Genomic DNA, 113,450 nt, shown 5'->3' with positions numbered 1-113,450 from the left:
CTGCTGCGGGCCGTCGGGCTCGGCCGCGGCGGCATCCGGTCGCTGCTCGTGCAGGAGGCGCTGCTCGTGGCAGGGGTGGCCTCGGGCCTCGGCGTCGCGCTCGGACTGATCCTCGGTGTCGCCGGGACCGCGTCGGTGTTCGGCGTGGACAAGCTCGTCCTGCCGTCGGTGCCGTGGCTGCAGCTGCTGGGGATCGTCGTCGCCGGCGGCGTGGCCGGTGTGGTCGCGGCGCTGCTTCCGGCGCGGCGCGCGGCGGCGGTGTCGCCGGTGGAGGCACTGTCGGCCGGATAGGCTCGGGCCCGTGAGCCCCCGCGACGCGCGTGCCGACCTGCAACGGTCGCGCGCGTCGCGGGGCGACGCGCAGGCCCGGGCGGTGACGGCCCTGGCCCTGCTGTGGGCTCGGGGATGGGGCGGCCGCGTCGGCTTCGACGACGAGTTCGGCCTCTACGTGTGCACCGGGATGCGCGGCGGCTACGCCCGCTCGGGCACGACGATCGGCGGGGTGTTCCTCACCGGCCGGCCACCGTCGCGCCGGATCCTGCGGCACGAGGCGGTCCACGCCGATCAGTGGGCGCGGTACGGGGCCGGATTCGCCGTCCGCTACGTGTGGGAGGAGCTACGCCACCCGGGTGCCCGCAACCGATTCGAGATCGAGGCCGGCCTCGCCGACGGCGGCTACGTCGCCTGAGCCTGCCGCGCGTCAGCCGTTCAGCCGGGCGGTGACCTTCTCGCTCTCGACCCGTCGGTCGGTGGCGGCGGGATCCGGGTTGCTCACCTGCACCAGCGACGCGCCGACGGCGAGGACGGCGAGCAGGCCGTCGATCAGCGCCTGCGGGGTGCCCCAGTCGCGGCTCGACAGCACCCGGTCCGCGCCGGTGATGCCGGCGGCCGCGGCCGCGTCCCGGGCCGCCGCGATCACTTCGCCGGCCGTCCGTCCGTCGAGCACCGGTCCGCCGTCCCCGGCGGAGCGGAACTGGTCACCGTGCACCCGCACGTGCGTCGCGTAGTCGGTGACCCCCACCGGCAGGTCCGGCACGGGCCGGCCGAACGCGTCGAGCGAGAGGACGGCGACCTCGGCGACGTCCGCGACATCGTCGAGACGGTCCGCGCTGACCAGCGCGAGGTCCGCGTCGTCGGGTTCGAGCACCACCTCGGCGCCGGCCCACCATGCGCCGAGCAGGACCGCGGCACTCTGCCAGTGAGCCGGGAGCAGGACGGCCACCCGGCCGCCGGGCAGCAGACCGAACTCGTCGCGCACCATGTTCGCCGTCTTGGCGGCCCAGTTCGCCAGGGTGACCGCGGACAGCTCGATCCGGGCGCCGGACGCGTCGTCGTACCACGTGATGCGGGGGCCGGCCGGGTCGGCGGCCAGGATCGGATCGAGCAGGGTGTCGGTCAGGGTGGTCACAGCTTCCTCGTTCCTCAGTTCACGCAGCGGGGGCCGGCGGAGCCGGCGTCGATCGGCGGGGCGGCCGGGACGGACGTCGGGGTGGCCCCGGCGCTCACGAGATCCGATCCGGAGGCCACGGAGGTGACGTTCGCATCCGTGCCCGGCCCCGCGTAGTCCGCGGTGAGCACCACCCGCACCGTGTCGGCGTCGAGCGACGGGTCGGCGGCGGTGGCCAGGCCGCCGAGCGCCTCCGCGACGGCACGCGCCTGGTCGGACTCGGGGTCGGCGGCGAAGACCGTCGACTCGTCCACCGCGCGGCCGGTGTGGTTGCCGACGCCGCCCTCGACGAAGCCGTCGCCGACGAGCACGGCCGCGACGCGGGAGGCCAGGCCGCCGACACCACCGGCGTTGGCGACGTCCACCGTGATCGTGCCGGCATCGACCTCCGGTGCCGCGCTCGTCGTCGGCTGCGACCCGTCGTCGCCGGAGCCGGGATCGACGAGGTCGGCGACGAAGCGGCGCACCTCCTCCGGATCCACCTGCACCACCGATTCGCCGTAGTCGGTCATCGCGTTGAGGTCCTGGACGGGGATCGTGGAGAACTGCACGGCGCCGCCGGCGAGGTCCTGCATCCGGGTCGCCAGGTCGAGGATGTCCCAGTCGGAGTCCAGGACCACAGACCTCTGCACGGCCGCGCTGAGCTGGTTCAGCTTGGACGGGTTGCTCAGCGTCTTCGCGCTGAGCACCTTCTGTACGAGTGAGGCCATGAACACCTGCTGGCGCACGATTCGGTCCAGGTCGCCGCGCGGCAGGTCGTGGCGCTGCCGGACGAAGCTCAGGGCGTCCGCGCCGTCGAGGGTCTGCTCGCCGGCGGGGAAGTTCGCCCCGGACAGCGGCTCGTCGACGGGGTTGTTCAGGCACACGTCGACGCCGCCGACGGCATCGGTGAGCAGCACGAACCCGAGCAGGCCGACCTCGGCGTAGTGGTCGACGGTGACGCCGGTCAGGTCGGCGACCGACTCGACCAGTGCCTCCCGGCCCGCCTGCGTGGCCGCCTTCTCGGCGGCCGCATCGGACTCGCCGGCCTCGACGAGCCGCAGCCGCTCGGTCTCCTTGGTGGCGCCGAACGCGGCGTTGATCTTCGACATCCCGATGTCGGGCACCTCGACGTAGGTGTCGCGTGGGATGGAGATGGCGGTGGCCGAGGTGCCGTCGAGCGGCACCCGGACCAGGATGATCGTGTCGGTGTTGTTGGCCACTTCCTCGCCGGCCCGCAGCGCGTCGAGTTCGCGCTGGGACAGCGGATTGCCGTGCGCGTCGGTGCGGCTGTCGGTGCCCACCAGGAGGATGTCGAGGGCGCCGTCCCGGCCGTCGCCCAGGGTGAGCCCGCCCACCGTGGCGAGCGACGAGCGCAGCGAATCGATGCCGCGCCATGCGACGCCGGTGACGACCAGGGTGAGCGCCGCGGCGACGCTGACGGCGATCCGCAGCGGGCGGCCGCGGAAGACCCCCGATCCTCCCCCCGCGTCGCGCGCCGGCACTCGGCGTGTGGGCGGCTCTGGCGGCACCTGGCGGTCCTCTCGTCGGGCGTCGGCGGTCGCACCCAGGCTACTGCCGAGACCGCGGCCCTTGTGGCACCCGCCGCGGCGTGCCCGGCTCGTACCGGGTGACAGCCGCGCCGGCTACCGGGTGACAGCCGCCCCCGGCGTGCCAGACTCGTGCCCGTGCAGACCGTTCTCGTCACCGGAGCCCGCGGACAGCTGGGCCGTCACCTGCTCACCCGCGGCGCCGCGGCCGGCCTCCCGATCCGGGGCGTCGGCGCGGAGGAGGCGGACATCACCGATCCGGATGCCGTCGCCGCGCTCGTCGAACCGGGCGCCGTCGTGCTCAACTGCGCCGCCTACACCGCCGTCGACGCGGCCGAGACCCATGTGGAGGACGCCGCCGCGGTCAACGAGTGGGGACCGGCCCATCTGGCCGCCGCGTGCGCCGCCGCCGGAGCGCACCTGATCCACGTGTCCACCGACTACGTGTTCGCCGGCGACGGGGACCGCCCGTACCGGGTCGGCGATCCGACCGGGCCCCGCACCGTCTACGGCCGGACCAAGCTCGCGGGGGAGCGCGCGGTGCTCGACCGGTTGCCGACCGCCCACGTGGTGCGCACCGCGTGGCTCTACACCGGCGAGGGCAACGACTTCGTCGCGACGATGCTGCGGCTCGAACGCGAACGCGACACCGTGCGCGTCGTCGACGATCAGGTCGGCTGCCCCACCTACGCCGCCGATCTCGCCGACGGCCTCCTCGAACTCGCCACCCGCGCCGGTGCGGTGCCCGGCGGGGTCCTGCACGCGACAAACTCCGGGCAGGCCAGCTGGTTCGACCTCGCCCGTGCGGTGTTCGCCGAGGCGGGTGCCGACCCGGGCCGCGTGCAGCCCTGCGGCAGCGACGAGTTCGTGCGGCCCGCGCCCCGCCCGGCGTACTCCGTCCTCGACGGCAGCGCGTGGGCCGCGGCCGGGCTGACGCCGCTCCGGCCGTGGCGGCCCGCGCTGCACGCCGCGATCGGCGCTCTGCGGGCCAGGGCGTGATTCGGCGGGACCGCGCCCGGCGGCTAAGGTGACGGCGTGAGTTCGAAGCTGACCGTGGTGACGGTGACCTACTCGCCCGGTGAGCATCTGGAGCACTTCCTGACCTCGCTGACCGGCGCGACGAACCTGCCCACCCAGGTGATCCTGGCGGACAACGGGTCCACCGACGGCGCCCCCGAAGACGCCGCGGCCCGGCACCCGAACGTGCGGCTGCTGCACACCGGCGGCAACATCGGCTACGGCGGGGCCGTCAACCGGGCCGTCGCGGAGGTCGATCCGGCGGAGGAGTTCGTCGTCGTCGCCAATCCCGATGTGCGCTGGGGACCCGGGTCGCTGGACCGGCTGCTCGAGGCGGCGCGTCGCTGGCCGCGCGCGGCGTCCCTCGGCCCGCTGATCTACGAACCCGACGGCACCGTCTATCCGTCGGCGCGCTCGGTGCCCGGGCTGGTCTCCGGCGCCGGGCACGCGCTGCTCGGCACGGTGTGGCCGAAGAACCCGTGGACGCAGCGGTACCGGCAGGAGAACGAGACCGTGTCCGAACGCCCGGTGGGCTGGCTGTCCGGGTCGTGCCTGCTGGTGCGGCGGGCGGCGTTCGACGCGGTCGACGGCTTCGACTCGCGCTACTTCATGTACATGGAGGACGTCGATCTCGGCGACCGGTTCGGCCGGGCGGGCTGGCTCAACGTGTACGTGCCCTCGGCAGAGGTCACCCACGCGAAGGGGCACGCCGCAGGACGGCATCCCGAACTCATGCTGCCGGCCCACCACGACAGCGCGTACCGGTTCCAGGCGGACCGGCACCCGCATCCGTGGCAGGCGCCGCTGCGGTGGGCGCTGCGGGCCGGGCTCGCCGCCCGGTCGAGGATGTCGGTGGCCGCGGCGGCGCGCGAACGGGCGCGGGCGGCCGAGGCGGGCACCACCACGGAACAGGGGACACGATGACGAACGATGCTGCGCCGCACACCGATGCGGTGATCCTGGTGGGCGGGCAGGGGACCCGGCTGCGGCCGCTGACCCTGTCCGCGCCGAAGCCGATGCTGCCCACCGCCGGCGTGCCGTTCCTGACGCACCTGCTCACGCGCATCCGTGCGGCCGGCATCAAGCACGTGGTGCTCGGAACATCCTTCAAGGCGGAGGTGTTCGAGGACTACTTCGGTGACGGCTCGGAACTGGGTCTCGAGATCGAGTACGTCACCGAGGCGGAGCCGCTGGGCACCGGCGGCGGCATCCGCAACGTGCTGCCCAGGCTGCGCGCCGACAACGTCATGGTCTTCAACGGTGACGTCCTCGGCGGCACGGATCTCGGTGCGGTGCTCGACACGCACCTGCGCACCGACGCCGACGTGACGCTGCACCTGGTGCGCGTGGGCGACCCCCGCGCGTTCGGGTGCGTGCCCACCGACGAGGAGGGCCGGGTCACCGCGTTCCTGGAGAAGACGCAGGATCCGCCGACGGACCAGATCAACGCCGGCTGTTACGTCTTCAAGCGCGAGATCATCGAGTCGATCCCCGAGGGTCGTCCGGTCTCCGTGGAACGTGAGGTCTTTCCGTCCCTGCTGGCGGAGGGCAAGCGCGTGTACGGGCACGTCGACGCCGCCTACTGGCGGGACATGGGCACGCCGGAGGACTTCGTGCGCGGCTCGGCAGACCTGGTGCGCGGCATCGCACCGTCGCCCGCGCTCGGTGGGCAGCGCGGCGAATCCCTCGTCCACCCCGGTGCCTCCGTCGCGCCCGGTGCCCTGCTGATCGGCGGCACCGTCGTCGGCCGCGGCGCCGAGATCGGCGCCGGCGCACGCCTGGACGGCGCGGTGATCTTCGACGGCGCGAGGGTGGAGGCCGGTGCGGTGATCGAGCGGTCCATCATCGGATTCGGGGTCCGGGTCGGTCCCCGCGCCCTGATCCGCGACGGGGTGATCGGCGACGGCGCCGACATCGGGGCGCGCTGCGAGCTGCTGCGCGGCGCCCGGGTCTGGCCCGGTGTGCAGATCCCCGACGGGGGGATCCGTTTCAGCACCGACGTGTGAGCACGGGGGGTCCACGAATGAAGTTCGAACGGTATGTGGCGCTGGGTGATTCGTTCACCGAAGGCGTCGGGGACCCGGATCCGGCCCGGCCCAACGGGTTGCGTGGCTGGGCGGACCTCGTCGCCGAGGAGCTCGCCCGCGACAACCCCGGGTTCGGGTATGCGAACCTCGCCGTGCGCGGACGGCTGCTGCGCCCGATCCTCGACGAGCAGCTCGACGCGGCGATCGCGATGCGACCCGACCTGGTGACGATCTACGCCGGTGGCAACAACCTCATGCGCCCGAAGCTTGACCTCGACGCGTTGGCGGCCGAGTACGACGACGCCATCGGCAAGCTTGCCGCCACGGGTGCACGGGTGCTCGTGTGGACGGCCTACGACGGCAGCTGGGCGCCGGTGTTCGGGGTGCTGCGCGGCCGCTGGGCCGTCTACAACGAGCTGGTCCGGGCGATCGCCGACCGCCATGGTGCGGCGATCGTCGACTTCTGGCGGTTCGACGAGTACCGCGACCTGCGGATGTGGGATTTCGACCGGCTCCATATGTCGCCGGCCGGGCACCGGAACATGGCGATCCGCGTGCTCGATCTCCTCGGTGTGTCGCACACGCTCACCCCGGCCGAGTTCGATGCCGCGCCGGTGGTCTCGGCGGCCAAGCGGGCCGAGGACCGCCGGTGGGCACGCGAATTCCTGATTCCCTGGGTCGGGCGGCGCCTGCGCGGCACCTCCTCGGGCGACGGCATCGAACCGAAACGCCCCACGCTGCAACCGGTCTAACGGCCCGCCCCGGTGCGTACGGCGGCGAGGCCGAGCAGGTGCCCGAGGGTGTCGTGCTCGGCCTCCGGCGGCAGCGCGTCGACCGGCCACCAGCGCAGGTCGGTCGATTCCGCGCTGCGGACGGGCACGGCCCCGGGCGGCGCGACGACGAGGAACCGCAGGTCCAGGTGCCGGGTCGGGCGGCCCAGCGAGCAGGTGATCGGATGGGTGTGCGCCGAGAGCAGTTCCGGATCGATGACCAGGTTCTCGATGCCGGACTCCTCGGTCGCCTCCCGCAGCGCCGCCCCGACGACCGTCTCGTCGGATTCCTCGCAGTGCCCGCCGAGCTGGATCCACCGCCCCACCCGGGGATGCAGGGTGAGCAGCACGTGCCGGCGGTCGGCGTCGAGCACGAGCGACGACGCCGTGACGTGCCCGGGCACGTGCCTGCGGAGGCACCCCTCGGGCGCGGCGTCGAGGAACGCGAGCATGGTGTGCCGCAGCGACTCCGCGTCCACCGAGTCGGTCCGCCAGTTCTGCAGCCGGTCGACGGCCGAGGCGTGCAGCGTGGACGCGGTCACCTCAAAGCTCCAGCAGCAGGTCGCCGGCCGCGGGGGCGACGCGCGGCGTCGCCGGCTCGAGGGGGTGCCCGACCGCGATCGCGCCGAGCGGCGACCAGTCCCCGGGCAGGCCGAGTTCACGCCGCACGACGTCCGGGGCGAAGATCGTCGACCCGATCCAGCAGCTGCCGAGCCCGCGCACGGCGAGCGAGACCAGCAAGCCCTGCACGGCAGCGCCGGCGGCGACGGTGAACATCGTGGCCTCGGCGGCGGTGCGGCGGGCGTCGGGGTAGCTGTGCGCGCCGTCGGGAACCCAGAACGGGATCACCATTTCGGGGGCGCCGTAGAGGAGGGCGCCGCGGCCGACCCGGCGGTCGATCGCCGCCGGGTCGAGCCCGTCGCCGGCGAGGTCGGCGGCCCAGCGTTCGCGCATGCGGTCGAGCAGCCGCCGGCGGACCTGCTCGGTGCGGACCCAGACGAACCGCACCGGGTGGGTGTGGTGCGGCGCCGGAGCGGTGAGCGCCTCGGCGACCGCGTCCCGCAGATCCTCGGGATCGACCGGTTCCGAGGAGAATTCGCGCACCGACCGGCGCAACAGCAGCGCCTCACGGCGGCCCTGCTCGAGTGCCTCGGCGGTGCCGAGCCAGAACAGGTCGTCCTCCCCGCCGCGGATCAGTTCCTGTGCGGTGGAACCGTTGTCGGGCAGGTCGAGACCGCGGACCACCGCGACCGGTACCCCGCCCAGCTTGCCCTTGACGAGGTCGCCCGCGGCGGCGATCTCGTCGGCGACGGCGACGGAGGTGACGAACAGCTCGTTGCCCTGTGCGTCCCGGGATCCGGCATATTCGTGCAGGACCGGGATCCCGGCCGCACCGATCGCGGCGTCGGTCTGGCCGACGCGCCAGGCCCGGCCCATCGTGTCGGTGACGACCACCGCGACCGTCACGCCGAGCAGGGTCCCCAGGCGCTCCCGCAGCGCCGCGGCGCTCGCGTCCGGGTCCTCGGGCAGCAGGGCGAGCTCGGACGCGGCGACGTTGGAGCCGTCGATCCCGGAGGCTGCCTGCACGATCCCGAGCCGGTTCTCGGTGATGAGGGTGCGGCCCTTGCGGGCGAGCACGCGTACGGCCTCCTGGTCGACGAGGCGGCGCCGGAGCGTGTCGCGGGCCTCGGGATCGGTGGGGGCGTCGACGATGCGGCCCTCGACCTTGGAGAAGACCTTGCTGGTGACGACGAGGACGTCCCCGTCGGCGAGCCAGGGTGCGGCGGTGGCCACTGCGGCGGCGAGGTCGTCGCCGGGCCGGAACTCGGGCAGGCCCGGCACCGGGAGGATCTCGATCGGCCGCCCGGGGGAGTGGTCGCGCACTCCGGCGGCGGTCCCGGTGGCCGTGTCGGTGGGCATGGTCACGGGGTCACTCCTGCCAGTTCTAATGCGGCGCGAGCCATCTCGGCTGTCGCGTCCGGATCGGTCATGAGCAGCGGCACGCTGCGCACCTCGACGCCGGGCACATCGGCGGTGTCGGTGGAATGGATCAGCCACCCGTCGAGCAGGCCCGCGCCGCTGCGGGCGCCGTAGTGCCGCCCGACGCCCTGGGCGGTCGACTCGACGCCGATCACGTCGAGGCAGGCATCGGCCATGCCGCGCAACGGCTTTCCGTCGATCACCGGCGAGAGGCCGACGATCTTCGCGGACGTGGTGCGCAGAGCGCCGCGCAGGCCGGGGATCGCGAGGAGCGCGCCGATGCTCACCACCGGGTTCGACGGGGCGAGGATCACCACGTCCGCCGATTCGATCGCCGCGAGCACTCCGGGAGCGGGGGCGGCCTTCTCGGCGCCGATGTGCGCGAAGCTGTGCGTGGGGACCTGCGCGCGGTGCCGGACCCACCATTCCTCGAAGTGCACGGCGCGCTGCTCGCCGTCGGCCGGATCGGTGATGACCACGTGGGTCTCGCTGCGGTCGTCGGAGACCGGGAGCAGGGTGACGCCGGGCTTCCACCGGTCGCACAGGGCCTCGGTCACGGCCGAGAGCGGGTATCCGGCGCTCAGCAACTGGGTGCGCAGCAGGTGGGTCGCGATGTCGCGGTCGCCGAGACCGAACCAGTCGGGTGTGGCGCCGTAGGCCGCCAGCTCCTCCTTCGCGTGCCAGGTCTCGTCGGCCCGGCCCCATCCGCGTTCGGTGTCGATCCCGCCGCCGAGGGTGTACATGCACGTGTCCAGGTCGGGGCAGATCCGCAGCCCGTGCATCCAGACGTCGTCGCCGATGTTGACGATCGCGGTGACCCGGTGTGCGGCGTCGGGGTCGAGGTCGCGGCCGGGTTCGATGCCGAGGAGCCGGCGCACGCCGGTGAGAAAACGCGCACCTCCGACGCCGCCGACCAATACAGTCACGTTCACAGGGCAAGCCTAGGCGGTGCGCCGGGTGGGCTGCCGGGGTGCCTGCGCGCCCGGGCGGCGGGTGCGCACCGGCACGGTGGAGAACCCCGGATGGTAAGGCAGCGGCGCCGCTCGGCTTGACCGCGACACGCCCCACGTGTCTAATCACATAAGTGTCATTTCCAGTGAACCGGGGCCGAGATCGGTTGTGGTGAACTGCATTCGAACGCATGTTCGACCGGGGATGGCGCGGAGTGGGCCGGTTTCGACGAGAGTTGCAGCGCTGCAGGTGAGGAGGCGAACGATGGCCGACGAGCGCGAATGGTTCGAGAGCTCTCGGATCGACACTGCAGGCATCGACACTGCAGGCGAGGACGTTCGGGACGACATCGACGGCATCGGGGGGGACGCGCCCGCGCGACCCGTGCTCAGCCTGATCGATGGTTTCGGCGACCCGTCCGACGGTGGCGACGAACAGTGGCAGGAACGCGCGCTGTGCGCGCAGACGGATCCCGAGGCGTTCTTCCCCGAGAAGGGCGGATCGACCCGGGAGGCGAAGCGGATCTGCTTGGGCTGCGAGGTCCGGGACGAGTGTCTCGAATACGCGCTGGCCAACGACGAGCGCTTCGGCATCTGGGGCGGTCTGTCGGAGCGGGAGCGCCGGCGCCTCAAGCGCGGCATCGTCTGAGGACGTCAGTCCTCGTCGAAGCCGCCGAGCTCGGGGTCGATGACCTCGGGTTCCACGCCGAGGTAGGTGGCGACCTGGTGCACGAGCACGTCGTGGACCAGGTCGGTGAGATCCTCGGGATCCTTCGCCCGCAGTTCGAGCGGGCGGCGGAAGAGCACGATCCGGGCCCGCGTCGCGGCGCCGCGGCGGTCGATCCCCGCGGGCACGAGTCGCGACAGCGGCACCGGACCGTCCGCGACCACCTCCGACGGCCAGTTCACCGAGTCGGGGTCGAGGGCGCGGATCTTGGGCACCTCGTCGACGGCGATATCGAGCTTGGTCAGCCGGTCGTGCCACTGCGCGTCGATCGGGGCGAACGCCCCCAGCACGAGCAGGTCGAACTTCTCCGCCCGTGAGCGCCACGCCGGCAACTCGTGCGGGAACAACGGCCCGCGCACGCCGCGGCCGCGTCGCGCGACCGAGCGGGACGTCACGGGGCGGGAACGGCGCGATCGGTGCATGCTCTGGACAGTACGACACGAAAATCCGTACCGGGTTCTCCGGTGTGTCCGGATAGTCCCCGGGCGGACGGCGCGCTACTCTCCGACTGTGAGATCACTGCGTCGATGCTGCCGGCCTGGGTGCAAGAACCCTGCTGTTGCGACGCTGACCTACGTGTACTCGGACTCCACCGCGGTCGTCGGTCCGCTGGCGACAGTCGCCGAGCCGCACTCGTGGGATCTGTGCGAATCGCACGGCTCGCGGATCACCGCGCCGAAGGGGTGGGAGCTGGTCCGGTACGAGGGTGCCTTCACCACCGGCACTCCGGACGAGGACGACCTGACCGCCCTGGCCGAGGCGGTGCGTGAGGCCGGTCTCGGCGAGCGTGCCCGAACCGACTCCGACGACACCGATTCCGGTGTCCCCACGGCGCTGGCCGCGCCGCCCACGGCCCGCACCGGCCGCCGTGGCCACCTGCGCGTGTTGCCCGATCCCACGTCCTGATCGTCGCCCACTAGGCTGACCGTGCCCCGCCGCGGAGGCGGCGGTGCCAGTCGACGATCAGGAGCAGCAACAGTGGCGAGATCTGCCGAGTCCGTGTCCGCCGTGGTCAAGGCATACGACGTGCGTGGCGTGGTGGGAGAACAGCTCGATGCGGGGTTCGTCCGTGATGTCGGAGCCTCCTTCGCTCGCCTGACGCGCGACGGCGGCGCCACCCGCATCGTGATCGGCCACGACATGCGCGAATCGTCCCCGCAGCTGTCGCAGGCCTTCGCCGCCGGCGTCACCGCCCAGGGACTCGACGTCGTGCACATCGGACTCGCCTCCACCGACCAGCTGTACTTCGCCTCCGGCATCCTCGAGGCCCCCGGCGCCATGTTCACCGCGAGCCACAACCCGGCGCGCTACAACGGCATCAAGCTGTGCCGGGCCGGGGCGAAGCCGGTCGGGCAGGAGACCGGCCTCGCCACCATCGCCGCCGAACTCGTCGCCGGCGTCCCGGACTTCGACGGCGCCCCCGGCACCGTCTCCGAACGGGACGTGCTCGCCGACTACGCCGCGTTCGTCCGCTCGCGGGTGGAACTGTCGGCGATGCGCCCGCTGAAGGTCGCCGTCGACGCCGGCAACGGCATGGGCGGGCACACGGTGCCGGCGGTGTTCGGCGCGCTCCCGATCGACCTCGTGCCGCTGTACTTCGAACTCGACGGCACCTTCCCCAACCACGAGGCCAACCCGCTCGATCCCGCCAACCTGGTGGACCTGCAGAAGCTCGTGCGCGAATCCGGTGCCGACCTCGGACTCGCCTTCGACGGCGACGCCGACCGCTGCTTCGTCGTCGACGAGCGCGGCGAGCCGGTCACTCCGTCGGCGGTCACCGCGCTGGTGGCCGCGCGGGAACTCGCCAAGGAACCCGGGTCGACGATCATCCACAACCTCATCACCTCGCGCGCCGTGCCGGAACTGGTCGCCGAACTCGGCGGCAAGCCCGTCCGCACCCGCGTCGGGCACTCGTTCATCAAGCAGCAGATGGCCGAGACCGGGGCCGTGTTCGGGGGGGAGCACTCCGCGCACTACTACTTCCGCGACTTCTGGGGCGCGGACTCGGGCATGCTCGCCGCGCTGCACGTGCTCGCCGCGCTCGCCGGGCAGGACCGGCCGCTGTCCGAGCTGATGGCCGGCTACGACCGGTACGCGGCGTCCGGGGAGATCAACTCCACCGTCGCCGACGCCGCGGAGCGCACCGCCGCCGTGCTCGAGGCATTCGGCGATCGTGCCGAATCGGTCGACCGGCTCGACGGCGTCACCGTCGACCTCGCCGACGGCGCCTGGTTCAACCTGCGCGCCTCCAACACCGAGCCGCTGCTGCGGCTCAACGTCGAGGCCCGCACCGCCGAACAGGTCGACGCGCTGGTGAGGGAAATCCTGGCAATCGTGCGCGCGTGACGGAAGTATCCGTGGCGGGGATAATCGAGTTCCCGGGGCCCGGCGCCGGGACGGTTCGAGTCGGAAGGATGGTGGCGCAGCCATGACGGCTCCCTCTTCGTTCCTCGACTTGGACGACACGGACGCCCTGATCGACGCGGACGTCGACGGGATCCTGCGGTTCGCCGCGCTCGGTGGGGCCCAGATCCGGGCCACCGCCGCGGCCGTCGACGAGCAGATCCTCGACCGCCTGCACGGCCTGCACCCCCGCAGCGTGGTGCTCGTGTGCGGCGACGCGCGCGCCGCGCGCGCGGGCGAGCTGGTCGTCGCGATGCTTGCGGCCCGCTCGGCCGTGCCGCTGGTCACGGCCCCCGTCACGCCGCCGTGGGTCGGCCCGCTCGACGTCGTCGTCGTCGCGGGCGACGACGCGGGCGACCCGCAGCTCGCCGAGTCGGTCGCCGCGGCCCTGCGGCGCGGGGCCGAGGTGGTCGTCGACGCCCCGGACGAGGGGCCGATCCGGGCGGCGACCGCCGGCCGTGCGACGCTGCTGCCCCCGCGGATCCGGGTGCCGGTGGCGTACTCACTCCTGCGGCACCTCGCCGTGTTCCTCGCGGTGGTGGTCGCGATGGAGGCCACCCGCACGGCGGGCGCGGTTCCCCCGCTGGCCGACCTCGCCGATTCGGCGGACGCGGAGGCCGGTCGCGACCAGCCGGGCAGCGAGGTGTTCCACAACCCGGCGAAGGCGCTCGCGGCCCGCATCCAGTCGCGTCGGGTGGCGCTGGCCGGCGACTCCGCGGTGACGGCCGCGCTGGCCCGGCACGCCGGGGAGTCCCTGTTGCAGGTGGCCGGGGTGATCGCGTCGGCGTCGGCGTTGTCGGACGTCCTCGCCGCCCGGGACCGGCTCATCGCGAGGCCGCCGGCGAGCGGGGAACCCTACGATCCGTTCTTCCACGACGAACAGCTCGACGGGCCGGTGCCCGCACCCCCGGCGCGGGTGTTCGTGCTGAGCGTGGAGGAGGATCGGCGGCAGGCGGAGCGGCGCGCGGCAGCGCTGCCGGACATGGAGTTGGTATCGGTGGTGGGGGAGTTCGAGGCGAAGGCGGTGCCGCCGGTGCCGGAGCAGGTGGCGGTGCTGGCCGTGCGATTCGAGATGGCCGCGGCCTATCTGCGGTTGGTCGGTGGTTGCTAGTGCTCCGACTCGAAGGTGCGCTGCGTTCGTATGCCTGGGGTTCGCGCACCGCGATCGCGGCGCTGTGCGGCCGTACCGTGCCGTCCGCACATCCGGAGGCGGAACTGTGGCTCGGTGCGCATCCCGCGGACCCGGCGCGCGTGGTGAGCGCCAACGGCGACAGCCCGGGCGGGAGCGCATCGCTGCTCGACGTGCTCGAGGCCGATCCGGGCGGGCATCTGGGGCCGGCGACACTGAGCCGGTTCGGACCCCGGCTGCCGTTCCTGCTCAAGTTGCTCGCCGCCGAGGAGCCACTGTCGTTGCAGGCCCATCCGAGCGCCGAACAGGCCGCCGAGGGCTTCGCCCGGGAGGAGGCCGCGGGCCTGCCCCTCGAGTCGCCGGTGCGGAACTACCGCGATGCGAGCCACAAGCCCGAACTCGTCGTCGCGCTCACCCGCTTCGAGGCGCTCGCCGGTTTCCGGGATCCGCACCGCACCGTCGAGCTGCTCGGCGCCCTCGAGGTTCCCGAGCTCGACCCGTACATCGGGTTGCTCGCCGGGCAGCCCGACTCGGACGGCCTGCGGGCGCTGTTCACCATCTGGATCACCCTGCCGCAGTCGGTGCTGTCGGCGTTGCTGCCGCGGGTACTCGACGGCTGCGTGACGTACCTGGCGACGCACAACGGCAACGGCACGGCCTCGTTCGCCGAGGAGGTGCGGACCGTGCTGCAGCTGGCCGAGTTCTACCCGGGCGATGCGGGGGTGCTCGCTGCGGTACTGCTCAACCGGATCACGCTCGAGCCGGGACAGGGCCTGTTCCTCGCCGCCGGGAACCTGCACGCGTACCTGCACGGCATGGCCGTGGAGATCATGGCCAATTCGGACAACGTGCTGCGCGGCGGCCTCACGCCGAAACACGTCGACGTGCCGGAGTTGCTACGGGTGCTCGATTTCCGTCCCGTGGATGTGCCGATCCTCGAACCGGAGCCGTCCGGGCCGGGCGAGGTGCGCTACCGGACTCCGGCCCCGGAGTTCGCGCTGTCACGCGTCGACGTCGCCGCCGGCTCCGGTGCCGCACCGGACGCCGTCACCCTGCCGCCGTGCGGCCCGCAGATCCTGTTGTGCACCGCCGGGGTGGCCGGGGTGGAATGCGGTGGGCGGAGCCTGCAGCTGTCGGCCGGCCAGGCGGTGTGGCTGTCGGCCTCCGACCCCGCCGTCACGGTGCGGGCGGCCGGCGAGCCGGCGCAATTGTTCCGCGCGCGGTTGGCGGAGACCGGCGTTCCCGTCGACTAGCGGAAACACGCTCGTTTCCGATCGACGACGGGGTGCTGTTCTCCCTCGGCTCGTTGTCCGCGATCGACGACCCGAGGCCCGGGTCGGGGCCGCCGTCCCCGCCGTTCGGCTGATCCACCTCGAGCCCGATCTGTTCCGTACCCCCGTGGCTTAGGCTTGGGAGGGCGCCACTCCGGGTACTTCCGCTCCGGAGAAAGGGGAGTGCCCGATGACCGAGACCGGCGGCGTATCCCGCAGCGGACTGTTCCGGACCAAGTCGGTGGAGCGATCCATCCTCGACACCGACGAACCGGATTCCCGTCTGCGCAAGGACCTCACAGCGTGGGACCTGATCGTGTTCGGCGTGGCCGTCGTCATCGGCGCCGGCATCTTCACCCTCACGGCCCGGACGGCCGGGAACGTCGCCGGCCCGTCCGTGTCCCTCGCGTTCGTGCTCGCGGCTGTGGCCTGCGCGCTCGCGGCGCTGTGCTACGCCGAGTTCGCGTCGACCGTGCCCGTCGCCGGGAGCGCCTACACCTTCTCCTTCGCGACGTTCGGCGAGTTCGTCGCATGGATCATCGGCTGGGACCTCATCCTCGAGTTCGCTCTCGCCGCCGCCGTGGTCGGCAAGGGCTGGTCGCTGTATCTCGGCGAGGTGCTCGGCGGCCTGTCGCCGGTGGCTGCTCTCGGGCCCGTGAAGGTGGACTGGGGTGCGATCCTGATCGTCGTGGTGATCGGCGTACTCATAGCCACGGGCACGAAGCTCTCCTCGCGCGTGTCGCTGGTGATCACCTCGATCAAGATCGCCGTCGTCCTGTTCGTTGTCGCGCTCGGCGTCTTCTACATCGACACCGACAACTACACCCCGTACGTCCCGCCGTCGGAATCTGCCTCGACCGGTGAGGGCCTGCGGCAGTCGCTGTTCTCGTTCCTCACCGGGGCCGGGGGCAGCACGTTCGGGTGGTACGGCCTGCTCGCCGCGGCGAGCCTGGTGTTCTTCGCATTCATCGGGTTCGACGTGGTCGCCACCACCGCGGAGGAGACGCGGCATCCCCAGCGGGCCGTGCCCATCGGGATCCTGGGCTCCCTCGCGATCGTCACCGTGCTGTACGTGGCGGTGAGCCTCGTCCTCACCGGGATGGTGAACTACAAGGAACTGGCCGGAGACGAGTCGACGCTCGCGACGGCGTTCGCGCTGAACGGGATGGACTGGGCCAAGAACCTCATCTCGGTCGGTGCCCTCGCCGGCCTGACCACCGTCGTGATGGTCCTGATGCTGGGCCAGACCCGGGTGCTGTTCGCGATGGCACGCGACGGCCTCGTCCCGCGACGGTTGTCGCACACCGGCCGGCACGGTACCCCGGTGCGGACGACCGTGCTGGTGACGGTCGTGGTTGCCGTCCTCGCCGGCCTCATTCCGCTCGGCACCCTCGAGGAGATGGTCAACATCGGGACGCTCTTCGCGTTCGTCCTGGTTTCGATCGGGGTGATCGTGCTGCGCCGGACCCGTCCGGATCTCGAGCGCGGATTCCGGGTGCCCGCGGTGCCGCTCGTGCCGATTCTCGCGGTACTCGCGTGCGTGTGGCTGATGGCCAACCTGTCGGTGGAGACGTGGTTGCGGTTCGTGGTGTGGATGGTGATCGGCGTGGTCGTCTACTTCACCTACAGTCGCCGGCACTCGGTACTGGCGGAACCGGCGGCGCCGCGCCGCTAGCTCCATTCGTGTTGACGGGACCCGCCCCGCGTGAAAACGTCGCGGCATGTCGATCGTGCACGAATCGTCCCCCGCCGGGGAGCCCCCGCGAGCCGGGGAACCCGAGGACCGGCAACGCGTACCGTTCCACGAGGCCAGCCGGATGCTGCTGCGCAACTCGGTGCTCGATGCCATGCGGGACCTGCTCACCGCCCGCGACTGGTCCGCCGTCACCATGACGGACGTCGCCCGGGGCGCCGGTGTGAGCCGGCAGACGCTCTACAACGAGTTCGCCTCGCGGCAGGGCCTGGCCCAGGCGTATGCCCTGCGCCTGGTCGATCAGTTCGTCGACGCCGTCGACGACGCGATCTACAGCCATGTGGGGCAGGCGCGCGACGCCCTCGTCGAGGGGTTCACGTCGTTCTTCGTCGAGAGCAGCGCCGACCCGCTGATCCAGTCGCTGCTGCGCGGCGAGGCCAAGCCGGACCTGTTGCGGTTGATCACCACCGATTCGGCGCCGCTCATCGAGCGGGCCTCCGCCCGGCTGTCGGAAACCTTCCAGCGCAGCTGGGTCCAGGCGTCCGCGTCGGATGCGGGCATCCTGGGCCGCGCGATCGTGCGCATCGCGATGAGCTACATCTCCATGCCGCCCGAGTCCGACCGGGACGTCGCCGCGGACCTGGCGGAGCTGCTCGGGCCGTTCATCGATCGCTCCGCCCGGCACGACTGAGCAGCGAGTTGTATAGCCTGTTGGCAGAACCGACTGACAACAGGAGAGGCATTCTCACGTGTCCGACACCAAGCTCGTGGCCGACCAGCTGAATGGGATCGACTTCAAGGTCGCCGATCTGTCCCTCGCCGAATTCGGCCGCAAGGAGATCCGGCTGGCCGAGCACGAGATGCCCGGCCTGATGGCGCTGCGCCGCGAGTACGCGGAGGTGCTGCCGCTGAAGGGCGCGCGGATCTCCGGCTCGCTGCACATGACCGTCCAGACGGCCGTGCTGATCGAGACGCTCGTCGCGCTCGGCGCCGAGGTGCGCTGGGCCTCGTGCAACATCTTCTCGACCCAGGACCATGCCGCCGCTGCGGTCGTCGTCGGCCCGCACGGCACCGTGGAGGCCCCGCGCGGTGTGCCGGTGTTCGCGTGGAAGGGCGAGACCCTCGATGAGTACTGGTGGGCTGCCGAGCAGATGCTCACCTGGCCCGCCGCCGCCGACGGGACACCGCGGCCGGCCAACATGATCCTCGACGACGGCGGTGACGCCACCATGCTCGTGCTCAAGGGCGCGCAGTTCGAGAAGGCGGGTGTGGTGCCGCCGGTGGACGAGGAGCACGACTCCGCCGAGTACCGGGTGTTCCTGGCGCTCCTGCGCGAGTCCCTCGCGCAGGACGCGAAGAAGTGGACGGCGATCGCCGAGTCGGTGCGCGGCGTCACCGAGGAGACCACCACCGGTGTGCTGCGGCTGTACCAGCTCTCGGCCGGCGGCGACCTGGCGTTCCCCGCGATCAACGTCAACGACTCGGTCACCAAGAGCAAGTTCGACAACAAGTACGGCACCCGGCACTCGCTGCTCGACGGCATCAACCGCGGTACCGACGTGCTCATCGGCGGCAAGGCCGCCCTGGTGTGCGGCTACGGGGACGTCGGCAAGGGCTGCGCGGAGGCGCTGCGCGGGCAGGGTGCGCGCGTGTCCGTCACCGAGATCGACCCGATCAACGCGCTGCAGGCGCTGATGGACGGCTTCGATGTCGTCACGGTCGAGGGCTTCATCGAGCAGGCCGACATCGTGATCACCGCGACCGGCAACAAGGACATCATCACCTTCGACCACATGCGCCGCATGAAGCACCAGGCGATCCTGGGCAACATCGGCCACTTCGACAACGAGATCGACATGGCCGGCCTCGAGCGGGCGTCGGACGTCACCCGCATCAACATCAAGCCGCAGGTCGACGAGTTCCGTTTCGCCGACGGGCATTCCATCCTCGTGCTGTCCGAGGGCCGGCTGCTCAACCTCGGCAACGCCACGGGCCATCCGTCGTTCGTGATGAGCAACTCGTTCGCCAACCAGGTGATCGCCCAGATCGAGCTGTGGACCAAGCCGGACGAGTACGACAACGAGGTCTACCGCCTGCCCAAGCACCTGGACGAGAAGGTCGCCCGCATCCACGTCGAGGCCCTCGGCGGCGAGCTCACCAAGCTGTCCAAGGACCAGGCCGAGTACATCGGGGTCGACGTGGAGGGCCCGTACAAGCCCGAGCACTACCGGTACTGAGCACGGTAGCGAGGATCGCAGGACACCGCCGATGGGCGCGTTGATCGTCGTGGAGGGGCTCGACGGGGCCGGCAAGCGGACACTGTCCGCGGGCCTCGTCGAGGCTTGGCGCGCTGCGGGATTCGTCGTCGCGACGCTCGCGTTTCCGCGCTACGGCGTGTCGGTGCACGCCGACCTCGGTGCCGAGGCCCTGCGGGGCCGGCACGGTGACGCGGCCTCGAGCATCGAGGCGATGGCCCTGCTGTGGGCCCTCGATCGGCGCGACGCCGCCGACGAGTTGCGGAAGCTCCTGGCGGACAACGACATCGTGCTGCTCGACCGGTATGTCGCGTCCAACGCCGCCTACACCGCCGCGCGGCACCACGAGGACGGCTCGGGGCCGTCGGTGGAATGGGTCCGCGAGCTCGAGTTCGATCGGTTCGCGCTGCCCGTACCGGATCTGCAGCTGCTGCTGCGGGTACCCGTGGAATTGGCTGCGCAGCGGGCCCGCAGTCGCGCCGCTGCCGACACGGCCCGCGATCGGGACGCGTACGAACGGGACTCGGGTCTGCAGGCCCGGACCGGGCAGGTGTACGACGACCTCGCACGCCGACAGTGGATGTCGCCGTGGCGGGTTGCCGGACCCGACGCCGATCCGCGACAACTCGCCGCCGAGATCTCAAATCAGCTTCACCACGGTCGAGGAGTGACACGATAGAAGCCATGAAGCCGAGGATTCTGGTTGTCGACGACGACACCGCGCTCGCCGAGATGCTCACGATCGTCCTGCGGGGCGAGGGATTCGAGCCGTACGTGGTGGGTGACGGTTCGCAGGCGCTGAACGCGGTCCGGGAGATCCGGCCCGACCTCGTCCTGCTCGACCTCATGCTCCCGGGCATGAACGGCATCGACGTGTGCCGGGTGCTGCGGGCCGACTCGGGCGTGCCCATCGTGATGCTCACCGCCAAGTCGGACACCGTGGACGTGGTGCTCGGGCTCGAATCCGGCGCCGACGACTACATCGTCAAGCCGTTCAAGCCCAAGGAACTCGTGGCCCGGGTTCGGGCGCGGCTGCGTCGCACCGAGCAGGAACCGGCCGAGGTGCTCTCCATCGGCGACATCGCCATCGACGTTCCCGCCCACAAGGTCAGCCGCGGGGACGAACTGATCTCTCTCACGCCGCTCGAGTTCGATCTTCTGGTGGCGCTCGCGCGCAAGCCGCGGCAGGTGTTCACCCGTGAGGTGCTGCTCGAGCAGGTCTGGGGCTACCGGCACGCGGCCGACACCCGCCTGGTGAACGTCCATGTGCAGCGGTTGCGCGCGAAGGTCGAGAAGGATCCCGAGAATCCCGAGGTGGTGCTGACGGTGCGTGGCGTCGGCTACAAGGCCGGACCGCCGTGATCGGTGGGTACCGACTGCGGCGGCGGATCACGAGGAGGACCCTGCCGCTGCTGAGGTGGTCACGTGCGGTGAGCAACCGGCTCGCCCACACGTGGCGGCGATCGTTGCAGCTCCGGGTCGTGGTCTCGACCCTGTCGCTGTCGCTGATCGTGATGCTCGTCCTCGGTGTCGTGCTCACCAGCCAGATCACCGAGCGGCTGCTCGAGGTGAAGATCAACGCTGCCACCGAGGAGGTCGAGCGCTCCCGCGCACTCGTCGAGGGCCAGCTCGCCGGCGCCGACGACTCCGGTTCGCTGCAGGTACGGCTCGACGGGGCCGCCGCGGCATTGACCAACCGCGGCAGCGACGCCGGCCAGGACACCGGCGTCGCGGGCACCTTCGACCCGGTGCTGATCGTGCCGGGCGACGGACCGCGCGCCCCGACGTCGAGCGGTCCTGCCGACCAGATCCCCGAGAACCTGCGCGCCTTCGTGCAGAAGGGCCAGATCTCCTACCAGTTCGCGACCGTGTCGGATCCGGACGGTTACTCCGGCCCGGCCCTGATCGTGGGCACCCCGACGGCGTCGGACATCTCCACCCTCGAGCTGTACCTGGTGTTTCCGCTGGCGGGCGAGGAGAACACGCTGTCGCTGGTGCGGGGCACGCTGCTCGTCGGCGCCGGCGTGCTGCTCGTGCTGCTCGCCGCGATCTCGATGATCGTCGCGCGCCAGGTCGTGCTGCCGATCCGCTCGGCGTCGCGCATCGCGGTCCGGTTCGCCGACGGCCGGCTCAAGGAACGCATGCCGGTGCGCGGTGAGGACGACATGGCGCGCCTGGCCATGTCCTTCAACGAGATGGCCGAAAGCCTGTCGCGGCAGATCACGCAGCTCGAGGAGTTCGGCAACCTGCAGAAGCGGTTCACCTCGGACGTCAGTCACGAGCTGCGGACCCCGCTGACGACGGTGCGGATGGCCGCCGACCTGATCCACGACGGCAGCGACGAACTCGACCCGTCCCTGAAGCGGGCCTCGGAGCTGCTCGTCACCGAGCTCGACCGGTTCGAGAGCCTGCTGGGCGATCTGCTCGAGATCAGCCGTCACGACGCCGGCGTCGCCGAGCTCGCGGCCGAGCAGCTCGACCTGCGGATGTGCGCCCGTGCCGCGGTCTCCACCGTCCGGCACCTCGCCCGCGAGAGCGGGACCGAGCTGATCGTCGACCTGCCCGGCGAACCCGTCACCGCCGAGGTGGATCCGCGCCGCGTCGAGCGCATCCTGCGGAACCTGCTCGCCAACGCCATCGACCACGGGGAAGGAAAACCCATCCTGTTGCGCCTGCGCGCCGACGACAACGCCGCCGCCTTCATCGTCCGGGACCAGGGCGTCGGCCTGCGTCCGGGCGAGGAGAAACTCGTCTTCAACCGGTTCTGGCGCTCGGACCCGTCGCGGGTCCGGCGGTCCGGCGGAACCGGCCTCGGCCTGGCGATCAGCGTCGAGGACGCCAACCTTCACAACGGCAAGCTCGAGGCGTGGGGCGAGCCCGGCCAGGGGTCCTGCTTCCGGCTGACCCTCCCGCGGGAACGGGGACGCAAGGTCGGCCGCAGTCCGCTGCCGCTCGTTCCCAGCACGGTCCGTGCGGTCCAGGGCCGCCCGCTGCCGGGAGCGGCCGCGCCGGCCGAGGCGGAGCCGGCGGATGCCGGGACCGGCGACGACGCCGGGACGGCCGCGGATTCGGCGCACGTGCCGGTCCCGCCCGAGGGAGCCGCCACATGAGGGGCACGAAGACGATCCTCACGGCGATGCTCGGCCTGACCGTCGCCGTGTCGGGGTGTGCCAGCCTGCCGGACTCGTCGTCGCCGCAGGCGGTCGGCACCATCGCCCGTGAGCCCACCACCACCTCGGTCCCCCCGCCGGCACCGGGCCGGGAACCGGACCTGCTCCTGCGCGACTTCCTGCGCGCCAGCACCGACCCGGCGAACCGCCACCTCGCGGCCCGGCAGTTCCTCACCGCCGACATGTCGGCCGGGTGGGACGACGCCGCCAGCGCGACGATCGTGGACAAGGTCGACGTGCTGCCGGAGTCGCGCAGCGCCGAGCGCGCGACGTACGTCATCCGCGCCAACCGGGTCGGGCACCTGGAGGAGGGCGGGGTCTACCGCGCCGACGAGGGACCGTTCGAAACCAGGATCACGCTCGTGCTCACGGGCGGCGAGTGGCGCATCGACGAGATGGGACCGGGCGTCGTCATGGACCGCCCGCAGTTCCTCAACGGCTACCAGCGACGCTCGCTGTACTTCGTCGACCCGTCCGGGCGCACAGTCGTGCCCGACCCCCGCTGGATCGCCGCGACCCAGGACCAGACCGCGGCACAGCTGATCGACCTGCTCATCGAGGGCCCGAAGGCGGCCCTGGCACCGGCCGTGCGCACGGAACTCGGCTCCGGGGTGTCCGTGCGGGGGCCGATCACCAAGGCCGACGGCCGCACGACCCAGGTCGGCGTCGGTCTCGGGGGCGTCCGGATCGACTTCCTGGGGTTGAAGCCCCTGAGCAAGGAGAGCCGCGAGATGCTGGCGGCACAGGTGATCTGGACCCTCGCCAACGCCGAGATCACCGGGCCCTACGTGCTGCTCGCGGACGGTCAGCCGCTGGACGAGCGGTTCCCGAACGGCTGGACCACCGCGGACGTGGCGTCGATGAACCCGCTGGCCACCTCGAGCGCCACCATCGGCCTCCACGCCCTGCGGGGCGGCGGGCTGGTCAGTGTCGCCGAGACCGGGGTGACTCCGGTGCCCGGGGCCTTCGGCGCCGCGACGAACCTGCGCTCGGTCGCGCTGTCGCACGACGGCGAGCTCGCGGCCGCCGTCGCCGACACCGGGCGTCCCGCCCCCGAAGCCACCGCCGAGCTGCTGATCGGCCCGTACCGCGACGGGACGGCGGCACGTGCCCTGCAGGGCGAATCGATCACGCGGCCGACGTGGGCGCTCGACGACAACTCCGTGTGGGCCGTGGTCAACGGCACGAACGTGGTGCGCGTGGTGCGCGAGCCGGGCACCGGCCGGGTCACCGTCCTCCCCGTCGACGCCGGCTCCGTGCGGGCCGTGGGCAACGTGATCAGCGATCTGCGGCTTTCCCGCGACGGCGTGCGCGCGGCGATGATCGTGGACGGCCGCGTGTACGTCGCGGTGGTCGTGCAGAAGTCGAACGGCGAGTTCTCGCTCACGACGCCGCGGGAGATCGCCATCGGCCTCGGCAGCCCGGCGTTGTCGCTGGACTGGAGCACCCCGGACACCGTGGTGGTGGCACGGTCCGCCTCCGACGTGCCCGTCGTGCAGGTCGCGGTGGACGGCTCCCGCATGGACGCCCTGCCGAGCCGGAACCTCACCCCGCCCGTGGTCGCCGTCGAGGCGTCGACGACCTCGGAGTTCGTGGCCGACTCGCGGGCGGTGTTCCAGCTGAACAACGCCGATCCGGCCGGCGACCGGTACTGGCGCGAGGTACCCGGCCTGACCGGGCTGCAGGCGGTCCCCGTCCTGCCGGGCTGACGGTCCGGCGCGGGATGTCGGGGCCGGCGGCCACACTGGCGCGGTGCTGACCTCGCTGCTGGATCTGGTGCTGCCCGTCGAGTGCGGCGGTTGCGGACTCGCCGGCGTCGGCTGGTGCCGGCGCTGTGCCCGGGAACTGGCGGACGTGCCCGCACGGGTCCGGCCCCGGGTCGATCCCGGCGTGCCGGTGTGGGCGCTGGGGCCGTACCGCGGCGCCCGCCGTCGCGCGGTGATCGCGGCCAAGGAACACGGCCGGCGCGATCTGGCCGGCCCGCTCGGCCTCGCGCTGGCGACCGCCGTGTCGCGGTTGCGGCGCTGGGGCGAGCTGCCCGCCGGACCCGTCGTCGTGGTGCCCGCTCCGACGAGGGCGCGGGCGGCGCGGTCACGCGGCGGCGACCCGGTGACGCGCGCGGCGCGCGTGGCCGCCGGCCACGACCGGCGGCTCGAGGTCTGCGGCCTCCTCGGCACCGGGCGCGGCGTCCGGGATTCGGTGGGGCTGTCGGCCGCCCAGCGGCAGCGCAACCTGGCCGGCCGGGTGCGGATCCGGACGGCGGCGGGTCCGCCGCCCGGGGCGGCGGTGCTGCTCGTCGACGACGTCGTCACCACCGGCGCCACCGCGGCGGAGTCGGTGCGGGTCCTGCGGGCCGCGGGCCATCGCCCGTGCGGGGTGCTGGTGATCGCCGCCGCGTAGCGAGCCGGAGGGCCCTGCGCCGCGGGACGTGGGTCCGCGAGAAAGGGGACATCGGTCCTGCCACGAGGTGACCACGGCGTGAAATTCGACGGAACGGTGGCACTCCCCGCCGTTCCGTACTACCGTCGCCCTCAGACCCGAAAACACAGGTAGCGGGCGCAAAACGCCCCTGACCGTCGTGTCGGGCGGAGCGCGTTTCGCGCTCGTCGATCATGCCGGCGCGCGAGCTGCGCCGGCCGTACTCGGGAGGTACGAGTGACGATCCCTTCGAAGTCCAAGGTTCCCGCTGCAGAGGCCGAAGCCGGTACTGCGGAGTCCAACGGTCCCCGCGCCGACATCGTCGTCAAGGGGCGCAACGTCGAGGTCCCGGATCACTTCCGGGTCTACGTGTCCGAGAAGCTCGCTCGGCTCGAACGTTTCGACCCGACGATCTTCCTGTTCGATGTGGAGTTGCAGCACGAGCGCAATCGCCGGCAGCTGAAGAGTTGTCAGAGAGTCGAGATCACCGCTCGGGCCAAGGGACCGGTGGTGCGCGCGGAGGCGTCCGCGGACAGTTTCTACGCCGCCTTCGAGTCCGTGACGGACAAGCTGGAGTCGCGGTTGCGTCGCACGAAGGACCGCCGCAAGGTGCACCACGGGGAGAAGACCCCCGTCTCGGTCGCCGAGGCCACCGCGCAACTCGCCAAGGACGACTCCCTCGGCATCTCACCGGAGATCTCGCTGGAACAGCACGAGCCCGAGCCCACAGGTCCGGGCCGGATCGTGCGCACGAAGGAGCACACGGCCGAGCCGATGACCGTCGACGACGCGCTGTACGAGATGGAGCTGGTGGGGCACGACTTCTACCTGTTCCACGACAAGGAGACCGACAGTCCCTCGGTCGTCTACCGCCGGCACGCGTTCGACTACGGATTGATCCGGCTGGTGTGACGACCGCACCGCGGAGCGGCGGCGTCTCGCGCGCCACCCTGCCGAGCGGTCGCCCGTCGTCACCTCGCTGAAAGACCGCCTACCATGGAATCCGGCCGGGGTCGATACAGGCCTCGGCCGGATTTTCGTTGCCCGTGCTGTACCCGAGATTGAGGACGAACACGCCCGTGCTGTCGCTGTCGAAGCTGCTCCGAGTCGGTGAAGGTCGCATGGTCAAGCGGCTCAAGCACATCGCCGACCACGTCGATTCCCTCTCACCCGAGTTCGAGACGCTCACCGACGAGCAGTTGCGGGCCAAGACGGACGAGTTCCGCCGGCGTTACCAGGACGGCGAGACCCTCGACGAGCTGCTGCCCGAGGCGTTCGCGACGGCCCGCGAGGCGTCGTGGCGGGTGCTGGGCCAGAAGCACTACCCGGTTCAGATCATGGGCGGCGCGGCGCTGCACTTCGGCAACATCGCCGAGATGAAGACCGGTGAGGGCAAGACCCTGACCTGTGTGCTGCCCGCCTACCTCAACGCCATCGCCGACGAGGGCGTGCACGTGGTGACGGTCAACGACTACCTCGCCAAGCGCGACTCCGAGTGGATGGGCCGGGTGCACCGGTCCCTCGGGCTCGAGACCGCGGTGATCCTGTCCGGCCTCCCGCCCGCCGAGCGGCGCGCCGCGTACGCCGCGGACATCACCTACGGCACCAACAACGAGTTCGGCTTCGACTATCTGCGCGACAACATGACGCACTCGCTCGACGATCTCGTGCAGCGCGGCCACAACTTCGCGATCGTCGACGAGGTCGACTCGATCCTCATCGACGAGGCCCGCACGCCGCTGATCATCTCGGGCCCGGCCGACGCGTCGAGCAAGTGGTACGCCGAGTTCGCGCGGATCGCGCCGCTGCTGAAGAAGGACGTCCACTACGAGGTGGACATCAAGAAGCGCACCATCGGCGTGCACGAGGCGGGGGTGGAGCTCGTCGAGGACCAGCTCGGCATCGACAACCTGTACGAGGCGGCGAACTCGCCGCTGGTGAGCTACCTCAACAACGCCATCAAGGCCAAGGAGCTGTACCAGCGCGACAAGGACTACATCGTCCGCAACGGCGAGGTGATCATCGTCGACGAGTTCACCGGCCGCATCCTCGTCGGACGGCGCTACAACGAGGGCATGCACCAGGCCATCGAGGCCAAGGAAGGCGTCGAGATCAAGGCGGAGAACCAGACGCTCGCCACGATCACGCTGCAGAACTACTTCCGCCTCTACGACAAGCTCTCCGGCATGACGGGCACCGCCGAGACCGAGGCCGCGGAGCTGCACCAGATCTACGAGCTCGGCGTGATCCCGATCCCGACGAACAAGCCGATGGTCCGCGCGGACCAGGGCGACCTGATCTACAAGACGGAGGAGGCGAAGTTCGCGGCCGTCGTCGACGACGTCGCCGAGCGCCACGCCAAGGGCCAGCCGGTCCTGATCGGCACCACCAGCGTCGAACGCTCCGAATACCTGTCCAAGCAGTTCACCAAGCGCGGCATCCCGCACAACGTGCTCAACGCCAAGTTCCACGAGCAGGAGGCGACGATCATCGCCGAGGCCGGCCGGTCCGGCGCGGTGACCGTCGCCACCAACATGGCCGGTCGCGGTACCGACATCGTGCTCGGGGGCAACCCGGACATCCTGGCCGACGTGGAGCTGCGCAAGCGGGGTCTCGACCCGGTCCACACGCCCGAGGAGTACGAGGCGGCCTGGGACGAGGTGATCGAGCGGATCAACGACGAGGTCAAGGCCGACGCCGACAAGGTCCGGGCGGCGGGCGGCCTGTACGTCCTCGGCACCGAGCGGCACGAGTCCCGCCGTATCGACAACCAGCTGCGCGGCCGTTCCGGCCGGCAGGGCGATCCGGGTGAGTCGCGCTTCTACCTCTCGCTCGGCGACGAGCTGATGCGCCGCTTCAACGGCGCGGCGCTCGAGTCGATCATGACCCGCCTGAACCTGCCCGACGACGTGCCGATCGAGGCGAAGATGGTCTCGAAGGCCATCAAGAGCGCGCAGACGCAGGTCGAGCAGCAGAACTTCGAGATCCGCAAGAACGTCCTGAAGTACGACGAGGTGATGAACCAGCAGCGCACCGTCATCTACGACGAGCGCCGCCGCATCCTCCGCGGGGAGGACCTCGAGGGCCAGGTCGAGCACATGATCGCGGATGTGGTCACCGCGTACGTCGACGGCGCCACCGCCGAGGGCTACGTCGAGGACTGGGACCTCGAGCAGCTGTGGACGGCGCTGAAGACCCTCTACCCGGTGGGCATCGACCACAAGGAACTCACCGTCTCCACGAACGGCGAGCCCGCGGACCTCAGCCGCGAGGAACTGCGCGAGGCCCTGCTGGAGGACGCGCGCGCCGCGTACGCCCGCCGCGAGGCGGAGATCGACGCCGTCGCCGGCGAGGGCGGCATGCGCGAGCTCGAGCGCCGCGTCCTGCTGTCGGTGCTCGACCGCAAGTGGCGCGAGCACCTCTATGAGATGGACTACCTCAAGGAGGGCATCGGCCTGCGGGCGATGGCGCAGCGCGACCCGCTCGTCGAGTACCAGCGGGAGGGCTACGACATGTTCATCGGCATGCTCGAGGGCCTGAAGGAGGAGTCCGTCGGATTCCTGTTCAACCTGCAGGTCGAGGCGGCGCAGCCGCAGCCGGCCCCGGGCGTCAGCGTCACCGCCGCGTCCGCGGCCGTCACGGCGCAGGCCGCCCCCACCCTGGCGAAGCCTGCTCCCGCCCCGGCACCTCCTGCTCCCGCGCCCGCTCCGGCCGCGCTGCGCGCGAAGGGGCTCGACGAGGACGAGGAGCGCAACCTCACCTACACCGGGCCGGCCGAGGACGGCAGTGCCCAGGTGCGGCGCAGCCCCGCGACATCGTCGCCGGCCGCGTCCGCGCCCGGGACGACGGGCACCCGCCGGCAGCGCCGGGAGGCGGCACGCAAGCAGACCAAGGCGCAGCGCCGCCGCTGACGACCCGGCCGGAGCGCCGGCCCGGCCGCGTCGTCCGGTCAGCCCAGCCACACGGTGGTGATCAGCCAGCCGTGCGGCGTCCGGCGTGTTGTGGGATGGCGCGAGACCCGGCCGGCCAGCGCGAACACGCGGTGGCCGCGGCCGTAGGAGCCGAACAACTCGGCGGTGTCGGCGTCGACCGCGCGCAGCCGGGTCCGCAGCAGCACCGCGGTCCCCGTGTCGCCCGACTTCGCCACGGCGGCGACGCTCGCGTGCAGCGACGAATGCAGCACCGCGGTGAGCTGGGTCTCCGGGCGGCGCCGGTCGGCCACCTCGAGGATCAACCGGGCCGCGAGGTCGGCGAACCGTCGCGCCGCCGGATCCACCTCCGCCGCCGGCCGGCCGGCCGGCGGCGCCGAGGCGCGCACCGAGCGGCCGTCGTGCGGGGTGAGGCGGCGCCGCGCGTGCCGGCGATGCGGTCCGGCCGGGCAACAGCGCTGCACCGGCGGCTCGAACGGAACGATGCGCCGGACGTAGTGGGCGTCGTCGTGCGGAGATGTCATCGGTTCTCCCGGATCCAGGGGGCGACGTCGGCGCGGAGCGGCCGACGCCCGGTGTGCGGACCCCGGGAGAGGACGGAGTCGCCGGTCATGGTGCCACATCCGCGCCGAGGAGGCGCGAGCATGGCGGGTCCGGTGTCGCCGCGGTTCGGGCTGTTGCATCGCCGAACCGGTGCTCGCGAACTAGGGTGAGGCGATGCGTGGACTGGTGCTCGATTTCGGTGGGGTGCTCGCGGGCCCCGGCACGGACGCGGCCGCGCTCGGTGGGGTGCTCGCCGAGGTGCGCCGGCGCGGCGTGCGCACCGCGATCCTCAGCAACGATCCGGGCGGTCCCGCAGCCGGCCCGCTGCGCGATCTCGGGCGCGGCCGGCTGGTGGACGAGGTGGTGCTGTCCGGAGACGTGGGCACCGCCAAACCGGACCCGCGCAGCTACCTGCTGGTGGCCCGGCGTCTCGGGCTCGAACCGTCGGCGTGCGTGTTCGTCGACGACCTGCGGGTGAACGTGGACGGCGCGGTCGCGGCGGGGATGGTCGGCGTGCATCATGCCGATGCCGCCGAGGTGGTGGCGGAATTGACGGTGCTGTTCGGCCTCGGCGAGTCGTCGCGGGCCGGGGCGCCGCGGGACGAGGGGGATGTCGGGCGATGACCAACCGGATGTCGGCTCAGGACGCGTCGTTCTACTTTCTGGAGACGAGCAATACGCCGATGCACATCGGCTCGCTCGCCATCCTGGAGCAGCCGCGCGGTGGGCTCGACTACGAGGACGTGCTGCGGCTGGTGGAGCGACGTCTCGCGGCGGTGCCGCGGTACCGGCAGAAGGCCCGCGAGGTCGCGCTCGGCCTGGCGCGGCCCGTGTGGGTCGACGACCGCGACTTCGACATCACCTACCACGTGCGGCGCTCGGCATTGCCGCGGCCCGGCTCCGAAGCGCAGCTGCACGACCTGTTGGCCCGGCTGATCTCCCGTCCTCTCGACCGTTCGCGCCCGCTGTGGGAGATGTATCTCGTCGAGGGCCTGGCCGGCGACCGGTGCGCCCTGTTCACCAAGACCCACTCGGCCCTGGTGGACGGCGAGGAGGCACTCGAGATCGGGCAGGTGCTCTTCGAGCCCACCGAGACTCCCCGGGTGGATCCGGAGGAGCTGTGGATGCCGGAACCGGAGCCGAGCGACTCGGCGCTGGTGTTCGGCGCGCTCGCGGAGCTGGTGGCCCGCCCCGGCGAGGCCGTGTCGGGGTTGCGGGCGGCCGTCGGCGATCTGGCCGCCACCGCCGGCGAGGCGCTGGATGTGGTGGGCCGGTTGGCGCGCACCGCCGCCCAGTCCGCGCCCGGCAGCCCGCTGAATGCCTCGATCTCGCGCAACCGCCGGTTCGCGGTGGTCAAGGCCGATCTCGAGCTGTACCGGAAGATCCGGGCCCGCTACGGCTGCACCATCAACGACGTCGTGCTGGCGGTGATCGCGGGGGCGCTGCGGTACTGGCTGCTCTCACGCGGGGAGCCGCTGACGGAGGCGACGGTGGTGCGGGCGATGGTGCCGATGTCGGTGTACACGCAGGACCCGGATGCGCCCGACGAGGGTGGGGACGTGTCCGCGGCGGGGCCGCGCGGGGAGGTCTCGACCTTCCTGGTGGACCTTCCGGTCGGTGAACCGAACGCGGTCGTCCGCCTGTCCCACATCTCGCACGCCGGGGAGGCCTACTCGCGGCAGGGCCGGCGGGTGCCGGCGCGGTCGATGATGCGGCTGTCCGGGTTCGCGCCCGCGACCATGCACGCGGTCGGGGCGCGTGTCGCGAGTGGTTTCTCCCAGCGCATGTTCAACCTGATGATCACGAACGCACCGGGTCCGCAGCATCCCCTCTACCTCGCCGGGGCGCGGGTGCTCGAGATGTACCCGATCTCGCCCCTGCTGAAGAACCAGGCACTGAGCGTCGCGTTGACGTCGTACGACGGCAACGTCTACTACGGTCTGAATGCGGACCGCGACGCCATGCCCGATGTGGAGGTGCTGACGTCGCTGCTGCACGAGTCGCTCGAGGAGTTGTTGGATGCCAGTAGGTGAGTTGTGACACGGGTGTACGTGCCGGCCACGATCGAGACGTTGAAGCGGTTGGTCGCCGACGGCGAGTTCGAGGCGGTGAGCCGCACCGCGTTCGCGGTCACCCCCGCGTTGCGCGAGGCGTACACCTCCGGCGACGACGAGGAACTCGCCGAGGTCGCGATGGCCGAGGCGGCCCGCGCCTCGTTGCGGTTGCTCGCCGGCCGGGCCGACGACGACCCGGCTCCCGAGTTCGGCCTGCGCCGGGTGGTCGTGGCCGCGGACGTCGACGGGGTGACTTTGCGCCCGGATCTCGACGATGCGGTGGTCCGGCTGCCCGGACCGGTGCCGCTGTCCGCGGTCGCGTCGGTGCACGTGGACCTCGCCGCCGCGGAGCCGGACATCGCCCGTGCCCTCCCGGTCGTGGACGCGGCCGACCTCGGCGACGAGGAGGCGGAGTTCGTGCTGGGCGACGCCGAGGACCACGAACTCGCCTGGTACGCCGCCCAGGAACTGCAGTTCCTGCTCGAGTTGCTCTGAGCTGCTCCCGGCCCCGAGTGTGACGGCTGTCTCGCCGCAACCTACGCCTCCGTAGGGAGCTGGTAACCTACGGAGGCGTAGCCCCTGGACGAGGAGAAGTGATCGGATGGGTCTGAAGGACTGGATCGAGCGGCCGGCGGCGCATGTCGCGACGAGGGACCGATCCGTGTCGAATCTCCTGCGCGGCGCGGCCGCGCGGTTGACGACACCGCTCCTGCCCGACGACTACCTGCACCTCGCCAACCCGCTGTGGTCGGCGCGTGAGCTGCGCGGCCGCATCGTCGAGGTCCGCCGCGAGACCGCCGACTCCGCGACGCTCGTCATCAAGCCCGGCTGGGGCTTCGACTTCGGGTACGCGCCGGGCCAGTACATCGGCATCGGGCTGCACGTCGACGGCCGCTGGCACTGGCGTTCGTACTCGCTGACCTCGTCGCCCACCTGGGACCGCAAGCTCATCTCGATCACCGTCAAGGCCATGACCGACGGTTTCCTGTCGAGTCACCTCGTGAGCGGCGTGCCCTCGGGCACGATCGTGCGGCTCGCCGCGCCCAAGGGCGAGTTCGTCCTGTCCGACCCCCCGCCGCCGAAGATCCTCTTCCTCACCGCGGGCAGCGGCATCACCCCGATCATGTCGATGCTGCGCACCCTCGACCGCCGGTCGCTGCAGGCGCATGCCGAGCTGCCCGACGTCGTGCACGTGCACTCGGCGCCCACCGCCCCCGAGGTGATGTTCGCCGACGAGATCGCCCGCTTCGGTGCGGACCACGAGCAGTACCGCCCGTACGTGCGGCTGACGCGGGAGCAGGGCAAGTTCACCCTCGCCGAGCTGGACACGGTGTGCCCGGACTGGCGGGAGCGCCAGGTGTGGGCGTGTGGCCCGCAGGCGATGCTCGACGACATGGAGCGGTTCTGGGATGCCGCGGGCCTGCCGGAGCGGCTCCATCTGGAACGCTTCGCCGTCACCCGGGCGGATACCTCCGGCGCCGGCGGCACGGTGACCTTCGCCAAGTCGGGCAAGACCGTCACCGTCGACGGTGCGACGACCCTGCTCGAGGCGGGTGAGAGCGCCGGCGCCCTGATGCCGTTCGGCTGCCGGATGGGAATCTGTCAGACTTGTGTGGTGCCCCTGGAGAAGGGGCACGTCGTCGATCTCCGGTCCGGCAAGGAACACGCCGAGGGGGAGCGGGTTCAGACCTGCATCTCCGCGGCTGCCGGAGACTGCACGCTCGGCGCCTGACGCACTACCGACCCGGACCAGGGGGAAGGACCCCGGTGGCAATCACCGACATCACCGAGTTCGCGCACCTCACCGACGCGGACATCGAGGAACTCGGCCGCGAGTTCGACGCGATCCGTCGCGACATCGAGGACACCCGGGGGCTGCGCGACGCCCGCTACATCCGCAACACGATCCGGCTGCAACGCGTGCTCGAGATCGGCGGCCGGGCGGCGCTGTTCGGCAGCCGCCGGCGTCCGCTGTGGCTGCTCGGCACGGGCTTGCTCTCCCTGTCGAAGATCATCGAGAACATGGAGCTCGGGCACAACGTGATGCACGGGCAGTGGGACTGGATGAACGACCCGGAGATCCACTCGACGTCGTGGGAGTGGGACCAGACGGGTCCGTCGCAGCACTGGAAGCGCGCCCACAACTACGCGCACCACACCTATACGAACATCGTCGGCATGGACGACGACGTGGGATTCGGCATCCTGCGGATGACGCGCGACGAGAAGTGGCGGCCGATCAACCTGCTGCAGCCCGTGGCCAACCTGATCTTGGCGGCCACCTTCGAGTGGGGCATCGCCCTGCACGACCTCGGAGCCGAGAAGAAGGCGTGCGGTGTGCCGCCGGGGCAGCGGAACTCCCAGCCCACCAAGGACTTTGCCCGGAAGATCGCGCGGCAGCTGGGCAAGGACCTGGTGCTGTTCCCGGCCATGACGGGCCGGGCGTGGCGCAGCACGATCACCGCGAACCTCACGGCCAACCTGGTGCGGAACCTGTGGGCGTACGTGGTGATCTTCTGCGGTCACTTCCCCGACGGCGCCGAGAAGTTCACCGTGGCGCAGTACGAGAACGAGACGCAGGGCCAGTGGTACCTGCGGCAGCTGCTCGGTAGCGCCAACATCGATGCCGGTCCGGTGATGGCCTTCATGACCGGCAACCTGAGCTACCAGATCGAGCACCACCTGTTCCCGGACCTGCCCAGCAACCGCTACCCGGAGATCGCGGAGCGGGTGCGCACGCTGTGTGCGAAGTACGACCTGCCGTACACGAGCGGTCCGCTCGGCAAGCAGTACCTGCTGGCGCTGCGCACGATCCACAAGCTGGCGTTGCCGGACGCGTGGTTGCGGGCGACGTCGGACGATGCCCCGGAGACCTCCTCCGAGCGCAAGTTCCGGCGTCCCGATCTGCCGCGGGTGCGGTCGGTGGGGGAGCGTCGCGAGGGGCTGGCGACCGCGCTGCAGACATTGCGCGCCGCCAAACGCGCCGCCCGGCGGAAGTGATCTGCCGCACAAGCTACATCTCCGTAACCTACGGACTCGTAACCTACGGTACGGTAGGCGCATGGCCATTTCGGACATCAAGGAGTACGCGCACCTCACGGAGGCGGACGTCGAGGCCCTCGGCCGAGAACTCGACGCCATCCGGCGAGACATCGAGGACTCCCGCGGCGAACGCGACGCCCGCTACATCCGCAACACGATCCGGCTGCAGCGCGGCCTGGAACTCGGCGGGCGCGCGGCGCTGTTCGGCAGCCGCCGGCGTCCGCTGTGGCTGCTCGGTGCGGGCCTGCTCGGCGTCTCGAAGATCATCGAGAACATGGAGCTCGGGCACAACGTGATGCACGGGCAGTGGGACTGGATGAACGATCCCGAGGTCCACTCCGCCAGCTGGGAGTGGGACAACGCCGACCCGTCCGCGCACTGGAAGCAGACCCACAACTACCTGCACCACAAGTACACCAACATCCTCGGCATGGACGACGACGTGGGATACGGCCTGCTGCGGGTCACGCGGGACCAGCGCTGGTCGCCGTTCAACTACGGCAACATCGTCTACAACGCGCTGCTCGCCCTGCTGTTCCAGTACGGCGTCGCGGTCCAGCATCTCGAGCTCGGCAAGGTGGCCAAGGGCCGCGACGACCGCGCCGAGACCAAGCGCAAGCTGCGCGAGGTCGGGGACAAGATCGGTCGCCAGATCGTCAAGGACTACGTGGTCTACCCGGCGCTGACGGGCAAGGCCTGGAAGTCCACGCTGACCGCGAACATGACGGCGAATGTCATCCGGAACCTGTGGACCAACGCGGTCATCTTCTGCGGGCACTTCCCCGACGGCGCCGAGAAGTTCACCAAGGCCGACGTCGACAACGAGTCGCAGGCGCAGTGGTACCTGCGGCAGATGCTCGGCAGCGCCAACATCTCCGGCGGCCCCGTCATGGACTTCATGACCGGCAACCTGAGCTACCAGATCGAGCACCACCTGTTCCCGGACCTGCCGTCCAACCGGTACGCCGAGATCGCGGTGAAGGTCCGGCAGCTGTGCGACAAGTACGACCTGCCGTACACCACCGGCCCGCTCGCGGTGCAGTACTTCAAGTCGTGGCGCACCATCGCCAAGCTGTCGCTGCCGAACAAGTACCTCGCCGACACCCCGGACGCCGCACCCGAAACCGCGTCCGAACGCGGCTTCGGCGGCACCGCCGTGGTGGACCCCGCGACCGGCCGGCGACGCGGTCTGGCGACCGCGATCCGCGAGAACCGCCGGGTCCGCGGCGTGCGCCGCCTCCTGGGCATGCGCTGATCCCGAGCCTGCATCGAGCGCCCGGCGTCCCCGTGACGCCGGGCGCTCGGCGTCACGGGCCGTATCACCGGCTCTCGGTCACCAGGTCTCGTTCGCGGCGATCGCGGTCAACAGAGCCCGCACCGCCATCGCGCGGCGCCGGGACTTGCCCTCGAGTTCGTCGAGCGCGCACTCGGGATCCGCAGGCGGGCCCAGGTGGGTGCAGCCGCGGGGGCAGGCCTCCACCGCCTCGGCAAGATCCGAGAAGGCGGCGATCACGTTGTCGGCGCCGATGTGCGCGAGTCCGAACGACCTGATACCGGGCGTGTCGATCACCCAACCACCGCCCGGCAGCGGCAACGCCACCGACTGCGTGGAGGTGTGCCGGCCCTTCCCGACGCCCGAGACCGCCCCGATGGCCCGGTCGGCATCCGGGACGAGTCTGTTGACCAGGGTCGACTTCCCGACGCCGGAGTGGCCGATCAGGGCCGTCACCTTGCCGGTGAGCATCTCCCGGAGTTCCGTCAGGTCCCGATCCTGTCCGGCCAGCATCACGCGGACGTCCAGGTCGGCGAATTGCGCGGTGAACTCGGCCGGATCGGCGAGATCGCTCTTGGTCAGGCACAGCACCGGGTCGAGACCGCCCGCGTACGCGGCGACCATGGACCGTTCGACCAGCCCAGTCCGCGGCGGCGGATCGGCCAGCGCGACGACGATCAGCAGTTGCTCCGCGTTGGCCACGACGATCCGCTCGAACGGGTCGGTGTCGTCGGCGGTGCGGCGCAGCACCGTGGTGCGCTCCTCTACCCGCACGATCCGCGCCAGGGTGTCGGGCCGTCCCGACAGGTCCCCGACCACGGCGACCCGGTCGCCAACCACGACGGGGGTGCGGCCGAGCTCACGGGCCCGCATCGCCACCACCGGCCGTGCCGGATCGCCGCCCAGCACGCAGCCCCACCGACCGCGGTCGACCGAGACCACCATCGCCTCGGCGGCGTCGAGATGAGCCGGCCGGTCCTTCGTGCGCGGACGCGAGCCCTTGCCCGGACGGATCCGGACATCGGACTCGTCGTAGGTGCGCCGGCTCAGGAGCGTGCTCCCGTCAGCATCCCGGCCCACAGCTCGGGGAAGTTCGGCAGGGTCTTGGCGGTCGTGCCGATGTCCTCGACCTCGACGCCGTCGACCACGAGGCCCACGATCGCGCCCGCCGTGGCCATCCGGTGATCCGCGTACGAATGCCAGCGCCCGCCGTGCAGCGGCGCGGGCGCGATGTGCAGGCCGTCGGCGGTCTCGGTCGCGGCGCCGCCGAGCTTGCCGAGCTCCGTGGCCAGGGCGGCCAGGCGGTCCGTCTCGTGCCCGCGCAGGTGCGCGATGCCCCGCAGCGTGGACGGGGTCGTCGCCAGCGCCGCGAGCGCTGCGACGGTGGGGGCGAGCTCACCCACGTCGTGCAGGTCGATGTCGAGGCCGCGCAGGCGCTCCGGGCCGCGCACGGTGAGCGTGCCGCCGGACAGGGCGACGTCGGCGCCCATCTGCTGGAGGATGCCGCGGATCGCGTCGCCGGCCTGGGTGGTGCGCTGCGGCCACCGCGGCACCGACACCGTGCCGCCCGTGACGGCCGCGGCCGCCAGGAACGGGGTCGCATTGGACAGATCCGGCTCGACCACGCGGTCCACCGCGCGGATCGGGCCCGGCGCGACCCGCCAGGTGTTGGGCACGGTGGTGTCCACCGTCACCCCGGACTCGCGCAGCATGTCGACGGTCATGTCGATGTGCGGCATGGACGGCACGGCCGCCCCGGCGTGCCGGACCGTGACGCCCTCGTCGAACGCCGCGGCGGACAGCAGCAGCCCCGAGACGAACTGCGACGAGCCGGACGCGTCGATGGTGACGACACCGCCGCGCAGGCGGCCGCGCCCGTGCACGGTGAAGGGCAGGGTGTCGCCGTCGACGTCGGCGCCGAGCGAGCGCAGGGCCTCGAGGACCGTGCCCATCGGCCGCGTGCGCGCCTGCTCGTCGCCGTCGAAGAAGACGTCGCCGTCGGCCAGTGCCGCGACGGGCGGCACGAATCGCATCACCGTGCCGGCCAGGCCGCAGTCCACCCGGGCGCCGTGCAGCCGGCCGGGGGTGACATGCAGGGTGGTGCCGTCGTCGCGTTCGTCGATCGTCGCGCCGAGTCCGCGCAGGGCGCCGATCATCAGGTCGGTGTCGCGGCTGCGCAGCGCGCCGGTCACGGTCGACGGGCCGTCCGCGAGCGCGGCGAGGATCAGGGCGCGGTTGGTGATCGACTTGGACCCGGGCAGCGTGACGGAACTGTCGACGGGTGACTCGGCTCGGGGCGCACTCCACGGATTCACCCGTCCATCTTCGCCCATCCGCGCGCGAGGGCCACACCTGCCACACTTCGAAGCCGTGTGCGGCCGGCATGCGGTGACGGCGGATCCGGCGGATGCGCTGGGGGACCGTCCCGTCGTTCGCCACCGAGATTAGCCGGAGCGCAACGCTTTTCAACACCCGACCCGAATCGGCCGCGCTCGAGCCCGCTTTCGCGCGGCCGGTGCGGCACCGGCGGTGCCTGGTGCCGACGGACGGCTGGTACGAGTGGCAGCACGACCCGTCGTCGGCCGAGGTCGGCAGCGTCCGCAACCACGGTCCCGGACTGCTCGCCCCGGCCTCGCCCGCCGCCGAGCAGCTCACCCTGCTCTGACGCCCGGCGCCGAATCAGGCCCCGGTGGTGATCGGCGCCACCACCGCGCCCGCGAGCCGCACCAGGTCCGCCGGCGCGAGTTCGATCTCGAGGCCGCGGCGTCCCGCGCTGCACAGGACCCGATCCCACTGTTGCGCGGAGGCGTCGACGGCGGTGCGCAGCCGGCTGCGCTGGCCCAGCGGTGAAATCCCCCCGAGGACGTAGCCGGTGGCGCGCTCGGCGTCGCTGCGCTCGGCCATGACCGCCTTACCGCCACCGAGGACGGCCGCCGCCGCCTTGAGCGAAAGGGTCGCCGGGACCGGGATCACGGCCACCGCGAGCTTGCCGTCGGAGAGTTTGATCACCAGGGTCTTGAAGATCTGTGCGGGGACCACCCCGAGCCGCTGCCCGAGCATCTCGACGGCCTCGGAGCCGAAGGAGCCGGCCCGCGGGTCGTGCGGGTACTCGTGGACGCGGTGGGTGACGTTCTCGCGCAGCAGCAGCTTCGTCGCGGGAGTGGAGGTCGAGGCCATGCGCGCCAATGTAGGGAACAAGGGCCGGAGCTGTCGTGTTGATTCCGGGTGGCCGCCCCGATCGGGCGCGGCCGGTGACCGAGAGCGAGGGAGTACCGCGTGCCTGTGCTGTGCCCGCCCCGACCGGTAGCCTTCACGGATACGGCAAGTGAAGGGATCGGTGTGGTCGAGGAGTCTGGTGCGGAACTGGCCGAACGGTTCGAGCGGGATGCACTGCCCCTGCTCGATCAGCTCTACGGCGCGGCCCTGCGGATGACCCGCAACCCTGCGGACGCGGAGGATCTGGTTCAGGAGACGTATATCAAGGCGTTCTCCGCCTTCTCCTCGTTCAAGGAGGGCACCAACCTCAAGGCGTGGTTGTACCGCATCCTGACGAACACCTACATCAACTCCTACCGCAAGAAGCAGCGCCAGCCCGCGCAGTACCCGACGGAGGAGATCACCGACTGGCAGCTCGCGGCGACCGCCGAGCACAGCTCCACCGGTCTGCGGTCGGCCGAGGTCGAGGCGCTCGATGCGCTTCCCGACGACGACGTCAAGGCTGCGCTGCAGGAGCTGCCCGAGGAGTTCCGGATGGCGGTGTACTACGCCGACGTCGAGGGCTTCCCGTACAAGGAGATCGCGGAGATCATGGGCACCCCCATCGGCACGGTGATGTCGCGGCTGCACCGCGGCCGCAAGCAGTTGCGCGGCCTGCTGGCCGATGTCGCGCGGGAGCGGGGATTCAACCGGAGCGGAGCCGTCGACGCGGCCGTCGGAGACGGTGCGGACAAGAAGGAGGTCTCGAGGTGAGCGAGTCGGCCGACTTCGATCAGCTCGACTGTTCCGCGGTGATCGCGGACGTCTACCTGCTGCTCGACAGCGAGTGCGACGATCGGTCGCGTGAGCGCCTGCAGCGCCATCTCGACGACTGCGGGTCCTGCCTCGAGGCGTACGGGCTCGAGTCCCAGCTCAAGTCCCTGCTGAGCCGCAAATGCGGCGGCGAGCACGCTCCGGAGGGCCTCCGGGAGCGGCTGCTGATAGAGATCCGGCGGACCGTCGTCGTGACGACCCGCACCGACGTCCGGGATTGAGCCACCAACGAGTGAGGGGGCCGGAAGCAGCTGCTTCCGGCCCCCTCACGCGTGTGCGCGCGCCTCAGGCGTTGGGACGCTTGCCGTGGTTGGCGGCGTTGCCCTTGCGGCTGCGCTTCTTGCGGCCTCGCTTACCCATGGTCCGATCTCCTTTCTGGTTCATTACAGTGTTTCACGTGTGGTCCGGTGGCCCTGAAAGCAGGGCCACCGTCTTCTTCGTGGAATGAGGTGCCCGATGGCCGAGGACGTGCGCGCCGAGATGGTCTCCACCGTGTTCGAGGTGGTCGTGCAGGAGGGGGACGTCGTCGCCGAAGGCGACACACTGGTGATCCTGGAGTCCATGAAGATGGAGATCCCGGTGCTCGCCGAGACGTCCGGCACCGTGACATCGCTGGACGTGGTCGTCGGCGACGTCGTCCAGCAGGGCGATCTCATCGCGGTCATCTCCTGAGTCCGCACGTGCCCCCCGTGTCCACCCTCAGTGCCCTCCTCGCCGAGCACACCGACCTGCCGGGCGGTGCGGTCGATCACCTCCAGCGGGTCGTCGGCGAATGGCAGTTGCTCGCGGACCTGTCCTTCGCGGACGTCCTGTTGTGGGTGAGCGCGGAGCCGGGTGGGGTGGTGTGCGTGGCGCAGTGCCGACCCACCACCGCCTCGACCGTGCTGCCCGAGGACATGGTGGGTTCGGTGGTCTCCGAACGGGAGCACCCACACGTGCTGCGGGCCCTCGAGACCGGAGTGGTCGTCTCCGCGGACTCACGGCCCAGCCACGTTGCGCCCCTGCGCCGTCAGGCCGTGCCGGTCCGCTGGGATGGGCAGGTCATCGCGGTCCTGAGCCGCGACGCGGCGACCGTGGCGCGGCGCACCAAGAGCGCCCTCGAGACCGCCTACCTCGAATGCGCCGACGCCTTGTTCACGATGATCTGCGAAGGCACCTTCCCGAATCCGGAATCCCGATCGGACACCAAGTCCAGTCCGCGGGCCGGGGACGGCTTCATCCGCCTCGACCGGTCCGGCCGGGTGGTGTACGCGAGCCCGAACGCCCTGTCCGCCTACCACCGGATGGGCCTGAACTCCGACCTGCTCGGCCAGAACCTGATCGAGACGACGCGCGCGCTGGTGACCGATCCGTTCGAGAGCGAGGACGTCGAGACCTATCTGCGCGGAGCGGTGCACGGCAAGCTGGGGCGGCCCATGGAGATCGAGGCCCGCGGCGCCACCGTGCTGCTGCGCGCGCTGGTGCTCGCGCCCGGCGGCCGGCTCGAGGGCGCTGCGGTGGTCATCCGCGACGTCACCGAGGTCAAGCGGCGCGACCGGGCGTTGCTGAGCAAGGACGCCACGATCCGGGAGATCCACCACCGGGTGAAGAACAACCTGCAGACGGTCGCGGCCCTGCTGCGGCTGCAGGCACGGCGCACCGGCAACACCGAGGCCCGGCAGGCCCTCGCCGAGGCGGTACGCCGGGTGACGTCGATCGCGCTCGTGCACGAAGCGCTGTCGATGTCGGTGGACGAGGAGGTCGATCTCGACGACGTCGTCGACCGGCTTATCCCCATCGTCGTCGACGTCGCGGCCGTGGGCAGCCAGGTCCGGGTGCGCCGGGAGGGCAGCCTCGGGGTCTTCCCCGCCGAGCGGGCGACACCGCTGGTGATGGTGCTCACCGAACTCGTGCAGAACTCCGTGGAACACGCCTTCGACCCGGGTGCCTCCGGGACCGTGACGCTGCGCGCCGAGCGGTCGGCCCGCTGGCTCGACGTGGTGGTCCACGACGAGGGCAAGGGTCTGCCGGAGGGGTTCGACCTCGGCAGCTCGGACCGCTTGGGCCTGCAGATCGTGCGCACGCTCGTCGCCGCGGAACTCGGCGGGACGTTGCGGCTCGAACGGGCTGCGCCGACCGGCACCGACGCGCGGCTGCGGGTTCCGCTGGGCCGGGTGACACTCGGCTGAGACGGTGTCGCCGTGTCCCTGCCGGGAGGGTGTCGCCGTGTCCCTGCCGGGAGGGTGTCGCCGTGTCCCTGCCGGGACGGGGGAGCGCGGCCTCCGGACGCGGGAAGGCCCGGCACCGAAACGGTGCCGGGCCTTCCCGGAGCTCTGTGGCGTAGGTCGCGTCAGACCGCGGTGCGTGCCCGGGTACGGGCGTTGCGGCGCTTGAGGGCGCGACGCTCGTCCTCGCTCATGCCGCCCCAGACGCCCGCGTCCTGGCCGGACTCGAGGGCCCACGAGAGGCACTCGGCGGTGACGGGGCAGCGGTTGCACACGAGCTTGGCGTCGGCGATCTGCGCGAGGGCCGGACCGCTGTTGCCGACGGGGAAGAACAGCTCGGGATCCTCGTCGCGGCAGATGGCCTTGTGGCGCCAGTCCATGCTTCTACTCTCCTTCGATAGTGCTCGTCGCACCGGCTGATCGTGGTGGCAAGTTCATGTGCGCGTCGGCAAGTGTTTCCGCGCGGTTACTTGTGAATGCTTTCACGAACCAGCGTGAAGTCAATAGAAAACGTCACGACCGTGGGGAAGCTCACGCCGACGGTGTCCCGGGTATTTGGGTTCGAACTTCCTTTGTACACCTCGGGAAACGAAAATGTAACCCGGATCACGTACGGGCGTCGGCGCGCCCGGGACACGGGGCCACGACGTCGAGCACGGCGGGCACCGACACGAACTCCACTTCGGTGCGAAGGCCCAGGTAGTCGCCGTCGACCTGCAGGCCGATCGGCCGGGACGACACCGCCTGCACCCGCGCGACGTCGTCGACGCGCACCAGGCGACGGGAGTTCGGATCGCCGCGCCGCGCGAGCAGCTGGCGGACCACCCGCAGGCTCGCGAACACCGCCGTCGTCGTCATCGCGAAGACTCCGAGCCCGGTCTCGAACGAGGTGCCCGGGTTGGTGTGCACCGGGCGCTTGTCGAGGTAGGTCCACGGGCTCGAATTGGAGACGAACGCGTAGTACACGCCCGGGATCGGTGGCCGGCCGGGCAGCGTCAACGTCAGCGCGGGTTCGGCGCCCTTCGACTTGAAGAACTGCGTGATCGAATGCGCGACGTAACGCGCGGTGGTGACCTTCCGCCCGCCCAGCCGGCTCAGGTCGATGGCCTCGCACACCTGCGCGTCGAGCCCGAGTCCCGCATTGAAGACGAACCACCGGCCGTCGCAGTGGCCGAGGCCGATCCGGCGGGTGGTGCGCTGGGCCAGCAGGTCGAGCAACTGCTCGGTCGCCCTCACCGGATCGGCGTCCACGCCCAGCGACCGGGCGAAGACATTGGCCGAGCCGCCGGGGACCACCGCGAGCAGGGGGAGAGTGGGGTCGGCCACCCGTTCCGACGGGGTGCCGAGCAGGCCGTTGACGATCTCGTTGACGGTGCCGTCGCCGCCGTGCGCGACGACGACGTCCATCCCGTCGGCGTGCGCCGAGCGGGCCAGTTCGGCGGCGTGCCCCCGATGGGTGGTGTGGGCGACGGTGAGGGAGACCCGGTCGGCGAGCGCACGGGCCAGCCGGTCGCGACCGGCCGGAGTGGTGGTCGTCGCGTTGGGGTTCACGATCAGCAGTGCGCGCACGGAGCATCAGCCTAAGTGGTCTCGTACGGGTCCACTACGCTGGCCGGGTGTCCACCGAGTCGCCACGCAGCACCGTTCCGTCGACCGTTCGAGCCGCGGGTGGTCTCGTCGTCCTCGAAGGCGTGATCGCCATCGGCTTCGCTGTGGTCTCCGTGGTCCGGGCCCTCACGGGCGGGCACGACCAGACGGTCGGCAACGGCTACGGCCTCGCACTGTGGCTGGGGATCCTGTTCGGCGGCGTGCTCGCGGCCGGGATCGCGCTGCTGCGGGGCAAGCGGTGGGGGCGGGCCGTGGCGATCGTCGCCCAGCTGTTGCTGCTGCCGGTGGCCTGGTCGCTGCTGACGGACTCCCACCAGGTCGTGCTCGGCATCCTGCTCGCCCTGATCGTGGTGCCGGCGCTGGTGCTGCTGTTCAGCCCGCCGACGACGCGCTGGCTGGCGCAGGACTACGCCCCGGACGCCGACGACGTGGCCTGATCTCCGCCGAGCGCGGCGAGTGCCTGCCCGCTGAGGCGGAAGGTGGTCCACTCGTCCTGCGGGACGGCGCCGAGCGAGCGGTAGAACCCGAACGACGGCGTGTTCCAGTCCAGCACCGACCAGCTCAGGCGGCTGTAGCCGCGGTCGACGCATTCGCGGGCCAGTGCCGCGAGCAGAGCGCGGCCGTGGCCGTGGCCCCGGTGCTCGGGCCGGACGTACAGGTCCTCGAGGTAGATGCCGTGCACCCCGTCCCAGGTGGAGAAGTTGCGGAACCACAGCGCCATGCCCACCACCGTTGCCTGTGCGTCCTCTGCGACGTGGGCGAACGCGGCGGCGTCCCTGCCGAACAACGCCGTGTGCAGCTGCTCGGGCACGACGGTGCACTCGGCGCGGGCCTTCTCGTACTCGGCCAGCTCGTAGACGAGGGCGGTGAGGGCGTCGACGTCGGTGGGACGGGCGCGGCGGATCACGATCGGGGGCCTTTCGTGGGGATCGGCGACCCGCCGGACGGCGGAAGTCGCGGTCGATTCTCGCGTTCGGACGACTTTTAGGCGAGGATCGTTCCGTGACAACGGTACTTGCGGTGGCAAATCAGAAGGGTGGCGTCGCGAAGACGACCACCGTCGCGTCTCTGGCGGCCGCCCTGGCCGGGTTGGGGCAGCGGGTGCTCGTCGTCGACCTGGACCCGCAGGGATGCCTGACATTCTCGCTCGGGCACAACCCCGACCGGCTCGAACGCTCGGTGCACGACGTGCTGGTCGGGGCGGCGGAGGCCAAGGAGGTTCTGCTCGACACGGACGAGGGCTTCACGTTGCTGCCCGCGACGATCGACCTCGCCGGGGCCGAGGCGCTGCTGCTGATGCGACCGGGGCGGGAGTTCACCCTCCGGCGGGCGCTGGCCCCGCTGCTCGACAGTTTCGACGTCGTCGTGATCGACTGCCCGCCGTCGCTGGGCGTGCTCACGCTCAACGGCCTGACCGCCGCGCAGTCCGTGCTCGTGCCCCTGCAGTGCGAGACCCTCGCGCACCGCGGCGTCGGGCAGCTGCTGCGCACCGTCGCCGAGGTCAAGCAGATCACCAACCCCGACCTCGAGCTCCTCGGTGCCCTGCCGACGCTCTACGACGCCCGCACGACGCACAGCCGCGACGTGCTCGCCGACGTCGCCGACCGGTACGACATGCCGGTGCTCGCGCCGCCGATCCCGCGTACCGTGCGCTTCGCGGAGGCGTCGGCGTCGGGGGCATCGGTGCTCGCCGGCCGGAAGAACAAGGGCGCCGAGGCCTATCGCGAGCTGGCCGAGAACCTGCTCGCCCACTGGCGCGACGGCAAGAAGCTGGTCACCTTCACGTCGTGAGGTGCGCGGTGAGTTCCTCGGGGACTCATCGCAGCACCACGACCTGCGGCCCGCGCTGCTCGAGCACCGAAGTCCCGGCGACCGCCACGTTCACCACACCCGGTTCGTCGCGCACGACCGGAATCCGGCCCTGCACCGCCCCGGTGGCAGGCTCGACCACCGCGAGGGCGTCGCGCACCGGCAGCAGCAGGGCCCCGGCCATGGCGGCGCCGGTGCCCGTCGTCCCGGGCAGCGTCCACCGCGGCACCAGGTCGTCGCCGCCGAGGGCGACGGTCTCCGTGCCCGACCACCACGTGAGGAACGAACCCTGCACCGCGGCGGGGAACACCGCGTTCGGCGTCGCCGCGGCCGACAGCGGGTGCCGGGCGGTCAGCGTGCCGGCGGCGTCGTATCCGGCGAGAACGGGCCCGGAGGAGGCGGTAGGCGGCAGGTACAGCACCGTGCGCTCACCGCTCACCGCGACGACGCGCGTACCCATGTCGTCCGGCCCCAGTTCCGGCAGCACCGACGAGGCGATCTCCTTCGGCTGGGAGTCTGCCTCCGGGGTCGTCTCGAGCAGCGTCAACCGGTCCGCCTCTTCGCCCGGGCAGCGTTCGACGACCGCCAGCCGGGTGTTGCTGGCCGCGGCCGAGCGCAGCGTGCACCCGTTGCGGGGTTGCGCCCCCGGCACGACGGGCGCGTCCACGCGCCCGTACTCGAGCGTGCGCACGAGATCCGACCGCCACAGTTCGAGGCGGGTGTCGCCCCGCGAGATCACGTGGGTGTCGGCGGCGGTGAGGGTCACTGCGTCGTCGGCGTCGCTGGAACGCTGCGCCCCGCGCATCCCCGAATCGGGGACCAGCTGGGTCACCTGGCTGCATCCCCGCTGGTCGCGGTACACCGCCACGGCGGTGCGCCAGTCCTCCACGACCCCGCACAGCGGCATGTCGCGGCCGTAGCGCCACAGCTCGGCGCCCGAGTCGAGGGCGCGGCCGGTGACCGTGCCGTCGTCGCCGGTGACCACGACACCTCCGACCGCGATCGGACGGGACGTCGCACCGCTGGGGGCCCGCCACGCCTCCGTCAGCGTCGACGGCACCGCCGTCGCGGACGCCGGCGCCTCGGGTGCCGCGTCGGTCGTGACGGACACGGTGCCGCGCGCGTCCGACCGCAGCCAGACGACGCTCGCCGCCGCGACGACCGCGACGGCGAGCAGGAGGGCTGCGATCAGGTCCGCCCGGGTTCTGCGCTCCGGTGCGAGCATCGCGGCCGACTACTGGGCAGCCGAGGCCGTGACCGTGTCGCTCTTCGCCGTCGCGGAGGAACCGCCGCGGCGCCGGCGCCGGCGCCGGCGTGCGGGCGCCGCCGTCCCGTCCCCGGAGTCCTCGGCCTGCTCCGACGCGGCGCTCGTGTTCTCGGGTCCGGTGTTCTCGGCACTTCCGGAGTCGGGCCGGCCACCGCGGGTGCGCCGGCGGACCCGGGTGCGCTTGGGGCGTGCCGCGTCCTCGGCGTCCTCGGCGGCCTCCTCGCGGGCGGGCCGCTCCGCCGGCGCCTTGCGGACCGTGCCGGTCGTGCCTTCGGGGATGCCCAGCTCCTCGAACAGGTGCGGCGAACTTGAGTACGTCTCGACCGGGTCGGACAGGCCGAGGTCGAGGGCCTTGTCGATGAGCTGCCAGCGCGGGATGTCGTCCCAGTCGACCAGGGTGACGGCGATGCCGGTGCGCCCCGCCCGGCCGGTGCGGCCGATGCGGTGGACGTAGGTCTTCTCGTCCTCGGGGCACTGGTAGTTCACGACGTGGGTGACGTCGTCGATGTCGATCCCGCGGGCGGCCACGTCGGTGGCCACGAGCACGTCGATCTTGCCCTTGCGGAACCTGTCGAGGGCCTTCTCCCGGGCGATCTGCCCCAGGTCGCCGTGCACGGCTCCGACGGCGAAGCCGCGCTCGGCGAGCTCGTCGGCGACCTTCTGCGCGGTGCGCTTGGTGCGGGTGAAGATCATCGTGGCGCCCCGGCCCTCGGCCTGCAGCACCCGCGCCACCAGCTCCGCCTTGTCGAGTGCGTGCGCGCGGTAGACGAGCTGGTTGGTGCGCTCGTGCACCGCGGAGGACTCCGGCTCCTCGGCCCGGATGTGCGTCGGGCGCGTGAGGAAGGTGCGGGCGAGCGTGATGATCGGGCCGGGCATCGTCGCCGAGAACAGCATCGTCTGGCGGCGGTCGGGCACCATGCCGAGAATGCGCTCGATGTCCGGGAGGAAGCCGAGGTCGAGCATCTCGTCCGCCTCGTCCATCACCAGGATGCCGATCTTGCCGAGGATCAGGTGACCCTGGTTGGCGAGATCCAGCAGGCGGCCCGGGGTCCCGACAACGACGTCGACGCCCTTCTTCAGCACGTCGACCTGTGTCTCGTACGGGCGCCCGCCGTAGACGGACAGGACCTTCAGCGGTCCGTCGGCGCCGCGGAGGTACTTGGCGGCGTTCTCGAGGTCCTGCGTGACCTGCAGGCACAGCTCGCGCGTCGGCACGATCACCAGGGCGCGGGGCGTTCCGTCGAGGGCGGTGGTGCCGGACGCGGTGGTGGTGAGGCGGTGCAGCAGCGGGACACCGAACCCGAAGGTCTTGCCCATGCCGGTGCGTGCCTGTCCGATCAGGTCGTCGCCGGCGAGGGCGAGGGGGAGCGTCAGCTCCTGGATGGCGAAGGTGCGCTCGATGCCCATCTCGGCGAGAGCGCGGACGATCTCGTCCCGCACGCCCAGCTCGCCGAACGTGGGCGGGGTGTGGGTGGAGTCGAGTTGGGCCGACACCGTGGTTTCGGTGGCGTCGTCTTCGTGGTCGACAGTGATCTTGCTCAGGGGTCTGGCCTTCCTGGTCTCGGCACGCACGCACGAGTGGAGAGGCGACCGGCCTGCGCCTCAGCGAGAGCGACCGGAACGGGCTCTGCGAGGCGCGGCAGCGATCTGCGATCGGGTGCGCGCACATCATCGGTGAAGTCCGCGGGGCCGGTGGTCGGCGCCTCGAGGCGCGGCCTTCCAGGACCATTGTACCGTGAGCCGCGCGGTCACCGGCTGGGTACTACGCTGTGTCGTCATGGGAGCCGAAACGTCGCCGTCCGCCGCAGAGTCTCGTCCACCCGCCGCTCCGGCGCGCGTCCCGGCCGATCATCCCGGCGTCGCCGAGTTGTTCGCGGTGCTCGCCTACGGTGAGATCTCGGCCTTCTACCGCCTCGCCGACGATGCACGGATGTCGCCGAGCCTGCAGGGGCGGGTGGCGTTCGCGAGCATGGCCGCCGCGGAGATGAGCCACTTCGAGACGCTGCACGCCGCGCTCACCGCGCGCGGCGTGGAGATCTACACGGCGATGGAGCCCTACCGGCGCGCCCTCGACGCGTACCACGCGTCCACGAACCCCTCGAACTGGCACGAGTCGCTGGTCAAGGCGTATGTCGGCGACGGCATCGCCGCCGACTTCTACCGCGAGATCGCCGGCACCCTCGCCCCCGAGGTGGCGGAGGTCGTGCGGGAGGTCCTCGCCGAGACCGGGCACTCGGAGTTCGTGGTGCACGAGGTGCGCGAGGCGGTGCGGCGCAGCGCGGCCGACAAGGACCGGCTGATGCTGTGGGGACGGCGGCTGCTCGGCGAGGCCATCACCCAGGCGCAGTACGTGATGGCCCAGCGTGAGGACCTCACCGATCTGGTGATCGCCGCGTCCGGTGATCTCACCGACATTGCCGCGTTGTTCGACCGGATGCAGCTCGAGCACGCCGAGCGGATGGCGGTGCTGGGACTGCACTAGCCTGGGCGGGGACAGCTGTAGAGCCCTGAGAGTTCGGAGGTCGACCGTGGAGGTCAAGATCGGTGTTGCGGACAGTCCCCGCGAGCTCACCGTGATCAGCGAGCAGACGCCCGACGAGGTCGAGTCGCTCGTGGCGCAAGCCCTGGCCGGCGAGAAGGACGGCGTGCTGACACTCGTCGACGAGAAGGGCCGCAAGCTCATCGTGCAGGCGGCGCGGGTCACCTACGTCGAGATCGGTCCCGCCGACATTCGCAAGGTCGGGTTCGCGGCGACCTAGAACGACGGCATCACGACGAAGGGCCGGGGCTGCTGCCCCGGCCCTTCTGTCGTCGCGGGCGCGGCCCCGGCCCTGGGGTCGGCGCCGTCTGGTCGGCGCCCTCCGGTTACCGCCTGCGCAGCTCCGGCTGCAGCGGCACGTGCGAGAGTCCACCCCAGGCGAGAGCGACCGTGGTGTCGACGGCGTCCTCCTTCGGAATCGGCCGGGCGGCCTCGAGCCAGTAGCGGGCGGTGAACTGGCTGGTGCCGACGAGGCCGACCGCCAGGATGCGCGCCCGGTAGGGGTCCAGACCGGAGTCGTGGCTCACCAGGTCGAACACCGCGTCGACGCAGGCCTCGGTGGCCTGCTCCACGCGGTGCGCCACCTGCGGCTCGCCCATCAGGTCCGATTCGAACACCAGACGGAAACCCTGCGAGTCGTTGTCGACGAAGTCGAAGAACGCCTGCACCGCGGCGCGGACGCGCTGCCTGTTGTCGGTGGTCGACCGCAGGGCCTGGCGGACTCCGGCGATCAGGCTGTCGACGTAGCTCTGCAGCACAGCGCAGTAGAGTTCGAGCTTGCCGGGAAAGTGCTGGTACAGCACCGGCTTGCTGACCCCGGCGCACTCGGCGATCTCGTCCATGCCGGCCGCGTGGTATCCGCGGGTGACGAAGACTTCGCTGGCTGCAGCGAGGAGCTGGACCCGGCGCTCGTCCCGCGGCATCCGGGCGCCGCGTCGAGTGCCGGTGCCGTTGCCCGAGCTGGTGGCGCGGCCGGACGATGTCCGGGCTGCGAGTTCGGTCATGTCGCTCCCAATCCGAAAAATTCGTCGAAGTGATGCCTACCACTACGACGTGCAATCGTCTCTGCACGTTACAGGCCAGGGGGCCTCGAGGTGCCGTGCACCCCTACCCACGAGTATCCCAGCTGAAGGCCCACTGTGCGCGGCGCCACATCGGCGTGGCGGCGGTCGGCGCCCGCGCTCGGCGACCCGGCACGGCCGGCGACGGCCGTATGAGAGTCTGGCAACCGTGACCGACCGAGCAGGAGCCGGCGTGACGGACACACCGCGCCGCCCGGTGCGCAGTCCGCACCGGACACCCGAGGACCGGACGTCCGACCGGCGACGCAGCCGCGCCCCTTCCCACCAGCCTCTGCGAGCTCAGTGGGATCCCGTCTCGGGCGGGGGGAAGGTTCCTCGCCCGCCGCGCCCGGACCGCGGGGTGCGCAGGCAGACCCGGCTCGGCCGGTTCGTCGCGACCTACGGATGGCGGGCCTACGCCATACCCGTCCTCGCGGTCCTCACGGTGATCGTCCTGGTGGATGCGCTGCGCACCGGTGGCAGCACGCCCGAGGCCACGGCGGCCGGGGACGCGGCGGCCGCATCCGGCGACGTGGTGGGCGTGCCCGCGCCGGTCGCGGACGGCACGTTCCCCGCCGATCTGCCGTCCGGCGCGCTCCCGGACGGCGGGCCGTTCACGGTGGCCGGCGCCGGCACCTGGCGGGTGGTGCCCGGGACCAGCGGTCAGGTCGGCACCGGCCGCGTCTACACCTACACCGTGGAGATCGAGGACGGGGTCGACGCCACCGGCTACGGCGGCGACGCGGCGTTCGCCCGGATGGTCGACGAGACCCTGGCCAACCCGAAGAGCTGGACACAGGACCCGGCGTTCGCGTTCCGTCGCGTCGATCAGGGCGTGCCCGACTTCCGGGTGTCGCTGACGTCCCAGATGACGATCCGGCAGGGCTGCGGGTACGACATCGAGCTGGAGGTGTCGTGCTACAACCCGGGCCTGGGCCGGGTCCTGCTCAACGAGCCGCGGTGGGTGCGTGGCGCCGTCGCATTCCAGGGTGACATCGGCTCCTACCGTCAGTATCAGATCAACCACGAGGTCGGGCACGCCATCGGCTTCGCCGCCCACGAGGGGTGCGGCAGCGACGGGGGCCTCGCGCCGATCATGATGCAGCAGTCCTTCGGCACCGCCAACGACGACATCGCCGGCCTCGATCCCGAGGGCCTCGTCCCCCGCGACGGACTCACCTGCAGGTTCAACCCGTGGCCGTATCCGCGGGCGTGAGGATGGGACAATCGGGTAACCGCCCGATCGAGCCGGCCGAGGAGCTGTCGTGAGCCCATTACCACCTCTGGTGGAACCCGCTGCGGACCTGACGCGCGAGGAGGTGGCCCGCTACAGCCGGCACCTGATCATCCCCGGGGTGGGGGTGGTGGGGCAGCGGCGGCTGAAGAACGCGCGGGTGCTGTGCATCGGCGCCGGCGGCCTGGGTTCGCCGGTGCTGCTCTACCTCGCTGCGGCGGGTGTCGGCACCCTCGGCATCGTCGAGTTCGACGATGTCGAATCGTCCAACCTGCAACGGCAGGTGATCCACGGGATCGCCGACGTGGGCCGCCCCAAGGGGGAGAGCGCCCGCGACACGATCCGCGGGATCAACGACAACGTGGAGGTGCGGCTGCACCCGGTGCGCCTGGACCCCGGCAACGCCGTCGCACTGTTCGAGCAGTACGACCTGATCCTCGACGGCACCGACAACTTCGCCACCCGTTACCTCGTCAACGACGCCGCGGTCCTCGCCGGCAAGCCGTACGTATGGGGGTCGATCTTCCGGTTCGAGGGACAGGTGTCGGTGTTCTGGGAGGCCGCACCGGACGGGCGGGGGCTGAACTACCGGGACCTGTACCCGGAGGCGCCGCCGCCCGGGATGGTCCCGTCCTGCGCCGAGGGCGGCGTGCTCGGGGTGCTCTGCGCGTCCGTCGGGTCGATCATGGCCACCGAGGCGGTCAAGCTGATCACCGGTATCGGCGAGTCGCTGCTCGGACGCCTGATGATCTATGACGCTCTCGCGATGAGCTACCGGACGGTGACGTTGTGCCGCGACCCGGGCCGGGTGCCGGTGACGGGGCTGGTCGACTACGAGTCCTTCTGCGGTGTGGTGCCGGACGACGGCGCAGCCGCCCTCGCCGAGTCGACCATCACCCCGACCGAGCTGCGCCGGCTGCTCGAGTCGGACCGGGAGATCGAGCTGATCGACGTGCGCGAGCCGGTCGAGTGGGACATCGTCCACATCGAGGGGGCGCGGCTGATCCCGAAGGACCGCATCCTCTCCGGCGAGGCGCTGGCGGAGCTGCCGCAGCACAGGCCGATCGTGCTGCACTGCAAGACGGGGATCCGCTCGGCCGAGGCCCTCGCGGTGCTGAAGAAGGCCGGTTTCGCGGACGCCACGCACCTGCAGGGCGGGGTGCTCGCGTGGGCGCAGCAGGTGGACCCTTCGCTGCCCGTGTACTGAGGGGAACCCGTGTACTGAGGGGAATACGGGGAAGATAACGATGCGGGAATGGTGTCCCCGGGTAACGGAGTGCCTTCCCCTCAACGGGGCGGCGCCGACTGTACGGTGTGCCCCGTGAGTCCCCTCGAACCCCCGCAGCACGTGCGCTCGACCTTCGGCCTCCGCGACGTCGAACCGGTCCCGCTCGGGGCGGACTGGGACGGTGGCTGGCGGTGCGGCGACGTGGTGCTCTCGCCGGTCGCCGACCATGCCCGCGCAGCGTGGTCGGCGAAGGTGCGCGAGACCCTCGGGGTCGACGGGGTGCGACTGGCGCGGCCCGTCCGCTCCACCGACGGCCGCTACGTCGTCTCCGGTTGGCGCGCCGACACCTACATCGTGGGCACCTCCGAACCGCGGCACGACGAGGTGGTGGCCCTGTCGCTGCGGCTGCACGCGGCCACCGCCCAGCTGGAGCGGCCGCGCTTCCTCATGCAGCCGCCCGTGGCGCCGTGGGAGGACGTCGACGTGTTCGTCGCCGCCGACCGCGCGGCGTGGGAGGCGGTGCCCCTGCGCACCGCCCGCGCCGCCGGCGCCCCGGAAACCGTCACCCCCGACGGACGCAAGAGCATCGACCTGATCAACCAGCTCGCGACGCTGCGCAAGCCGGTCCACCTGCCCGATCAGCTCGTGCACGGTGACCTGTTCGGCACCGTGCTCTTCGCCGGCAGCGCCGCGCCGGGCCTGACCGACATCACCCCCTACTGGCGGCCCGCGTCGTGGGCGGCCGGTGTCGCCGTCGTCGACGCGCTGTCGTGGGGCGGGGCCGACGACGAGCTCATCGGCCGGTGGGAGGACCTGCCGGAATGGCCGCAGATGCTGTTGCGCGCAGTGATGTTCCGGCTCGCCGTGCACGCCCTGCATCCGCGCTCCACGGAGGAGGCGTTCCCGGGGCTGGCACACACCTCGGATCTGGTGCGGCTGCTCCTCTAGCCTTCGCCGCCGCGCAGCTCCCCGAACATCGCGAGCGCGGCGGCGGTGGCGCGGCCGGGCTCTCCCGCGACGACGGCGAGCACCAGCTCGCGGTGCTCGTCGTGGAACCCCGCCCCCGTCTCGTCGACGCGGCGCCGGATCGTCTCCTCGATGACGGGCAGCAGCGAGTCGTAGAACTCGAGGTACACGGCGTTGTGGCTGGCCTCGACGATCGCGCGGTGCAGGGCGACGTCGGCGGCGAGGGCGGCGGCCGAACGCGGGTCGGCCCACGCGCGCATCCGCGCGTCGAACAGTTCGGTCAGGTGCGCGGCGTCCGCGTCGGTGCGGCGCCGGGCGGCGAGCGCTGCGGCGGTGACGTCCAGAGCCTGCCGCAGTTCGAGCACGTCCTGCTCGTGGGCGTCGGCGAAGTAGGTGCCGAGAGCGCTGCCCACCTCCGAGGTGGCGACGACGTAGGTGCCCGAGCCCTGCCGCCGCTCCAGCAGCCCCGAGTGCACGAGCGCCTGCACGGCTTCGCGCACGGTGTTGCGGCCCGTCCCGGTCAGCTCGGCCAGGGCGGGTTCGGGAGGGATGCGGGTGCCCACCGCCCAGGCGCCGGTACGGATCTGGTCGCGCAACTGCTCGGTGACCTGGGCGATGAGGCTGGTGCGTCGCACGGTGCGCATGGGGATCCTTCCTGCATCCGGAAAACACCTTCGACGATAGACGTCGGGTCATCCTATGATTTCGCTCGTGGCTGTCACCGGTGCCGGATCCTCGTCCCCGTCCCTCCTGCGGGGACGGCTCCTGGTCTTCGTTGCGATCGTGATGTCCGCGCTCACGCTGCGCCTCGCCGTGACCTCGTTCAGCCCGCTCGCCGAGCAGATCCGCGCCGAGCTCGGTTTCGCGCCCGCCGTGGTGGGCGTGTTCGGCATGGTGCCGACCGCGATGTTCGCGGTGTTCGGGCTGCTCACCCCCGTCATCGCGCGCCGGGCCGGGCTCGAGGCCACGGCCCTCGTCGCGATGCTGGCCGCCGGATTCGGCATGGCAGCGCGCGCGCTGACCCACGAGACGTGGACACTGCTCGCGTTCTCCGCGCTCGCGCTCGCCGGGATGGGGGTCGGCAACGTGGTGATCCCGCCACTGGTCAAGAGGTACTTCTCCGACCGGCTCGCGGTCGTGAGCACCGTGTACATCGTCGGCGTCCAGATCGGGACGGTGCTGCCGGCCCTCGCGGCGGTCCCCGTCGCCGAGGCCGCCGGGTGGCGCTGGTCCATCGGGCTGTGGGCGGCGTGGGCGTTCGCCGCGGCGATCCCGTGGATCGGCGTCCTGTACCGGGCCCGCGGCACGCGTCCGGCCGCCGGCGACGCGCCGCACTCCCAGCCCACGCCCGGCCGGGTGTGGCGCTCGCCCGTCGCGTGGGGCATGGCCGGCATGTTCGGCATGACCTCGCTGATCACCTACTCGATGTTCACCTGGATCCCCGCGGTGCTGCTCGACGCCGGCGGCAGCGAGGCGCTCGGCGGCGCCATGATCGCCCTGTTCTCGTTCGTCGGCCTGACCGCCTCGTTCGTCGCTCCCGCCGCGTGCGCCCGCATGCGGGATCCGTTCCCGCTCGTCGTCGTGTGCGTGGCGTGCTACGCGGTGGGGTTCACCGGTCTGCTGCTCGCGCCGCTGACGGCCACGGCGCTGTGGGTGCTGGCGATCGGCGTCGGGCCGACCACGTTCCCCATGGCGCTCACCCTGATCAATCTGCGCACCCGCACCCACGCAGCGTCCGCCGCACTGTCCGGCTTCACCCAGGGTCTCGGCTACACCGTCGCGTGTCTCGGCCCGGTGCTGGTCGGTGTGCTGCGCGAGGCCACCGGCGGCTGGACGGCGCCGTTCGCGTTCCTCGGGTGTGCGGCGCTCGTGGTGCTCATCGCCGGCCGGGTCGCCTGCCGGCCCCGGTACGTCGAGGACACCTGGGGCGGTTCCGGTGCCGGTCCACAGCCCGCGAGCACCCGCGGCGCCGACCTCACGGAGGCCTCCTGCCGCAGGTGAGCATCTCTTGACGCGGCAGTCACCGAGGGCAGCACCGCGGCAACACCCGTTTCCTACCTTGGGTCCATCGATACCGACCCGAGGAAGGGGCATGGGGTGGCCGCAACGACCGGAGTATCACCGACCGAAGGCCTGCGTGCGAAGTTCGCGCGCAAGCACCGCATCGAACACTGGGACGCCGAGGACACGGCGGCATGGGAAGCCGGCGGCAAGGAGATCGCGAAGCGGAACCTGATCTGGTCCGTCCTGGCCGAGCACGTCGGCTTCTCCGTCTGGTCCATCTGGTCCGTGATGGTGCTGTTCATGCCGGCCGACGTCTACGGCATCGATCCCGCCGGCAAGTTCTTCCTCGTCGCGGTGCCCACCCTCGTGGGCTCGCTGCTGCGCATTCCCTACACCGTCGCCACGGCCCGGTTCGGCGGTCGGAACTGGACGGTGTTCAGCGCGCTGGTGCTGCTGATCCCCACCCTCGCGGCCCTGTACCTGATGCTCAACCCCGGCTTCTCGTACACCACCTTCCTGGTGGTGGCCGCGGTCGCCGGACTCGGCGGCGGCAACTTCGCCTCGTCGATGACCAACATCAACGCCTTCTACCCGCAGCGGCTCAAGGGCTGGGCGCTGGGCCTGAACGCGGGCGGCGGCAACATCGGCGTGCCGGTGGTCCAGCTCGTCGGCCTGCTCGTCATCGCCACCGTCGGCAACACCGAGCCGTGGATCGTGTGTGCCGTCTACCTGGTGCTGTGTGCCTTCGCCGCGCTCGGCGCGGCCCTGTTCATGGACAACCTCGGTGACCAGCGCGCCGACCTGCGGGCGATGGGCGAATCCCTGAGGTACCGCGACTCGTGGATCCTCAGCTTCCTCTACATCGGCACCTTCGGCTCCTTCATCGGCTTCAGCTTCGCGTTCGGGCAGGTGCTGCAGATCAACTTCCTGGCCGGGGGCGCGACCGCCGCCGAGGCCTCCCTGCACGCCGCGCAGATCGCGTTCATCGGCCCGCTGCTCGGCTCGATCGCCCGGCCCCTCGGCGGCAAGCTGGCCGACCGGATCGGGGGCGGCCGGATCACGCTGTACACGTTCGCGGCAATGGCCCTCGCGGCGGGACTGCTCGTCACCGCCGGCACCCTCGACGACGCCACCGCCGGCGCCGCCACCGGCGGCATCATGGTGACCTTCGTCCTCGGGTTCATCGCCCTGTTCCTGCTCTCGGGCATCGGCAACGGCTCCGTCTACAAGATGATCCCGTCCATCTTCGAGGCCAAGGCGCAGAGCCTCGACTCGCTCGACCGGGCCGGGAAGGCCGCATGGGCGCGCAGCATGTCCGGCGCCCTGATCGGATTCGCCGGCGCCATCGGCGGACTCGGCGGCGTCGGGATCAACCTGGTGCTGCGCGCGTCCTACAGCAGCGAAGCCAAGTCGGCGACCATGGCGTTCTGGGTGTTCCTCGCCTTCTACCTGGTCTGCATCGTCGTCACCTGGGCCGTGTTCCTGCGCCGACCCACCGCCCCGCCCGCGGAGACGCCCGCACCGCGCGACGTCACCGCCGACACGGTGGCCACCCGCGTCTGACCGCGGCCGGCCCCCATCACGTACGCAAGGAAGAAGGAAACGGTATGAGCCACAAGTCTGTTGTCGTCGTCGGACACGGCATGGTGGGCCACCGCTTCGTCGAGGCGCTGCGCGCCCGCGACGAGAAGAACCTCTGGTCGGTGACGGTGCTGTGCGAGGAACCGCTGCCCGCCTACGACCGCGTGGGACTGTCCTCCTATGTCGGCTCGTGGGATTCGACGGAACTCGCCCTCGCCGGCAACGAGTACGAGGGCGACGACCTGGTCGACCTGAGGATCGGCACCCGGGCCGCGGCGATCGACCGTGCCGGGCGCACCGTCACCACCGACGCCGGTGAGGTGATCGGGTACGACGCGCTCGTCCTGGCCACCGGCTCGTACCCCTTCGTCCCGCCGATTCCCGGCAAGGATCTGGCCGGGTGCTTCGTCTACCGGACCCTCGACGACCTGGACGGCATCCGGGCCGGCGCGGAGCGGGCCGCTCCGGGAGCGGTCGGCGTCGTCGTCGGCGGCGGGCTCCTCGGCCTCGAGGCGGCCAACGCGCTGCGGATGCTGGGCATGACGCCGCACGTCGTCGAGTTCGCCCCCCGGCTCATGCCGCTGCAGGTCGACGAGGGCGGCGGTGCGCTCCTCGCCCGGCTCGTCACCGATCTCGGGCTGACGGTGCACACGGGCGTCGGCACCGCCGGCATCACCGAGGGTCCCGGCGGGTTGAGGGTGGAACTGTCCGACGGGTCGGTGATCGACGCCGCGCTGCTCGTGTTCTCCGCAGGCGTCCGTCCCCAGGACGGGCTGGCCCGCGACGCGGGGCTCGAGCTGGGCCCGCGCGGCGGTGTCCGCACCGACCTCGGCTGCCGCAGCACGACCGACGACGCGGTCTACGCGATCGGCGAGTGCGCGGCCGTCGAGGGCACCTGCTACGGCCTCGTCGCCCCCGGCTACAGCACGGCCGAGGTGGTGGCCGACCGGCTCCTCGGCGGCGCCGCCGAGTTCCCGGGCGCCGACCTGTCCACGAAGCTCAAGCTGCTCGGCGTCGACGTCGCGAGCTTCGGCGACGCGCACGCCACCACTCCCGGCGCCCTCGAGGTCGTGCTGTCGGACGCCGCGAAGGGCACCTACGCCAAGCTGGTCGTCTCGGACGACGCGAAGACACTGCTCGGCGGCATCCTCGTCGGCGACGCCTCCGCGTACGGGTCGCTGCGGCCGCTCGTCGGCCGGGAGCTGCCCGGCGACCCCGCGGCGCTGATCTCCCCGGCGGGAGAGAAGCCGGGCGCCGGGTCGCTGCCCGACGACGCCGAGGTGTGCTCCTGCAACGGAGTCACCAAGGGGACGATCTGCGGTGCCATCGCGGACGGCGCGTGCGACATCGCCCAGGTCAAGGCCTGCACCGGCGCCGGCACCACGTGCGGCGGCTGCCTGCCCACCGTCAAGCAGCTCCTCGCGGCGTCCGGTGTGGTCATGTCGAAGTCCTTGTGCGAGCACTTCGAGCAGTCCCGGGCCGAGCTGTTCCAGATCGTGCAGGCCACGAACACCCGCACGTTCTCGGCACTGATCTCCAAGTACGGCCAGGGGACCGGCTGCGACATCTGCAAGCCCGTCGTCGCCTCGATCCTCGCCTCGACCGACTCGGACCACATCCTGGGCCGGCAGCAGGCGGCGCTGCAGGACACCAACGACCACTTCCTGGCCAACATTCAGAAGAACGGCACCTACTCGGTGGTGCCGCGGATGCCCGGCGGGGAGTGCACCCCCGAGCAGCTCATCGTCATCGGCGAGATCGCCCGCGACTTCGGCTTGTACGTCAAGATGACCGGCGGCCAGCGCATCGACCTGTTCGGTGCGCGGGTCGAGCAGCTGCCGCTCATCTGGCAGCGGCTCGTCGACGCCGGCATGGAATCCGGCCAGGCGTACGGCAAGTCCCTGCGCACCGTGAAGAGCTGCGTGGGCTCGACGTGGTGCCGGTACGGCGTGCAGGACTCGGTCGGCATGGCGGTCGACCTCGAACTGCGCTACCGCGGGCTGCGCTCACCGCACAAGCTCAAGTTCGGCGTTTCCGGCTGCGCCCGCGAGTGCGCCGAGGCGCGCGGCAAGGACGTCGGGGTGATCGCCACGGAGAACGGCTGGAACCTGTACGTGTGCGGCAACGGCGGCCAGTCGCCCAAGCATGCGCAGCTGCTCGCCGGTGGTCTCGACGACGGGACCCTCGTCAAGTACATCGACCGGTTCCTGATGTTCTACGTGCGCACCGCCGATCGCCTGCAGCGCACCGCGCCCTGGCTCGAGTCCCTCGAGGGCGGGCTCGAGCACCTCCGGGCGGTGGTGTGCGAGGACAGCCTCGGCATCGGCGACGAGCTCGAGGCGGCGATGGCCAAGCACGTCGCCGGGTACCGGGACGAGTGGAAGGGAGTGCTCGAGGACCCCGAGAAGCTGTCCCGGTTCGTGTCGTTCGTCAACGCGCCCGAGGTGGCCGACCCGACCGTGCGGTTCGACGACTCGGGCAAGCGGAAGGTGCCGGTGCTGGTCGGAATGCCCTCTTACCGTGAGGGAATCTCGGGTTAACGCCCGAGAAACACCGGCCCAGGAGAATTCCGTCCGTAGTTCCAAGGAGGACATTCATGACCGTCATCGAGACGCACACCCCCGAGCGCGCGTCGCGTGCCAGCGTGTACGACGGGCGTCTGGAGTGGACGTCGGCGTGCCCGCTCAGTCACCTCATCCCCGGCCGCGGCGTCGCCGTGCTGTTGCGCGGCGGCGAGCAGGCCGCGCTGTTCCGGCTCGACGACGGCAGTCTGCGGGCGGTGGGCAACTTCGATCCGTTCGGCCGCGCCGCGGTGATGTCGCGCGGGATCGTCGGCGACCGCAGCGGCGAGCCCACCGTCGCCTCGCCGCTGCTCAAGCAGGTCTTCTCGCTGGACGACGGACGCTGCCTCGACGATCCGTCGGTCCGCCTGCCCGTGTACGACGTGCGGGTGTGGGCCGGTGTCGTCCAGATCCACAGCCTCGTGCCCGTGCACCGCGGTTACGGCGAGCGTTCGTGAGCGAGGACAACGCGCCGCTGCACGGCTTCACGATCGGCATCACCGCCGCACGCCGCGCCGACGAGTTCGCCACCCTGCTCACCCGGCGCGGCGCGGAGGTTGTCCACGCACCCGCCATCCGCATCATCCCGCTCGCGGACGACGCCGAGCTCGAGCGCGTGACGCGCGACATCCTCGACACCCCGCCGGACATCACCGTGGCCACCACGGCGATCGGCTTCCGCGGCTGGATGGGGGCCGCGGACGGCTGGGGCCTCGCCGAGCAGCTCGGCGAGGCCCTGGGCGGCAGCCGCATCCTGGCCCGCGGGCCGAAGGTCACCGGCGCGATCCGGGCCGCCGATCTGCGGGAGGAGTGGTCGCCGGCGTCGGAGTCGTCCGCGGAGGTGCTCGAGCACCTGCTGGCCGAGGGTGTGGAGGGGGTGCGGATCGCGGTGCAGCTGCACGGCGCCCGCACCGAGTGGGAACCCGGCGCGGACCTGTGCGAGGTGCTGCGCGACGCCGGTGCCGACGTGGTGGCGGTCCCGGTGTACCGGTGGACCCCGCCCGACGACCCCACCGCGCTGGACCGGCTCATCGAGCAGATCGCCGACCACAGCATCGACGCGGTGAGCTTCACCAGCGCGCCGGCCGTCGCGTCGCTGCTGATGCGTTCCAAGGCCACCGGCATGCTCGAGTTGATGCTGCGCGCGCTGCGCACCGGGGTCACCGCGGTGTGCGTGGGGCCCGTGACGGCCGCGCCGCTGGTCGAGCTGGAGGTGCCGGTCTCGGCACCGGCCCGGGCCCGGCTCGGATCCCTCGCCCGGCACCTGGCCGAAGAGCTGCCGCGGCGCGCCCACCGCATCGAGGCCGGGGGACACGTCCTCAGCGTCCGCGGCCGCTGCGTCGTGGTCGACGGCGAGATCCGCTGCCTGGCGCCCGCCGCGATGGCGCTGATGCGCACCCTCACCGCCCGGCCCGGCCGGGTCGTCTCGCGTGAGGAACTGCTCGCCGCGCTGCCCGGCGGCGGCGGCGACACCCACGCCGTGGAGACCGCCGTGGCGCGGCTGCGGTCCGCGCTCGGCGCCCCCACGATCGTGCAGACCGTCGTCAAGCGAGGCTACCGGCTCGCGGTTGACCCGGTGGGCTGCGCCGACAAGGAATACCCGCTCGGCTAGGGGCATCGTCTCCGGCCGACCCCGTTCCGGATCAGGAGTTGTGACCATGATCGACCCGGCCCTGCTGCTCGTCGCTCACGGCACGCGCAATCCGCGCGGCGTCGAGATGATCGCGTCCCTCGCCGACGCCGTCTCCCGCGACGTGGGCGCCACCCGCGTCGCGTTCGTCGACGTCCTCGGACCCTCGCCGGCGGAGGTGCTGCGCGATTCCGGCCGGCCCACCGTGCTGGTGCCCGCCTTCCTCGCCTCCGGCTACCACGTGCACGCCGACGTGCCACGCGAGGTCGCCGACAGTGGGCATCCCGCCGTGGCGGTCACCCGCGCGCTCGGACCCGACCCGGTGCTCGCACGGGTGCTGCTGCACCGGCTCTCCGCGGCCGGCTGGAAACCCGGTGACGCGGTGGTGCTCGCCGCGGCGGGCTCCTCCGACCCCCGCGCCCTCGGCGACGTGCGACGGGCCGCGGACATGTTGTCGGCCCTCGCGCGCGTCGCCGTGCGCGTCGGGTACGTCGCCACGGGTGCCCCGCGCGTGCCGGAGGTCGTCGCCGGACTGCGCGCCGCGGGTGCGCGCCGGGTGTTCGTCGCCTCGTACCTGCTCGCCGACGGGCTGTTCCACGCGCGTCTCGCCGATGCGGGCGCCGACGGGGTGGCGGCCCCGCTCGGGGTGCACGACTCGATCGTGCGCCTGGTGGCCGAGCGGTACCGGTCGGCGGCGCCGGCGCTGCTCGCCGGAGGCCCGCTGCGCGGGTGACCTTGCCGACACGGCGCCGCCGACCGCGGGTGCGCGCCGTATCGTCGATCCTCGTGTCCGAAGCGGTGACAGATCCGGGAGCCGGGTCCCGGAGTGACGCGGCGAGCCCGCCGATCCCGGCGCCGGGGCCTCCGCGGACGCTCCTGCTCGGGGTGCCCCGGCGGGGCCGGCGCTGGCCCGGTGCCCTGCGCGCGGCCGCCGCGGTGGCGCTGCCCGGCCTGGCAGGCCTCGCGCTCGGTCACGGGCCCGTCGCCGCGACGGCCGCCCTCGGGGCGTTCGCCGTCGTCTACGGCGAGGGCCGCGCCTACCGGGCGCGGTGGCAGGTGGTGATGGTCGTCGCGGCGGTGCTCGTCGCGCTGGCCGGTCTGGGCGCCGGTGTCGGCACGCTCGTGCATTCGGGCTCGGAATGGACGTGGCTCCTGCTCGTGGCGGTGATGACGGCGGTCGTCGCCGTGGGCGCCTTCCTGGTCGACGCGCTGCGCTTCGGTGCACCCGGTGCGTTCCTGCCGCTGCTCACCCTGGAGATCGCGGCGGCACTGCCGAGCGCCGGCGTGCCGGTCGGTGCGGTCGTGTCGTGGACCGCGGCCGGCGCGGGCACGGCAGTGGTGGTGTCGATGTCGGGCGCGCTGGCCCGGCCCCGCGCACCCGAGCGTGCCGCGGTGGCGGCGGCCGTGGAGGCCGTCGACGCCTGCCTGCGCGCCCCGGCGGAGACCGGGCCGCGGCACGAGGCGGTCCGGGCGCTGCACGCCGCGTGGATGTGCCTGCACGACGGGCGGCTGGGCGGGGGCGCGCATCCGCTGACCCGGACGCTCCGAGCGGCGCACCTGCGGCTCGCGACGGTCGTCGCAGGAACCGACGAGGGTGCCGCCTCCGAGACCGACGATCTGCGGCCGCAACCACCGCTGCCGCGCCCGTCGGCGCGATACCGGCTGGCGCGGGCCGCCCGGCCCGGCAGCCGATCCTGGACCATCGTCCTCCGCCTCGTCGTGGCCGGTCCCGTCGCGGGCGCACTGGCGCTCGCGTGCGATGTCGGGCGGCCGGACTGGGCGGTGATCACGGCGGCGATGGTGCTGCATCAGGGACCCGACCGGGTGCTGGGCAGCTACCGGGGCCTGCACCGGTTCGCCGGCACCGTCGTGGGTCTGGGCGTGCTGGCCGCGGTCGTGTGGGCCGCCCCGACGGCCGTCGCGCTCGTCGTGGTGGTCGCGGTGTTGCTCGCCGGAACCGAGGAGTACCTGGTCCGGAACTACGGCGTGGCGATGGTGTTCATCACTCCGCTCGCGCTGCTGCTCGGCGGCGCCGGGGTGCCGCACGACTTCGCCGTGGTGGCCCGCGACCGCCTGCTCGAGACGGTGATCGGCGTGCTCGTCGCCGTCGCGGTGCTGTGGGTCGTGCTGCCGTTCGCGCATCGTCGCGTGCTGCGCTGCGCCGACGCGCGGGTCGCGGAGACGGTCGCCACCATCGTGCAGGCGCGCACGGCGGGGGAGCGGACCGTCCTGCCGGAACTGCGCCGCGACCTCGAGTTCGACCTGCACGCCGCGACGACCGCCGCGATCGTCGCGGCCCACACCGAACCCGGCTGGACCCGCGACCGGTGGCCGGAGCACCGGCGGCTCCACGAGACCGGATACCGGGTCCTCGCGCACCCGGCCTGACCGGCGCGCCGGTCAGTGTGGCAGCGGCACCAGTTCCACCGGATCGCCGTCCGCCGCGCCGGGCGGCACGAGCGCGATCGCCCGTCGCCCGATCAGCCCCGCCAGGTGTGCGGTGCGGATCGCGTTGTCGCACACCCACAGCCCGTCGTCGGTCTGTGTCGCCGGCAGCAGCCGGGTGACGTCGCCGCTCACCTGCGAGGCGTTGGCGAGCGGCGCGGTCCACGGTGGCTCCGGCCGTCGTCCGGTCAGCCCGTCGACGACGGCGGGCAGCATCACCAGCAGCGTCGCGACGGCCGCGACCGGGTTGCCGGGCAGGCCGAGCACCACACGACCGTCCGGCAGCACTGCTGTCACCTGGGAACCGCCCGGCTTGCACCGGACCCGATCGACGACGATCGCCGCGCCGGCGCGGGCCAGCGCCGCCCGCAGCTGGTCGGCGGCCCCGCCGCCGGTCGCCCCGGTGACGACGATCGTGTCGACGTCGGTGGCTTCGCGGAGCAGCCGGTCGAACCCGTCGACGGTGTCGCGCAGGTGCGCCTCGCCGGCGACGGCGGCGCCGCACCACTGCACGAACCGCGGCAGGACGGGGCCGAGAGAATCGCGGGTCTGGCCGTCGCGCAGCGGCCCGTCGCGGCGGATCTCGTCGCCGGTGACGACCACGTGGACCCGGACGGGCCCGCGGACCGGCACCGCGGTCACCTCGCCGCTCAGCGCAGCGGAGACCACCGCCGGGCCCAGGGCAGTGCCCGCCTCGGCGAGCACGTGACCGGGCGCCCAGTCCTCCCCGCGACGGCGCGCGTCGTCGCGCACCGGGGCGCCGGGCATCCGGGTCACGGTGCCGTCGGTCACCTCGACGTGTTCGTCACGCACCACCGTCGTCGCGCCGGGCGGCAGGTAGGCACCGGTGGCGATCCGCGCGGCCTGGCCGTCGTGCAGGGTGAACGGCTCGGTCGCGCCGGCCCGGTGGACCTCGGCGCGCAGCAGCCACGGACCGTCGCCGGCGACGGCGTACCCGTCCATCGCCGACACCGCGGCCCGCGGCAGGGCCTCGGCGGCGACGAGTGGCGCGGCGAGGGTGGCACCCTCCGCCGCCTGGGGCGCCACGGTGCGGACCGGCAACCGCGGCAACGACCGCCGGATCTCCGCGCGGGCGGCGGCGGGGTCGGCCGCGACGAGCCCGGGACGCGCGGCGCGGGCCTGCGCGAGCTCCTGCGGGGTGTCGCAGTCCGCGGTCCCCGCCACCGGAACCGTGACGTAGCGCTCCGGCAGCAGGGCCTTCATCGGCTGATTGGCCGGATCCGTCCCCAGCGCGGCGAGGCGGCCGGCGAGCGCGGGACCACGCCACGCGGCGAGCAGGAACTGGATCCGGCCCGAGTCGTCGACAGCGAACGCCGCGTCGGCTCCGGGGGCGCCGCGCAGGGTCTCCACCAGTGCGGTGACCGTGTCCGCGGTGAGGAACGGCAGGTCGGCGGCGAGGGCCAGCACCACCGGTGCGTGAAGACCCGCGGCGGCGAGGGCGGCGACGGGCCCGGCCCCGGCGGGCTGCTCCTGGACCTGGACCACCGCCGGGTCGAGATCGTCGCGCCGTGGTCCGACGACGGTGATCCGGCGGCACCCGGCCACCGCGGCCAGCGCGATGTCGAGCATGCGCCGGCCCCCGACGACGAGTGCGGGCTTGTCGACGCCGCCCATGCGGGTCGCGCGTCCGCCCGCGACGATGACGGCCTCGACGTCGGTCAGCGAACTCATGAGCTCATGCTGCCCGACGCGGGCTGGCGCGGTGTGCCGGGGCGGTCAGTCGGGCGTGTGGTGACTGCGCGGCGGCCCGCCGATACCGCACCGGCCGCCCTGCGCGGTGTCCAGCACTGTCCAGGTGGCCGCCGCCAGGCTGAGCGCGGTGAGGAGAACGACCAGGAAGATCATGGTCCTATTCTCTCGGGCCGGTGGACCGGAGATTCCGGTCCACCGTGCGAAAGTGGACTGTATGAAGGACGTGTCCGCCACCCCGTCCGCGGCCCGGCTCGCGGCGCTGCTCGGCGACGTCGGAGCCGACCGCGGTCCGCTGTACCGGGCCGTCGCCGCCGCGCTGCGCCGCCGCATCGCCGACGGCCGGCTCCCGGTCGGCGCGCGCCTGCCCGCCGAGCGGGCGCTGGCCGACGCGCTCGGCGTCAGCCGCGTCACGGTGGCCGCCGCCTACGGCGACCTGCGCGACGACGGCTGGGCGCTCACCCGGCACGGGGCGGGCACGTTCGTTGCCGCTCCCGACGGCCGGCAGCCGTGGGGCACCGCGCTCGGCGCCCCCGTGCCCGGCGTGCTGGACCTGGGCAACGCCGCCCCGGAGGCGTCGTCCCTGCTGACCGCCGCCTACGCGGTCGCGCAGACCCGGCTGCCCGACCTGCTGGCCGGTCACGGGTACGCGCCGAGCGGCCTGCCCGAGCTGCGTGCCGCCGTCGCGGCGCGGTACACCGCCCGCGGACTGCCGACCGACCCCGAGCAGGTGCTGATCACCGCCGCCGCGGCGGACGGGCTCGACGCCGTCCTGCACACCGTCGTCGGGGCGGGACGACGGGTGCTGCACCAGCATCCGAGCCATCCCGGCGCGCTCGAGACGATCGCGGCGACCGGGGCCCAGTCCGTCGCCGTGCCCGTCGACGTGACGATCCGGATGTGATCGTCGACGAGGCCGATCGCGCCGCGCGGCAGCACGCCCCGACCGTCGCGTACCTGATGCCCGACCACGCCAATCCGACCGGTGTGAGCCTGAGCGTGGCCGCGCGGCGGTCCCTCGCCGCGACCCTGTGGCGGCATCGCGTCCTGACCGTCGTCGACGAGGTCGCCGCGGAGCTGTCGTTCGCCGGCGACGACATCGAGCCGTTCGGGGCGGCGGTCCCGGACGCGGCCACCGTGCACGTCGGCTCGTTGAGCAAGGTGGTCTGGGGCGGCATCCGGATCGGCTGGGTGCGCGGCGACCGGGCGACCGTCGCGCGCGTGCGGGAGGTGCTGCTGCGGCGCCAGCTCGGCGTCTCGATCCTCGACCAGCTCGCCGCCGTGGAGTTGTTCGCGCAGTGGCAGCGGATCCTCGACGAGCGCCGCGCCGGGCTGCGCGCCCGTCAGGAGGCGCTCGCCGCGGCCGTCGCCGCACGCCTGCCCGGGTGGCGGTTCGTCCCGCCCGCGGGCGGGTTGTCGCTGTGGTGCCGGCTGCCGGACGGCATCGGTTCCACCCGCCTCGTCGCCGCGGCGGAACGGCAGGGACTCGTCCTGCTGCCGGGCACCCGATTCGGCACCGGCCACGCGTTCGACGACCATCAGCGCCTGCCGTTCACCCGGCCGGTCGCGGAACTGCTCGCCGCGGTCGACGTGCTGGCCGGGCTCGGCGCGGCCGTCCTCGAGCCGCGGCGAGCGGCACCACCGCTGGTGTGAGCCGGCTCAGAAGCGGTGCCGCGCCGCCGCGAGATCGACCCGGCCGTCGCGGATCGGCACGCCTTCGAGCTCGAGCCGGGCGAGTTGCCGGTGGGCCAGGTGCGCGGCGGGCCTTCCGGAGGCCGGGACCACCCGGTGCCACGGCAGGTCCGCGCTGTCGGTCCGCATGATCCAGCCCACGGTGCGCGGGCTGGACAGGCCGGCCGCCGCGGCGACGTCGCCGTAGGTGGTCACGCGGCCCTCGGGGACGGAGGCCACCAGCTCCCGGACGCGTTCGACGTCCGCCTCGCTCGTTGCCGGCATCTACAGCAGCTTCCGGACGAGGGCCGCGGTCTCCTCCGGTCGTGCCTGATCGATCATGTGGTCGCAGTCGATGTCGAGCGCCGTGAGGTTCGTGCCGAGGCGGTCGGCGAGGGCGGCCCGGAACTCGTCGGTCACGTACGGCGGCTGCACCCTCGCGGCCCGCGCGACGATCGTGGGCAGGTGCGCCGGTGGCAGGACGAACTCACGCGCCAGCTCGCTCCACGACGTCACCAGGGCGGGAACGCACAGGCGCCAGTTGACCCGGCCCGAGTCGAGGGTGATCAGGTGCTCGGCGAGTTCGGCGTCGAGCAGCGCGGGATCGACCTCGCCCCACGCGCCGTTCGTCTTGTCGGCGCGGGCCTCGGCCGCGTCGGTGTAGTCGGGGTGCTGCACGGTCAGCTCCGCGATCTCGAGCATGCGTTCCGGCGGCAGCCCGATCGCCGGATCCAGTAGCACCAGCCCGCGCACCCGCTCGGGGGCGGTCGCCGCCAGATGCACGGCGAGGGCGCCGCCGAACGAATGCCCGACCACCAGCACCGGACCCGAGGCGTGGGCGTCGAGGACGGCGAGCAGGTCCCGCACGTGCGTCTCGAAGTTCCACGGCGGCGTCCACGGGGAGCGGCCGTGCCCGCGCAGGTCCGGCGCGATGACCCGGGCCTGGGGCAGGTGCTCCGACGCGAGGTGCTCCCAGCGCCGGCCGTGACCGGTGAGGCCGTGCAGGGCGAGCAGCTGCGGACCGTCGGCGGGGCCGAACAGATGGGTGTGCAGTTCGTTCACCCGTCGATTGTGTCAGGGCCGCGGCCGGTTCCGGTGGCAGCCGATGCGCTCGCGCGGGACCGGTGCGGCCGGTCGGCGGGGACGGGCCGGGCTCCCGGACCCGGGGTCGATTCGGTCTCGCGGGCGGTCAGTCCGGCCGTGCCGGCGGGAACGACCACCGCGGCGACGGGCCGGCCGCTCACCCGGTCGCGAACCACCACGGGGGGCCCGTCCTCGTCGGCGCAGTAGCGGTCGCCCCACTGGAGCAGGGCGACGAGGACGGGGAAGAGGTCCAGACCCTTGTCGGTGAGCCGGTACTCGTTGCGGGTGCGGTGTCCGGCCTGCCGGTACGGCACCGGGCGCAGGATTCCCGCGGCCACCAGTTTGCGCAGGCGGTCGGCCAGGATCGGCTCGGACATCCCGACGTGCCGCCGCATGTCGTCGAACCGGCGCACGCCGTTGAACGCCTCCCGCAGGACGAGCAGGGTCCACTTCTCGCCGATCACGTCCAGTGTCCGCTGCACGGAACAGTTCGCCGTGTCCGTCTCCAACCAGCGCATGCATCGAGGCTAGACCCTTGCTAACTGTAATTTCAGAAGTTAGCGTGACGCCATGGACACCACCTCTACCGATCTCCCCGCCGGCAGCGCCTTCCTGCAGGCGGCGGGCCTCGTGCTCGACGAGGTCTCCGGCACCCGGGTCACCGGACACATCGATCTGAGCCGGGACCATCACACTCCGTGGGGCGTCGTGCACGGCGGTGTCTACACCACCGCCGTCGAATCCGCGGCCAGCGTCGGGGCCAGCGCCGCTGTCCAGGACCGCGGCCAGTTCGCGGTCGGGGTGCACAACAGCACCGACTTCCTGCGCTCGAGCACGGGGGAGCGCGTCGACGTCGTCGCCGAACCGCTTCAGCAGGGCCGCGTCCAGCAGCTGTGGCTCGTCACCGTCACCGGCACCGAGAGCGGCAGGACCCTGGCGCGCGGTCAGGTCCGGCTGCAGAACGTTCCGTTGCCCGGCTGACTCGCCGCTCCGCGGCCTTGTCGGATTCGCCGCTCCGCGGCGGTGCGGGATTCGCCGCTCCGCGGCGGTGCGGGATTCGCCGCTCCGCGGCGGTGTCGGTCCCGTCTGCTGGAATGGCCCCATGACCGACGCCGACATCCGCCCCGACGCCCGGCCCCGGCAGGCCGAGGTGCGGCTGGTGCCGAGGCCGGACGAGGCGCCGCCGCAGCGACAGTGGCCCGAGGACGTGCAGCGGGTGTTCGCCGATTCGCCGCCCATGCCGCAGTGGCGGCCGTGGCAGGTGCTGGGCGGCCCCGGGACGGGTAAGACCGCACTGCTCGTGGACCTGGCCGTGTCCCGGATCGCCGCCGGCGCCGACCCGGAGTCGGTGCTGGTGCTCACCCATTCCCGGCGCGCCGCGACCGAGGTGCGAGAGGCGATCACCGCCGGGTTGCTCCGCGTGGGGGCGGTTCCCGGTGGTCCCCGGGCCACGCGGGAACCGCTGGTGCGGACCGTCCACTCGTACGCGTTCGCGGTGCTGCGGCTGCAGGCGTCCACGCACGGCAACCCGCCCCCGCGCCTGATCACCGGCGCCGAGCAGGACGCCGTCCTGCGCGAGCTGTTGCGCGGCGATCTCGACGACGGCGCGGGCATGTGGCCCGAGCGGCTGCGGCCCGCACTCGGCATGACCGGCTTCGCGGTGGAGCTGCGGGACCTGATGCTGCGCGCCAACGAACGCGGCCTCGGTCCCGAGGACCTGATCGAGCTCGGGCAGCGGCGGTCGCGGCCGGAGTGGGTCGCCGTCGGCGAATTCGCCGCCCGGTACGAGCAGATCATGCTGCTGCGCGGCGCGGTCGGCGTCGAGGCGCCCGAGGCCACCGCGCCCGCCCTCGACGCCGCCGAACTCGTCGGGGCGGCCCTCGCCGCGTTCGTCACCGACCCCGACCTGCTCGCACGGGAACGGTCCCGGATCCGGCACCTGCTCGTCGACGACGCCCAGCATCTCGACCCGCAGGCGGCGCAACTGGTGCGCGTCGTCGGGCTCGGCACCCGCACCACCACCGTCGCCGGCGATCCGGACCAGGCGGTGTTCACCTTCCGTGGCGCCGACCCGGCCTTCCTCGCCGCGCTGGTCGACGACGACCCGAGCCGCCGCGTGGTGCTCGGCACCAATCACCGCGCCGCCCCCGAGGTGGCCGAACTCGTCGGCCGTATCACCCGCCGGCTGTCCGGCCTCCCGCCGCACCGCGGCGCACCCGCCGTCCCGTCGGACGACCCGGGCACCGTGCGGGTCCGGGTGCTGCCGACGCCGGCGAAGGAAGCCGCGCTCGTCGCCGACACGCTGCGCCGCGCCCACCTCGTCGACGGGGTGCCGTGGTCCCGGATGGCCGTCGTGGTGCGGTCGGTGCCGCGCTCGCTCGCCCCGCTGCGGCGCGCCCTGCTGGCGGCCGGCGTGCCGGTGACCACGGCCGCCTCCGAGCTGCCGCTGGCCCGCCAGCACGGCGTCGCCGGGCTGCTGCTCGTACTGCGGGCACTGTCCGGGCTGCCGTTCGGCGGCGAGGAGGCGCTCGCCCTGCTGTCCGGGCCCGTCGGCGGAGCCGAACCGGTCGCCCTGCGCCGCCTGCGCCGCGGCCTGCGCCGTGTCGAGCTCGCCGCCGGGGGCGACCGCGACTCCGCCGAACTGCTGCGACTGCTGCTCGTCGACGACGAGGGCGAGGACGCCGAACGGCTCGAGCGCGGACTCACCGACGTCGAGGCGGCGCCGCTGAAGAAGGCCCAGGCCGTGCTGCGCAAGGCCCGGGAGGCCGCGCGCCGCGGCGGCGGCATCGAGGACGTGCTGTGGGAGGCGTGGCAGGCCACCGGACTCGAGCGCAAGTGGGCCGCGGCGTCCGAACGCGGCGGTCCGGTCGGCGCGCAGGCCGACCGCGACCTCGACGGCATCGTGGCGCTGTTCGACGCCGCCGCCGACTACGTCGACCGGCTGCCGCGCGCCCAGCTCGCCGGATTCGTCGACTACCTCACCGAGCAGGAGATCCCGGGCACCGTCCGCACCCGCCTGGTCGCGCCGGCGGAGGCGGTCACCGTCGTCAGTGCCCACTCGGCGGCCGGCCGGGAGTGGGACGTCGTGGCGGTCGCCGGCGTGCAGGAGGGCCTGTGGCCGAGCCTGCGCGCCCGCGGCACCCTGCTGGGCATCGAGACGCTGATCGACGCGGTGTCCGGGGCCGACGGCGGCGGCGACGGCTCGACGCGGCTCTCACGCACCGCGCCGCTACTGGCCGACGAGCGCCGCCTGTTCCTCGTCGCGTGCAGCCGGGCGCGGCGCACCCTGCTCGTCACCGCCGTCGAATCGGTGGGCGGCGACACCGACATGGTGCGCTCCCGGTTCGTCGACGAGCTGGTGGGCGCGGACTCCGACGACGTCGTCGACGAGGCGGGTGAGGACGTCTCGGTGCTGCCCGAGGAGACCCGCACCCGGGTGCTCGCCCTCCCCACCCTCGTCGCCGAGCTGCGCAGCGTGGTGTGCGATCCCGTGGTGGCCCGGGACGATCCGCAGCGGCAGCGCCGGGCGGCCGCACAGCTCGCGCGGCTCGCCCGGGCCCGTGTGCGGGGCGCGCATCCGGACCAGTGGTACGGCACCGCCGAGCCCAGCACGCAACAGGAACTGTGGGACCCCGGGGCCGACGCGGTGCCGTTGTCGCCGTCGACGGTCGAACAGCTCACCACGTGCCCGCTGCGGTGGATGTTCGAGCGGCACGGCGGCTCCGACGGCGACAACACCCACGCCGTCGCGGGCAGTCTGGTGCATACGCTGGTGCAGGCGCTCGCCGGGCGGATCCCGCCCGACCAGGTGGAGCGGGCGCTCGAACGGGCATGGGACTCGGTCGATCTCGGCTCCCAGTGGTACGCCCGTCGCGAGCTCGAACGCACCCGCGCCATGCTCGACACGTTCTCGGCGTGGCTGCGCGGCACCCGTGGCGAGCTCACCGAGGTCGGGGTCGAGATCGCCGTCGACGGCATCCTCGAACCCCGGACCGAGGACGAGCCTCGGGTGCGGCTGCGCGGCCGGATCGACCGGCTCGAGCGCGACCCCGACGGGCGGCCCGTGATCATCGACGTCAAGACCGCGCGCCATCCGGTCACCAAGGAGGCGGCGCAGCAGCACGCGCAGCTGGCCGCCTACCAGGTCGCCGCCGCGGCCGGCGCGATCGACGGGCAGCCCGCCGGCGAACCCGGCGGGGCACGGTTGGTGTTCGTCGCCAAACCGCACAACAAGGAGGGCGCCACCCAGCGGGTACAGCCCCCGCTGGACGCCGAGGCGCTCGACCGTTGGCGCGACGTGATCCACGAAGCAGCCGCGGCCACCCGCGGACCGCAGTTCCTGGCCCGGGTCAACGACGGGTGCCGGCACTGCCCGGTCCTGTCGAGCTGCCCGGCGCACGACGAGGGCAGGCAGGTGACGGGATAGTGGCACCACCGACGGTGAGTGCGGTCGAGCTGGCCGCCGCGCTCGGGCAGTTCCCGCCGACCGGTGAGCAGGCCGCGGTGATCGAGGCGCCGCTGCAGCCCACGCTCGTCGTCGCCGGCGCCGGCGCCGGCAAGACCGAGACGATGGCGGCGCGCGTGGTCTGGCTCGTCGCGAACGGTTTCGTCGACCCGGAACAGGTGCTGGGCCTGACGTTCACCCGCAAGGCCGCCCAGCAGCTCACCACCCGGATCCGCCGGCGGCTGGCGAAGCTCGCCGGATCGGCGCTGGTGCGCGACCTCGACCCGACCGGCGGGCTGCGCGCCCGCATCCTCGCCGGCGAGCCGGAGGTGGGCACCTATCACGCGTACGCCGGGCGCCTGCTCGGTGAGCACGGGCTGCTGCTGCCCATCGAACCGTCGGCGACCCTGCTGTCCGAGACCGAGCTGTGGCAGCTCGCGTACCGCGTGGTCAGCGCCTGGGACGGCGACCTCGACACCGACCGCAATCCCGCGTCGGTCACCGAGTGCGTGCTGGCCCTGTCGGGGCAGCTCGCCGAGCACCTCGTCGAGCCGGAGGACCTGCGCGTCGCGCACACCGAGCTGGACAAGCTCGTGCACACGCTGCCCGCCGGCCCGAATCAGCGTGGGGGACCGTCGAAGACCCTGCTGAGCATCCTCGACGCGCAGCAGGCCCGGATCGAGTTGCTGCCCCTGGTCGAGCGCTTGGCGCAGACGCTGCGCCGCGAGGGCGCGCTGGATTTCGGCAGCCAGATGTCGCTCGCCGCCCGGATGGCCCGCGACCACCCGGAGGTCGGCCGCGCCGAGCGGGCCCGCTTCCGGGTGGTGCTGCTCGACGAGTACCAGGACACCGGCCACGCGCAGCGTGTCCTCCTGTCGTCGCTGTTCGGCGGTCCCCTGTCCGGCGGCGCCTCGGAGCGGATGCCCGCGGTGACCGCGGTGGGCGATCCGATGCAGTCGATCTACGGATGGCGTGGCGCGTCCGCGGCGAACCTGCCCCGGTTCTCGACGGACTTCCCGCTGCCGGACGGCAGCCCCGCGCCCCGGCTCGAGTTGCTCACCAGCTGGCGCAACCCCCCAGAGGCGCTGGAGCTGGCGAATCTGGCATCGGAACCGTTGCGGCACAAGGGTGTCCAGGTCAGCACGCTGCGGGCGAAGCCGGAGCCGACCCCCGGCGACGTCCGGCTCGCCCTGCATCCGGACGTGGAGGCCGAACGGGAATGGGTGGCCGGGCGGATCGCCGCCGAGTACGCGGCCGCCCGGGCCGCCGAGGCGTCGCCGCCCACAGCGGCGGTGCTGGTGCGCCGCAATGCTGACGCCGCGCCGATCGCGGAGGCGCTGCGAGCCCACGGCCTGCCCGTCGAGGTGGTCGATCTCGGCGGCCTGCTGCACACCCCCGAGGTGGCGGACGTGATCGCGATGCTGCGGCTGGCCGCGGACCCCACGGCCGGCAGCGCGGCCGTGCGGGTGCTGACCGGCGCCCGCTGGCAGCTCGGCGCCGCCGACCTGAAGGCGCTGTGGCGCCGGGCCGGCGAACTCGCCATCGGCGGCCGCTTCGGCGTCGCCGGCACGGTCAGCGACTCGGCCGCCCTCGCCGAGGCGCTCGACAGCGCCCTGCCGGGCGAGCAGTCCGAACAGGCCGGGATCGCCGACGCACTCTCCGATCCCGGTCCGCCGCATCGGTATTCGGAGTTCGGTTACGCGCGCATCGTCGCGCTGGGCAAGGAGCTGGCGTCCCTGCGGGAGCGGCTGGGCCAGCCGCTGACGGAGCTCGTCGCCGAGGTGGAGCGGGTTCTCGGCATCGGCATCGAGGCGCAGGCCCGCGCGGGCAGCGACGGCGGTGTCGGCCGGGAGAACCTCGACGCCTTTGCGGACGTGGTCGCCGGGTACGCGAGCCGCGGTTCGGCGACGCTGACCGGCCTGCTCGCCTACCTCTCCGCCGCCGAGGCGATCGAGGGCGGACTCGCTCCGGGCGAGGTGCAGGTCGCCACCGAACGGGTGCAGGTGCTGACCGTGCACTCGGCCAAGGGCCTCGAATGGGAGGTGGTGGCGGTCCCGCACCTGACCGCCGGGGTGTTCCCCTCGTCGACGGCCGGCAGCACATGGCTCGGCGCCCTCGGGGAACTGCCGCCGTCGCTGCGCGGCGACCGGGCGCTGCCGGGCGAGAACAGCGACGGCGTCCCCGTCCTCGATCTGGACGAGGTCTACGACCGCAAATCGCTCGAGAACTGCATCGACACGCACAAGGACGCCCTCAAGCGCCGGAAACTGGACGAGGACCGGCGCCTGTTCTACGTCGCGCTCACCCGCACGGAGCGGGCCCTGTTCGTCTCCGGGCACCACTGGGCCGAGTCCGGAACGGACCCGAAGGGACCGTCCCCGTTCCTGTCCGAACTGCACGAGCTGGTGGCGGCGCGACCCGGGCTCGGCCGCATCGAGACCTGGGCCCCGGCGCCGGAGCCGGGCACCGAGAACCCGATGACCGCGGATCCGCACACCGCCGTGTGGCCGCGCGATCCCCTCGGGGTGCGGCGTCCCTTCGTCGAGCAGGGCGCGGCCCTGGTCCTCGCGATGCTCGAGGAGCCCGAACCCGAACCCCCGGCGACCCCGGACGACGACCCCGACGACTGGGCCGCGGACGTCGACGCGCTGCTCGCCGAGCGGGCCCGGCGCGCCGAGCAGCGTGCCGAGGTGATGCTGCCCGCCCAGATGTCGGTCAGCCAGCTGGTGGATCTGGCCGCGGACCCGGCCGCGCTGGCGGCGCGGCTGCGCCGTCCGTTGCCGTTCCGGCCGAATCCGCTGGCGCGCCGCGGCACCGCCTTCCACGCCTGGCTCGAACGGCGATACGGCGCCACGCGGCTGCTCGACCTCGACGAACTGCCCGGCGCGGACGACGCCGGCGGCGACGAGACCGAACTCGACCGGCTCCAGGAGGCGTTCCTGCGCTCGCGGTGGGCGCAGCGCAGCCCGGTGGAGGTGGAGGTTCCGTTCGAGACGTCGCTGGCCGGGGTGGTGATCCGTGGCCGGATCGACGCGGTGTTCGAGGACCCGGACGGCGGCTGGACGGTCATCGACTGGAAGACCGGCGCCGAGCCCGACGAGGACCGGCTCGAGGCGGTGGCGATGCAGCTGGCCGCGTACCGACTGGCCTGGGCGCAGCTGATGGCCGCCCGCACGTTCCGCGCGACGGGCCGACCGGCCGTGCCGCCTCTCGACAAGGTGCGGGCCGCATTCCACTACGTACGCACCGGGCGGACCATCGCGCCGGAGGACCTGCCCGGCGCCGAGCGGCTGGACCGGTTGGTGCGCAGCGCCGGCGCGGACCGCCCGTCGGCCGGCGAGCGATAGCGGCGGTCAGCGGCGCGGGGCGTTGCGCCGCGCCGTGAGAGCCTGGGCGATCAGGGGCACCTGCAGCGGCAGCCGGGCCACCGCGACCGCCTTCGCGGCCGGGGAGAGCCGCTCGCTGCGCAGCCATGTCACGGCCATCTGCACGTTGGCGGGGAACACCGCGATCAGCAGGGCCGCGGCCAGCGTCCCGCCGAGCCGCCGGGTCCGCGGAATCGCAAGCGCCGTCCCGGCGGTCAGCTCGGCCACCCCGGAGACGTAGGTATAGGTGCGTGGCGAGCCCGGCAGCGCCGTCGGCACGATCCGGTCGAACGGCCGGGGGGAGGCGAAGTGCGCCGCGCCCGCTCCGAGGAGGAGCGCGGACAGCCGCAGCGCCGCGCGCTGGGACGGGAGTGTGGACATGCGCGCCACACTAGCGGCCGACGCGTAGGCTGCGAGCCGATGTCAGCAACGAGAACGTCGGTGACCGCGTCACCGGAGCCGAGAACACCGCGGGAGCGCCGCCATGCCGGGTAGGTTGCGTGCCCGCTTCAGCCGTTCCGACGTGCTCACCGAGCGCCCGGACTTCGCGCTGGTGGGCATCCTGCGGGTGCCGCAGCTGCAGACGAGCCCGAGCCGGGCCATCACTCGCCGCGTCGGATATGCGGTGGTGGCGTTGACATTCGCCGTGCTGGTGGTCTACCTCGACCGGGACGGCTACCGCGACGCCCAGGGCGACGCACTGTCGCTGCTGGACTGCATCTACTACGCGACCGTCTCGCTGTCGACCACCGGCTACGGCGACATCACCCCGTTCACACCCGAGGCGAGACTGATCAACGTCCTGGTCGTCACGCCGTTGCGGATTTTCTTCCTCATCGTCCTGGTCGGTACCACGCTCTCGGCACTGACCGAGAGTTCGCGCCAGGCGTTCAAGATTCAGCGTTGGAGGCGCCGCGTGCGTAATCACACCGTCGTCGTCGGATACGGCACCAAGGGCCGTACCGCGGTGGATGCGATGCTGGGCGACGGGGTTCCGCCGTCGGACATCGTCGTCGTCGACACCGATCCGGTGGTGCTCGAGACCGCCGCCGGGCAGGGGCTGGTGACGGTACAGGGCTCGGCGACGAAGTCGGATGTGCTGCGCCTGGCGGGCGTTCAGCACGCCGCCGCGATCATCGTCGCCGCCAACCGCGACGACACCGCGGTTCTCGTCACGCTCAGCGCCCGCGAGATCGCCCCGAGGGCGAAGATCGTCGCGGCCATCCGCGAATCCGAGAACACGCATCTGCTGCGTCAATCGGGCGCGGACTCGGTGGTCATCTCGTCGGAGACTGCGGGCCGGTTGCTCGGCATCGCCACCACGACGCCGAGCGTCGTGGAGATGATCGAGGATCTGCTCACCCCGGAGGCGGGATTCGCGATCGCCGAACGCGACGTCGAACCGAACGAAGTGGGTGGATCGCCCCGGCACCTGTCCGACATCGTGCTCGGAGTCGTGCGCGACGGCCGCCTGCTGCGCGTGGGGTCTCCCGAGGTCGACGCCGTGGAGGCGGACGACAAGCTGCTCTACATCCGGCGGGTGTCGGGCTGAGCCCGCGCCGCCGCTAGGGTGCAGTCGTGAGCCGTTTCCAGCTGTCCGACACCCCCCTGCTCTCCCGTGCGGTCGTCGACCGCGCCGAGGAGCTGCGGGGCGACGCCGCGGCCCTGCACGACGGCTGGTCCCGGGCCCATCTGCTGCGGGTCGATCGTCGCGGCCAGGTGCCGGTGGACGGGGACGCGCTGGTGTTCGCCGCGGCGGTGGAGCTGGGACCCGAGCCGGTGCCCGGCGCGGTGTTCCTCGGCGTGCGGGACGGGCGGCACGTGTGGGCGGTGCGGGTGCTCGCCCAGACCGGAACGGTCGCCGACCTGCGCCGCATCGGCGACCGGCTCGACGACGCCGACGCGGGTCTGATGGTGACCGCGGTGGCCCTGCTCAACTGGCACGACAACGCGGGCTTCAGTTCACTGGACGGAGCGCCGACCGAGCCGACCCTGTCCGGCTGGTCGAGGATCAGCACCAGCACCGGTCACGAGGAGTTCCCGCGTACCGACCCGGCGATCATCTGTCTCGTGCACGACGGCGCGGACCGGGTCCTGCTGGCGCGACAGCCGGTGTGGCCGGAGCGACGGTTCTCCGTGCTCGCCGGGTTCGTCGAGGCGGGGGAGTCGCTCGAGTCCTGCGTCGTGCGGGAGATCCGCGAGGAGGTCGGCGTCGACGTGCGAGACGTGCGGTACCTCGGCAGCCAGCCGTGGCCGTTCCCGCGGTCGGTGATGATCGGGTTCTCCGCCGTCGCCGATCCGGAGCATCCGCTGGCCTTCCTCGACGGGGAGATCGCCGAGGCCCGTTGGTTCACCCGCGACGAGGTGCGGGCCGCGCTGGCGCTCGGCGACTGGGCCTCCCCGGCCGACGCCCCGTTGTTGCTGCCGGGATCGATCTCGATCGCCCGGGGCATGCTGGAGGGCTGGGTCCGGGGGAACTGAACCGGTCAGGACCCCGGCCTCGGCAGACCGGTGAGCACGGTCTCGACGAGGTGATCGGTGTATTCGTAGGTCAGCGGACCGGAGCGCAGCAGCCAGCGCTGGGCGACGGGGGCGAAGAGGGTGTCGACGACGGCGTCGAGATCCACATCGGGGGACAGCTGACCTTGTCGCTGCGCCGCGCGCAGCCGCTCCTTCTTCATCCGCCGCGTCGGCTCGTCGAGACGACGGGAGTATTCGGCGGCCAGGGACTCGTCCTCGAGTACGGCGACGGTCAGCGCGCGCAACGGCCGTTCGAACCGGGGATCGTTCAGTTCGTCGACGGTGGCGCGCAGCACCGCCCTCATGTCGGCGACGAGATCGCCCGTGTTCGGTAGGCCCTGCGGGTCCTCCGGTTCGCCGCCCACGTTTGCGTTGAGGTAGGCGTCGAGCAGCACCGATCCCTTCGACGACCACCACCGGTAGATGGTCTGTTTCCCGACGCCGGCTCGGGCAGCGATCGCCTCGATGCTCGACTTGCTGTAGCCCACTTCACCGACCAACTCCACCGCGGCGGTCAGGATCGCTGTCCGGGCGGCGTCGCTGCGGCGGGTGGTTCTCGGCGGCATGGAACCCAGCATAGCCAAATCGAGACGAGACGGACCGTCTTGACAAGAGGGAACGAGGATCGCATACTCACATGGCGAGACGATCCGTCTCGTCTAGATTCGAGGAGGCGCCGGTATGGTCGAGCAGCGGATATGGCTGGTCACGGGGGCAAGCCGAGGGCTAGGCCGAGCGTTCACCCGGGAGGCGCTCACCGCAGGAGACCGGGTGGCCGCTCTTGCCCGCACCGCAACCGCCGTGCCCGAGTTCCGGGACGACGAGCGGGTGCTCACCGTCGACGTCGACGTGACCGACCGGTCGGCGGTGTTCGCGGCGGTCGATCGGGTTGTCGAACACTTCGGGCGCCTCGATGTCGTCGTCAACAACGCCGGGACGATGTGGACGGGCTTCGTCGAGGAGTTCACCGAGGAGCAGGCACGCGCTCAGATGGAGACCAACTTCTTCGGAGCGCTGTGGGTCACGCAGGCGGTGTTGCCGGCGCTGCGCCGGCGCCCGGGCCGCCTGCTGCAGATCTCCAGTGTTGCGGGGATCGCGGCATTTCCCACCACCGGGTTGTACAGCGCCAGCAAGTTCGCACTGGAAGGACTGAGCGAGGCGGTCGCTGCCGAGGCTGCACACTTCGGGGTCGCCGTGACGATCGTCGAACCCGGCGGATACTGGACGGACCTGTACAAGGACATGCCCGCCACCGCGCCGCTCGACGACTATGCGGCGCTGCGCGCCGAGATGGCAGCGACGTCGGCCGCCGGCGGCGTCGACAGCGAGCCGGCGCTCGCCGCGGCCGCGGTCCGGGCAGCCGTGGACAGCGACGCCCCGCCGAGACGGTTGATCCTCGGCAGCGTCGTCTACGACGCCGCGGTCGGACTCGCGCAGGAGCGCATCCGGGACTGGGCGGCATGGGAGCAGGTCAGCCGGGCAGCCGAACACGCCGTGCCGGCCCCGCCGGGATACACCACCTGAGCTCCTCGGTGCTCCCGGCGGATGCGGTGCCGTCGGCTAGAGACCGAGCGCCTGCTTGACCGCGGACAGCGGGGGATTGGTCGCGGTGCTGCCGTCGGCGTACTGCACGGTGGGAACGACGTGGTTTCCGTCGTTGACGCTGCCGACGAACTCGGCGGCGGACGGGTCGGCCTCGATGTCGATCTCGGCGTAGCCGATGCCGTGCTCGTCGAGCTGGCTCTTGAGGCGGCGGCAGTAGCCGCACCAGTCGGTGGTGTAGAGCGTCAGGGCGGGAGCATCGGTCGTAGTCACGGTGCGCACAACAACTCCGGGGCACCCGCTGTTCCGCGCGACGGTGAAATGTGTTCTCCACCACAGTCGGTGTGGGCCGGAGGCCTGTCACCGCGTCCTGCCATGATGGAGCCCATGCGAGCAGATGCATCGGTGGAGGGCCTGGATCCCCAGCAGGCGGCGGCGGTCCTCGCGCCGCGGGGCCCGGTGTGTGTCCTCGCCGGTGCCGGGACGGGAAAGACCCGGACCATCACCCGCCGCATCGCGCACCTGGTGTCCCACGGACACGTCGCGGCCGGCCAGGTCCTCGCCGTCACGTTCACCGCCCGCGCCGCCGGGGAGATGCGCGGCCGGCTGCGCGAACTCGGGGTGGGCGGCTCGGGGCCGCAGGTGCAGGCGCGTACCTTCCACGCCGCCGCGCTGCGGCAGCTGCGCTACTTCTGGCCGCGAGTGGTCGGCGACACGCCGTGGCAGCTGCTCGACCGCAAGTTCGCCGTCGTCTCCCAGGCCGCGCACCGTGCCGGATTCGCCACCGACACCGACACCGTGCGCGACCTGCTCTCGGAGATCGAATGGGCCAAGGGTTCGCTCGTCGCGCCGGAGGACTACCCGGCCGCGGTGGCCCGGGCCCGGCGTGAGCCCCCCGCCGACGCCGGACGGGTGGCTGCCGTCTACGCCGGCTACGAGTCCCTCAAGGTGCGCGACGACGGTATCTTCCTCGACTTCGACGACCTGCTGCTGCACACGGCCGCCGCGCTCGAGGAGCACACCGCCGTCGCCGAGGAGTTCCGCGACCGCTACCGCTGCTTCGTCGTCGACGAGTACCAGGACGTCACGCCCCTGCAGCAGCGCGTGCTCGACGCGTGGCTCGGCGACCGCGACGACCTCACCGTCGTCGGCGACGCGAATCAGACGATCTACTCGTTCACCGGTGCCACCCCGCAGTATCTGCTCGACTTCTCCCGCCGATTCCCGGACGCCACCGTGGTCCGGCTCGAACGCGACTACCGTTCCACGCCGCAGGTGGTGTCCCTCGCCAACCGGGTCATCGGTGCGGCACGTGGCCGCATCGCCGGGACCCGCCTCCAGCTCGTCGGCCAGCGCCCGCCCGGACCCGAGCCGGCGTTCGCCGAGTACGACGACGAGCCCGCCGAGGCGCAGGCCGTGGCCAAGTCGATCGCGAAGCTGCTGGGATCGGGGGTGCCCGCCGCCGAGATCGCGGTGCTCTACCGCATCAATGCCCAGTCGGAGGCCTACGAGCAGGCGTTCACCGAGGCCGGTATCCCGTATCAGGTCCGCGGCGGCGAGGGCTTCTTCACCCGCGCCGAGGTGCGCCAGGCGGTCGGCGCGCTGCGGCAGGCCCACGGCCGCGACGACCTGCCCGAGGGCGCCGATCGCGGCGCCGCCCTCGTCACGCTGGTGCGGGCGGTGCTCGCCCCGCTCGGCCTGACCGAGGCCGAGCCTGCCGGTGCGCAGGCCCGTGAACGGTGGGAATCGCTGCGGGCGCTCGTGCAGCTGACCGAGGAGCTCCTCGGGCACGAGCCCGACCTCGATCTCGACGGTCTGCTGCGTGACCTGGCGGCGCGGGCCGAGGCGCGGCACCCGCCGACGGTGCAGGGCGTGACGCTCGCGTCGCTGCACGCGGCCAAGGGCCTGGAATGGGACGCGGTCTTCCTCGTCGGCCTCACCGACGGGACCCTGCCCATCGTGCACGTCGTCGGCGACAGCTCCACGCCGCCCGACGAGGCCGGCATCGAGGAGGAGCGCCGCCTGCTGTACGTCGGGGTCACCCGCGCCCGCGTGCACCTGCAACTGTCCTGGGCGCTCTCGCGCACCGAGGGCGGCCGCCGGTCGCGGCGGCGGTCCCGGTTCCTGCACGGTCTGATCCCCGACGACTCGCCGGCCTCCCGGATCGCGGCCCCCGCGTCGCCGAAACGTAAGCGGCCGCAGTGCCGCGTGTGCGGAAAGCCTCTGATGGGGTCGTCCGCGACCATGCTCGGGCGCTGCGAGGGCTGCCCGTCGGACCTGGACGAATCGCTGCTGATGGCGCTGAAGGACTGGCGCCGGGAACGTTCCAAGGAGATGAAGGTCCCCGCCTACGTGGTGTTCAGCGACAACACGCTCATCGCGATCGCTGAGCAGCGGCCGGGCGACGACCGTGCCCTCGTCGCCATCCCCGGCATCGGGGCGAAGAAACTCGAGCAGTTCGGCGCGGACGTGCTCGCCGTCGTGCGCGGTGAACGCGCGCCCGATACCCTCGATCTGTAGCGGTTCGCAAAGCTGCGGTAAAACCGCAGGTAGAAAATGGGTTGTGCGATCGACGGCCGAGTTCCTAGGCTGGAGGTCGATGTCACGGGAAAGGCCCGTGCGCGGACGACGAAGGAGGTGGCCCCGATGCTCGGCTTCGATGCAGCTGCAGTGGTGGTCGCCGCCCCCGTCGCCGGCGCCCCCGTCGCCGCCGGCGCGTGCACTCCGCGCGTCGCCCGCGTGCGAGCAGCCGCCCCTTCGTCCGTGCCCCGAAGCCACCGAGGTTCACCCCGGTAATCTTCATTCGCCTTCCGGCCACGGACACCGCCCAGCGGACCGTGGCCTTCTTCGTCTTCTGCCCGGTTCGCGCATCGCATCCGAACCAGACAGAGGAGACATCCATCGTGCAGACCGCAACGCTCGACGTCGACCATACGACGCGCGTGCGCGAGTTGCCTTGCCGCGACGGCGATCCGGACCTGTGGTTCGCCGAATCACCGACCGAACTGGAGCGAGCCAAGGCGCTGTGCGGCCGGTGCCCGATCCGCGCTCACTGCCTCGCCGCGGCACTCGACCGTGCCGAGCCGTGGGGCGTGTGGGGCGGCGAGATCTTCGAACGGGGTGTCGTCGTCGCCCGCAAGCGTCCGCGGGGACGCCCCCGCAAGGAACTGGTGTGCGCCTAGGCCGGACCGGCTGCCGGGAGGTCAGTCCACCGGATCGGTGAATCCCGGCAGCCACGCCGACAGGATCCGCATGTACGGCGCGTGCGCGTCCAGTTGCGCGCAGATACCGACGGAGCCGAGGAGTACGCGGACGATGTTCGCGTACTCCGGCGGCAGGTTCAGTGCCCGCGCAGTGCGGAAGTTGGATCCGGAGAAGTCGGTGGCGGTGCCCGCCGCCTTCTGCAGCCAGGCCCGGGTGAAGTGGAACGACTCCGTGTGGATCGGATCCGTGAACGGGCGCAGGTAGTCCGCGATCTCCTGCTCGGTGACCTCCCGGCCCGGCAGGACGAATCGGTTCTCGTAGAGCAGCGTGGTCAGCTCGTCGAAGCGCTCCTCGAGGGCCAGCCGCACCATCCGGCCCAGCACCGGCGGCAACCCGTTCGGCATCGCGGCCGTGGCACCGAAGTCGATGACGCCGAGCCGGCCGTCGTCGAGCAGCATGAAGTTGCCCGGGTGCGGATCGCAGTGCAGCAGCCCCACCTGTGCCGGGGACGCGAAGTGGAACTCGGCCAGCAGCGCCCCGGCCCGGTTGCGCTGCTCGCGGGTTCCCTCGGCGATGATCATGGAAAGCGGTGTCGCCGTGAGCCATTCGGTGACAAAGACCTTCGGGGAGCTGGCGACGACCCGCGGCACGACGAACCGGGGATCGTCGGCGAACACCCTGGCGAACGTCCGCTGGTTGTCGGCCTCGATCCGGTAGTCGAGCTCCTCCTCGGTGCGCGCGGTCAGCTCGTCGAGCACGGCCCGCACGTCGGTGCCCGGCATTACCGTCGCGAACAGTCCCGCGAACCGCGACAGGGTGCGCAGATCGGCGCGCAGCGCCTCGTCGGCGCCCGGGTACTGAACCTTAACCGCGACCTCGCGGCCGTCCGCCCACACCGCCCGGTGGACCTGGCCGATGCTCGCCGAGGCGGTGGGAATGTCGTCGAACGAGGCGAAGCGCTCCCGCCAGCGGGCGCCGAGCTGCTGATCGAGGACGCGATGGACCGCCTTGGCCGGCAGCGGCGGCGCCGCCGACTGCAGCTTCGTCAGCGCCTCCCGGTACGGCTCGGCGAACTCCTCCGGCACCGCGGCTTCCATCACGCTCAGCGCCTGGCCCACCTTCATGGCTCCGCCCTTGAGCTCGCCGAGCACCGTGAACAGCTGCTCGGCCGCCTTCGCCGCGAGCTCGGCATCGATCTCCTCGCGGTCCCCGCCGGCCAGACGCCGGCCGAATCCCACCGCGGCGCGACCGGCGATCCCGAGGGGGATGCTGGCGAGCTTGGCGGTGCGGGAACTGCTTCTGCGGGGGATTTCGGCCACGCCCACCATCATGCCTGACGGCGTCAGACCGGCGCGGTGCGCCGCTGCGCGACCGGCGCGGTGCGCCGCTGCGCGACCGGCGCGGTGCGCCGCTGCGCGACCGGCGCGGTGCGCCGCTGCGTCACCGGCGCGGTGCGCCGCTTCACGCGGGTGTGCCTCCGCACCCGCAGTCCGGGTGCCGGAACCAGCGCCGCGACGTGAGTCGATGGCTGCGCAGATCCACCTCGAGGGTCCGGTCCAACGTCGCGGGCGGCGTGGACGGCGAGGCGGCGAGAATCGCGTCGAGCTGTCCGAGGGCGAGGGCCGCGGTCGCCAGCACCGCTGCGGGCTCCGCACACCCGACGCGGTCGCACAGCTGGGCGGCCAGCTGCGGCCAGTGCGGATCGAGATCCGTGCGGGTCAGATCGGCGCAGCGCAGGCAGCTCGTGCGGCCCGGGACGACGAAGGGGCCGACGATGCCGCGGCCGTCGCGCAGCAGTACGGGCAGATGCGGCACACGGTGCCGCATCAGCTCGCGGACGAGACCGGGGTCGGGCACCAGCGCGTCGGTGAGCAGCACGCACTGCGCGTCCCAGCGGGCGACGTCGCTGTCGCCGGTGTAGACGGCGGACCGGCGCAGCCGCGTGCCCGACACCGTCAGTTGGGCGACCAGCGCGTCTGCCAGTGGCCCGCGCCCGTGCACCCGCACCCGGGGGACCTGCAGCGCGGCTACGCCGGGATCCCGGACCGCACCGAGGGCGGTCAGCTCGTCGAGCAGGGCGGTGACGGCGGCGCCCGGCAGCCCCGCCCGCGCGGTGCGGGCGAGGATCTCCTCGCGCGACGAGCGCCCGTCGAGCAGGCGCAGCACCGTCGAGAGGCCGAACGCGTCGAGCCCCGCGCCGGGGGACAGGACGGCCGCCGTGTCCGGGCCCCACCCGAGTTGCACCGTTCCGTCCGGTCGGTGGAGCACCTCGAGGGCAGGGTCGAGCGCCGGTCCGGACTGTGGATGCGTTGCCGTGGTCATGCCGTCAGCCTGACAGCAACCCCCGTCGCACCACCTGTGCCCGAGGCGGGTTGTCCACAGGGTAAAACCGGCGCCTACCTGGCCCGATGTGCGTTCAGGCGGATTCGTCGGGATCGGTGGACTCGCCGGAGCCCGGCTCGCCCTTCTCCCGCTCGGCGCGTTCGCGCGCCTCGGTCTCGCGCAGCTGGGCGATCGGATCGTCGAACGCCGCCGCTTCTCCGCCGATGACGCGGTCGAGGAACGCGGCCGGGTTGTCGAGGTCCGACGAGTCCGGCAGCAGATCCGGGTGCGCCCATACCTTGTCCCGCGCGTCCGGCCCGGCATCGGTGGTGAGCCGGCGCCACAGGGCCGCGGCCTCGCGCAGCTTCCGCGGCCGCAACTCGAGACCGACGAGAGTCGCGAAGGTCTGCTCGGCGGGCCCGCCGCTCGCGCGGCGGCGGCGCAGCGTCTCGCTCAGCGCGGCCACCCCGGGCAGCCGGTCGCCGAGCGCGTCGGCGACCACGGTCTCCACCCAGCCCTCGACCAGGGCGAGCAGCGTTTCGAGACGTTCGAGGGCCTGCTTCTGCTCGGGGGTGGTCTGCGGCTCGAACGCCGCACCCTTGAGCAGTTCCTCGATCTTCGACGGATCCGTCAGCGCCATGGGATCGATACCCTGGGCGAGGTCCTCGATCGCGGAGAAGTCCATCCGGATGCCACGCGCGTAGTCCTCCACAGTGGACAGCAGGCGCGAGCGCAGCCACGGCACGTGGCTGTAGAGCCGTTGGTGTGCCGCCTCCCGGGCGGCGAGGAAGACCAGGACTTCCTGGGCCGGCTGCTCGAGTCCGTCACCGAACGCCTCGATCGCGGCGGGCATCAGCGCCGCGGTGCCAGCGGGCCCGAGCGGCAGGCCGATGTCGGTCGAGGTCAGGACCTCCTTGGCGAGCTGCCCGAGGGCCTGGCCGAGCTGGGAACCGAACGCCAGCCCGCCCATCTGGGAGAACATGCCGAGCATCGGCCCGGCCATCGCCCGGGCCTCTTCCGGCAGGCCCTGCATCCACATGCCGTTGACCTGCTCGGCCACCGGATCGCACAGGCGTTTCCACGTCTCGAGCGTGTTGTCGAGCCAGTCGACGGGCGTCCACGCGACGGTGCGGGTCGCGCCCGCGGGCAGGGTCGTCGCCCCGTCGAGCCACAGTTCCGCCAGATGTGCGGCGTCCCGGACGGCATCCGCCGACCCGGACGACACCGGGGTGACGGAGCCGATCTGCTGGCGGGCGAGCTTGCCGGCCACCTCGTAGTTGACCGGCCCGGAACCGCCGGACCCCACCGCGCTGCCCATGCCGCTGAGCATCTGACCGAACTGTGTCAGCATCTGCCCGAGCGCCGCCGGGTCGAAGCCCTGCGCGCCGAACGGGTTGTCGCCGCCCGCGCCGAACGGGGCACCGCCTGCGCCGGGGGCCCCGAAACCGAAGGGGAACCCGCCGGTGGCGCCGCCCTGGGACCCGGCGCCTTCCGGACCGGCACCCTCGGCGCCGGATCCCTCGGCACCGGAACCGGAGTCCTTCCTGCGGTCCGGGTCGTCGTCGGGATTCGAGAATCCGAAAGGCGTGTCGCTCATGTCGTCAACGGTACAAGGCGCACCGCGGGGTGGCGGCCCCCGCGATCACGCTGATCGCGAACATCGCCGCTCCGGATACCCTGGCCGGGTGAATCGACGGCTCGTGACGATCCTGGCGGCGCTGTTCCCCGCGCTGCTGCTGGTGACGGTGGCGCTGAACGTGAAGGTGCCGTACGTGGCGCTCGGTCCGGGCCCGACGTTCGACACCCTCGGCGAGATCGACGGCAAGGCTGTCGTCGCCATCGAGGGCGCCGACACCGACCCCACCAGTGGCGAGTTCGTGATGACCACGGTCGGGGTCAGCGACCGCCTGACCGTGGCGCAGGCGCTCTCGGCGTGGCTGGGCAGCCGGTACGGGATCGCCCCCCGCGAGCAGATCTACCCGCCCACCGCGACCAGGGAGCAGGTCAAGGAGGCGGACGCCGCCCAGTTCGAGCAGTCCGAACGCAGCGCGGAACTCGCCGCCCTGCACCACCTCGACCTGCCCGTCGTCCTGCGCGTCGCCAGGGTCGGCGAGTCCGGGCCCTCCGCCGGCGTGCTGCGCGAGGGCGACCGGCTCGTCACCGTCGCCGGGGAGCCGGTGACCACCGCCGGCAGCGTGCAGCGGGCCGTCGCCGCGGTCGCGCCCGGCACCCCGGTCGACGTCGTGCTCGTGCGCGACGGGGTCGAGCAGACCGCCTCGGTGACTGTGGGAGCCCGCCCCGACGATCCGGACAAGGGCTTCCTCGGCATCAGCCCCGAGGAGGTCCCGGACGTGCCGTTCGACGTGACGTTCAACCTCGCCGACGTCGGTGGCCCGTCGGCGGGGCTGATCTTCAGCCTCGCCGTGGTCGACAAGCTCAGCCCCGGCGAGCTCAGCGGCGGCGAGGTCGTCGCAGGCACCGGCACCATCGATTCCGACGGGGTCGTCGGCCCGATCGGCGGCATCACCCACAAGCTCGTCGGGGCCGCGGAGGACGGCGCCACGGTGTTCCTCGTGCCCGCCGACAACTGCGCCGAGGCACAGAGCGACGCCCCCGACGGGATGCGGCTGGTCAAGGTCGAGACCCTCGAGGGCGCGATCGACGCGCTCGGCTCCCTCGCCGCCGGCGGCGACGCGCCCACCTGCGGCTAGGCCGTCGTGCGGGACCGGTCCTAGTCGTCGCCCGGTTCGAGGGTCGCGTACAGGGCGGACACCACGTTCGGCGCGAGGTTGTCGTAGGTGCGCAGCTCGATCCCGGCAAACGGGTCGTCCTCGTCGGTGGGCCGCAGCTGCAGCAGCGACAGCGACGGACCGTCGCGCAGGACCGCCGCGATCAGGCGGGCATCGCGCCGCTCCGGGTGCCCGTGCGCCGCGGCCCGGGCGGCCTCGTCGGCGGCGTGCGGATCGGCGAGCAGCGGCACCAGCGCGTCGTCGAGATCCGACTCCGCGCTCGGGGGCAGCACCACGATCTCCTGCACCAGGGCGCAGCCGGCGACGGAATCGGGCCAGCTGGTGGTGGCGAGGAACTCGTCGAGGGCGGGGCTGCCGCCTTCGACGTCGTCGGGGAAGGCCTCCTGCTCCACCGGGGTGTACTCGTGGCCCTCGTCCAGCTGGTCGAGCAGGGTGGGTTCCGACGCCGCCAGCAGGGCCGTGGGCACCAGCGCGAACATCGTCGGCGGCTGTCCCCAGCCACCGGCGTCGACGAAGTCGACGATCTCACCGACGCACCGGCGCAGGGCGTCTTCGGACGGGACGGGATGACTGTCGCTCACGGACATATCCTTGCATCGTCGCCGGGTCTCGTCGCCGCGCGGCGTGGTGGTCGCCTCATTCCGTAGAGTGGGGCGAAACGGTCACCGCGAGTGCCGTGGGTGACAGTCGGGGTGAACAGCTGCGGCGCGTTCGCGTCGCCGGAGAATTGGGAGTGTGGCACGTGGGCATGAGGCCCCCCACCGGAGTACCTTCGCTGTCGAAACGCAGCAAGATCCTGCTGAGCCTGGCCGTGGTGGCCGCGGTGCTGCTGCTGGTCGGTCCCCGACTGGTGGACGCCTACACCAACTGGCTGTGGTTCGGCGAGGTCGACTTCCGTGACGTGTACCTGAAGGTGCTGTTGACCCGGATCGTCCTGTTCCTCCTCGTGAGCCTGTTCGTGGGCGGTGTGGTGTGGCTGGCGCTGTTGCTGGCGTACCGATCGCGGCCGGTGTTCGTGCCCGCATCCGGGCCCAACGACCCCATCTCGCGGTATCGCACCACGGTGATGACCCGGCTGCGCACGTTCGGCCTCGGCATTCCGATCGTGCTCGGCCTGCTGTCGGGCCTGATCGCGCAGGCGAGCTGGGTGACCGTGCAGATGTTCTTCAACGGCGGCTCGTTCGGCACCACGGACCCCCAGTTCGGGCTGGACGTCGGGTTCTACGCCTTCGACCTGCCGTTCTACCGCTTCCTGCTGAACTGGATGTTCGTGGCGGTCATCCTGGCGCTCTTCGCCAGCCTGGTCACCCACTACATCTTCGGCGGCATCCGGCTCGCCGGCCGCGGCGGCAGCCTCACCCGCGCCGCCCGCATCCAGCTGGCCGTGCTGGCCGGGATCTTCGTTGCGCTCAAGGCGATCGCGTACTGGCTCGACCGGTACGCACTGCTGTGGAGCGGGCGCAAGGAGCCCACCTTCACGGGCGCGGGCTTCACCGACATCAATGCCGTGCTGCCCGCGAAGCTGATCCTGATGGCGATCGCGGTCATCTGCGCGGTGGCGTTCTTCGCGGCCATCGTGCTGCGCGACCTGCGCATCCCGGCGATGGCGACGGCCCTGCTCGTGCTCTCGTCGATCCTCGTCGGGGCCGTGTGGCCGCTGGTGGTCGAGCAGTTCTCCGTCCGGCCGAACGCCGCCGTCAAGGAGTCCGAGTACATCGAGCGCAACATCGCGGCGACGCGTGAGGCCTACGGCATCACGGACGAGATCGTGGAGTACCGGGATTACCCCGGCGTGGGCACCACGTCACCGCGCAACGTGCCGGCGGACGTGACCACCATCGCCAACACCCGCCTGCTCGATCCCAACGTGCTGCCGCGCACCTTCACCCAGCAGCAGCAGCTGAAGAACTTCTACGGGTTCCCGCCGTCGCTGGACATCGACCGGTACGAGATCGACGGGGAGCGCGAGGACTACATCGTCGCCGCCCGCGAGCTGTCGCCGTCGAGCCTGACGGGCAACCAGACCGACTGGATCAACAAGCACACGGTGTACACCCACGGCAACGGCCTGGTCGCGGCTCCCGCCAACCGGGTGAACGCGGCCGCCAGCGAGTCCGCGGAAGAGGCCGCGAACAGCAACAGTGGCTACCCGGTGTACATGGTCAGCGACATCGCATCGCTCGAGTCGGGCAACCAGGTGATTCCGGTCGAGCAGCCGCGGATCTACTTCGGTGAGGTCATCGCGCAGGAGGAGCCCGACTACGCGATCGTCGGTGCCGCCGAGGGGGAGGCCCCGCGGGAGTACGACACCGACACCGCGCAGTACACCTACACCGGCTCGGGTGGCGTCTCGATCGGCAACTGGTTCAACCGGCTCGCGTTCGCGTCCAAGTACGCCGAACGCAACATCCTGTTCTCGAGCGCCATCGGCAGCGAGTCGAAGCTGCTGTTCAACCGCGACCCGCGGGACCGGGTGACGAAGGTCGCGCCGTGGCTCACCGCCGACGGCGACGCCTATCCCGCCGCGGTCGACGGGCGCATCGTGTGGATCGTCGACGCCTACACCACGCTCGACAACTACCCGTACGCGCAGCGCAGTTCCCTCGAAGGGCTCGTCGAGGACAGCGTCGACCAGAACACCGGCCGGCTGCTGCCCCGCAAGGAGGTCTCCTACATCCGGAACTCGGTGAAGGCGACGGTCGACGCGTACGACGGCACCGTGACCCTCTACCAGGTCGACGACCAGGACCCGGTCCTGAAGGCGTGGATGGGTGTCTTCCCCGATGCGGTGACCCCGCAGGATCAGATCTCCGACGAGCTCCGCTCACACTTCCGGTACCCGGAGGACCTGTTCAAGGTGCAGCGGGAGATGCTCGCGAAGTATCACGTGGACGACCCGCGCGAGTTCTTCACCAACAACGCGTTCTGGTCGGTGCCGAGCGATCCGACGGTGGACACGACCGCGAACCAGCCGCCGTACTACGTGCTGATCGGTGACGAGGAGACGGCCCGCCCGTCGTTCCGGCTCACCTCGGCGATGGTGGGCTTCAACCGGCAGTTCCTGTCCGCGTACATCTCGGTGGACTCGGACCCGGACAACTACGGCAGGTTCACGATCCTGCGGCTGCCGACCGACACCCAGACGTTCGGTCCCGAACAGACGCAGAACGCGATGATCTCCGACACGCGCGTCGCGTCGGAGCGGACCCTGCTCGAGAGATCCAACCGGATCCAGTACGGCAACCTGCTGACGTTGCCCATCGCCCAGGGCGGGATCCTCTACGTCCAGCCGATGTACACGGAACGCAGTTCGGCGACGGGGAGCACGTCGACGTTCCCGCAGCTGTCCCGGGTGATCGTCAGCTATCGCGAGCCCGGCCCTGCCGGCGGCGTGCGCATTGGCTACGCCCCCACCCTCGCCTCGGCGCTGGACCAGGTCTTCGGGGCCGGTGTCGGCAGTGCGGCCACTGCGCCGGGTGGCGAGTCGGCGCCCACCGCGCCGGTCGAGGGGACGGAGCAGGACGGTCAGGCAGCGGCTCCGGCGCCCGCTCCGGCGCCGAACCCCGCTCCCGCCCCGGCTCCCGCGGACCGGGCGGCCGCGGTCGCCGAACTCGACGCGGCGCTGGCCGAGCTCAGTGCGGCCCAGAGCACGGGCGACTTCGCCGCCTACGGCCGGGCGCTGCAACGGGTGCAGGCGGCCGTGGACGCGTACCAGTCCACCGGCGGCTGATCCCTTCCGCGACGAACGGGGCCCCGCGCACGAGGTGCGCGGGGCCCCGTCGGTTCGAGGACGACTCGGCGTCCGGCCGGGGCAGCCGCTCTCGCACTGCAGGTCGGCCGCCTCGCCACGCGATTGTTATTCCACCGTTATGTGAGCGGGGTCGTCGCGCGAGTGTGTCCCAGGACACAGTATGAGGGGCGAAAACGGCCTTCGCCCAGGCGATTTGCATTCCGTTCATCGAGCCGTGTAACTTCGTTCTTGCAACGCGGGGTGGAGCAGCTCGGTAGCTCGCTGGGCTCATAACCCAGAGGTCGCAGGTTCAAATCCTGTCCCCGCTACCAAGTGGAAGGGCCCGGCACCGGATCATCCGGTGCCGGGCCCTTCCCATGTGCTCAGGGCTTCATGTCGACGAGCACGCGTCGCAGCAGCTTTCCCGTCGCATTGCGCGGCAGTTCGTCGAGGAAGACGACGTCGCGCGGGACCTTGTAGCGGGCCAGGTTCGCCTTGACATACTCCTTGATCTCCTCGGCGTCGCGCTCGGAGCCCTCCGCCGGCACCACGAAGGCGCGCAACCGGTGACCGAAGTCCGGATCCTCCACGCCGACCACCGCGGCGTCGAACACGTCGTCCCGCTCGACGAGGAGGTTCTCCACCTCGAGCGGGTACACGTTCTCGCCGCCGGAGACGATCATGTCGTCGTCTCGGCCGTCGACGAACAGCAGCCCATCCTCGTCGAAGTGCCCCACGTCGCCGGTCGAGAGCAGACCGTTGATGCGCTCCTTGTCCCGGCCGTCGGTGTAGCCGTCGAAGCTCAGACCGCTCGCGACGAAGATCCGGCCCACCTCGCCGGGCGTCGTGATCCGGTTGCCGGCCTCGTCGTACAGTTCGACCCGGCACGTCACCGGCGGCCGTCCGGCCGTGCCCGGCGCCCGGCGGATGTCCTCGGGAGTAGCGACCGTGGCCACCGCGCATTCGGTGGAGCCGTACAGGTTGTGCAGCACGTCGCCGAAGTATTCACGGGTGCGCCGGCACACGTCCGGCGACAGCGCGGACCCGGCGGAGAAGATGATCTGCAGGCTCGACGTGTCGTACCGCCCGATCGTCTCGCCGCCGAGGTCCAGGATCCGCTGCAGCATGGTCGGCACGACGACCAGCACGTTGGCCCGGTGCCGCTCGATCAGGCGAACCGTCTCGAGCGGGTCGAACCGTCGCTCCATCACCACCGTCTGCCCCAACGCCAGGGCGAGCCCGAACTGCGAGATTCCGGTCCCGTGGAACGCCGGCGCCGCCATCAGCATCGTCTGTCCCGGCCGCAGCGGTACCCGGTCCAGGAACTGCGCCGAGGCGAGCGGCGACGTGCGCTCGCGCGGGGCGCCCTTGGGTGTGCCGGTGGTGCCGCTGGTGAGCAGAACGAAACCGCCCAGCGTGCTCGGCGGCGGAACGGCGGACCCGTCGAACTGCGCGAGCACGGACTCGATGCCCGGTGGGCCCGGCTCGTCGCCCTCGGGCCACGAGCTGTAGGTCCGCACCTCCGGCGGCAGGGCGGCCGCCACCGCCGCGAACTCGGCGTCGTAGACGAAGGTGCCCACACCTTCGCGCGCGGCGACGTCCGCGAGCTGCCGCGGAGCGAATCCGGTGTTCATCATGACCAGCTTGGCGCCGAGCTTGGCGGCGGCGAGCATGGTGAGAACGAGTCCGCGATGGTTGCGGGCCATCAGGCCCATCACGTCCCCCGCCGCGACGCCGTCGGCCTGCAGCGCCCGCACGAGCGCGTTCGACTGCGCCTCGAGTTCCTGGTAGCTCAGCCGGCCGCGCTCGTCGACGAGGGCGACGGCGTCGAAGCCACGCGCGGCGTGGGCGTGCACCGGTCCGGCGAACGGACCGTAGCGGCTCACCGCGACGAGGGTGCCGATCCCGTGGTCCACCCGGGGGAAGTGCAGCAGCCCGGAGCGGGCGAGCACCCGTACGGCGCCCAGCGTGTCGGTCACCCCCCCGGCGGCACCGGTGATCCTGTCGATGATGTCCTGCCCGGGCATGCTGTCCCCTTCGAGCTCGTGCCGGATTCGCGTCACCGCAACCCTAGTGGTGACGCGCCTCACAGTCATGGACATTCGTCCGAATTGCCGGCGGGCACCGGACGGGAGGCGATTCCGGCCCGCGCGGCGGTGACGGCAGGATCCGTTCGTGATCCGATACCTCGCCTCCGGGGCGTTCGAGTGACCGAGGAACGGTGGCGCCGCCTGTCCGAATGGCCGATGGCCACCGCGGCGGGGATGTTCCTGGCCGCGTACGCATGGCTGGTGCTCGCCCAGCCGGCGGACGGCACGGCGCGGGTGGGCGAGGCGGTGATGGTGCTCACCTGGGTGTCACCACGGTCGGCTACGGCTATTTCGCCCCCGTCACGGCCACCGGCCGGCTGATCGCGGCCGCCCTGATGATCGCGGGCATCGCCCTGCTCGGTGTCGTGACGGCCACGTCGGCGTCCTGGCCGGTCGAGCGTGTGGGCGAGCAGGACGAGGCGAGCCAGGCGGCGACACGGGCGCAGGTGGCCGCGCTGACGGCCGAGGTGGTCGCCCTCCGCGAAGATCTCCGCCGCGCACGTGAGGACGATTCCGCCGGCTCTCGCGTGTAGCGGACCGGCCCCGGAGCGCGAGAGGGCCCCCACCGTCGGTGCGTACGGCGGGGGCCCGACCCCTCGGAGAAGTGGTCTGTGACCTGCTACTTCAGCTCGGCGCTCGACAGGCCCAGCAGCCGTCGCGCGATGATGAGCTGCTGGATCTGCTGGGTGCCCTCGAAGATGTCGAGGATCTTCGAGTCGCGCGCCCACTTCTCGAGCAGCGGACGCTCGGAGTAGCCGTAGGTGCCGGCCAGTTCGACGGCCTTGAGGGTGACCGCGGTGCCGGTGCGGCCGGCCTTGGCCTTGGAGATCGAGGCCTCGAGCGAGTTGGGATGCTTGTTGTCGGCCATCCACGCGGCCCGCAGCGCCTGCAAGTAGGCCGCCTCCCAGTCGGCCTCGAGCGCGAGGAACTCGGCGGCCGCGGCGTGCTGGTTGCAGGCCGGGATGTCGTAGGACACCTCGACGCCGGCCTCGGCGAGGATGCCGCGCAGTTCCTCGAGCGCCGCGCGGGCGACGCCGACGGCCATGCCGGCGACGATCGGGCGGGTGTTGTCGAAGGTCTGCATGACCCCCGCGAACCCCTTCTCGACGTTCACCTCGGGGCTGCCGAGCAGGTTGTCCTTCGGGATCCGGCAGTTGTCGAGCACCAGGACGGCGGTGTCGGAGGCCTTGATGCCGAGCTTGTGCTCGAGGCGCGCCACGCTCAGGCCGGGGGCGTCCCGCGGGACGACGAACGACTTGATCGCCGCGCGCCCCTTCGACCTGTCGACGCTCGCCCACACCACCACGTGGGTCGAGCGCTCGCCGGCGGTGACGAAGATCTTCTCGCCGTTGAGGACCCACTCGTTGCCGTCGAGGACGGCGGTGGTGGTCACGGCGGCGGAATCGGAGCCGAAGCTCGGCTCGGTGATCGCCATCGACGCCCACACCTTGCCGAAGCGTTCGAGCTGCTCGTCGGTGGCGACGGCGGCGATCGCCGAGTTGCCGAGCCCCTGGTAGGGGATCGACAGGGTGAGCCCCACGTCGCCCCAGCAGGTTTCGATCACATTGAGCAGCGACGCCATGTTGCCGCCGTTGACGTTGCCGGCCTGCTTCTTCGGCTCGTCGCCGCGGCCGAGCGCCGCGCCCGAGGCGCCCTGGCCGGAGTCGTTCAACCCCTCGACCATCGCGGCCATCGTGTCGAGCTCGACCGGGTACACGTGCTCGGCGAGGTCGTACTTGCGCGAGACGGGACGGAAGATCTGCGCGGCGACCTGGTGCGCCTGGTTCGCTGACGCCTTGAGCCTCTTGGGAAGTTCGAGATTGATCATCACAGATTCCTAGGTGTGAGGTGACGCTGCCGGATCGGGCGGCTCAGACGAGGACGACGCCCTCGGCGACGCCCACGGCGCGCAGGTCGCGGTACCAGCGTTCGACGGGGTGTTCCTTGGTGAAGCCGTGGCCACCGAGCAGCTGGACGCCGTCGAGGCCGATCCGCATGCCCTTGTCGGTGGCGAGCTTGCGGGCCAGCGCCGCCTCCCGGGCGAAGGACAGGCCCTGCTCGGCGCGGGCCGCGCCGCGAAGCGTGACCAGCCGGATGCCGTCGAGCTCGATCTTCATGTCGGCGACCATGAAGGCGACGGCCTGCCGGTGGCTGATCGGTTCGCCGAACGCCTCCCGTTCGTTGACGTAGGGGACGACGTAGTCGAGCACGGCCTGCCCGGTACCCATGGCGAGGGAGACCCAGCCCAGGCGGGCGAGGCGGACCGCGTCCGCGTACTGCTCGGCGCGTGCGTCGGCGTCCGCGTCGCCGAGCAGGGCGGCCTGCGGGACGGCGACGTCGGTCAGATGCAGCCGGCCGAGCCCGGCGGCACGCAGGCCCATCGACGGGTCGGCCTCGATCGCGACGCCCTTGCTGTCGGACTCGACCAGGAACAGCGACGGCTTTCCGTCGAGCTCGGCGGCGACGACGAACAGCTCGGCGCTGCCGGCGGCCGGCACGAGGGACTTGACGCCGTTGAGCCGGTAACCGCTGGGGGAGCGCACCGCCTTGGTCTGCAGCGCGAACGGGTCGAACAGGGCGCGCGGCTCGGTGATCACGACACAGGCCTGCGGGACGTCGTCCCCGGCGAACGCCGGCAGGTAGGTCCGCTGCTGCTCCTCGGTGCCCCACTGGGTGAGGGCGACCGCGACGCCGCTCGGCGCGAGGATCGGCAGGGCCAGCCCCATGTCGCCGTGGGCGAGCGCCTCGGCGACGAGCGCGTTGGTGACGGCGCCCCGCTCGGTGGCGGCTCCTTCGAACGCCTCGGGCACATTGACGAGGGTGATGCCGAGTTCGGCGGCCCGGGCGAGGAGGTCGGTGGGGGCGGCGGCCGCCTCGTCGGCGTCGTGCGCGGCGGGCCGCAGGATCTCGGCGGCGAACTCGCGGACGGTCTCGGCGATCATCTGCTGATCGTCGGTGGGGGTCAGGTCGAACAGGTCGGTGCGGACGGCGGGGTCGAGGCGCTGAGGCGCGTTGCCGCCGGTGACCTTCTTGAAGGTGCGGGTGGCGGCGCCGAGCGTCTTGAAGCCGGTCTTGGTGGACTGGTAGGTCACCCGGTCGATGGCCTGCCGGAGGTTGTACCGGTCCGCGAGCTCCGAACCGGTGATCCGCGTGAGCACCCGCATCGCGGCGCCCATGGCGTCCCGTCGGAGGGGATTCAGGCCCACCGCGGACGTGTCGCGAGGGGTGTTCCGGGCCACACTCTCTTGCTTGCTCATGATCACCAGAAGTTTCTCGATGTGGGGACGGACACCACCTACCTTACTCCGGAGTAAGGTAGGTGTCTACTATCGAGTAAGTTCGGGGTGGGCGGGAGCCGCGCGGATCACCGCAGGCGCGTGAGCACGCCCTCGTGCAGCGCCCCGTTGGTGGCTACCGCGCTGCCGCCGTGCGGGCCGGCCGCACCGTCCAGATTCGTGAACCGGCCTCCCGCCTCCCGGATCAGCACGTCGAGCGCGGCCAGGTCCCACAGGGACACCTCGGGCTCGAGTGCGATGTCGACCGCACCCTCCGCGAGCAGGCAGTACGAATAGAAGTCGCCGTAGGCCCGCACCCGCCACACCTCGTCGGTGAGCGCGACGAACTCGTCGCGCCGACCGCGATCGCGCCAGCCGGACAGGCTCGAGAAGCTCAGCGACGCCGCGGACAGGTCGGTGACCTGCGAGACGGCGATGCGGCGCGGCTCTGCGCCGTCGTACGCCGTCCACGCGCCCGCGCCCGCCGCGGCCCACCAGCGACGGTTCAGCGCCGGGGCGCTCACCACCCCCACCACGGGCACGCCGTCGTCGAGCAGGGCGATGAGGCTGGCCCACACCGGCACGCCGCGCACGAAGTTCTTCGTCCCGTCGATCGGATCGACCACCCACTGCCGGCCGGTGAACACCGCGTCGCCGCCGAACTCCTCGCCGAGGATCGCGTCGCCCGGGCGCTCGGCGCCGAGGGTGCCGCGCACGGCGCGTTCGACGCCGAGATCGGCATCCGACACCGGTGTCAGGTCCGGCTTGTCGGTGACGGACAGGTCGAGGGCGCCGAACCGGGTGCGCGTGATGGCGTCCGCCTCGTCGGCGAGGCGCAGGGCGAGGTCCAGATCGGCCGAGAGGTCGGTGCTCATGCCTCAGACGCTAGCCGAGAGCCCACCGGCCCCGAGCGGTGGCGAGGCACCGCCGCACACCCGGTAACCTTGGGAATCGTGCATCCCGATGTTTCCGCAGACCTGGCCGAACTGGCGACCACCCTCGAGACCGTCGAGGCGGTTCTCGACGTGGACGAGCTGCGTCGGCGTATCGACGAACTCGAGCACCAGGCCGCCGACCCGGAGCTGTGGAACGACCAGGAGCACGCGCAGCAGGTCACCAGCCAGCTCTCGCACGCCCAGGGCGAACTCCGCCGCGTCGAGGAGCTGCGCTCCCGGCTCGACGACCTACCGGTGCTCTACGAACTCGCCGAGGGCGAGGAGGGTGAGGACCGCGCCGCCGCCATGGCCGACGCCGACGCCGAGCGGGCCGGCCTGCGCACCGACATCGAGGCGATGGAGGTGCGCACGCTCCTCTCCGGCGAGTACGACCAGCGCGACGCGCTGGTCAACATCCGCGCCGGCGCCGGCGGCGTCGACGCCGCGGACTGGGCCGAGATGCTCATGCGCATGTACATCCGGTGGGCCGACAAGCACGGCTACCCGGTCGAGGTGTACGACACCTCGTACGCGGAGGAGGCCGGCATCAAGTCCGCGACCTTCGCGATCAAGGCGCCCTACACGTACGGCACCCTGTCGGTCGAAATGGGCACCCACCGGCTCGTGCGGATCAGCCCCTTCGACAACCAGGGCCGCCGCCAGACGTCGTTCGCCGAGGTGGAGGTGCTGCCGGTCGTCGAGACCACCGACCACATCGACGTCGACGAGAACGACATCCGCGTCGACGTGTACCGCTCGTCCGGCCCGGGCGGGCAGTCCGTCAACACCACCGACTCCGCGGTGCGCCTGACCCACATCCCCACGGGCATCGTCGTCACCTGCCAGAACGAGAAGTCGCAGTTGCAGAACAAGGTTTCGGCCATGCGCGTGCTGCAGGCCAAGCTGCTCGAACGCAAGCGGCAGGAGGAGCGCGCGGAGATGGACGCGCTCAAGGGCGACGGCGGCAGCTCGTGGGGCAACCAGATGCGCTCCTACGTCCTGCACCCGTACCAGATGGTCAAGGACCTGCGCACCGAGTACGAGGTGAACAACCCGGCCGCCGTCCTCGACGGCGACATCGACGGATTCCTCGAAGAGGGCATCCGGTGGCGCATGCGCGAGAACCAGAAGCAGAATCAATAACACGGCTACGGAGGATCCACCCTGTTTCCCGGTACCAGGCTCCTCGACTGGCTGTCGACCAGCGGTCTGCAGATCGCGCTGACCGTGCTCGGCGCTGTCCTCGTCGCGCGGTTCGTCAGCTGGACCGGCGGCCGCATCACCCGCCGCATCGACGAGACGTATCAGCAGTCCGACGCGCTGGTGCGCTCGGAGGTGACGAAACACCGGCACTCGGTGGCGCAGGTGATCACCTGGGTGGTCATCACGTTCGTCTACATCGTCGCCACCCTGAAGGTGTTCGACTACCTCGCGCTGCCCATCGGCAGCCTGGTGGCCCCCGCGACCGTCCTCGGCGCGGCGCTCGGCTTCGGCGCCCAGCGCATCGTCCAGGACATTCTCGCCGGATTCTTCATCATCACCGAACGGCAGTACGGGTTCGGTGACACGGTCCAGATCTCGGTCACCGGGGCCTCCGCCGACGCCGTCGGCACGGTCGAGGACGTCACCCTGCGCGTCACCAAGCTGCGCAACGCCGCCGGCGAGGTCATCACCGTGCCCAACGGGCAGATCAACAAGGCCGTCAACCTCTCCAAGGACTGGGCCCGTGCGGTCGTCGACGTGCCGATCCCGGTCACGGCCGACATCGCGGAGGTCAACGACATCCTGCACGAGGTCGGCGTCAATGCCTTCGAGGACGAGAAGCTGAAGGAACTGCTGCTCGACGAGCCCACCGTGATGGGCGTCGAGAGCCTCGAGGTCGACCAGGTCAGCGTTCGCATGGTCGCGCGCACCCTGCCCGGGAAGCAGTTCCAGGTGGGACGGGAACTGCGCGTGCGGGTCGCGCTCGCGTTGCGCCGGCAGGGCCTCACCGTCCATCCACAGCTCGACACGTCCACCCCGATCCACGGGATCGAGGCGGTGCGGTGAGCGAGCCTCGCAGGTTCCACATCCCGGACCACGTCTTCGGCGGCCGGCTGCGTACCGCCACCCTGGCCCTCTGCCTGGTGTGGCTGGGGCTGTGGGTGCTCTACCTGTACCTCAACCCGGAGGAGGAACAGGGCACGGCGACGGCGCCGCCGGGCGCGGTGGTCGTCAGCGAGACGCCGTACGTGCCGTACGTGCCCGAGCCCACCACCGCCGAACCGAGCCCCACGCCGACCAGTACGGAGCCGACCCCGACGACGACCACGCCGGCGCCGACCGGGACCGGATCCACGCCCGGCGGAGCGGGTTCGCGCACCGTTCCCGAGGCCCCGGCCCCGACGACCACGACGACTCAGCCCGGCCTGCGGCTGCCCGAGATTCCGATTCCCGGCCTCGGCGATTCGTCCCCCGCCGAACCTACCGGCGAGTCGGTTCCTTAGGTCACCGTCCGATAACGGCTAGCATGGCGGCGTGATCCGCCTGGAGAATGTGTCCAAGTCGTACAAGACGTCGACCCGGCCCGCCCTCGACAAGGTGAGCGTCGAGATCGACAAGGGCGAGTTCGTCTTCCTCATCGGCCCGTCCGGTTCCGGGAAGTCGACCTTCCTGCGGCTGCTCCTGCGTGACGACACGCCCACCTCCGGTGACATCCACGTGGCGGACTTCCACGTCAACCGCCTGTCGGCGCGCCGGGTGCCCAGGTTGCGGCAGAACCTCGGCTGCGTATTCCAGGACTTCCGGCTGCTGCAGCGCAAGACGGTGGCCGAGAACGTCGCGTTCGCGCTCGAGGTGATCGGCAAGCCCCGCTCGGTCGTCGCTCGCACCGTGCCCGAGGTGCTCGACCTCGTCGGCCTGTCCGGCAAGGCCGACCGCCTGCCCACCGAACTGTCCGGCGGCGAACAGCAGCGCGTCGCGATCGCCCGGGCCTTCGTGAACCGGCCCCTGGTGCTCATGGCCGACGAACCCACCGGCAATCTCGACCCGGACACCAGCCAGGACATCATGATGCTGCTCGAGCGCATCAACCGCACGGGCACCACCGTGCTCATGGCCACCCATGACCACCACATCGTCGACTCCATGCGGCGCCGCGTGGTCGAGCTCGATCTCGGTCGGGTCGTGCGCGACGAGGCGCGCGGCGTCTACGGCGTCGGTCGCTGACCGCGCTCCTCCGCTCCCATCGCTCTCGCCCCTCCGGCAACCGAAGGACTTCGACACTCCATGCGTGCCAGCTTCATCCTGAGCGAGGTCGTCACCGGCCTGCGCCGCAACCTGACCATGACCGTCGCGATGATCCTGACCACCGCGATCTCCCTCGGCCTGTTCGGCGCGGGTCTGCTCGTCGTGCAGATGGCCGACAAGACGCAGCAGATCTTCCTCGACCGGGTCGAGGTGCAGGTGTTCCTCACCGACGACATCTCGACCCTCGACCCCGACTGCGAACAGGACATCTGCCGCACCCTGCGCTCGGACCTCGAGAACACCCCGGCGGTGGTGTCGGTGCAGTACCTCAACCGCGAGGACGCCGTCGCCGACGCGACCGAGCGGGTCTTCAAGGACCAGCCGGAGCTCGCCGAGCTCGTCAGCACCGAGAGCTTCCCGGCCTCGTTCAAGATCAAGCTCTCGGATCCCGACCGCTTCGGGGTGATCGAGGACCAGTTCGCCGTCCGTCCCGGCGTCGACAGCGTGCTCAATCAGAAGGACCTCGTCGAGCGGCTGTTCAGCGTGCTGGGCGGCGTCCGCAACGCCGCATTCGCGATCGCCACGGTCCAGGCGGTCGCTGCGATCCTGCTCATCGCGAACATGGTGCAGATCGCCGCGTTCACCCGCCGCACCGAGGTGGGCATCATGCGGCTGGTCGGCGCCACCCGCTGGTACACCCAGCTGCCGTTCCTGCTCGAGGCCGTCGCGGCGGCCGTGATCGGCGCGGCGCTGGCGATCGCGGGGTTGTTCGTCGCGAAGGGCGCCTTCGTCGACGAGGTGCTCGCGGAGGTCTACGAGGCCAACATCGTCGCCCGCATCTCCAACAGCGACGTGCTGCTGGTCTCGCCGATCCTGGTGCTGGTGGGCGTCGGCATGGCGGCCCTGACCGCCTACGTCACCCTGCGTCTGTACGTGCGTGAATAGCCGCGCGTCGGTGCGCGGGAATATCTCGTTGCGTCCGCTACCTATGCTGTACACAGATCTGTCGGACGCATCGAGGACCGGAGGGGCCCGAAAGTGAAGGAAAAGGGCCGCAAGGTCATCGCCACGAATCGCAAGGCACGGCACAACTACACCATTCTCGACACGTACGAGGCCGGAGTCGCGCTCCTGGGCACCGAGGTCAAGAGCCTGCGCGAGGGCAAGGCGTCGCTCGTCGACGCGTTCGCCACCGTCGACGACGGCGAGGTGTGGCTGCGCGGGCTGCACATCCCCGAGTACGGGCACGGCACGTGGACCAACCACGCGCCCCGGCGCACCCGCAAGCTGCTGCTGCACCGCCGGGAGATCGACAACCTCGTCGGCAAGACCCGTGAGGGCAACCAGACCCTGGTCCCGCTGTCGATGTACTTCTCCGACGGCAAGGTGAAGGTCGAATTGGCGCTGGCCAAGGGCAAGCAGGACTACGACAAGCGGCAGGACCTGGCCCGTCGCACCGCCGAGCGCGAGGTGACCCGCGAGCTCGGCCGGCGGGTGAAGGGCATGCGCTGACGGCGATCGTGCTCGCCCTGGTGGCCGCGGTCGGCTACGGGGTGAGCGACTTCCTCGGCGGGGTCGCGTCCCGCCGGGTGGCGGCGCTGCGGTTCGTGATCGTCTCGTACCCGCTGTCGCTGCTGCTGGTGCTCGCCGCCGCGCCGCTCGTGGGCGGCGACCTCACCCCCGAGTCCCTCGGCTGGGGTGCGGCGGCCGGTGTCGCCGGCGGGCTCGCGATCTGGTGGTTCTATCTCGCGCTCGCCGCGGGCCCGATGTCGGTGGTGTCCCCGCTCACCGCCGTGCTCGTGGCCGGTATCCCGGTGCTCGTCGGGATCGCGACGGGGGAGCGGCCCGGACCGGTCGCCTACGCCGGCATCGCGATCGCCCTCGTCGCCGTCGTGCTGGTCAGTCGCGAATCGAAGGAAGGCGTCGCCGGGGACGAGCAACCCCGATTCACCGCGACCGTGGCGTGGCTGACCGTCGGCTCCGGAGTCGCGTTCGCGCTGATGTTCGTCGCGCTGCACCGCGTCCCCGAGGGCACCGGCCTGTGGCCCCTCGGCATGTCCCGGCTCACGGCGACACTCGTCGTGTGGGCGGTGGCCCTGGGCGTGCGGCAGATGATCCGGCCGTCGAGCCGGGTCTATCCGCACATCATCGCGGTCGCGGTGCTGGACGTGATCGCCAACGGTGCGCTGATGTTCGCCTTCCAGGGCGGCATGCTGTCGCTGGTGAGCGTCATCGGCGCGCTGTACCCGGCGGCGACCGTGCTGCTGGCGATGGTCGTGCTGGGCGAGCGCATCGGGCGGGGCCAGATGACCGGAATGGTGCTCGCCCTCACCGCCGTCGGCATGATCACCGCGGCCGCCTGAGGGCTGTGAGCCACGTCATTCGCATCACGGTGGAAATGGGAATGACGGAGGGGGGTCCGCGCGTTAGAGTGGGTAGTCCTGCGAAGGCCGCAGGTACGTACGGGGCTGAACGGTTTCGACTGCGTACGTTGAGCTAGGGGAAGCGTGTCGGTGCAGGCAAGAGACCACCGTAAGCGTCGCTGCAAACCAATAAGCGCCGAGTCTACTCAGCGCGAGTACGCCCTCGCTGCCTAAGCGAGTGCGTCTCTGTCAGACCGGGTGTGCTCCCGCCCCGGATCCTGGCATCGACTAGGGAGCTCCACCGTACGGCTCGGTCGCGGAGCCGGACGGGACAACAAACAGCGACTGGGATCGTCATCTCGGCTTGTTCGCGGGACCGGGAGATCCAAGTAGAGACATAGCGAACTGCACACGGAGAAGCCCTGGCGAGGCGGCGGAGGACCCGGGTTCGATTCCCGGCAGCTCCACCGGAAACGCGAAGGACCCCGGCCACCCGGCCGGGGTCCTTCGCATATGCCGGACCTCTACGGTTACCGGCATGGAGTACAAGCCGACGGCCGTCGTCGCCGCGGGCGGCGCGGTGGGTGCCGTCACCCGATACGCGCTGTCCGTGCAATTCCCCGGCATCTGGACGATCGCGGCGATCAACATCGCCGGTTCGCTGCTGCTCGGCGTCGTCGCAGCAATGCTCGGTCCCGACCGGCTGTGGCGCCTGTTCCTCGGCGTCGGTGTGCTCGGCGGGTTCACCACCTTCTCCACGTTCGCCGTCGACGCGGTCCGCCACCCCGCGACTGCCGTCGTCTATGTGGCCGTGACGCTCGTGGGGGCACTCGCGGCGGCGCGCGCCGGCATGGCGGCCGGCGAGGCGTGGCGGCACCGGACGGCCCGATGACCGTCCTGCTCGTCGCCCTGGGCGGCGGTGCCGGAGCGGTCCTGCGCTATCTCGCCGGCCGGCACGTCCGCTCCTACCGCAGCGTCCCGGTGGCGACCCTGACCGTCAACGTCCTCGGTTGCCTGCTGCTCGGTGTGCTGTCCGGGGCTGCGCTCGCGCCCTCGACGTTCGCGCTGCTCGGCACGGGGTTCTGCGGGGGCCTGACCACCTACTCGACGTTCGCCGTCGAGACGGTCGGTCTCGTCCGGGTGCGCCGCCCGGTCACCGCGACGGTGTATGCGGCGGTGAGCGTGCTCGCCGGCACGGCCGCGGCCTGGGCCGGGTATGCCCTCACGTCCTGACCGACGGCGATCGGCGCGCGCCGGGCGCGCCGGGCGGGCAAGATGAGCAGGGCAAGGTCGGGTGGACGAGGAGGTCACATGGCGCACGAACGAGCGGGACAACCGGCGGCGGCGGAGGATCTGGAGGACCTCGCGCACCTGGTCACCGCGTACTACACGGTGACGCCGGACCCGCAGGATCCGATGCAGCAGGTGGCCTTCGGCACCTCCGGTCACCGCGGTTCCAGCCTCGACGGCGCCTTCAACGAGCAGCACATCCTCGCCACCACCCAGGCGATCGTCGAGTACCGGGCGGCGCAGCAGATCACCGGTCCGCTGTTCCTCGGCCGCGACACCCACGCGTTGTCGGAGCCGGCGTGGACGAGCGCACTCGAGGTGCTCGCCGCCAACGGCGTCGACGTGGTGATCGACGCTCGCGACCGCTACACGCCGACCCCGGCCGTGAGCCACGCGATCCTGCGGCACAACGCCGGCGCTGGATCCGGTGCCCGCGCCGACGGCATCGTCGTCACCCCGTCGCACAATCCACCCCGCGACGGCGGCTTCAAGTACAACCCGCCGCACGGCGGGCCCGCCGACACCGATGCGACGTCGGCGATCGCGGCGCGCGCCAACGAACTGCTCGCCGCGGGGCTGAACGGGGTGCGCCGGGTGCCCGCCGTCCGGGCGCTCGCCGACGCCGGCCGGCACGATTTCCTCGCCGCCTACATCGACGACCTGCCGAACGTCGTGGATCTCGACGCCGTCCGCGACGCCGGGTTGCGCGTCGGCGCCGATCCGCTCGGCGGCGCCAGCGTCGACTACTGGGGCGAGATAGCCGAGCGGCACCGGCTGGACCTGACCGTCGTCAACCCGCTCGTCGACGCCACCTGGCGGTTCATGACCCTCGACACCGACGGCAGGATCCGGATGGACTGCTCGTCGCCCAACGCGATGGCGTCGCTGATCGGCGCCCGCGACCGCTACGACCTGGCGACCGGCAACGACGCCGACGCCGACCGGCACGGCATCGTCACCCCCGACGGGGGGCTGATGAACCCGAACCACTACCTCGCGGTCGCCATCGACTACCTGTACCGGCACCGGTCCGGATGGTCGGCCGAGGCGAAGGTCGGCAAAACCCTCGTGAGCTCGTCGATGATCGACCGCGTGGCCGCGGGCCTGGGCCGGGGTCTGCTCGAGGTGCCGGTGGGCTTCAAGTGGTTCGTTCCCGGCCTGCTCGACGGCAGCCTCGGCTTCGGTGGAGAGGAGAGCGCCGGCGCCTCCTTCCTGCGGCGCGACGGCTCGGTGTGGACCACCGACAAGGACGGCATCCTGCTGGCCCTGCTCGCGTCCGAGATCACCGCCGTGACCGGCACGACCCCCTCCCGGCGCTACGCCGAGCTCGCCGAGCGCTACGGCGACCCGTCGTACGCCCGGGTCGACGCGCCCGCGACGCGCGAGCAGAAGGCCGTCCTGGCGAAGCTCTCGCCCGACCAGGTCGACGCCACCGAACTCGCCGGCGAGCCGATCACCGCGACCCTCACCGCCGCGCCGGGCAACGGTGCCGCGCTCGGGGGCCTGAAGGTCACGACGGAGAACGCGTGGTTCGCGGCCCGGCCCTCCGGCACCGAGGACGTGTACAAGATCTACGCCGAATCGTTCCTCGGCCCGGAGCATCTCGCCCGCGTCCAGGACGCGGCGCGGGACCTGGTGTCCCACGTCCTCGGCTGAGCCCGCACCGGCGGGACGCGCCCGCCCTCCCGGTCGTGCGCGTCGCTAACATCAGGCCATCATGCGAACACGCGACGCCGCCCTGCCGCGGGAGATCTGGGTCCTGGTCAGCGCGGCCTTCGTCATCGCCCTCGGTTTCGGTCTCGTCGCACCCGCGCTGCCGCAGTTCGCGCGCAGCTTCGGGGTGGGGGTCACCGCGGCGTCCGTCGTCATCTCGGCGTTCGCGGCGATGCGCCTGCTGTTCGCCCCCGCGAGCGGAAACCTCGTGCAGCGGCTGGGGGAGCGGCCGGTGTACACCGCCGGTGTGCTCATCGTGGCGCTGTCCACCGGCGCCTGCGCCTTCGCGACGGACTACTGGCAGCTGCTGCTGTTCCGGGCGCTCGGCGGCATCGGCTCCACCATGTTCACCGTCTCGGCGCTCGGGTTGCTGATTCGCATCTCGCCGCCGAACGCGCGGGGCCGGGTGTCGGGGCTCTACGCGACGAGCTTCCTGCTCGGCAACATCGGTGGCCCCCTCGCCGGGGGCGCCCTGGTCGGGCTGGGCCTGCGGGCACCGTTCCTCATCTATGCGGTGGCGCTGCTCGTCGCGGCGGCGGTCGTGTTCGTGAGCCTGCGTCACTCCGCGCTTGCCGTGCCGGACTCCGGCGGCGCCATGCCGGTGATGCGGCTGCGGGAGGCTCTGCGGTCGCCGGTGTACCGGGCCGCGCTCGGGTCGAACTTCGCCAACGGCTGGGTCGTCTTCGGCGTGCGGGTGGCGATGGTGCCGCTGTTCGTCGTGGAGGTCCTCGGGCGCGATGCCGGCCTCGCCGGGGTGGCACTGACGGTGTTCGCCGTGGGCAATGCTCTGGTCCTGATGGTCTCCGGGCGGTTGTCCGACCGGTTCGGCCGCCGCCCGTTCGTCCTGCTGGGGCTGGTGGTGTGCGGGACCAGCACGATCGCGATGGGCCTCACCACGAACCTCGCGCTGTTCTTCGCGACGTCGCTGCTGGCCGGCGTCGGGTCCGGCCTGATGAACCCGGCCCAGCAGGCGTCCGTCGCCGACGTGGTCGGCAGCAGGGCGCGCGGGGGCCCGGTGCTGGCGACATTCCAGATGACCGCGGATGTGGGGGCGGTGATCGGACCGGTCGCCGCCGGGATCCTGGCGCAGCAGGTGTCGTACGGGGCCGCCTTCGCCGTGACCGGCGCCGTCATGCTGCTCGTCGCCGTGCCCTGGGCGTTGGCGCCGCGGCCCGCCCGGAAACCCACAGTGACCGAAGCCACGGAGATCTGACCCCAGTCGTCGGTACTGTCGAAGGGGTGTGGATTCCCCTGTTCAGCCTGATCGCCCGGCTCGGTCTCGCTGCCGTGTGGCTGATCTCCGGATGGATCAAGTTCGCCGATCCGTCACAGACCGTCGTGGCCGTCCGCGCATACCAGTTGTTGCCAGAGGCGCTCGTACGGCCCGTTGCGGCCGGTCTGCCGATCCTCGAACTCGTGCTCGGCCTGCTGCTGCTGATCGGACTCGCGGTGCGCGCCGCAGCGGTCGTGGGCGCGGCTGCGCTGCTGACCTTGATCGCGGTGATCGCCTCGGTCTGGGCCCGCGGCCTGTCCATCGACTGCGGATGCTTCGGCGGCGGTGGAGCGGCGGACGTGAACGGCTGGGACTACGCCGGGGAGATCGCACGAGACCTCGGCTTCCTCGCCCTGGCCGGGTGGTTGGCGGTGTTCCCACGCAGTCCGTTCGCGCTCGGTCTCGGCTCACGGGCGAGGCTCTCAGCACGCACTCAGCCCGCGATGGCAGAGTGATCCCGCACCGATCCCCGAGCAGCGAAGGGCAGATTCCGTGAGCGCGAAGAAGGTCAAACCGGTCAAGTACACGCCGGAGCCGACGTCGAGCAAGTCCACCTTCATCCTCGGCGGCATCGCGGTCCTGGTCATCGCGGTGCTGGTCATCGGGGGAGTGTTGTGGCAGTCGAACCGGGGCAAGGCGCGCAACGAGGGCTACGGGACGGTGCAGAACACCGCGGTGCAGGTGGCGCTGCAGGACGACGGTGTCATCGTGCTCGGTCTTCCCGACGCCGCGACCACGATCGACCTGTTCGAGGATCCGCTGTGTCCGTACTGCGCCGAGCTCGAGCACAAGCACGGCCAGGAACTCGCGCAGGCGGTCGACGCCGGCGACGTCGCCGTGCGGTACCACATGCTCGCGTTCCTCGATCAGCTCTCCGCGAGCGGCGACTACTCGACCCGCGCGGTCGCGGCCGGCCAGTGTGTCGCCCAGACCGGTGATGCGACGGCGTTCTCCGCGTTCCACGCCGCGTTGCTCTCGCCGGAGAACCAGCCCGCCGAGCGGAGCGACAGCGACCTCACCAACGCCGAGCTGGCACAGATGGCGCGGGACGCCGGGGCGTCCGACGAGGCGGCGCAGTGCGTCGCCGACGGCGCGCGCGTCGAGCAGGCCGCCGTCGACGCGGAGGCGGGACGGCAGGCGCTCGCGGCGGCGGGCGCGTCCGGCACCCCCGCGGTGGTGCACAACGGCACGGTGATCGACGCCCTCGGCAACGACAACTGGGTGGCCGAACTCGGCTGAGGCGGCGGCGACGGTGGTCGGCCGTTCGATCACCGTCGCCCGCACCGTCGCCACTGACCAGGCGATTTGTTGTCGTCGACGGCGATGGTGTAATTTTCTTCTCGCACCGGGGAGTGAATCCCGGGTGACGATCCGAGTACGGGGCTATGGCGCAGCTGGTAGCGCACCACACTGGCAGTGTGGGGGTCAGGGGTTCGAGTCCCCTTAGCTCCACCATCACCGCGAGAGGCGAGAGTGAATGCTCTCGCCTCTCGTCGTGAGAGGCCACCGCGGGTGGCACGGTTGTTCTGCACGGGGCTATGGCGCAGCTGGTAGCGCACCACACTGGCAGTGTGGGGGTCAGGGGTTCGAGTCCCCTTAGCTCCACTCCCTCCGGCACTCTCCGGATCCTTCTCCCACCGCGGCGGCCCCTTCTCCGGGCAATGCCGACATTTTTCACCCTCGGAACCTGCTCCACGCTCTCGTCCGGCGGCGCACACTGTGAGGGATCGCTTCGAAAACGGGAGAGGTGAGCTGTCGTGTCCGAAGGTTCGAGCGTTACCCCGGGTTCTCCAACCGGTGCGGGTGCCACGGCCGGTGCAGGTTCGACGGCCGGCACAGGTTCGACGGCTGGTGCAGGTGCCACCGCCGGTGCAGGTTCCACGGCAGCGGCGGGTGCGTCCGCGCGCCACGGTGGTGGTGCCCACGAGGCCGGCGGCCCCGCCGCGGTCCGCCACGACAGTGGACCTGCAACGGGGTCCGGCCTGAAGCAGGGCTTCGCCGCGGGCACGTCGATCGCGGCCGGCATCCTGCTCGCGACGGTCGGCGTCCTGCAGGTTCTGCAGGGCATCGCCGCGATCGCCAAGGACGACATCATCGTGGTCGGCCAGGAGTACACCTTCTCCTGGAGCGTCTCGGCGTGGGGCTGGGTGCATCTGATCCTGGGCATCCTCGTGGCCGTGATCGGTCTCGCTCTCGTCACGGGAGCCACGTGGGCGCGCGTCGCCGCGATCGTCATCGCGGCGCTGTCGATCATCGCGAACTTCCTGTGGTTGCCCTACTACCCGGGATGGTCGCTCGCGATCATCGCGATCGACGTGGTGGTGATCTGGGCGGTGTCCACCTGGGACGCCGATCGCACCTGGGACGCCGGTCGCACCGAGCCGGGCTACCGCCCCTGATCAACCCTCGTACAGTCGGCGCACCACCTCGGCGCAGCGCGCGAGCACCCGCTCCCGCAGCGGGCGTCCGTGCGCGTCGACCTCCGTGGGCGGCAGCGGTGCGGGCAGCACGGTGAACCGGCGGATGCGTTCCCACCGGCCGAGCTCCGCATTGAGCCGGGCGACGGCGGCCGCGGCCTCGGCCGGGGGGATCGCCCGGCCCGAGGTGGGGACCACCAGTCCTACGCAGTAGGGGCGGTGCTCGCCCACCACGACGAGGTCCGCGCCGGGCAACAGGGCCCGGAACCGGCGTGCGACGGCGACCGGCGCGACGTACTTGCCGGTGGAGGTCTTGAACACCTCCTTCTTGCGGGCGCGCAGGGTGACGAAACCGTCGTCGTAGACGACGGCGCGATCGCCGGTGTGGAACCACCCGTCGCGGTCGAGGACTGCGGCGGTGCGCTCGGCGTCGTCGTGGTATCCGGACATGACGGCGGGGCTGCGGACGAGCAGTTCCCCGTCGGCGGCGATGCGCACCTGCGTGCCGGGCAGCGGCCGGCCCATGGAACCGAGGCGCCGGCTGTCCGGGCGGTTGACGCAGCACGGACCCGCGGTCTCGGTGAGGCCGTATCCCTCGAGTGCCGGCACGCCGGCCCCTTCGAACCACTCGGCCAGCGGACGGTCGAGCCGCGCCGAGCCGGAGATCACGAACCGCAACCGGCCCAGATCCGCGGCACCGGACTCCACGCCGGCGCGGATCTTGCCCAGCACGTGGGGAACGGACCCGAGGAATGTCGGCCGGACCTCGTCGAGGCGCTGCACGACTCGATCGGCACGGCCGTCGACGATCGTCGGCACGCCCAGGTGCACGCCCACGAACAGCAGCGCACGTCCGAAGACGTGGGAGAGCGGCAGCCACAGCAGTTGCAGGTCCGAGGGCGTGAGCATGCCCAGGCGGGCCATGGCCCGGGCCTCGTAGGTGACGGCGGCGTGCGGCAGGCACGCGCCCTTGGCGGTGCCGTCGGAGGCGGAGGTGTAGATCAGGGTGGCCAGGTGGTCGGGCGTCACGCCCGCGATGCGGGCCGCGACCGCTCCGGGATCGGCGGCCAGGAGCCGCCGGCCCTCGGCCTCGAGTTCGCCGAGCCGGTCCAGGTGCAGCACCGGCGCGGTGGGCAGCGGCCGGTCGGTGAAGGTCAGCACGCTGCCCGAGTGCCGGAGCAGTGCCACCACCTCCGTCGGCGGGGTGGCGGGATAGACCGGCACGGTGACCGCCCCGGCGCACACGATCGCGAGGTCGGCGAGGATCCACTCGTAGCTGGTGGCGGCGCAGACGGCCACGTGCGCGCCCGGGCGAATTCCACGGCCGATCAACCCGGCGGCGAGGGCGGTGACCCGGCCGGCCACCTCGGTCCACGACACGCTCGTCCAGTCGTCGCCGCTGGGGTGCCGGAATGCCTCCGCGTAGGGCGTGCGGGCCACCCTGTCGAGCAGCAGCCGCGGCACGGTCCGGGCCGGTTCACCCATCGCTGCTCGTCAATCCGCCGGGCCGCAGGGAGCGGCCGATCGCGCGGGCCGCGGCGCGGACCAGTTGGGACAGTGCGGTGACCTGCGCGGTGTCCGCGGCGGCGACGATCGACAGCGCCGCGATGGCGACGCCGGGCCGCTCGAAGATGGGTGCGGCCACGGAGACCGCCTCCATCGTCACCTGCCGGTCGCTCACCGCGATCTCGGAGCGGCGTACCTCGGCCAGGACCCGGCGCAGCTCGGCGGGGGAGGTGAGGGTGCGTTCGGTGAACCGCTCCAGCGGCCGGGCCAGCACCTCCTCCTGAACGGAGCGCGGTGCGAACGCGAGCAGCACGAGTCCCAGGCCGGACGCATGGATGGGAAAGGGGCTGCCGACCCGGGTGAGGGTCTTCACCGCCCGCTGACCGCGCAGGCGTTCGACGAACACCACCTCGGTTCCCTCGCGCACACCGAGCTGCACGTTCTCCTGGGTGATCTGCGACAGGTCCTCCATCACGGGCAGCGCCAGTTCACGCAGCAGCGTGCCGCGCGGCGCGAGCGCCGCGACCTGCCACAGCCGGAGGCCGATGCTGAATCGGCCGGACGAGTCGCGTTCCAGCGCGCCCCACTCGGTGAGATCCCCGGCGAGCCGGTGCACCGTGGTGAGCGGCAGGCCGGTGCGCCGGGAAATCTCGCTCAGGGTCAGGTTGGGTTGCTCGCGCGTGAACGCCTCCAGGAGGGTGAGCGCGCGTACCGTGACGGAACCGGTGGCCGGGCGGGCGGCGCCGGTGGGGGTCACGGTGTGCTCACCCCTTCCTCGGGAACTGCTCCGGTCAGGCCGGTTCGACTCTGAGCGGAATGCTAGCCCAGCCCTTGAGCGTGTTGTTCGGTTGCGGCACCGGATCCCCGGCCGGTTCGATCCGCCGGATCCGCTGTGCCAGCGCGGTGAGCAGCACCTCGGCCTCGAGCCGCGCGATCGGCTGACCGACGCACTGGTGGATGCCCATGCCGAACGCGACGTGTCCGCCGGCGGAGCGGTGGATGTCGACGACGTGCGCATCGGGTCCCCATCGCCGTTCGTCGCGGTTGGCGGCGCCGAGGAACAGCAGGACCTTGCGGCCCTCGCCGATGGGGACGCCGGCCACCTCGGTGTCGGTGGAGGTGGTGCGGAAGAAGGTCTGCACGGGCGATTCCCAGCGCAGCGCCTCGTCGAATGCGAACTTCGCGAGCGCCGGCCGGGCGTGCAGCGCCTGCCACTGCCCGGGGAA

At 71.9% G+C, this 113,450-nt stretch carries 111 protein-coding genes, 3 tRNA genes and 1 other RNA gene (2 of these 115 only partly in view); 77 read left to right on the top strand and 38 right to left on the bottom strand.

Going from position 1 to position 113,450, the window contains the following annotated elements:
• Together ISO16_RS07010 and ISO16_RS07005 are read left to right on the top strand one after the other, a co-directional pair.
• Positions 1-291: the end of an FtsX-like permease family protein gene (locus tag ISO16_RS07010; RefSeq protein WP_072635589.1), read on the top strand. The gene continues 2,178 nt to the left of window position 1, outside the view; the window shows 291 of its 2,469 coding nt (coding positions 2,179-2,469); its start codon lies beyond the left edge, outside the window; its stop codon occupies positions 289-291.
• Between the two features lie 10 nt (positions 292-301).
• Positions 302-688 (top strand): hypothetical protein, encoded by a 387-nt coding sequence (locus ISO16_RS07005; protein ID WP_376744860.1) that lies wholly within the window; start codon positions 302-304, stop codon positions 686-688.
• Between the two features lie 12 nt (positions 689-700).
• Here the strand turns inward: ISO16_RS07005 and ISO16_RS07000 are convergent, their stop codons facing one another.
• Positions 701-1,408, bottom strand: coding sequence for a TIGR03089 family protein (locus ISO16_RS07000; RefSeq protein ID WP_043801451.1), 708 nt, complete (start codon positions 1,406-1,408; stop codon positions 701-703).
• Positions 1,409-1,422: 14 nt separating this feature from the next.
• On the bottom strand, positions 1,423-2,958 hold the full coding sequence (locus ISO16_RS06995; protein WP_081637050.1) for an LCP family protein: 1,536 nt from the start codon (positions 2,956-2,958) through the stop codon (positions 1,423-1,425).
• Between the two features lie 156 nt (positions 2,959-3,114).
• On the opposite strand from ISO16_RS06995, the gene rfbD reads away from it, so the two are divergent.
• The 4 genes from rfbD to ISO16_RS06975 are packed head-to-tail and all read left to right on the top strand — an operon-like array spanning position 3,115 to position 6,772.
• Positions 3,115-3,975: a dTDP-4-dehydrorhamnose reductase gene (gene rfbD, locus ISO16_RS06990; protein WP_029544624.1), complete on the top strand. Its 861-nt coding sequence runs from the start codon at positions 3,115-3,117 to the stop codon at positions 3,973-3,975.
• Between the two features lie 36 nt (positions 3,976-4,011).
• On the top strand, positions 4,012-4,917 hold the full coding sequence (locus ISO16_RS06985; protein ID WP_072635588.1) for a glycosyltransferase family 2 protein: 906 nt from the start codon (positions 4,012-4,014) through the stop codon (positions 4,915-4,917).
• Positions 4,914-5,999 (top strand): sugar phosphate nucleotidyltransferase, encoded by a 1,086-nt coding sequence (locus ISO16_RS06980; RefSeq protein WP_006942634.1) that lies wholly within the window; start codon positions 4,914-4,916, stop codon positions 5,997-5,999. The genes ISO16_RS06985 and ISO16_RS06980 overlap by 4 nt, the downstream gene beginning before the upstream one ends.
• Before the next feature lie 17 nt (positions 6,000-6,016).
• Entirely contained in the window at positions 6,017-6,772 is a 756-nt protein-coding gene (locus ISO16_RS06975) for an SGNH/GDSL hydrolase family protein (protein WP_006942636.1), read from the top strand.
• Here ISO16_RS06975 and ISO16_RS06970 read toward each other — a convergent pair.
• The 3 genes from ISO16_RS06970 to cofD are packed head-to-tail and all read right to left on the bottom strand — an operon-like array spanning position 6,769 to position 9,702.
• Positions 6,769-7,332, bottom strand: coding sequence for an NUDIX hydrolase (locus ISO16_RS06970; protein WP_072635587.1), 564 nt, complete (start codon positions 7,330-7,332; stop codon positions 6,769-6,771). The two genes, ISO16_RS06975 and ISO16_RS06970, sit on opposite strands and share 4 nt — an antisense overlap.
• 1 nt (position 7,333) lies before the next feature.
• Positions 7,334-8,710 (bottom strand): coenzyme F420-0:L-glutamate ligase, encoded by a 1,377-nt coding sequence (locus ISO16_RS06965; protein WP_072635634.1) that lies wholly within the window; start codon positions 8,708-8,710, stop codon positions 7,334-7,336.
• 2 nt (positions 8,711-8,712) lie between these two features.
• The gene (gene cofD / locus ISO16_RS06960; RefSeq protein ID WP_029544620.1) at positions 8,713-9,702 is read right to left on the bottom strand and encodes a 2-phospho-L-lactate transferase; all 990 of its coding nucleotides are present in this window, start codon (positions 9,700-9,702) and stop codon (positions 8,713-8,715) included.
• Between the two features lie 403 nt (positions 9,703-10,105).
• Between cofD and ISO16_RS06955 the strand changes: the two genes are divergently transcribed.
• Positions 10,106-10,369, top strand: coding sequence for a WhiB family transcriptional regulator (locus tag ISO16_RS06955; protein WP_170914112.1), 264 nt, complete (start codon positions 10,106-10,108; stop codon positions 10,367-10,369).
• Between the two features lie 5 nt (positions 10,370-10,374).
• Here ISO16_RS06955 and ISO16_RS06950 read toward each other — a convergent pair whose 3' ends face one another.
• Positions 10,375-10,869: a metallopeptidase family protein gene (locus ISO16_RS06950; protein ID WP_037201001.1), complete on the bottom strand. Its 495-nt coding sequence runs from the start codon at positions 10,867-10,869 to the stop codon at positions 10,375-10,377.
• An 88-nt stretch (positions 10,870-10,957) separates the two neighbouring features.
• Here ISO16_RS06950 and ISO16_RS06945 point away from each other — a divergent pair, with 88 nt between their 5' ends.
• The 14 genes from ISO16_RS06945 to secA all read left to right on the top strand — a co-directional run bounded on the left by ISO16_RS06945 (position 10,958) and on the right by secA (position 28,697).
• Positions 10,958-11,353: a DUF3499 domain-containing protein gene (locus tag ISO16_RS06945; protein ID WP_170914101.1), complete on the top strand. Its 396-nt coding sequence runs from the start codon at positions 10,958-10,960 to the stop codon at positions 11,351-11,353.
• A 72-nt stretch (positions 11,354-11,425) separates the two neighbouring features.
• Positions 11,426-12,793 carry a phosphomannomutase/phosphoglucomutase gene (locus tag ISO16_RS06940; RefSeq protein WP_072635586.1) on the top strand — a complete coding sequence of 456 codons (1,368 nt, stop codon included), beginning with the start codon at positions 11,426-11,428 and terminating at the stop codon, positions 12,791-12,793.
• A gap of 82 nt (positions 12,794-12,875) precedes the next feature.
• Positions 12,876-13,961: a hypothetical protein gene (locus tag ISO16_RS06935; RefSeq protein WP_006942656.1), complete on the top strand. Its 1,086-nt coding sequence runs from the start codon at positions 12,876-12,878 to the stop codon at positions 13,959-13,961.
• Complete coding sequence (manA, locus tag ISO16_RS06930; protein WP_072635585.1) at positions 13,961-15,232, top strand: mannose-6-phosphate isomerase, class I; 1,272 nt, start codon at positions 13,961-13,963, stop codon at positions 15,230-15,232. Before ISO16_RS06935 ends, manA begins: the two co-directional genes overlap by 1 nt.
• Positions 15,233-15,440: 208 nt before the next feature.
• Positions 15,441-16,925, top strand: coding sequence for an amino acid permease (locus ISO16_RS06925; protein ID WP_072635584.1), 1,485 nt, complete (start codon positions 15,441-15,443; stop codon positions 16,923-16,925).
• A 46-nt stretch (positions 16,926-16,971) separates the two neighbouring features.
• A complete protein-coding gene (locus ISO16_RS06920) occupies positions 16,972-17,634 on the top strand; it encodes a TetR/AcrR family transcriptional regulator (RefSeq protein WP_029544617.1) in 663 nt (220 codons plus the stop codon).
• 58 nt (positions 17,635-17,692) lie between these two features.
• On the top strand, positions 17,693-19,180 hold the full coding sequence (ahcY, locus tag ISO16_RS06915; RefSeq protein WP_072635583.1) for an adenosylhomocysteinase: 1,488 nt from the start codon (positions 17,693-17,695) through the stop codon (positions 19,178-19,180).
• Between the two features lie 31 nt (positions 19,181-19,211).
• Positions 19,212-19,877, top strand: a complete 666-nt coding sequence (locus ISO16_RS06910) for a dTMP kinase (RefSeq protein ID WP_029544615.1) — start codon at positions 19,212-19,214, stop codon at positions 19,875-19,877.
• A 5-nt stretch (positions 19,878-19,882) separates the two neighbouring features.
• Entirely contained in the window at positions 19,883-20,560 is a 678-nt protein-coding gene (gene mtrA / locus ISO16_RS06905) for an MtrAB system response regulator MtrA (protein ID WP_006942670.1), read from the top strand.
• Entirely contained in the window at positions 20,557-22,308 is a 1,752-nt protein-coding gene (gene mtrB / locus ISO16_RS06900) for an MtrAB system histidine kinase MtrB (RefSeq protein ID WP_072635582.1), read from the top strand. The genes mtrA and mtrB overlap by 4 nt, the downstream gene beginning before the upstream one ends.
• The gene (gene lpqB, locus ISO16_RS06895) at positions 22,305-24,077 is read left to right on the top strand and encodes an MtrAB system accessory lipoprotein LpqB (protein ID WP_072635581.1); all 1,773 of its coding nucleotides are present in this window, start codon (positions 22,305-22,307) and stop codon (positions 24,075-24,077) included. The genes mtrB and lpqB overlap by 4 nt, the downstream gene beginning before the upstream one ends.
• A gap of 43 nt (positions 24,078-24,120) precedes the next feature.
• A complete protein-coding gene (locus ISO16_RS06890; RefSeq protein WP_065922406.1) occupies positions 24,121-24,768 on the top strand; it encodes a ComF family protein in 648 nt (215 codons plus the stop codon).
• Positions 24,769-25,023: 255 nt separating this feature from the next.
• Positions 25,024-25,698: a ribosome hibernation-promoting factor, HPF/YfiA family gene (gene hpf / locus ISO16_RS06885; RefSeq protein WP_006942687.1), complete on the top strand. Its 675-nt coding sequence runs from the start codon at positions 25,024-25,026 to the stop codon at positions 25,696-25,698.
• Between the two features lie 167 nt (positions 25,699-25,865).
• Complete coding sequence (gene secA / locus ISO16_RS06880) at positions 25,866-28,697, top strand: preprotein translocase subunit SecA (RefSeq protein WP_072635580.1); 2,832 nt, start codon at positions 25,866-25,868, stop codon at positions 28,695-28,697.
• A 38-nt stretch (positions 28,698-28,735) separates the two neighbouring features.
• Here secA and ISO16_RS06875 read toward each other — a convergent pair whose 3' ends face one another.
• A complete protein-coding gene (locus ISO16_RS06875; RefSeq protein WP_072635579.1) occupies positions 28,736-29,239 on the bottom strand; it encodes an Rv3235 family protein in 504 nt (167 codons plus the stop codon).
• Between the two features lie 193 nt (positions 29,240-29,432).
• On the opposite strand from ISO16_RS06875, the gene ISO16_RS06870 reads away from it, so the two are divergent.
• The 6 genes from ISO16_RS06870 (at position 29,433) to ISO16_RS06845 (ending at position 35,609) form a co-directional block, all read left to right on the top strand.
• Positions 29,433-29,882 carry an HAD-IA family hydrolase gene (locus ISO16_RS06870; RefSeq protein WP_006942692.1) on the top strand — a complete coding sequence of 150 codons (450 nt, stop codon included), beginning with the start codon at positions 29,433-29,435 and terminating at the stop codon, positions 29,880-29,882.
• Positions 29,879-31,291: a WS/DGAT/MGAT family O-acyltransferase gene (locus tag ISO16_RS06865; RefSeq protein WP_029544608.1), complete on the top strand. Its 1,413-nt coding sequence runs from the start codon at positions 29,879-29,881 to the stop codon at positions 31,289-31,291. The genes ISO16_RS06870 and ISO16_RS06865 overlap by 4 nt, the downstream gene beginning before the upstream one ends.
• Before the next feature lie 3 nt (positions 31,292-31,294).
• Positions 31,295-31,807 carry a DUF6912 family protein gene (locus ISO16_RS06860; protein WP_006942694.1) on the top strand — a complete coding sequence of 171 codons (513 nt, stop codon included), beginning with the start codon at positions 31,295-31,297 and terminating at the stop codon, positions 31,805-31,807.
• A gap of 106 nt (positions 31,808-31,913) precedes the next feature.
• Positions 31,914-33,044: a ferredoxin reductase gene (locus ISO16_RS06855; RefSeq protein ID WP_072635578.1), complete on the top strand. Its 1,131-nt coding sequence runs from the start codon at positions 31,914-31,916 to the stop codon at positions 33,042-33,044.
• 35 nt (positions 33,045-33,079) lie between these two features.
• Positions 33,080-34,312: a fatty acid desaturase family protein gene (locus tag ISO16_RS06850; protein WP_006942699.1), complete on the top strand. Its 1,233-nt coding sequence runs from the start codon at positions 33,080-33,082 to the stop codon at positions 34,310-34,312.
• A 61-nt stretch (positions 34,313-34,373) separates the two neighbouring features.
• Positions 34,374-35,609: a fatty acid desaturase family protein gene (locus ISO16_RS06845; RefSeq protein ID WP_006942700.1), complete on the top strand. Its 1,236-nt coding sequence runs from the start codon at positions 34,374-34,376 to the stop codon at positions 35,607-35,609.
• Between the two features lie 78 nt (positions 35,610-35,687).
• Here ISO16_RS06845 and rsgA read toward each other — a convergent pair whose 3' ends face one another.
• A complete protein-coding gene (gene rsgA, locus ISO16_RS06840; RefSeq protein ID WP_006942701.1) occupies positions 35,688-36,707 on the bottom strand; it encodes a ribosome small subunit-dependent GTPase A in 1,020 nt (339 codons plus the stop codon).
• On the bottom strand, positions 36,674-37,960 hold the full coding sequence (gene aroA / locus ISO16_RS06835; protein ID WP_170914100.1) for a 3-phosphoshikimate 1-carboxyvinyltransferase: 1,287 nt from the start codon (positions 37,958-37,960) through the stop codon (positions 36,674-36,676). The genes rsgA and aroA overlap by 34 nt, the downstream gene beginning before the upstream one ends.
• 65 nt (positions 37,961-38,025) lie before the next feature.
• Here aroA and ISO16_RS06830 point away from each other — a divergent pair, with 65 nt between their 5' ends.
• The gene (locus ISO16_RS06830) at positions 38,026-38,292 is read left to right on the top strand and encodes an SOS response-associated peptidase family protein (RefSeq protein ID WP_326839325.1); all 267 of its coding nucleotides are present in this window, start codon (positions 38,026-38,028) and stop codon (positions 38,290-38,292) included.
• A gap of 14 nt (positions 38,293-38,306) precedes the next feature.
• Here ISO16_RS06830 and ybaK read toward each other — a convergent pair whose 3' ends face one another.
• Positions 38,307-38,804 carry a Cys-tRNA(Pro) deacylase gene (gene ybaK, locus ISO16_RS06825; RefSeq protein ID WP_006942704.1) on the bottom strand — a complete coding sequence of 166 codons (498 nt, stop codon included), beginning with the start codon at positions 38,802-38,804 and terminating at the stop codon, positions 38,307-38,309.
• Between the two features lie 162 nt (positions 38,805-38,966).
• Here ybaK and ISO16_RS06820 point away from each other — a divergent pair, with 162 nt between their 5' ends.
• Complete coding sequence (locus ISO16_RS06820) at positions 38,967-39,596, top strand: sigma-70 family RNA polymerase sigma factor (protein WP_037200997.1); 630 nt, start codon at positions 38,967-38,969, stop codon at positions 39,594-39,596.
• A complete protein-coding gene (gene rsrA / locus ISO16_RS06815; RefSeq protein ID WP_006942706.1) occupies positions 39,593-39,877 on the top strand; it encodes a mycothiol system anti-sigma-R factor in 285 nt (94 codons plus the stop codon). The genes ISO16_RS06820 and rsrA overlap by 4 nt, the downstream gene beginning before the upstream one ends.
• A 64-nt stretch (positions 39,878-39,941) precedes the next feature.
• Here the strand turns inward: rsrA and ISO16_RS29035 are convergent, their stop codons facing one another.
• Positions 39,942-40,016, bottom strand: coding sequence for a 50S ribosomal protein bL37 (locus ISO16_RS29035; RefSeq protein ID WP_022597109.1), 75 nt, complete (start codon positions 40,014-40,016; stop codon positions 39,942-39,944).
• A gap of 96 nt (positions 40,017-40,112) precedes the next feature.
• Between ISO16_RS29035 and ISO16_RS06810 the strand changes: the two genes are divergently transcribed.
• Together ISO16_RS06810 and ISO16_RS06805 are read left to right on the top strand one after the other, a co-directional pair.
• Complete coding sequence (locus tag ISO16_RS06810) at positions 40,113-40,328, top strand: biotin/lipoyl-binding carrier protein (RefSeq protein WP_003939128.1); 216 nt, start codon at positions 40,113-40,115, stop codon at positions 40,326-40,328.
• Positions 40,329-40,345: 17 nt separating this feature from the next.
• Complete coding sequence (locus ISO16_RS06805) at positions 40,346-41,824, top strand: sensor histidine kinase (protein ID WP_006942716.1); 1,479 nt, start codon at positions 40,346-40,348, stop codon at positions 41,822-41,824.
• Positions 41,825-41,985: 161 nt separating this feature from the next.
• Here the strand turns inward: ISO16_RS06805 and ISO16_RS06800 are convergent, their stop codons facing one another.
• Both ISO16_RS06800 and ISO16_RS06795 read right to left on the bottom strand, forming a co-directional pair.
• Positions 41,986-42,240, bottom strand: coding sequence for a WhiB family transcriptional regulator (locus ISO16_RS06800; RefSeq protein WP_006550236.1), 255 nt, complete (start codon positions 42,238-42,240; stop codon positions 41,986-41,988).
• Between the two features lie 226 nt (positions 42,241-42,466).
• Positions 42,467-43,429 (bottom strand): diacylglycerol/lipid kinase family protein, encoded by a 963-nt coding sequence (locus tag ISO16_RS06795; RefSeq protein ID WP_072635576.1) that lies wholly within the window; start codon positions 43,427-43,429, stop codon positions 42,467-42,469.
• Between the two features lie 47 nt (positions 43,430-43,476).
• Between ISO16_RS06795 and ISO16_RS06790 the strand changes: the two genes are divergently transcribed.
• Entirely contained in the window at positions 43,477-43,905 is a 429-nt protein-coding gene (locus ISO16_RS06790; protein WP_006942719.1) for a hypothetical protein, read from the top strand.
• Here ISO16_RS06790 and ISO16_RS06785 read toward each other — a convergent pair.
• On the bottom strand, positions 43,875-44,375 hold the full coding sequence (locus ISO16_RS06785; protein WP_072635575.1) for a GNAT family N-acetyltransferase: 501 nt from the start codon (positions 44,373-44,375) through the stop codon (positions 43,875-43,877). The two genes, ISO16_RS06790 and ISO16_RS06785, sit on opposite strands and share 31 nt — an antisense overlap.
• A 95-nt stretch (positions 44,376-44,470) precedes the next feature.
• On the opposite strand from ISO16_RS06785, the gene ISO16_RS06780 reads away from it, so the two are divergent.
• The gene (locus tag ISO16_RS06780) at positions 44,471-45,259 is read left to right on the top strand and encodes a ParA family protein (RefSeq protein ID WP_006942721.1); all 789 of its coding nucleotides are present in this window, start codon (positions 44,471-44,473) and stop codon (positions 45,257-45,259) included.
• Between the two features lie 25 nt (positions 45,260-45,284).
• Here the strand turns inward: ISO16_RS06780 and ISO16_RS06775 are convergent, their stop codons facing one another.
• Complete coding sequence (locus ISO16_RS06775; protein WP_072635574.1) at positions 45,285-46,502, bottom strand: Rv3212 family protein; 1,218 nt, start codon at positions 46,500-46,502, stop codon at positions 45,285-45,287.
• 9 nt (positions 46,503-46,511) lie between these two features.
• A complete protein-coding gene (locus ISO16_RS06770; protein ID WP_072635573.1) occupies positions 46,512-48,116 on the bottom strand; it encodes a DEAD/DEAH box helicase in 1,605 nt (534 codons plus the stop codon).
• A gap of 205 nt (positions 48,117-48,321) precedes the next feature.
• Between ISO16_RS06770 and ISO16_RS06765 the strand changes: the two genes are divergently transcribed.
• Both ISO16_RS06765 and ISO16_RS06760 read left to right on the top strand, forming a co-directional pair.
• The gene (locus tag ISO16_RS06765; protein ID WP_029544591.1) at positions 48,322-49,026 is read left to right on the top strand and encodes a ferritin-like fold-containing protein; all 705 of its coding nucleotides are present in this window, start codon (positions 48,322-48,324) and stop codon (positions 49,024-49,026) included.
• Positions 49,027-49,072: 46 nt separating this feature from the next.
• Positions 49,073-49,303, top strand: coding sequence for a DUF3107 domain-containing protein (locus tag ISO16_RS06760; protein WP_006942731.1), 231 nt, complete (start codon positions 49,073-49,075; stop codon positions 49,301-49,303).
• Between the two features lie 106 nt (positions 49,304-49,409).
• Here ISO16_RS06760 and ISO16_RS06755 read toward each other — a convergent pair whose 3' ends face one another.
• Complete coding sequence (locus ISO16_RS06755; protein ID WP_006942732.1) at positions 49,410-50,087, bottom strand: TetR/AcrR family transcriptional regulator; 678 nt, start codon at positions 50,085-50,087, stop codon at positions 49,410-49,412.
• A 226-nt stretch (positions 50,088-50,313) separates the two neighbouring features.
• Between ISO16_RS06755 and ISO16_RS06750 the strand changes: the two genes are divergently transcribed.
• The 3 genes from ISO16_RS06750 (at position 50,314) to ISO16_RS06740 (ending at position 53,554) form a co-directional block, all read left to right on the top strand.
• Positions 50,314-51,360 (top strand): DUF3152 domain-containing protein, encoded by a 1,047-nt coding sequence (locus tag ISO16_RS06750; RefSeq protein WP_442800812.1) that lies wholly within the window; start codon positions 50,314-50,316, stop codon positions 51,358-51,360.
• 49 nt (positions 51,361-51,409) lie between these two features.
• A complete protein-coding gene (moeZ, locus tag ISO16_RS06745) occupies positions 51,410-52,585 on the top strand; it encodes an adenylyltransferase/sulfurtransferase MoeZ (RefSeq protein ID WP_072635572.1) in 1,176 nt (391 codons plus the stop codon).
• Between the two features lie 114 nt (positions 52,586-52,699).
• Positions 52,700-53,554, top strand: a complete 855-nt coding sequence (locus ISO16_RS06740; RefSeq protein ID WP_006942736.1) for a TIGR02569 family protein — start codon at positions 52,700-52,702, stop codon at positions 53,552-53,554.
• Here the strand turns inward: ISO16_RS06740 and ISO16_RS06735 are convergent.
• Positions 53,551-54,216, bottom strand: coding sequence for a FadR/GntR family transcriptional regulator (locus tag ISO16_RS06735; RefSeq protein ID WP_006942737.1), 666 nt, complete (start codon positions 54,214-54,216; stop codon positions 53,551-53,553). The genes ISO16_RS06740 and ISO16_RS06735 overlap by 4 nt on opposite strands.
• Positions 54,217-54,271: 55 nt before the next feature.
• Between ISO16_RS06735 and ISO16_RS06730 the strand changes: the two genes are divergently transcribed.
• The 7 genes from ISO16_RS06730 (at position 54,272) to ISO16_RS06700 (ending at position 63,736) form a co-directional block, all read left to right on the top strand.
• Positions 54,272-55,573, top strand: coding sequence for an MFS transporter (locus ISO16_RS06730; RefSeq protein WP_072635571.1), 1,302 nt, complete (start codon positions 54,272-54,274; stop codon positions 55,571-55,573).
• A 96-nt stretch (positions 55,574-55,669) separates the two neighbouring features.
• Complete coding sequence (locus ISO16_RS06725) at positions 55,670-57,139, top strand: nitrate/nitrite transporter (RefSeq protein ID WP_006942740.1); 1,470 nt, start codon at positions 55,670-55,672, stop codon at positions 57,137-57,139.
• Positions 57,140-57,183: 44 nt separating this feature from the next.
• Positions 57,184-59,697, top strand: a complete 2,514-nt coding sequence (nirB, locus tag ISO16_RS06720; protein WP_072635570.1) for a nitrite reductase large subunit NirB — start codon at positions 57,184-57,186, stop codon at positions 59,695-59,697.
• Positions 59,698-59,753: 56 nt separating this feature from the next.
• Entirely contained in the window at positions 59,754-60,176 is a 423-nt protein-coding gene (gene nirD, locus ISO16_RS06715) for a nitrite reductase small subunit NirD (RefSeq protein ID WP_006942743.1), read from the top strand.
• The gene (locus ISO16_RS06710) at positions 60,173-61,330 is read left to right on the top strand and encodes a uroporphyrinogen-III synthase (RefSeq protein ID WP_072635569.1); all 1,158 of its coding nucleotides are present in this window, start codon (positions 60,173-60,175) and stop codon (positions 61,328-61,330) included. The genes nirD and ISO16_RS06710 overlap by 4 nt, the downstream gene beginning before the upstream one ends.
• Before the next feature lie 46 nt (positions 61,331-61,376).
• Entirely contained in the window at positions 61,377-62,081 is a 705-nt protein-coding gene (locus ISO16_RS06705; RefSeq protein ID WP_072635568.1) for a sirohydrochlorin chelatase, read from the top strand.
• A gap of 152 nt (positions 62,082-62,233) precedes the next feature.
• Positions 62,234-63,736: an FUSC family protein gene (locus ISO16_RS06700; RefSeq protein WP_170914111.1), complete on the top strand. Its 1,503-nt coding sequence runs from the start codon at positions 62,234-62,236 to the stop codon at positions 63,734-63,736.
• Positions 63,737-63,748: 12 nt separating this feature from the next.
• Here ISO16_RS06700 and ISO16_RS06695 read toward each other — a convergent pair whose 3' ends face one another.
• Together ISO16_RS06695 and ISO16_RS28910 are read right to left on the bottom strand one after the other, a co-directional pair.
• Positions 63,749-65,485, bottom strand: coding sequence for an NTP transferase domain-containing protein (locus tag ISO16_RS06695; protein WP_072635567.1), 1,737 nt, complete (start codon positions 65,483-65,485; stop codon positions 63,749-63,751).
• Positions 65,486-65,530: 45 nt separating this feature from the next.
• Positions 65,531-65,659, bottom strand: coding sequence for a hypothetical protein (locus ISO16_RS28910; RefSeq protein ID WP_006942753.1), 129 nt, complete (start codon positions 65,657-65,659; stop codon positions 65,531-65,533).
• Between the two features lie 61 nt (positions 65,660-65,720).
• On the opposite strand from ISO16_RS28910, the gene ISO16_RS28625 reads away from it, so the two are divergent.
• Both ISO16_RS28625 and ISO16_RS28620 read left to right on the top strand, forming a co-directional pair.
• Entirely contained in the window at positions 65,721-66,407 is a 687-nt protein-coding gene (locus tag ISO16_RS28625) for a GntR family transcriptional regulator (RefSeq protein WP_230304491.1), read from the top strand.
• Positions 66,404-67,156 (top strand): aminotransferase class I/II-fold pyridoxal phosphate-dependent enzyme, encoded by a 753-nt coding sequence (locus ISO16_RS28620; RefSeq protein ID WP_230304490.1) that lies wholly within the window; start codon positions 66,404-66,406, stop codon positions 67,154-67,156. Before ISO16_RS28625 ends, ISO16_RS28620 begins: the two co-directional genes overlap by 4 nt.
• Positions 67,157-67,162: 6 nt before the next feature.
• Here the strand turns inward: ISO16_RS28620 and ISO16_RS06685 are convergent, their stop codons facing one another.
• The 3 genes from ISO16_RS06685 to ISO16_RS06675 are packed head-to-tail and all read right to left on the bottom strand — an operon-like array spanning position 67,163 to position 68,775.
• Positions 67,163-67,459, bottom strand: a complete 297-nt coding sequence (locus ISO16_RS06685) for an MGMT family protein (RefSeq protein WP_006942757.1) — start codon at positions 67,457-67,459, stop codon at positions 67,163-67,165.
• Positions 67,460-68,236 carry an alpha/beta fold hydrolase gene (locus ISO16_RS06680; protein ID WP_050035452.1) on the bottom strand — a complete coding sequence of 259 codons (777 nt, stop codon included), beginning with the start codon at positions 68,234-68,236 and terminating at the stop codon, positions 67,460-67,462.
• Complete coding sequence (locus ISO16_RS06675) at positions 68,233-68,775, bottom strand: winged helix-turn-helix transcriptional regulator (RefSeq protein ID WP_029544571.1); 543 nt, start codon at positions 68,773-68,775, stop codon at positions 68,233-68,235. The genes ISO16_RS06680 and ISO16_RS06675 overlap by 4 nt, the downstream gene beginning before the upstream one ends.
• A gap of 52 nt (positions 68,776-68,827) precedes the next feature.
• On the opposite strand from ISO16_RS06675, the gene ISO16_RS06670 reads away from it, so the two are divergent.
• The 3 genes from ISO16_RS06670 to ISO16_RS06660 all read left to right on the top strand — a co-directional run bounded on the left by ISO16_RS06670 (position 68,828) and on the right by ISO16_RS06660 (position 76,048).
• The gene (locus tag ISO16_RS06670; RefSeq protein WP_029544569.1) at positions 68,828-69,238 is read left to right on the top strand and encodes a PaaI family thioesterase; all 411 of its coding nucleotides are present in this window, start codon (positions 68,828-68,830) and stop codon (positions 69,236-69,238) included.
• A 121-nt stretch (positions 69,239-69,359) separates the two neighbouring features.
• The gene (locus ISO16_RS06665; protein ID WP_072635566.1) at positions 69,360-72,683 is read left to right on the top strand and encodes an ATP-dependent helicase; all 3,324 of its coding nucleotides are present in this window, start codon (positions 69,360-69,362) and stop codon (positions 72,681-72,683) included.
• A complete protein-coding gene (locus ISO16_RS06660; protein ID WP_139311019.1) occupies positions 72,683-76,048 on the top strand; it encodes an ATP-dependent helicase in 3,366 nt (1,121 codons plus the stop codon). Before ISO16_RS06665 ends, ISO16_RS06660 begins: the two co-directional genes overlap by 1 nt.
• 6 nt (positions 76,049-76,054) lie before the next feature.
• On the opposite strand, the gene ISO16_RS06655 is transcribed toward ISO16_RS06660, so the two are convergent.
• Entirely contained in the window at positions 76,055-76,447 is a 393-nt protein-coding gene (locus tag ISO16_RS06655) for a DoxX family protein (protein ID WP_029544562.1), read from the bottom strand.
• Between the two features lie 103 nt (positions 76,448-76,550).
• On the opposite strand from ISO16_RS06655, the gene ISO16_RS06650 reads away from it, so the two are divergent.
• Both ISO16_RS06650 and nudC read left to right on the top strand, forming a co-directional pair.
• Positions 76,551-77,618: a potassium channel family protein gene (locus tag ISO16_RS06650; RefSeq protein ID WP_006942770.1), complete on the top strand. Its 1,068-nt coding sequence runs from the start codon at positions 76,551-76,553 to the stop codon at positions 77,616-77,618.
• 26 nt (positions 77,619-77,644) lie between these two features.
• Positions 77,645-78,547 (top strand): NAD(+) diphosphatase, encoded by a 903-nt coding sequence (gene nudC, locus ISO16_RS06645; RefSeq protein WP_072635565.1) that lies wholly within the window; start codon positions 77,645-77,647, stop codon positions 78,545-78,547.
• Between the two features lie 5 nt (positions 78,548-78,552).
• Here the strand turns inward: nudC and ISO16_RS06640 are convergent, their stop codons facing one another.
• Positions 78,553-79,164: a TetR/AcrR family transcriptional regulator gene (locus tag ISO16_RS06640; RefSeq protein WP_083662541.1), complete on the bottom strand. Its 612-nt coding sequence runs from the start codon at positions 79,162-79,164 to the stop codon at positions 78,553-78,555.
• 103 nt (positions 79,165-79,267) lie between these two features.
• Here ISO16_RS06640 and ISO16_RS06635 point away from each other — a divergent pair, with 103 nt between their 5' ends.
• Positions 79,268-80,110 carry an SDR family NAD(P)-dependent oxidoreductase gene (locus ISO16_RS06635; RefSeq protein WP_072635564.1) on the top strand — a complete coding sequence of 281 codons (843 nt, stop codon included), beginning with the start codon at positions 79,268-79,270 and terminating at the stop codon, positions 80,108-80,110.
• 36 nt (positions 80,111-80,146) lie between these two features.
• Here ISO16_RS06635 and ISO16_RS06630 read toward each other — a convergent pair whose 3' ends face one another.
• On the bottom strand, positions 80,147-80,401 hold the full coding sequence (locus ISO16_RS06630; RefSeq protein ID WP_043797086.1) for a mycoredoxin: 255 nt from the start codon (positions 80,399-80,401) through the stop codon (positions 80,147-80,149).
• Between the two features lie 114 nt (positions 80,402-80,515).
• Between ISO16_RS06630 and ISO16_RS06625 the strand changes: the two genes are divergently transcribed.
• Positions 80,516-82,648 carry an ATP-dependent DNA helicase UvrD2 gene (locus tag ISO16_RS06625; RefSeq protein ID WP_230304489.1) on the top strand — a complete coding sequence of 711 codons (2,133 nt, stop codon included), beginning with the start codon at positions 80,516-80,518 and terminating at the stop codon, positions 82,646-82,648.
• A 383-nt stretch (positions 82,649-83,031) separates the two neighbouring features.
• Positions 83,032-83,310, top strand: coding sequence for a WhiB family transcriptional regulator (locus ISO16_RS06620; protein ID WP_043797088.1), 279 nt, complete (start codon positions 83,032-83,034; stop codon positions 83,308-83,310).
• A gap of 21 nt (positions 83,311-83,331) precedes the next feature.
• On the opposite strand, the gene ISO16_RS06615 is transcribed toward ISO16_RS06620, so the two are convergent.
• The 4 genes from ISO16_RS06615 to ISO16_RS06605 all read right to left on the bottom strand — a co-directional run bounded on the left by ISO16_RS06615 (position 83,332) and on the right by ISO16_RS06605 (position 87,251).
• Positions 83,332-84,663, bottom strand: coding sequence for an ABC1 kinase family protein (locus ISO16_RS06615; RefSeq protein ID WP_029544549.1), 1,332 nt, complete (start codon positions 84,661-84,663; stop codon positions 83,332-83,334).
• Between the two features lie 11 nt (positions 84,664-84,674).
• The gene (locus ISO16_RS28905) at positions 84,675-84,797 is read right to left on the bottom strand and encodes a hypothetical protein (protein ID WP_268256889.1); all 123 of its coding nucleotides are present in this window, start codon (positions 84,795-84,797) and stop codon (positions 84,675-84,677) included.
• Entirely contained in the window at positions 84,794-85,654 is an 861-nt protein-coding gene (locus ISO16_RS06610) for a TOMM precursor leader peptide-binding protein (RefSeq protein ID WP_029544547.1), read from the bottom strand. The genes ISO16_RS28905 and ISO16_RS06610 overlap by 4 nt, the downstream gene beginning before the upstream one ends.
• A 94-nt stretch (positions 85,655-85,748) precedes the next feature.
• Positions 85,749-87,251, bottom strand: coding sequence for a zinc-dependent metalloprotease (locus tag ISO16_RS06605; RefSeq protein WP_006942790.1), 1,503 nt, complete (start codon positions 87,249-87,251; stop codon positions 85,749-85,751).
• Positions 87,252-87,339: 88 nt separating this feature from the next.
• Here ISO16_RS06605 and ISO16_RS06600 point away from each other — a divergent pair, with 88 nt between their 5' ends.
• Complete coding sequence (locus tag ISO16_RS06600; RefSeq protein WP_072635561.1) at positions 87,340-88,365, top strand: YlbL family protein; 1,026 nt, start codon at positions 87,340-87,342, stop codon at positions 88,363-88,365.
• Positions 88,366-88,385: 20 nt separating this feature from the next.
• Here the strand turns inward: ISO16_RS06600 and ISO16_RS06595 are convergent, their stop codons facing one another.
• Positions 88,386-88,991 (bottom strand): PPA1309 family protein, encoded by a 606-nt coding sequence (locus tag ISO16_RS06595; protein ID WP_037200991.1) that lies wholly within the window; start codon positions 88,989-88,991, stop codon positions 88,386-88,388.
• A 155-nt stretch (positions 88,992-89,146) separates the two neighbouring features.
• Between ISO16_RS06595 and ISO16_RS06590 the strand changes: the two genes are divergently transcribed.
• On the top strand, positions 89,147-92,134 hold the full coding sequence (locus tag ISO16_RS06590; protein WP_174824780.1) for a UPF0182 family protein: 2,988 nt from the start codon (positions 89,147-89,149) through the stop codon (positions 92,132-92,134).
• A 255-nt stretch (positions 92,135-92,389) separates the two neighbouring features.
• A tRNA-Met gene (locus ISO16_RS06585) sits at positions 92,390-92,466 on the top strand.
• Positions 92,467-92,517: 51 nt separating this feature from the next.
• Here ISO16_RS06585 and ISO16_RS06580 read toward each other — a convergent pair.
• The gene (locus ISO16_RS06580; protein WP_029544536.1) at positions 92,518-94,161 is read right to left on the bottom strand and encodes an acyl-CoA synthetase; all 1,644 of its coding nucleotides are present in this window, start codon (positions 94,159-94,161) and stop codon (positions 92,518-92,520) included.
• 257 nt (positions 94,162-94,418) lie between these two features.
• Between ISO16_RS06580 and ISO16_RS06575 the strand changes: the two genes are divergently transcribed.
• Positions 94,419-94,757, top strand: a complete 339-nt coding sequence (locus tag ISO16_RS06575) for a potassium channel family protein (protein WP_072635560.1) — start codon at positions 94,419-94,421, stop codon at positions 94,755-94,757.
• 86 nt (positions 94,758-94,843) lie between these two features.
• Here the strand turns inward: ISO16_RS06575 and ISO16_RS06570 are convergent, their stop codons facing one another.
• The 3 genes from ISO16_RS06570 to hisN all read right to left on the bottom strand — a co-directional run bounded on the left by ISO16_RS06570 (position 94,844) and on the right by hisN (position 98,374).
• The gene (locus tag ISO16_RS06570) at positions 94,844-96,052 is read right to left on the bottom strand and encodes an acyl-CoA dehydrogenase family protein (RefSeq protein ID WP_072635559.1); all 1,209 of its coding nucleotides are present in this window, start codon (positions 96,050-96,052) and stop codon (positions 94,844-94,846) included.
• A gap of 43 nt (positions 96,053-96,095) precedes the next feature.
• On the bottom strand, positions 96,096-97,487 hold the full coding sequence (locus ISO16_RS06565) for an acyl-CoA dehydrogenase family protein (RefSeq protein ID WP_072635558.1): 1,392 nt from the start codon (positions 97,485-97,487) through the stop codon (positions 96,096-96,098).
• 101 nt (positions 97,488-97,588) lie between these two features.
• Entirely contained in the window at positions 97,589-98,374 is a 786-nt protein-coding gene (hisN, locus tag ISO16_RS06560) for a histidinol-phosphatase (protein ID WP_072635557.1), read from the bottom strand.
• Between the two features lie 78 nt (positions 98,375-98,452).
• On the opposite strand from hisN, the gene prfB reads away from it, so the two are divergent.
• From prfB to ISO16_RS06475, 17 genes are all read left to right on the top strand, one after another.
• Positions 98,453-99,577, top strand: a complete 1,125-nt coding sequence (gene prfB / locus ISO16_RS06555) for a peptide chain release factor 2 (protein WP_029544529.1) — start codon at positions 98,453-98,455, stop codon at positions 99,575-99,577.
• Positions 99,578-99,655: 78 nt separating this feature from the next.
• Positions 99,656-100,483 (top strand): mechanosensitive ion channel family protein, encoded by an 828-nt coding sequence (locus ISO16_RS06550; protein WP_373566485.1) that lies wholly within the window; start codon positions 99,656-99,658, stop codon positions 100,481-100,483.
• The gene (locus ISO16_RS06545; RefSeq protein ID WP_050035443.1) at positions 100,480-100,920 is read left to right on the top strand and encodes a hypothetical protein; all 441 of its coding nucleotides are present in this window, start codon (positions 100,480-100,482) and stop codon (positions 100,918-100,920) included. Before ISO16_RS06550 ends, ISO16_RS06545 begins: the two co-directional genes overlap by 4 nt.
• A gap of 31 nt (positions 100,921-100,951) precedes the next feature.
• Entirely contained in the window at positions 100,952-101,641 is a 690-nt protein-coding gene (gene ftsE / locus ISO16_RS06540; RefSeq protein WP_029544525.1) for a cell division ATP-binding protein FtsE, read from the top strand.
• Positions 101,642-101,701: 60 nt separating this feature from the next.
• The gene (ftsX, locus tag ISO16_RS06535; RefSeq protein WP_072635556.1) at positions 101,702-102,607 is read left to right on the top strand and encodes a permease-like cell division protein FtsX; all 906 of its coding nucleotides are present in this window, start codon (positions 101,702-101,704) and stop codon (positions 102,605-102,607) included.
• 93 nt (positions 102,608-102,700) lie between these two features.
• Positions 102,701-103,174 carry an SsrA-binding protein SmpB gene (smpB, locus tag ISO16_RS06530; RefSeq protein ID WP_006940611.1) on the top strand — a complete coding sequence of 158 codons (474 nt, stop codon included), beginning with the start codon at positions 102,701-102,703 and terminating at the stop codon, positions 103,172-103,174.
• A gap of 8 nt (positions 103,175-103,182) precedes the next feature.
• Positions 103,183-104,025 (top strand): DMT family transporter, encoded by an 843-nt coding sequence (locus ISO16_RS06525; RefSeq protein WP_072635555.1) that lies wholly within the window; start codon positions 103,183-103,185, stop codon positions 104,023-104,025.
• Between the two features lie 101 nt (positions 104,026-104,126).
• Positions 104,127-104,495, top strand: a transfer-messenger RNA (tmRNA) gene (gene ssrA / locus ISO16_RS06520).
• Between the two features lie 68 nt (positions 104,496-104,563).
• Entirely contained in the window at positions 104,564-104,917 is a 354-nt protein-coding gene (locus ISO16_RS06515; RefSeq protein WP_006940609.1) for a fluoride efflux transporter FluC, read from the top strand.
• Positions 104,914-105,258: a fluoride efflux transporter CrcB gene (gene crcB, locus ISO16_RS06510; RefSeq protein WP_006940607.1), complete on the top strand. Its 345-nt coding sequence runs from the start codon at positions 104,914-104,916 to the stop codon at positions 105,256-105,258. Before ISO16_RS06515 ends, crcB begins: the two co-directional genes overlap by 4 nt.
• Before the next feature lie 78 nt (positions 105,259-105,336).
• Positions 105,337-106,971 (top strand): phosphoglucomutase (alpha-D-glucose-1,6-bisphosphate-dependent), encoded by a 1,635-nt coding sequence (pgm, locus tag ISO16_RS06505; protein ID WP_029544519.1) that lies wholly within the window; start codon positions 105,337-105,339, stop codon positions 106,969-106,971.
• A gap of 61 nt (positions 106,972-107,032) precedes the next feature.
• Positions 107,033-108,241: an MFS transporter gene (locus ISO16_RS06500; RefSeq protein ID WP_006940603.1), complete on the top strand. Its 1,209-nt coding sequence runs from the start codon at positions 107,033-107,035 to the stop codon at positions 108,239-108,241.
• 26 nt (positions 108,242-108,267) lie between these two features.
• Positions 108,268-108,756, top strand: coding sequence for a MauE/DoxX family redox-associated membrane protein (locus tag ISO16_RS06495; protein ID WP_072635554.1), 489 nt, complete (start codon positions 108,268-108,270; stop codon positions 108,754-108,756).
• Positions 108,757-108,793: 37 nt separating this feature from the next.
• Positions 108,794-109,540 carry a DsbA family protein gene (locus ISO16_RS06490; protein ID WP_072635553.1) on the top strand — a complete coding sequence of 249 codons (747 nt, stop codon included), beginning with the start codon at positions 108,794-108,796 and terminating at the stop codon, positions 109,538-109,540.
• Between the two features lie 140 nt (positions 109,541-109,680).
• Positions 109,681-109,756: transfer RNA gene (locus tag ISO16_RS06485), tRNA-Ala, on the top strand.
• Between the two features lie 77 nt (positions 109,757-109,833).
• A tRNA-Ala gene (locus tag ISO16_RS06480) sits at positions 109,834-109,906 on the top strand.
• A 377-nt stretch (positions 109,907-110,283) separates the two neighbouring features.
• Entirely contained in the window at positions 110,284-110,700 is a 417-nt protein-coding gene (locus ISO16_RS06475) for a DUF7144 family membrane protein (protein ID WP_029544516.1), read from the top strand.
• On the opposite strand, the gene ISO16_RS06470 is transcribed toward ISO16_RS06475, so the two are convergent.
• The 3 genes in view from ISO16_RS06470 to ISO16_RS06460 are tightly spaced (at most 34 nt apart) and all read right to left on the bottom strand, a layout consistent with a single transcriptional unit that may run on beyond the window.
• Positions 110,701-112,203: an AMP-dependent synthetase/ligase gene (locus ISO16_RS06470; protein WP_072635552.1), complete on the bottom strand. Its 1,503-nt coding sequence runs from the start codon at positions 112,201-112,203 to the stop codon at positions 110,701-110,703.
• On the bottom strand, positions 112,196-112,981 hold the full coding sequence (locus ISO16_RS06465) for an IclR family transcriptional regulator (RefSeq protein WP_006940596.1): 786 nt from the start codon (positions 112,979-112,981) through the stop codon (positions 112,196-112,198). Before ISO16_RS06465 ends, ISO16_RS06470 begins: the two co-directional genes overlap by 8 nt.
• Before the next feature lie 34 nt (positions 112,982-113,015).
• Positions 113,016-113,450, bottom strand: the final stretch of a protein-coding gene (locus ISO16_RS06460; protein WP_230304488.1) for a cytochrome P450. It continues 765 nt past the right edge of the window; 435 of the gene's 1,200 nt are visible here — the last part of the coding sequence; its start codon lies beyond the right edge, outside the window; the stop codon is at positions 113,016-113,018.

The organism is Rhodococcus sp. M8, assembly GCF_015654185.1.
In the GTDB taxonomy this organism is placed as follows: domain Bacteria; phylum Actinomycetota; class Actinomycetes; order Mycobacteriales; family Mycobacteriaceae; genus Rhodococcus; species Rhodococcus aetherivorans.
This window is presented reverse-complemented; position numbering and strand designations above follow the sequence as displayed.

Excerpts from the sequence above, each read along its gene's own strand:
- ISO16_RS28910 (WP_006942753.1), bottom strand. The coding sequence starts at position 65,659 with ATGATCTTCCTGGTCGTTCTCCTCACCGCGCTCAGCCTGGCGGCGGCC.
- ISO16_RS06755 (WP_006942732.1), bottom strand. The coding sequence starts at position 50,087 with ATGACCGAACTCGCAGCCCGGACATCGTCCGGCCGCGCCACCAGCTCG.
- ISO16_RS06810 (WP_003939128.1), top strand. The coding sequence starts at position 40,113 with ATGGCCGAGGACGTGCGCGCCGAGATGGTCTCCACCGTGTTCGAGGTG.
- ISO16_RS06650 (WP_006942770.1), top strand. The coding sequence starts at position 76,551 with ATGCCGGGTAGGTTGCGTGCCCGCTTCAGCCGTTCCGACGTGCTCACC.
- ISO16_RS06975 (WP_006942636.1), top strand. The coding sequence starts at position 6,017 with ATGAAGTTCGAACGGTATGTGGCGCTGGGTGATTCGTTCACCGAAGGC.
- ISO16_RS06615 (WP_029544549.1), bottom strand. The coding sequence starts at position 84,663 with ATGATGGTGGGCGTGGCCGAAATCCCCCGCAGAAGCAGTTCCCGCACC.
- ISO16_RS06635 (WP_072635564.1), top strand. The coding sequence starts at position 79,268 with ATGGTCGAGCAGCGGATATGGCTGGTCACGGGGGCAAGCCGAGGGCTA.
- ISO16_RS06950 (WP_037201001.1), bottom strand. The coding sequence starts at position 10,869 with ATGCACCGATCGCGCCGTTCCCGCCCCGTGACGTCCCGCTCGGTCGCG.
- aroA (WP_170914100.1), bottom strand. The coding sequence starts at position 37,960 with ATGGGCGAAGATGGACGGGTGAATCCGTGGAGTGCGCCCCGAGCCGAG.
- ISO16_RS06665 (WP_072635566.1), top strand. The coding sequence starts at position 69,360 with ATGACCGACGCCGACATCCGCCCCGACGCCCGGCCCCGGCAGGCCGAG.
- hisN (WP_072635557.1), bottom strand. The coding sequence starts at position 98,374 with ATGAGCACCGACCTCTCGGCCGATCTGGACCTCGCCCTGCGCCTCGCC.
- ISO16_RS06875 (WP_072635579.1), bottom strand. The coding sequence starts at position 29,239 with ATGACATCTCCGCACGACGACGCCCACTACGTCCGGCGCATCGTTCCG.
- ISO16_RS06855 (WP_072635578.1), top strand. The coding sequence starts at position 31,914 with ATGGGTCTGAAGGACTGGATCGAGCGGCCGGCGGCGCATGTCGCGACG.
- ISO16_RS06575 (WP_072635560.1), top strand. The coding sequence starts at position 94,419 with ATGGCTGGTGCTCGCCCAGCCGGCGGACGGCACGGCGCGGGTGGGCGA.
- ISO16_RS06705 (WP_072635568.1), top strand. The coding sequence starts at position 61,377 with ATGATCGACCCGGCCCTGCTGCTCGTCGCTCACGGCACGCGCAATCCG.
- pgm (WP_029544519.1), top strand. The coding sequence starts at position 105,337 with ATGGCGCACGAACGAGCGGGACAACCGGCGGCGGCGGAGGATCTGGAG.
- ISO16_RS06570 (WP_072635559.1), bottom strand. The coding sequence starts at position 96,052 with ATGATCAATCTCGAACTTCCCAAGAGGCTCAAGGCGTCAGCGAACCAG.
- ISO16_RS06870 (WP_006942692.1), top strand. The coding sequence starts at position 29,433 with ATGCGTGGACTGGTGCTCGATTTCGGTGGGGTGCTCGCGGGCCCCGGC.
- ISO16_RS06865 (WP_029544608.1), top strand. The coding sequence starts at position 29,879 with ATGACCAACCGGATGTCGGCTCAGGACGCGTCGTTCTACTTTCTGGAG.
- ISO16_RS06625 (WP_230304489.1), top strand. The coding sequence starts at position 80,516 with ATGCGAGCAGATGCATCGGTGGAGGGCCTGGATCCCCAGCAGGCGGCG.
- lpqB (WP_072635581.1), top strand. The coding sequence starts at position 22,305 with ATGAGGGGCACGAAGACGATCCTCACGGCGATGCTCGGCCTGACCGTC.
- ISO16_RS06470 (WP_072635552.1), bottom strand. The coding sequence starts at position 112,203 with ATGGGTGAACCGGCCCGGACCGTGCCGCGGCTGCTGCTCGACAGGGTG.
- ISO16_RS06920 (WP_029544617.1), top strand. The coding sequence starts at position 16,972 with ATGTCGATCGTGCACGAATCGTCCCCCGCCGGGGAGCCCCCGCGAGCC.
- ISO16_RS06605 (WP_006942790.1), bottom strand. The coding sequence starts at position 87,251 with ATGAGCGACACGCCTTTCGGATTCTCGAATCCCGACGACGACCCGGAC.
- mtrA (WP_006942670.1), top strand. The coding sequence starts at position 19,883 with ATGAAGCCGAGGATTCTGGTTGTCGACGACGACACCGCGCTCGCCGAG.
- crcB (WP_006940607.1), top strand. The coding sequence starts at position 104,914 with ATGACCGTCCTGCTCGTCGCCCTGGGCGGCGGTGCCGGAGCGGTCCTG.
- ftsX (WP_072635556.1), top strand. The coding sequence starts at position 101,702 with ATGCGTGCCAGCTTCATCCTGAGCGAGGTCGTCACCGGCCTGCGCCGC.
- ISO16_RS06695 (WP_072635567.1), bottom strand. The coding sequence starts at position 65,485 with ATGAGTTCGCTGACCGACGTCGAGGCCGTCATCGTCGCGGGCGGACGC.
- ISO16_RS06580 (WP_029544536.1), bottom strand. The coding sequence starts at position 94,161 with ATGCCCGGGCAGGACATCATCGACAGGATCACCGGTGCCGCCGGGGGG.
- ybaK (WP_006942704.1), bottom strand. The coding sequence starts at position 38,804 with ATGGCCTCGACCTCCACTCCCGCGACGAAGCTGCTGCTGCGCGAGAAC.
- ISO16_RS06910 (WP_029544615.1), top strand. The coding sequence starts at position 19,212 with ATGGGCGCGTTGATCGTCGTGGAGGGGCTCGACGGGGCCGGCAAGCGG.
- ISO16_RS06965 (WP_072635634.1), bottom strand. The coding sequence starts at position 8,710 with ATGCCCACCGACACGGCCACCGGGACCGCCGCCGGAGTGCGCGACCAC.
- ISO16_RS06980 (WP_006942634.1), top strand. The coding sequence starts at position 4,914 with ATGACGAACGATGCTGCGCCGCACACCGATGCGGTGATCCTGGTGGGC.
- ISO16_RS06800 (WP_006550236.1), bottom strand. The coding sequence starts at position 42,240 with ATGGACTGGCGCCACAAGGCCATCTGCCGCGACGAGGATCCCGAGCTG.
- ISO16_RS06925 (WP_072635584.1), top strand. The coding sequence starts at position 15,441 with ATGACCGAGACCGGCGGCGTATCCCGCAGCGGACTGTTCCGGACCAAG.
- ISO16_RS06775 (WP_072635574.1), bottom strand. The coding sequence starts at position 46,502 with ATGCTCGCACCGGAGCGCAGAACCCGGGCGGACCTGATCGCAGCCCTC.
- ISO16_RS06675 (WP_029544571.1), bottom strand. The coding sequence starts at position 68,775 with ATGCGCTGGTTGGAGACGGACACGGCGAACTGTTCCGTGCAGCGGACA.
- ISO16_RS28625 (WP_230304491.1), top strand. The coding sequence starts at position 65,721 with ATGAAGGACGTGTCCGCCACCCCGTCCGCGGCCCGGCTCGCGGCGCTG.
- ISO16_RS06655 (WP_029544562.1), bottom strand. The coding sequence starts at position 76,447 with ATGTCCACACTCCCGTCCCAGCGCGCGGCGCTGCGGCTGTCCGCGCTC.
- ISO16_RS06730 (WP_072635571.1), top strand. The coding sequence starts at position 54,272 with ATGATTTCGCTCGTGGCTGTCACCGGTGCCGGATCCTCGTCCCCGTCC.
- ISO16_RS06640 (WP_083662541.1), bottom strand. The coding sequence starts at position 79,164 with ATGCTGGGTTCCATGCCGCCGAGAACCACCCGCCGCAGCGACGCCGCC.
- ISO16_RS06500 (WP_006940603.1), top strand. The coding sequence starts at position 107,033 with ATGCGAACACGCGACGCCGCCCTGCCGCGGGAGATCTGGGTCCTGGTC.
- ISO16_RS06845 (WP_006942700.1), top strand. The coding sequence starts at position 34,374 with ATGGCCATTTCGGACATCAAGGAGTACGCGCACCTCACGGAGGCGGAC.
- ISO16_RS06685 (WP_006942757.1), bottom strand. The coding sequence starts at position 67,459 with ATGCCGGCAACGAGCGAGGCGGACGTCGAACGCGTCCGGGAGCTGGTG.
- ISO16_RS06735 (WP_006942737.1), bottom strand. The coding sequence starts at position 54,216 with ATGCGCACCGTGCGACGCACCAGCCTCATCGCCCAGGTCACCGAGCAG.
- ISO16_RS06935 (WP_006942656.1), top strand. The coding sequence starts at position 12,876 with ATGACGGCTCCCTCTTCGTTCCTCGACTTGGACGACACGGACGCCCTG.
- ISO16_RS06595 (WP_037200991.1), bottom strand. The coding sequence starts at position 88,991 with ATGTCCGTGAGCGACAGTCATCCCGTCCCGTCCGAAGACGCCCTGCGC.
- ISO16_RS06670 (WP_029544569.1), top strand. The coding sequence starts at position 68,828 with ATGGACACCACCTCTACCGATCTCCCCGCCGGCAGCGCCTTCCTGCAG.
- ISO16_RS06610 (WP_029544547.1), bottom strand. The coding sequence starts at position 85,654 with ATGACCACGGCAACGCATCCACAGTCCGGACCGGCGCTCGACCCTGCC.
- nirD (WP_006942743.1), top strand. The coding sequence starts at position 59,754 with ATGACCGTCATCGAGACGCACACCCCCGAGCGCGCGTCGCGTGCCAGC.
- ISO16_RS06515 (WP_006940609.1), top strand. The coding sequence starts at position 104,564 with ATGGAGTACAAGCCGACGGCCGTCGTCGCCGCGGGCGGCGCGGTGGGT.
- nirB (WP_072635570.1), top strand. The coding sequence starts at position 57,184 with ATGAGCCACAAGTCTGTTGTCGTCGTCGGACACGGCATGGTGGGCCAC.
- ISO16_RS06765 (WP_029544591.1), top strand. The coding sequence starts at position 48,322 with ATGGGAGCCGAAACGTCGCCGTCCGCCGCAGAGTCTCGTCCACCCGCC.